Raw genomic sequence first — 115,343 nt, 5'->3', positions numbered from 1 at the left:
TCACAGGTTACTGTTTTACCACAGAGGCACAGAGGTGCACAGAGGTTCACAGAGTTCGATTTACCACAGAGGCACAGAGGTGCACAGAGACTTACTTTAAAATTAATTATCCATATGTCCTTCTTCCAAAATTCTCTGTGAATCTCTGTGCCTCTGTGGTCGACCGTTTCTCTGTGAGTCTCCGTGGTAAATCGTCGGTGCGGGCCCCGGTGCCTTCTCTGGTGACTACTCGCTATGCTGTTCTGCCATTGTTGTAATCATACTCCGTATTGTCCGTCTTTGCATGATTTTTATCGCACAGCCTTAGTTTCTGATTTCGCACTTACAGGCGATTTTTTTCAATAAAATAGCGGTTGCTATATTTGCGGTTAAAGAAAAATATATATGCATATAATTACTTTTATTAGTGGGGATGTGATTGGTAGCGTCTATCGCTATAGTTGAAGATGAGCCTGAGCTCAGGTCATTGTACTGTCTGATGTTAAAGTCCAGGGGCTATTCGGTCTCTTTTGCCGCTTCGGGCGTCGAGGAGGCTGTAAAGGCTTACGAGGCTTCGCCTGAGAAGCCGTCTCTGGTTATCATGGACGTACGTCTCGTGGATGGGACAGGTATCGATGCTGCGGAGAAAATTGCATTGGCTGATCCCGGGGCTCGCTTTCTCTTCGCTACCGCAGATGCTGACGCAATATGCAGTTTACGTGTTCAAGGCGCTTCTGGCGTGCTCCAGAAGCCCTTTTCTCTGAAGGATCTGCTGGACTCGATCAGCAGGGCGCTGTCCTCGCCCTGCCCCTCCTCCGTCTGGCAGTATCCCGAGAGCTACTGCTAATCCGGCTTCTTTCCTCAGGCGTGGAAGACTGAGGCAAGCCCGGGCACCCGGGTGATGCTGCTGTAAGTCATAGTGGCCAGCTTTCCGAGGACGTCGGACTTGTGCAGGCCACAGCAGACTTCCAGTGCGGGGTCGAATTTGGCCTTGTAGGCATTGAGTCTCTTTGTTTCGGTGCCCCAGTTTTCCACTACTCTGAGCCCGGTTTCCTTCGCCATTTTAATGAGCTCCCAGTTAAGGTATTCTACAGGGCTGCCACAGTTGCCGTTCCTGCCGTACATCCAGAAAAGCAGCCTGTCCCTGTACTGTACGTTCACCTGCATGGCCACGGGATTGTCTTCGCTGTACATCGTGTACATCTTCACGTTATCGGGGAACGTAGCAAGGATCTCTTTCAGGTATTCCGGGGACTGGTTGTGGAAAAACGTGTTACCCTCTTTTTCCAGCGTCCTCCTCATGATGGTGAAAAAGGCATCTATGTCTCCTGAAGGCCTGACCTCGACGCGCCTGTCATCCCAGTACCTGATCGTCTGCCTGCACGTCTTACTCATGTTGTTCCACAGCTCATCGACCGGCCTGCTCAGATCAATGATATATGTATACCCCAGATCGACGCTGTACCCCATGTTTCTGAACTCCCTCAGGTCTGTCAGCCCTGGGGCGAGGGATAAAAATGCGTGGTTCGGGGCTTCAGCAGAGATCGCTTCGTCTATGCCTTTCGAAATAAAGTCAAGGTACGGTTCTTTCTTATGCTGCTTCATCCTGGCGTACTCGCTGTCCGGGATGAAGCCCAGGTATGGAATGTACGCAACTGCCTGCTGTGGTGGAGAATAAGCGAGCTTTAGCCCGCTTTTCTTCCGGGTAAAGAGGGGCAGGATGCAGGAAAGGTGCTCTCCTTTGTATATTCCATAAGGTGCAAGATGGTAGCCACTGTACTTTTCGACGATCTTCAGGAATTTCCACCGGTGGAACAGCGTACTGTAAGGACTGCTTTCCACGAACTTATCCCACAGTGTCTCCTCTTCGATTATTCTTACAGGCATGGTTGATCATCCGGTGGAGTAGTAAACGAATAATATATAACAGTATAATTATTATAAATTGTATATAAATGTTGGGTACACAAGCTATAGCTTTATGCCATCACCGCTAAGTGTGTACTCCGTGCTCTTTTAGTTGAGGTGATGAGAACACCTGTGAGCCATGAACGGGGATGAGGGCAACGGCCGCCTGAATTCGCCGGCGAGCTTAACCTATGCCCTGCTGTATATCCACTTTCTTATGTTATGCCTTTATGATTGAGCTAAGCAATGGCATACGGGCGACGCCATTGTATGTCATGGTTGCCAGCTTGCCGATGCCATCAGTTTTTCTCACTATGCAGGTCATCTCCAGCGACGGGTTGAACTTGGACTTGAAATTGCACAGGCGCCTTTGTTCGGTGCCCCAGTTCTCCGCCACTTTCAGGCCGCGCCTGCTGGCATCTTTTAGCAGCTCCCAAACAAAGCACTCCCCGCTGTTGTACCTGTCGCTGGCAGAGCCGGCCATCCACATCAGGAGCCTGCCATTGTACTCGATTGTAGTGCTGATGTACAGTGGAGTGTCATCCTCGTACAGGGCGTTCATCTTCACATTCTCCGGGAAGGCTGCTATGATCTCCTTGAGGTATTCCGGGGTCTGGGCATGGAAAAAGGTAGGCCCTTCCTGGGCCAGCACCGACCTCATGACTTCGAAAAAGCGATCCACGTCGTTATATGCCTTAAACTGTAGCGATTTATCTTTGAGGTCTCTGATGTCTTTCCTGCAGTTGCTGGTCAGGCTGTTCCATAACTCTTCCTCCGTGCGTTCAAGGTTGGTGATGTATGTGTAGCCCAGGTCGACTGTATATCCCGACCACCTGAAGGGTCGCATATCCGTACATCTTGGCACTGGAAAAATGGAGGTATAGTTGGGCGACAGCCTGGATATTTCCCGGTTGATGTCGTGGACTATGTCACAGGTAAAAGATTCTTTCTTGTGCTGCTTCCAGCCATCGAATTCCCTGCTCATCACGTATCCGAGGTACGGCACGTAGAGGATGGATTGTCGTGGCGGAGATGCTACGAAGCGTAACCCTTTCTCAGCCTTGTAAAAAAGGGGGAACAAGCATGCGAGTTCCTTACCTTTGAATATTCCGTATGGCAGCAATTGGTACCGGCTGTACTTTTCCATGATCTTCAAAAATTTCCATTTATGGAAGAGTGTGCCGTAGGGACTATTGTCAACGAAACGGTCCCAGACTTCTTCATCGTTAATAATGGATGCTGGCATGCTTGATCACCTTTTTGGGAGGATGGATTAACAGAGTATCATTGTCTGGTTACTCTACAATCGATTAATTATTTACAGCATATTATATAAAAATATCTATGTAGCACACTGATGCGTAGTGCCTGCTCTGTCTTCCGGTCACAAGCATACGAATGACGATCTGGTGCACATTACCAGCGGCAAATTTTGGCGTTGAAAAATAGAGCTGCGGGGATAGTATGATATCCCCTGCGGGAAGGTGATATGATTCTTAAACGGTACCGTTCAGTACGACGAGGCTTTCACCATTCACTGTAGTAGTGACGACCAGGTCTACCTTACCGGAAAGTGCCGGGTCGGTAATTCTGATCTCTTTGCCAGCGGGAACTGCGGTGTTCTGGTCGATGACGTCCGGCGAGCTGATCACCGGGCTAACGACTTTCAGGCCCTTGATCTCCTCTGCGTCGCCAGGGCTCAGGAGCATGATCATGACCGTGGTATCGTTAGTTCTTAACGCGGAAAAGGTGGGCATTGCCTCAGCCGGGGCAGTTGCATGCTCCGCGCCTGTGTCGTAGCTGCTGGTAATGCAACCGCTCAGTAGCGCTATTAATGCGATTACAATAATACCGGGTAATAGTAAACTCTGCTTCATTTTAAACCTCCTTATGTACTGCAGGGGCTTTTATAGTATAACAATCTACTAATACAAAATACTTCTCTTGGGCTTGCAGTGAATGCCTCTGGCAGGGTCATTAGATCCCATGCTGCTTATGGCGTAAAAGAACTTTTTATAAGGAGAAATGCCCTGTGCCGGACTTGAACCAGCGACATCCAGATCTTCAGTCTGGCGCTCTCCCAACTGAGCTAACAGGGCTTGTTGGTATATAGTTTGCAGCACAAATATTTGAACTTATGCCGGTGTAATCATGGGGGTGAAGGGATTCGAACCCATGGCCGCCCGGTTATGAGCCGGGCGCTCTGACCTGGCTAAGCTACACCCCCAAATGATCTTTTGGGGTTAAGCGCCGCCAACAGGACTCGAACCTGTGACATGCTGGTTAACAGCCAGCCACTCTACCAACTGAGTTATGGCGGCAACTTGCCATCTTGCGAACCTTAAAAGTACTTTTAACCTATAAATAACTAACGGTGCACATTACCTTTTTTTACATGATTACGGTGTTTTCGCGTTATGAATCCCGGCCATAATCGGGCGTAACGGCTCTCCCGGCAGAAAAATCGGCCTCATTTCAATCCCTTCGGGCAGATCGTGACGCCGATCATACTCAGGGCTTCTTTACCTTTCCCTTTTAGCCTATGCAGGATAGATTTATTATCGTTGCAGTAATGTATCAAAATAACTTTTAAAAGGAGCGAGATACCAGTAAATGCACTTCATATCGTTTGCCGACATGTCCCCTGCTGAAATCGAAGCACTTATTGATCGGGCGGAAGACCTCAAGAGGATGCGCAGGGAGGGCGTGATCACGGATTACCTGAAGAACCGTAGCCTTGCCATGATCTTCGAGAAGTCGTCGACCCGCACCCGGGTATCCTTCGAAGTAGGCATGACTGACCTTGGCGGCCACGCGCTGTACCTCGACCCGGCGTCGATGCAGCTCGGCAGAGGCGAAACAGTCGCCGATACCGGTCGTATACTTTCGTCCTACGTCCACGGGATCATGGTAAGGGCAAACGATCACGATATGCTGATAGAACTGGCGAAAAACTCTACTGTGCCTGTTATAAACGGGCTGAGCGACCGGGAGCATCCATGTCAGGCAGTCGCCGACCTGATGACCATCCGGGAGCAAAAGGGTAAGATCAAAGGCTTGAAGTTCGTCTGGGTGGGCGATGGCAACAACGTGTGCAATTCCCTCATGCTGGCCTGTGCCATGATGGGCATGGAGATGGTCGTGGCGTGTCCTAAAGGCTATGAGCCGAATCAACAGATACTGGAGCAGGCCCGGTCCATGGGCGGCAATATTACGATTACCCGGGACCCGAAGGCAGCGTCGAAAGATGCGGACGTGCTCTACACTGACGTGTGGGTATCTATGGGTCAGGAGGCAGAAAGGGCGCAGCGGTTTGCAGACCTCCGGGACTACCAGATCAACATGGAACTGGTCGGCCTGGCTAAGAAAGACTGCCTGGTAATGCACTGCCTGCCCGCGCACCGGGGCGAGGAAATCACCGACGATGCCATTCGCAGCCCTAACTCCGTCATCTTCGAGCAGGCCCAGAACCGCCTCCACGCACAGAAAGCGCTGCTGATCAGGCTGATGGGAAAAGATGCCCGCACGCAGGCTTAACGAAGTCCCGGCCCCGCAGGGTACGAATTCGCTATGGGTGTGGACCCGGACTCGCAGCCCTGTCCGGGTTACCTTCAACTTTTTAATGCTGCTCTTAGTACGTTACAGCCCGTCTCTGAGGCTGAAGATCGTAGCGATGAAGCTGATGGGCGTGAAAACAGGGAAACAGGTCTCGATGGCGTTAAATACGACCGTCGATATCTTCTATCCTGAGCTGATCGAGATCGGAGACAACTCGATCATAGGCTACAATGCGACAATTCTGGCCCACGAGTACCTGATTGACCGGATGCGGACGGGTAAGGTCATCATCGGCCGCAATGTGCTGATCGGGGCAAACTCGACCATCCTCGCTGGAGTCACTATCGGCGATAACGCGACTGTATCCGCCGGCTCGCTGGTCAACAGCGACGTTCCTGCCGGGGCTTTTGTCGGAGGCGTGCCTGCCAGGGTCATCGAGAGGAAAAACAATGCTTAAGCTATTATGGAAGCTGATTGACCGGATTATGGGCGACCGGAGGCTGCTCGTCATCTTTCTGCTCATCAACGTAGCCGGTTCGCTATTCGGCCTGTATTATTACTGGGAACAGCTCATGCTGACGCCGTGGTACCTCTGGCTGGCCGTGCCTGACTGCCCTCTATACACATTCTTCATGATCTTCGCGCTGCTGCTCATCCTGTTGAAGAAGCCCTCCGACACCCTGAACACTATCACCGCTGTCGGGCTCTCCATGTACGGGGCATGGACTACGATCGTGCTCCTGTACTTCGGGGAGATATACTTCAACCCAGCTAATGCTCTCATGTCTGCGGGCTTATGGATCTCCCATTTCTGCATGGGGCTGGAAGGCTTTCTGCTACTGCCTTACCTGGCCAGAGTGAAGCCGATCTCATGGGCCATCACCGCAATCTGGTTCGCTGTGCTGGACTCCGTAGACTACTTCTACCACTTTGCATACAATGGCGTGGCTATGCGGACGCACCCGCTGGCACTCCTTGAGTATCTTGCGGCCAGCCACCACGCTACAGCCCTCGTGCAGAAAATCGATTCGCTGATGTATCTTACCTTCAGCCTGTCGATCATATTCTTCGTTCTAATGATCATACTGGCAGGAGCATATGCAGGCGGTAGCCAAAAAACTGTGATAAAAGAAAAGATTAGAAACTGATCGTCGCCTCAATCCATATGCTGTCATGTCACGGTGGTCAGTCTCCCGGGGGTCGGCGATCCTCACCTGTCTCTCGCCTTCGCCGTGAGCTGTAGCGCCCATGTCGCCTTGTCCACGAATACCGGGCTGTATGACTCGAACAGGTCGATCAGCCGGTCCGGATCTTCTTCCATCATTATCATTTTCCTGTTTTCCGGCCGGACAAAAAACTCCTCTGTCGAATGGTCCAGAAAAGCCATCAGGCTATCATAGTACCCGCATACGTTCAGCAGCCCGCAGGGCTTCTTGTGAATCCCGAGCTGGGCCCAGGTAGCCGCCTCAAAAAACTCTTCCATGGTCCCCAGCCCGCCCGGCAGCGCCACGAAGCCGTCCGAAAGCCCGGCCATCAGCGCTTTCCGCTCATGCATGGAGTTGACCACCCGCAGGTCTTTTAGCGTAGTGAATGCGACTTCTCTGTCAACGAGCCACTTCGGTATGACGCCGATCACCTCTCCTCCCGCTTCCACCGCAGCAGTGGCGATCTCGCCCATGAGGCCCACGTTGCCGCCGCCGTAAACCAGCCCAATGTTCCGCCGGGCCAGCGCCCTGCCCATCTCCCGGGCAGCGTCGATATACTCCTGTCTGGCGCCAGGGCTGGAGCCGCAAAAGACACAAATACGCTTCATTTTGATCAGAGTACAAGTACGGGCAGGCATAGATATAATTTGCTTTGCCCCTGGCTGAAAGTACTATCCGTCCGGCGCCGGGGCCATAGGATATGGGTGGTGTGAATAGTGCCATATCCTGAGGCCCGACAGCTTTAAATATGCAACCGTACAATATTGCACGAGTACAATATGTTATTATTACAGTATTACTCCGAACGGTGAAACTATGACTGAGCTGTCTAATGCTGAATCCGCCTTACTTGGCCTGCTTTCGGAGCAGCCCATGTATCCTTATCAAATTGAGCAGGAGGTCAAGTTCCGGGACATGCGGTCCTGGACTGAACTCTCCATGTCGTCCATCTACAAGCTGCTGACCAAGCTGGAAAAGGCAGGCATGGTCAACCGCAGGGACGAGATCGCCGAAAACCGGCTTAGGAAGCTCTACTCGATCAGCGATGCCGGCAGGGAAGCGCTGCAAGCCAAGCTCACAGCACTTCTCAGGGAGCCGGAGCACATCCGGTGGCAGGTGGACATCGCCACGTACAACTGTGATCTGCTCCCAGTGGCGACTGTGCGTGAAGCTCTGACTGAATACAGGAAAAAGCTGGAAGAAAACATCAAGTGCTACGAGGAGCTTCGTACGTTTATGCAGGGGATCGGCTGTCCGGCAAACCGGCTGAGCGTTGCCATCCGGCCTGTCTACCTCCTCAAGGGCGAAATCGAATGGGTGGATGCTTTCCTGGCCGGGCTGCCCGAGGGGGATTGAGCGGTATTGCCCGGATGTGGGCAGGGGACTTGAATACTTTCCGACCGCTCATACCATGAGCTTTTAGGCCAGAATCTCATTCAGGTGATGCTACCCTGTCAGCCCGGCGTCTGCTTAACAGGATATCTAATAAGATGTGATGGTCATGGACAGTAAAATTGTTCTCATCGGTGCCAGAGAGCACAACCTCAAAAACGTCAGCATCGAGATACCTAAGAACCAGGTCGTCGTGTTTACGGGCGTTTCGGGCTCGGGCAAGTCCTCGATCGCTTTCGACACAATCTACGCGGAGGCCCAGCGGCAGCTGCTGGAGACCTTCAGCTCTTTCTCCCGGCGGTATCTGCCGAAGATCGAGAAGCCGAAGATAGACGAAATCCGCAATATTTCACCCGTCATCAAAATCGACCAGAAGCGCATGGGCGAGAACGTCCGCTCCACAGTGGGCACGGCTACAGAAATCTCCACTTACCTCCGCCTGCTTTACTCAAGGTGTGCGGAGCCCATGGTCGGCCCCTCGTTTTACTTCTCGTTCAACAACCCCGAGGGCATGTGCCCGGAATGCAGCGGCATCGGCAACAAGATCACCGTCAACCTCGACGCTCTTCTTGATATAGACAAGTCCATCGCCGAAGGTGGCATCAGGCACCAGAACTACTATCCCGGAGGGTGGTACTGGAAGTCCCTGAAGGAAAGCGGCATGGTGGACATGGACAAGCCGCTGAAGGACTTCACGAAAGAGGAGATGAATCGCCTGCTCTATTCTGAGACCATCAAGATCAAGGCTAACGAACACTATGGCCTCAAGTATGTCACCTTCGAGGGCATCGTCACCGGCCTGAACAGGCGGCAGATAGGCAAGGACGACATCAGGGAGCGGGAAGCGAAGTACTTCAAGATCATGCCCTGCCCGGCCTGCGGCGGCACCCGCCTGAACGATCGGGCCCGTTCCGCCCGGATCAACGGCAAAAATATCACTGAGCTCTCTGCCATGGAGCTGACCGAGCTCCGCGCCTTCCTGGATACAGTCACCGGCCCGGTGGCGGACCCCATCACCAAGCCCATGAAGGTCCGGTTGCAACACCTGATCGACATCGGCGTCGGCTATCTTTCTCTCGACCGGCCGGTCTCGACCCTCTCTGGCGGGGAATCGCAGCGGGTCAAGATGGCCCGGCAGCTCACCTGCGACCTGGTCAACCTCATCTACGTGTTCGACGAGCCCAGCATCGGCCTGCACCCCCGGGACGTCGCTAACCTGGTCAAAATGCTGAGGAGGCTGCGCGAGAACGGCAACAGCCTCGTCGTGGTCGAACACGATCCAGGCGTCATCGAGCACGCCGACTACGTAATCGAGATGGGCCCGGGCGCCGGCACCCTCGGCGGCCAGGTCACCTTCACAGGCACTGTCGCCGAGCTGAAGAGCTCGAACGCGCTGACCGGCAAATATCTCAACGCCCGGGAACACGTACAGTACCGGCGGCGCAAGCCGGCAGGCTATATCGAAATCAAGAATGCCCAGCTGCATAACCTCAAAGACGTCTCCGTCAGGATCCCGACGGGAGTGCTTGTATGCGTGACAGGCGTCGCGGGCTCGGGGAAGAGCACCCTCATCAACGACATCTTCATCGCGGAGCACCCGGAGGCCGTGGTCATCGACCAGTCCCCGGTCGGCCGCAACAGCCGCTCTAACCCCGCCTCGTACACCGGCATCTTTGATGACTTAAGGGCTACGTATGCGAAGGCTACCGGAACGAGCGCCAACCTGTTCAGCTTCAACTCGGACGGCGGATGCCCCAAGTGCGGCGGCAGCGGCTTCGTCGAAGTCGAGATGCACTTCCTGGACGCGGTCCAGATGACCTGCGACGAGTGCGGCGGCAGGAGGTATAAGGCAGAGGTACTCCAGTACCAGTACAAGGGCAAGAACATAGCGGAAGCGCTGGAGATGACGGTGGATGAAGCCATCCAGTTCTTCTCGGGCGAGCGGAAGATCCTGCACAAGCTGAAAAAGCTGCAGGAAGTCGGCCTCGGCTACATCACCTTAGGGCAGCCGTTAAGTACCCTGTCCGGCGGCGAATGCCAGCGGATTAAACTCGCAAGCGAGCTCCACAAAGCGGGCAACCTCTACGTCATGGACGAGCCCACGACCGGCCTGCACATGGCCGACGTCGAGCGGCTGATGGGCATCATCAACACTTTAGTGGAGGCGGGCAACACTGTGATCGTCATCGAGCACAACCTCGACGTCATCGCAGCAGCCGACTGGGTCATCGACATGGGGCCGGAAGGCGGAAGAAAAGGTGGCGAGATCATCGCCGAAGGAACGCCGGAGGACGTGGCCAAAGTGGAGCGATCTTACACCGGACGGTATCTGCGAGAACTATTGCAGTGACCAGAGGGTCACTGCTTTTTTATTTCGCCCGGGCTTTGCGGACGTTGCTCCAGCGGGAGAACCTCATGAAAGCTCCCAGGAGCGGCCTGATGAATAGGGCCATCAGCTTCACATCGAGGCCTTCCAGCTCTTTGGCCGCCTGTTTCAGCTCGGCGGGTATGTCGATGTGCTGGGTGCACTTTTTCACGCATTTGCCGCAGCCGATGCACTGGGAGGCCAGGGCTTTCGGGCTCGTTCCATCCATGCCTCCGCCCGCGTGGTTCATGTACATGATCTTCGTCTGTAGCGGGCTGCCGAGGTACAGGTTATTGTAGCTCTCGAAGCAGCCGGGGATATTTACGCCTGCGGGGCAGGGCATGCAGTACTGGCAGCCGGTGCAGCCTACCTTCAGCTTCTTCCGGTAGGCTTCCTTCACCCGGTTCACCAGGGCTATCTCTTTCGCCGACAGCGAACGTGGTAATGCCTCGCCGGCTGCCCTGAGGTTCTCTTCGATGTGCTTCTCGTCGTTCATGCCGCTCAGGACCACGGTGACTTCCGGGTGGTCCCATACCCATCGCAGGGCCCATTCTGCGGGGGATCTCTTCACTTCGGCTTCGTCCCAGATCGCCTGGATCTCCTTCGGCGGCGCCCTCGCCAGGCTGCCTCCCCTGAGGGGTTCCATGATCACCACGCCCAGGCCTCTGGCGGCAGCGTACTCCAGCCCTGCTTTGCCGGCCTGGTTGGTCTCGTCCAGTATGTTGTACTGGATCTGGCAGAAGTCCCAGGCGTAGTCGTCAACGATCTGCTTGAAATCTGCAATTCCACTGTGGGTGGAAAAGCCTATGTGCCGGATGCGGCCGTCAGCCCTGGCCTTCCGGACGAAGTCTGCCGCTCCGAGGTCTTTCAGCCTCTTCCAGTCGGAGGCAGTAATGCTGTGGAACAGGTAATAGTCGATGTGATCGGTCTGTAGCTTCTGGAGCTGCACGTCGAGGAGCTTTTCCATGTCCTCTGTCTTTTTAACCTGGGCCGGAGGCAGCTTGGTAGCTAGCTTGACCTTCTCCCGGTAACCGTCCGCCAGCGCTTTTCCGACGAGCGCTTCGCTGCCCGGGTAGAGCAGAGCGGTATCGAGGTAGTTGACGCCCTGGTCTATGGCGGAGCGGATCTGTTTTACCGCCCTCTCCTCATCGATGCCTATGCCTTTTCTCGGCAGCCTCATACAGCCGAACCCTAAGATCGAGAGTTTATCCCCCGTGGACTTCATCGTCCTGTACTGCATCTGTTTTCCTCCGTATATCTGCTGCCGGCGAACTGACTAATCAGTCAGTAGCCGGATAAACTAATTAAGTCACTGCGATTTCGATAAGCCACTCCAGACAAGCTCGAAAGAGCCTTCTATCAGCATGTCCGTCTGGTCCTGCATCCCGTGCGTCAGGATCTTCTTGATCACTGCCCTGTTAGCGCTGAATAGCATGTCGAAGATCAGCCCCCGGTGGATGTCCCGCAGCTTACCTTCAGCTATGCCCTCTTCTATCAGCTCGGTCAGGAACGCGAACTTCTTCATCGCCTCCTCTTCCGTAATCTTCGTAATGTACGGGGAGGATAAAAACTGCTCCAGAAACAGCAATTCCTGCGGGCTCTCCAGTCCCCAGCGAATAGTGTTACCCCATATGCGGCGCAGCCTGGCCTCAAGGGTCGTTTCTTCCTCCAGGCCTCTGGCCATCGCCGCCGCAAAGCGATTCTTGGCGATGATGTACGTGCTGTTGATCAGCTCCTCCTTTGTGGGATAATACCTGAACAGCGTGCCAGTGGCGACTCCCGCTTCCTGCGAGATCAGCGCCGTCGGCGTATTGTCGAAGCCCCTTTCAGTAAAGAGCTTGAGCGCCGCATTAATGATCGCCTCTCTTTTCTCGTGTGCGCTGTCTGACATGCCAGTTCTCCCTTGGAGTGACTGGTCAGTCATTGGTTTTGGAAGCATATAAGTTTTTCCACAAGGGCTGCTGCATCGGTACTTATCTATACTACCGGGTAAATACCTGGGTTCAGATAATATGACCGACGAGAAGGTGCTGGCAGCATCCAATTTCGATCACAACCCGCCCGTGGCACACAACCAGTACGACGACTCGATAAGGCTGTTCACAGCTGCCTATGAGCCGCTGTTCGACATGGCCCACGCCAGCCTTCGCTCTATTGCGGGTGAAACTGCCGGCATATTGATCGTCGGCGCCGGCACTGGCATGGAGATCTGCACCTTCGGTCAGAAGTCCAGTGGCTGGCATTTTACTGGCGTAGATCCATCCGCTGAGATGCTGGCCATATCCGGAAAAAAGATCGCCGAAAAGGGGCTGTCAGAGCGTGTCGAGCTTGTCAATGGCTATTGCGATGATCTACCTGAAAGCTGCCTGTACGATGGGGCTACCTGCATCCTGGTTATGCACTTCCTGCCCGACGACGGTTCCAAGCTACGGCTGCTCCAGAGCATCAGCCGGCATCTGAAACGCGGCGCCCCCCTCATCTTAGTCGACGACACCGGCGAACCGAAAAGCGAGGAATTCTGGCGGACAGTCGATGCATGGAGAACTTACGTCAAGACAAAAGGCGCCGACCCGAAGCTCGTGGACGAGGGCTTCAGTGGCCAGATCCTGAAGCGCCTCCACTTCGTGCCCGAGGGCAGAATCTACGAACTGCTCGACCAGGCCGGGTTCGAGAAGCCGTCCCGGTTCTTTACAGCTTTCCTGTACTGCGGGTGGGTGGCTGTAAAAAATTGAAAGTTGGCCCTGTATAGGTCGAAAATACCGCCAAGCCCGCCAAGGGGCCAAGCAGGCTGTCTCATAATTCGTTTTCACTATACAATAAGGAACTAATTATCCTTATTAGAGAAACAGTATGATCTTATACTCTATGTTCGCCCGCCAGGACGCCTGCCACGGCAGGCGTCCGATGCGGGCGATGCGATGACGATCGCTGCGCTGTGCTCGGACACAGATTGTACAGATGATACAGATTAGACAGATGATTGTTGAATCAGACTGGTAAAGACACTCATTACCGTTTTATCTATTGTATTCATCTGTGCAATCTGTACAATCTGTTAAATCCAGTATCCACGTGGTGTGTGGTGGTGGTTGGGTGGGTGTGGTTTGTGTGGGGTGGGATTGGTGTGCTTATCCGGGGGCGGGCTTATTTACGAGTCGGTGTTAAAAATTGGGGGTTTAATAGGTTTTTGTTGATAGCCTGAGCTATCCGGTTGGCTGTTACCAGGCAACTTTTAGGTGTTTTGAGATCATGTTGTCTGGTCTCTTAGGTAGTTGTAAAATTCTTTCCAAAAATTGTTTCAGCATGTTTTTCATCTGGTTAACAGTGATCTTTGCTTTTTGATGTGTCTTTTTCATGATGCCGTGCAGGTTCAGGATTAGGTGGCTTAAACCGAATACTAAGGTGCGGTAACCGTGATTCCGACTGTTTGTTTTTATCGTGTACTCCTTAGTCTCTTTATACCCGTTCTCGATATTCCAACGGTTAGTGTACGCTTCAGCAAGAATTGTGAAACTCATCCTGGTTACCGGGAGGTTGGTAGCGAAGCCACAGTACGCTTCAATTCCAAGATCCTCGAGGTACACGTCATACGTGTACTCCAAAGACTCCCCACCACGCATCGTGTACTTCCAATGAGACACTCCGGTAAGCTCTAACAACCGGTACAGGAGGGACATGCTACCATACTGTTTCACCGGTATAATGTACTTGTAACCCTGCTTGTCCACTGTTTTCATAACACTGCTCAGGTAGAATCCTTTATCCATGAGCACTGCGAAAACACTGAGTTCCTCCGGGACCAACTTTAAAAGTCGTTCCACCACCCGGTCCAGGGGTTCATCCCTCTTTTTAGGCGTAACCCCCAAAGTGAATTTAAAGTTCTTCGCCACGATACTGATCGAGGCATACCGGAGAACACTAACCCGTTTCTTCTTCCGCCCCTCCATCTTCAAAGTACGATGCACATATTCATTATCGACTCCATAATACCGTTTATCCGTAGTATCAATAGCCAAGAGGACCGGTGAATCCACGATATCCGGACAATACTGAACCGCTCTTTTCCATAACAACTTGAAAGAATGATACAGAAGCAGGTTCACCCCGCAAGTGATCTCTTCAATACTCATCCGCCCCAAGAATACAAAGAGTTGATCGCTGCTGAAAAACAATTTTTCAGACAAATCCTCCATACTAGTCTTCTCCAACGCACACCAGATCAATAGGAGGAAATACCAACCAGCCCTACTGAACTGGAAGTATGCATTAAACACCCGAGATAAAGACTTTAAACCAACACACTTATGATTCACATCTGAGGGCGGAAGAGGCTGTCTCATACGTTATTACCACAAACCATGAGATAACCCCGCCCCCACACAAATACCTCACTTTACTCCACCCCCCAAACCACCAGCAACCCAACCACCAACACCACAAACACGGGGATACTGTAAATCTGTGTCCCAGCACAGCGCAGCGATCGTGTTGCTGTCTCACCGAACCCGGACAATCAGAGAACGCACAGCGCAGCGATCGTGTATGGAACGCCTTCGAGAACGCCTGCCATGGCAGGCGTTCAAAAGGCGTACATCCTGGCGAGATCGAAGTGTACTTTTGGGTAGCGTATTATCTTAACAGGCAACCACAATGAATTATGAGACAGCCTGCAAGCTCGCCAAGAGCTAATTTTCGATCGTAACCACGCCGATCACAAAAAATATTGCTTGGCGTGCTTGGCTCCTTGGCGTGCTTGGCGGCTTTACAATCGCAGAAACTGAGAACTGCCATTTATTCATCACTTATGCCTGATCAAGGCTCCGATCATCATCTGACTCTTTGCGATTTAAAATCGAGGCCTCCTGGGGCCGAGTACATCTCAATTTTGGCCGATGACACATTTTCATCAGGCACTTTTTATTGTCATATCTGCCCCAGTAAGCCGTTGATCTTTAGCCACAGCTATTTTACTATGGCCTCCTAACGTGATGTGATATCGAGAGCGTCGTCGACTATTTCATACTATTGAGGCATTACAGGCAGGTTATTTTAGGCACATGTTTAGGCAGGCAGAAGCTATCCTCAGCAAACTTCGGAAAGCAAGAGAAGAAATTGTTACGATCATACGCGCAGCGCCGCCGCAGAAGGCGAAATTCAAGCCCGGGGACCTGAAGTTCTTCTGGCAGTTCGTCAGGCCCGTGTGGAAGATCGGTGCCATCAGCCTCTTCCTGGTCATGCTCACCACCGGCCTCAAAGCCCTGCTGCCGCTGACGGGCAAGGTGTTCATCGACTTCGTGATCCTGAAGACCGGCTACGGGGGCATCGAAAGTGCCCTCACGTGGCTCGGGCTGGGATCTCTAATCCCTGACATCATTCAACTGTCCGGCTCGATCGAATACGTGGCAGCGGTCATGATTATCGCGGCCGTCATCTTCGGGCTGCTCAGCACTCTGGCCGTCTATCTTACAACGGTGTACCAGCAGGAGCTGACTTTTAACCTGCAGACCAGCCTCTTCGACCACGTGCTCCGGTTCCCGATGGCCTACATCAAAGACAAGCAGACAGGGTACCTCATGTCCAGGGTTTCGGATGACGTAAACCTGATGCAGTACCTGTTCTCCGATGCGGTGACGCAGATCATCTCCAGCGCCTTCTACATCCTCTTCGGCATAGCGATCCTCATGTCTCTCAACCTGCGGCTAGCAGTGGTAATAGCGGCTACCATACCGGCGTACCTCGCCATCCGGTACCTCGTCTCAGGCAGGATCAGGGCGCTCAGCTACAGGGAAAGGGAGTCCAGCGCCGAGGTGTCCCGGAACATGCAGGAGGCGATCTCGGGTGTAGAGCTGGTTAAGTCCTACGCGACCGAAAAGACTGAGGTAGGCAAGGTATCGGTTAAATTGAGGGACGTCATCCGGGCGAGGATCAGCAGGTCGGTCCTCATCTCCTTCGCCATGTCCCTGATGAGGGGCACGATGTTCGCCCTGGTGCTGATCATCATGCTGGTCGGGGCAGGCGAAATCCAGGCGGGCAGGATGACGATCGGAGACTTCGTCGCCTTCATCTCTTACCTGGTCTTCCTTTCCGGGGCGGTCAACACGCTGTTCTACACGTATATGTCCTTCCAGCCGGCCTTCGCCTCCATGGACAGACTGAAAGAGATGTTCGGCGTCATGCCGGAGTTCGAGTGGGGCAACGGCGGTGTGAAGCCCGACTCCGTCCGGGGAGACGTGCGGTTCGAGAACGTGACTTTCTCTTACGCGCCCGACCAGAAAGTGCTGAACAACATCAGCTTCGAGGTGAAGAAAGGCGAGACCGTCGCCATCGTCGGGCACAGCGGCGCCGGGAAGACGACGCTGGTGAGCCTGCTGCTGAAGCTGTACCAGCCCCAGTCCGGGGTAATCAGGTTAGACGGCCGTTCTTTAGCCGAACTGGACCATGCGTGGCTGAGGCAGCAGATCAGCATCGTGTCCCAGGACATCTTCCTGTTCAACGATACAGTGGAGAATAACATCAAGTACGGCCGCACGGATGCTTCGCACGAGGACGTAGAGCGGGTGGCAAAGAAGGCCCGCATCCACGACTTCATCATGTCCCTGCCGAAGGGCTACGATACTCTGATCGGCGAGCGTGGTACTAAGTTGTCAGTCGGCCAGCGGCAACGGATTTCTATCGCCCGGGCCTTCCTGAAGGACACACCCATTGTTATACTGGATGAGCCGACGTCGGCGATCGACCCTGAGACCGAGATGTACCTGAAGGAGTCGCTGGACGAGCTGGTCAAAGGGCGGACGACGTTCATCATCTCGCATAGGATGTCGCTGACCGAGATCGCCGACCGGGTGATCGTGATAGACGATGGTGGTGTAGTGCAGATCGGCAGCTACGAGGAGCTTGTGGCCAAAGAGGGGCTGTTCGCTACCTTGAAGGCGTCGGATGCTAAGGCACAGGGAAAGAATGTGCCTGATGTGTCGTTCTGATATCTGGAAAAACTGGGAGGATAGAGTTCCCGGGAGGTCAGGGAGGTACCGGAGGTCTGGAGGTACGAGGTTATGGAGGTAAAGGAGGTCGGGGAGGACTTTCAAGCTGGGAGGTCAGGGAGGTTTGGAGGTCTGGGAGAACGAGTTTTTATTCATAATAGAAATCTGGTTCTCCTTCGTTTTTCAGATGAAGAATGGTATGCTGATAATTGGTTATTGGCCCTGTGTGGGTCGAAAATGCCGCCAAGCTCGCCAAGGGGCCAAGCTCGCCAAGATACACATTTTTAATGGAACGCCAAGTATGTTAAAAAGGGATTGCCGTATACAGCTAATCCAGATTTTCTTGGCGTGCCTGGCCTCTTGGCGAGCTTGGCGGTTTTAAAGCGCCCTGCAGGGAAACTGTCGGATTCGAATAGTTAGATGGGGGTGTATTATAAGTTTTGAACAGCGTAAGAGCTACTTTCTCTGTTCCTGACCTTTCCGGTACTCTTTGACCTCCCTGATTTTCAGGTTTGAGGCTCGAAAAACCTTCGCCTATCGCTTGTGACCTAAAACCGATGCGAATATTTATGTAGGGAAAAGCATCAATGGGAGTACGCAACTTTTCACGCGGGGGTTGCCAAGCCAGGTCAAAGGCGTAGGACTTAGGATAGTAACGCTCGATTCGACCGTAAATTCAGATTTTTAATAACTTTAGGCTATTAATTTGGAGATATTATCAGTAATCAGTATGCGTCTGTCCTATTTACTGATTATTAGATAATGGTTGTCCAGAAACTTAAAGTTTTCTATAATATTGATATCACACCAAATTTATTATAATCCCCTATATCTTTAATATATGGGAAGCAATAGTCTAAGTTTGTATGATTCATGGTCTATATATGGGTTCAGGCAATATGCCTGAGGACATAAGTGGAAAAGTGGCAAATCTAAGAGTACAGTTCGAATCCATTGTTAGATCGATTGTAGATCAAGAGAAAGACAGATATATTTTTCGAATTCTCTCTAATTCAAGCTATCTAGAGATTATCGATAAAAACAATTTATATATCGCAGTACAACCTCACCCGGGCGCTTGTAGTGTCGAATCAATCTTGGAACCGGATAAAGTGTTGTCTGGAGATCTTGTCTCATTTAAAGCAAGATCCGAATACGGGTTTAGCGATCCTATTGTGATAACATTTCCAAAAATACTAATCGATCAAAGTGCAGAAGAACGGAAAAGCGATTTGGAATACATTGCTAATCTTTATATCAACTACGAAAAAATAAGAATGGAAAAAATTGAGAGTATGATAAAAATCAATCCGATATTTGGCCCTGCGTCATACAACCTTAATGAAAAAATGGTCTTTGTCCTAATGCCATTTAAAGATGACTTAACTAAAATATATGAATCTGTAATCAAACCTACCGTTGAGAAAAAGGGTCTTTTGTGCAGAAGAGCTGATGAATTAAAAACAAATAGTGTTATAATACAAGATATCTGGAAAGCTATTTGTGAAGCAAGAATCGTGATTGCAGATCTGACATATCTAAACGCTAATGTTTTCTATGAACTTGGAATAGCACATACTATCGGAAAAGATACAATCCTAGTTATTCAACCACAAACAATGGAGAATTTAAAATTTCCCTTCGATCTTTCACATATTCGCCGTATAGAATATGAAAATAGTATTCCAGGAGCAGGAGTATTAGAGAAAAATCTGTCCGATGTCATTGATTCTATACTTAAGCCCACGGTTACATAGTGATTATCATATATTGTGTGCTTTAACTGTAGTTATGGGGCATTACAGATTATTAACTTAATAGATCATGGGGTTAAAGGAACTCCAGCCTTTTTTGAAACTTCAAAATATTTATAAAATACATGTCATAATTATATGGTACGATCAGAAGCGGTACCCCACAGCAAGAACTTGATCATGATTTGTTTTTTTAATGACATAGTTTATAAAATGTAGTTGATAAAAGTCTATGGGAATAGGCTAAAGGATACTATTGATCTCATTCTTTACGAAAATCGGCTAATGCAACTAATATAACTAAAAAGTGTCGTCATCAAGGAATAAGATTTTAGGACTATGTACACTTTCTCCAAACCAATAATGCGGCGCGAGGCATCCCATAGCAATAAATTAAGATAATGCGATAAATTTTATAAAAACATGTCAATATTCCTGCCAATTGCTCTGGTATATAAATGATTGCTTAACACTTGTTAAGATGTGAAGAATCTGCAAAAAATTATCGGCGTATAGATAAGTCTGTGAAGTAAGTGAAGTAATTTACAAAAACTTTTTAAATTTTTAAATTATCGGCATACGTCAAAGTCATTTATTTTTTCGAGGCGAGGAATCCTTAAATACCCACACGTAGTACAGGTAGTCGCTGGAGGAATTAGCTCAATAAAACTTTGAGAAATTTTGAATGCAGCCCCCAAGGCTGTGGATATAGCGCATGAAGGCGGCATCTGTCTTAGCAAATAGATTCTGTTCTTCGTTTATTTAAGCGTGTCTACAGTGGCGGGGATACGACTACAAGGAGATGTATAAAATGGTTAACGATAGTATACCGAATCCAAATTCGCCGTCTGTCGGGACTCGCCAGATTGCTGAAGCGACAGTACAGATGAAGAACGGGGCAGAACAGCTTGGGATAGACGGATGTGTGAGTACCGATCTCCCTACAATGGCTGATAAGCTTGACTCGATCAGGGAGCAGAACCTAAATGGTGCTCTCCTATGGGTGCACAGGGGAGCAAGCGTTATCCCCTTAATACCGGGGAAAAAAATACCCTACTGTACGTGGGATTGGTCTGTATCTGAGGGATCAGGTGTTTTTTACCTCTGGGAAAAATTCCCGTATGCATTAATTGGGGTTATGACCGGCAAGTCTGGTTACATAGTATGGGACTTCGATAAAAAGCATGGAGGGCTTGAGACATACAACCTAATGTGTCAGCTATACCCAGAGTTAAAGGAATCCTATATCGAAGAGACTCGTAGCGGCGGGCTGCATGTATACTTTACTTGCGGCGATCTGACCGTCAAAAAAGGTGTTGACATCTTCATGAAGAAGCTTGCAGACGGTAAGAAAGTCCCTAAGTGGGCTGACAAGAACTGGCCGGGTGTTGACATATGTGCAAATGGAAGTATTGCGGTAGCAGCCCCTAGCGTAGATGTAAAAGGCGAATACAAGGTACTAAACAATAAGCCCATACAGCCTATCTCTCAGGGCTTGATTGACCTGCTGCGTTTGACTGGCAGAGTTATGGATGCTGAAGCCTTCGAAAAGGCTGAGGCTGACCCCGCTTACAGCAAAGTAGAGGCGCAGCCTATCCCCAACCGGTACTACAAGGAGCAGTTCGCTCCGATATGCATCAAGGGCATTGTTGATAGCCTCAAGGAGGGCAAGGCTGACAATGACAGCATGTTTGCTCTTGCTTGCTACCTGATGGGGTTGAACCTTGAAAATGAGGCTATCCTGAGCGTGTATAGTGTGTCGCCCAAGTTCGATAGGGGCCTTACTGAACACTACTTAAACTACTACCGTCGCATGGGGTACAAGTGTCAGACGTGCGTCACGATGCAGGCTAACGGGCTGTGTACTGGTGGCGCAGGCTGCAATAAGGTGAAGTCACCTGCCTGGAACTACCGTAACACATACTACGTTGAGAACTGGCCGTATGACAATGCCAAAGACGAGAAAGGCGTAGCAGATATGCTTGCTGATCTATACGGTGATGACATCCGCTATGTTAGGGGTACAGAAAAGTGGTATACCTGGAACGGTGAGAACTGGCCAGAGGACGTTGATGAGGCGCACCTGTCCAGAATGATAACCTGTATGGCGGATTTAGTCATGGATAGGCTGCTTTTTTTAAGCAGCCTTACAAAGACCATTACTGAAGGTGAGGCTAGAAAGGCCCATAAAGCGCACATAGAGAACCTATACAGGCAGTTCCACAAAATGCGTACGGTGGGCAACATCAAGAGCATGATCAAAATGGCGTCAATGACCATTGAGAGCATCATACTGGATAGTGTCGATGAACTTGACAAGGACAAGCACTTGATCAACCTACTGAATGGTGCCTTTAATCTGGATACTAGCGAGTTTATTCCTCACGGTGAGCGTACTAAGCCCTATCTTATGACCCTGAGGGCTAATGTAGCGTATAACCCGGAAGCGAAGCGGCCAAGGTTCGATAAATTCATCGACGAGATCACTTGTGGTGACAAGGATTTAGCAGATTACCTGCAAAGAAGCTTAGGATATGCCTTATCTGGGTATACCGGCGAAGAAAAATTCTTTGCGTGGTTCGGTAACGGTCGTAACGGCAAGTCTAAGCTAGCTGAGGCTATCCTCTACCTAATGGGCGATTATGCTTCATCTGCTAACGCAACGGCCTTCATCATGCCCAAGAACGGCAATATCAGAAGCTTCAGCTTTGCAAGGCTAAGGGGAAAGCGGTTTATCCGGTGCAGTGAAGTACCCGAAAACTCCGTATGGAATGACGTAAGGATAAAAGAGTTCCTTAGCGACACGATCACGGCGGAAGAAAAGTTTGGCGCGGAGTTCGACTATAAACCCCAAGGCAAGCTATTCTTCCTATGCAATCACTTGCCGGCTATGCCCAAAGATCGCTCTACGGAGACTAAATTCTTCGTAGTACCCTTCGATCTTCAACTTGAACCACATCAGGTAGACATGGGGATCGAAGAGGCGCTTAAAGCCGAAGCTGAAGGCATATTACTGTGGATGATCGAGGGCTATCAGAAATGGAAAGCAAATGACCTTCGTAGGATATCACAGGCAGTCAAAGAAGCTTCAGATCGGTACTGGCGGGATGCTGATTGGTTCGCTGCCTTCCTCTCGGATATGTGCGTGATTGATCCATCTGCCGAAGTCGATGCAGGGGAGCTTTACACTACATTCAAGAGCTGGCAAGAGCGTGTAGGCGCACCGATTCAGAGCGCAACGGCCTTCGGTAAGCGTCTTACGAGTTCGGGATTCAAGTCTAGAGAATCAAAGCGGACTGACCGGGATGGCAGGAAACGCACCGTAAATCTCCGGATAGGGCTTAAGCTTAAAATCGCTATTGCGACCTGCGAAGATTTGATCGCTGCAAGTATAGATGATGGTTGAGGCTTAACGGCCTAACCTTCATCCATTTTTTGTTTTCGTATAGTATCTACTTGGTATTACTATTGTGCCGCCAGTACCGCCAGTATACCTATTATATTTTATAAATTACTTTTATAATATTTTTATATGAATGGGTAGGTAAACCGCCGGCACCGCCGGTAATATGAGATTCTATGACTATATCATTTCAGATTTAGTAAAATAATATGTAAGTATTAACCATTATATAATTTTATATTTCATATAAAAATAATGTAGTTATCATGAATTAATTTCAAATCCATAATAAGTGCAAATTATTGATGCCTATAGGCTATTTACCACATATTATAGTAAAATATTATGTATCAGATAATCGTCGTACGTTATTCGAATATCGAGTTATTCATTTAATAATTAATTATTATAAACAATACTATATTGTAATAATTGATTGTGTTTGGAATAGTTATATTACAGAAGAATCCTAATAGAATGGGCTAGGGATTGATTTAAAAAGTGGGTACCTCTATGAGTATAATTGATGATATAAGATCTGAAGTTGATAAAATTGCCCAAGAGCGAAATATGGCCCCTGATCGTGCTTTTGGTTATTGGTTCATTGAGGGGTATCAAGACTTTAGTCCAGAACAGGCTGAAGAAATGGTCATTGATGGCCCCTGGGATCACGGAAGAGATGCCATATATTATGACGACGAAAATAACGTTTTACAAATATACCAATTTAAATATTCCGAAGATGCAACTTACGTCCAAGAAGCATTTAGGGATATTCAGAGAGGATTAAAAGCGGAAAATGAGCAAAATAATTCTATCTCAAAATGTAGTTTGGTTAAGCTGTACGTTGTTTCACTATCTACGATGGATGCTCCATTAAGGCGCATACTTGGAACTACAAGGGGAGTAGTAAGAAGGTGGCTAGACAATAATGGCTTCGGAGATGTTGATTATAAGATTGAAGTAATTGATGCAGATGAATTTAGAAGGTTATGGGATAGGATTATTGGAATTAATGCTTGGTTAAAATTTAAACAGCCACCAATTTTTGAGCATGACTCTCTATTTGGTTTATTTGATGCAAGTGGGCTAAAGGATGAAATTTATAATGAAGATTTGCTCGCATTTAACATCCGGAAATATTTAGGGCCAAAAGGAACGATTAACTCGCAAATTGAAGGTTCCCTTATCGATCAACAAAAACGTTCTATGTTTTGGAAATTAAATAATGGTATTGTTTGCTTATGTACCCATTATGGTAGACCTACACCAAGCAACCAAATTGAATTTAGAAATCTAACAATTGTTAATGGCGCCCAAACCATCACGACAATATCCCGATATTTAGAAAATAACCCCTTATCGGAACCTATTTGGGTCTTTGTTAAAGTAATAAAAGTCGCAGATTTAGATGTTACATTCGCCCGGGAACTAACACGCTCTTCTAACGCGCAAAATGCGACCAATAATAAAGATATGCGTGCGATCGAACCTGCCCATAAAATAATGAAAGAATGGTTAAAAAATGAATATAGAATATGCTATATATTTAGAAGGGGCGAAAAAGCAGATAGAGATCACGTATCGGTAACAATGAAAGATATTTGTCAGGCATATGTTGCGTTTTATTTAAATGCCCCATATGTATCATATGGTACTCCATCAAAGATATTTACCGAAAATCCGAATTACTACCCATTTATATATCCAATTGAAGAAATGAAAACCTTGCAAAAGACTGGTGATCGGGAAAGCGTCAGATTATTCCTTTTAAAAAGAATAATACCTTCATTAATGTTAAAAAAGATTCGGGAGTTCTTAAAAGAGGAAACACTAAACCAGCCAGATCAGACAAAATGGAAGTCATCTGCGTATCAGATATTATGGCTTTATAATGAGGCATTTAAACAGTTAGGTATTACGGATTATGAGGATATTTACATAAAGCTTGATGCATGTATTGATAATTCTATATTGGAGCTTTATTCTGGACTTCGAGATTATGTAGAAAATGCTGAACTTACTGTTCCTACTACATTTAAATCTCTAGAAATTTCAGAAAAACTATCCTCAAGAGGCGTATTTGTGAATACACTTTTAAGAAATGGAAAGAATAAAATTTCAAAAGTATTTACCGAATAATATTTTTTAAATATTTTTATTATAATGAAGTTATTTAGTATTATATTTTTGGTAGTGAGTTGTTTATCAGAAAAATATGCTTATGACCCTACACCATCTGGTAGCCGTTATATCTGTTTAATATTTGCCTATACGAGGATGTTATGGAAATACAATTGATGAAGAAGTATTAAGTAAGAGCTTGTAGATTTTTCATATATGCCTGGAGATTGGGATTTTTTTAAAAGCAAACTTTTTACAAGTATATCCGAAATTAATGATTCATATTATCATGTAAAAAGAGCTGAATCGGTTGACTGCTATAAAGAAAGGGTTTATTGTTATGAGCTATATCACCAATTAAGAATACAATTAGGTGACGATTATGAATATTGCTTAATGGGTGAATTAGATAAATGCTCTCATCAGTCATTTTGTAATGCGTATGGTGTTGAACCTAAGCACGGCCCTAAACCTGACTTTATAATCCATACCCCGGGCATACAAAATGAAATAAGTAATTTTGTAATAATAGAAATAAAAACAACTAATAATAGGATATCTAAAATAAAAGATGATATCATTAAGCTATTGGGATTTATAAATAATACAAGTTACCGATATGGGATCTCTCTGATATATGGAGATAATTTAGACATGGATAGTCTTAATTCCGCTATCGCAGAATTAGAAACGCATAATAACATGTCAAAGATAATGGTAATATGGCATGATAGGGAAGGATGTATTCCCAGAATCGTTTACGAGTCAAACTCTACCATATAACTTCGATTGTTTGATCGTTTTTTCGATCCCATATTTTACAGATACAGATCCGACTAAATCTTTGAACCATCTCTGAGAATCTGGGGATACATGAATTACATTAATAAGAATGTCTAAGTCTACTGGCAAATACTTGCCCTTCAGTTTTTTCTTTCGTATACCATTAGATTCCTGTGGGTAATAAGATGCTACTGCTCTTAGCTCCCTTTCATCCCTAAACTCTTTCCTTTTTATTAAAAGTTGATCAAAAGCATTAGGGGGCACTGGTATTGATTCTCTTGAATAATCCATATATGTAATAATGCCGATACGTACCTCAAATGGGCAATTTACAAAGCTATCACATAATCTTGAAAAATTAGATTCTATCGCTATACCTTGGGCATTTTCTGAATAATAGTTCCACATCGTAGGTGATTCCGAATCATTCATATGCCAACAATTAACAATAGATTCATCATTAAATCCCTTTAGGGCAAGTTTTTCACGTCTTTGTTTTAGCTTTTTATCATCAGTTGGTGCTATCATTTGTTTTAAAGCTTCTCTACTCGCTTTTGGTAACGTGCCCTCAATTTATCTGGGAAATTATCTATTGATGTAAAGTAGAGTGCCTGTTTTTCAAGTAATGAAACATACTTTGGAAAACTCATATATCTCCAAATTTTAATATTCGGGTCGTCCGGACTGTTAAAAGATGGATGTTTAAGATACACAATACCTTAATGAAAAGATTACTATATAAAATCTGGTTGAATCAAAAGAAAAATGGTTGAGATTAAAGGATAAATCGCTTATCTATACTATCACGTAGGGTTTCAGTGTCACTTGTCAGGTAGACCATGGTACTGAGAATCGACCTATGATTTAGCTGTGCAGCCACGTCATTTAGGCTTATACCAGACCGCAGCATGTTAGTGGCGCAAGCAGCCCTTAGTAAGTGTGAATAACATCGCTTTTCGATGCCTGCTCTCTTGGCTGTACTGACTACGATCTTATGCAGGCCGCTTTTCGTAAGCCTCTCAGCCCACGTATTGAGGAATAGCGCCTTTTCATCGACCTCTGGCCGAATATCAAGCCATTCTTGAATATACCTTGCGGCATCCTTCGTCAAAATGGCTTTGTGCTCACGGTAGTTTTTAACTATCTCGTCAGGGCTGTGCGCCCGAATATAGAAGAATCTCTGTTTAAGGTCAATGTCATCAACGTTCGCAGCTACGATCTCTTTCGCTCTGGCCCCTGTACAAAGCATTAAGCTGATAATGGCACGATCACGGATTGAGTTAGCCGACTGCATCAAAGCCCGACACTCTAATAATGTCAGTCCGACCTTAGTTTCCTTTACGACTTTCGGCTTCTTGATCTTTACTGGCTGGCCTATGGCTTCACTAATAAGCTCAAGGGTGTGCAGCCTTCGGACAATAGTCCTCGATTTCATTCCCTTTTCTCTCTGGTGCTCCTCGATTTCCTGCGCCTTTTCTGCATCTATCTTTGACAGGTCGTAGTATCTAAGAAGGTATGTAGCAGAGTCCATTACTGCCTTGATATTGACCTTGCTATATCTCTTCGTGTAAATCAGGTAGTTCTCAAGCCTTTCGAGCGTGGCGTATTTATCTAAGGGCTTATTGACAGCTATCTGCGCTTGTTGTATCGTTCCGAAGCTAATCCTCTTTCTTTCTGTCCTCTGCTTACTCTCTTGATTCACACGAAGGCTTTTTATAGTATTTTCAGCCATAGACTAATGCCTCTCCTGACTCGGTACATAGGACAAAAAATATTCGTACTGATCACAGGTTTGAAGCCAAATTCTGCATAACACGCGGGGGTAGCCCAGCCAGGTCAAAGGCGTAGGACTTAGGATCCTATCTCGAAGGAGTTCGTGCGTTCGAATCGCACCCCCCGCACTTGGAAAAAAAGAATGGGAGCTACGCAGCCCCTTATAACGTTTAGTCTTTCGGGGACCACTTTTTCATGAACTGGCCTTTACGGCCATTCTCGGTGGTGCGCTGCCTGATCCTCATATCGGTATGAGTCTTGGGGTTGTTTACACGTTCCTTCGCCATGCCTGTCACCTCCTTGTCTTTTGTCTATGAAATTTTAGAATAATCCAAACCCGCCCTTGCCTTTTGGCGTCTTCATCTTCGGCAACTCCATCGGCGGGAGCGAGACGTCGAAGGGGCTCGTCGATTTCTTCGCCGGCTTCTTCGGCTTCTTCTCGACCTTATTCAGGTGCTGCCCATGGGAGGCCTTGTTATGGCAACTGCCGCATAACGCCCTGCCGTTGACGATCGTGGTGCGACCGCCGTCGGCCCAGGCCTTCTTGTGGTCGTACTCGATGTCTCTGGGGTCGAGCGGCTTCTTGCACATTGCACATTTACCGCCCTGCTGATACTGCAACTGTTTCTTTTGCGAAGCAGTAAAGCTCCGCCGGGTATCCCGTTCTTTGTTGTTCTGTTTTTTCCATGCCGAAAGGATCGTCAAATCCGAACATTAATTCGCCTTCTTTAATAAATACTTGTATAATAAGCGGTTAATCTGCAAAGATATATACCTTTTGATGGTATATTATTTCGCCTAGCATAAGTGCCATAAAGGAAGTGTATATGGAAAAGCGACGGATAGTACCAGAAAATATGGCTATGTATCTGGCATCATCGGCACCACGTGCGCATGGCATGCCATGGATGTGCTGGATTGACCTGGTAGGGTTTTCAGCCCTTGTGGCATCTAAAAATTTAGCCTCAGTGCGATGACCTGGTATGTCTAACGATGTACTTTCATTGATCATCCAGCTAAACAAGAAACTCTGGTATGAAAGGGTTATCTCCGGATTGACGGGCAATGGAAGCCTCTCATATACTCTGGTAGCGCTCTACCCTTGAATAGAGACTTTTATGCAGGCCTTCAAGTGTGCGTCGCTTAAAAGCAGAATTAGGCCGGGATGCAGCCCCTTTTTAACTTTCTGGTTATCTTTATCTAATTACCTTTTTGAAAGCATATACTTATAAAGAGGCATTAACATCTCATTCCCACTCATTAAACGACCAGTAAAACCATCTTACAATTTTCATGGTGACAACTGGACTGCTGGCCAGAGTCTCCATTCCTCTCGAGCTGTACAGTCAACAATTAAAGCCTGACACCGGTGACGTCATGAGCATCCTCTTCGCTTTCAACGATACGCCTTACATGATAGCGATGGTGATCACCTGGATCGTTACGCTCCTCATGGCTGTGTACGTCTGGGTGCGTCGCACATCGCCGGGAGGCCGGTATTTTGCGCTACTGATGCTGATGATCAGCGAGTGGGCGGTGATGGCAGTCCTGGAGATGGCGGCGGTAGACCTGCCGACCAAGATTCTCTTCGGGAAACTGTCCTACATCGCGGTGGTATCCCTCGGCCTGCTCTTCTTCTCCTTTGCCATGGACTTTTGCGGGCGTAAAACCTGGATCCGGGGGAAGCAGGCGCTGGCCTTGTGGATCTTTCCTGCTGTCGTGCTGGTGCTGGCCTTCACCAACGAATGGCACGGCCTTTTATGGCCCAGTGTAACGCTCGGGCCTGTGCCGGGGGAAATGGCCATTTATAGCCATGGCCTTCTCTTTTACCTCTTTACCGCTTACGCCTATTTCTTCGCTTTTGTGGGCGTTATGGCGCTAATAGCTACTGCGATGAAATCGTCTGTCGAGCGTCGCGCGCAGATCTCGTCCGTGTTGATTGCAGCTGCACTGGTTATCGCCGGGAACCTGCTCTACATTTTCGGCGTTCGCCTGCCGGGCGGCATCGACCCGTTCCCGTTTTTGCTGGCGATCGCGTTCGTCTACGTCAGCTGGTGTATCTTTAGCAATCACCTCTTCGACATCATGACTATCGCCAGCGCACAGCTGATCGCCGATGCAGGCGATGGCATCATCGTCATCGACGGCCGGGGCATCGTAGTCGAGCTGAACGATTCTGCGGGTCGGATGATCGGTGTTGAGGGGGAGGCCGTAGGCATATCTCTGGATGACGTGCTGGTTCAGGCGCCGGGGCTGAAGAGCTGTTTACAGGATCGCCGGGAGACGCCTGTAGAGGCCCGGGCGGATAGCGGCGGCCATGTCCGGTGGCTGGACATCCGGTCATCCTGCCTGCACGACAGCCGTGGAAAGCCTTCCGGATGGCTATACGTGCTTCGGGATATCACTGATCGGAAGCGTGCTGAAGAAAAGCTGCAGACGGCGTGCGATCGGCTTATTCGCTCGAACGAGGCCCTGAAGAGAGAAATTGCAGATCGTGAGAAAGCCGAAGGCCAGGCTCTCGCGATGCTGCAGGAGAAGGAGGTGCTGCTCAAGGAAATCCATCACCGGGTGAAGAACAACCTCCAGATCATCTCCAGCCTCCTCAGCCTCCAGGCCGGGAGCATTACCGGAGAATCCCTCGATAAAAAGTTCCGCGAAAGCCAGGATCGTATCCGGACGATGGCGCTGATTCACGAGAAGCTGTACCAGTCGAAGGACCTGTCGCACATCGATTTTGAGGAGTACGTCGGCAGCCTGACCGGCTACCTGTCCCGGTCCTATGTGGCAGGCGGAAACGTCCGGATAGATCTGGACATCAGCGATATTTCGCTCGACATCGACGTTGCGATACCCTGCGGCCTGATCATCAACGAGCTCGTATCTAACTCCTTCAAGTATGCGTTCCCCGGGGGACGGCCCGGAACAATTTCCGTCCGCATGAAACGAGTCGCCGGGGAATACGAGCTGACCGTGGCTGACGATGGCAAGGGGCTGCCAGAGGGCTTCGATTTCCGCACGTCGCCCTCCCTGGGTCTACTGCTGGTCAACACCCTCGTCGGGCAGCTTGACGGGGTCATTATGCAGGTCGGGACCCGCGGAACCTGCTTTAAGATCACCTTCCCGGTCCCGGGCCCCGGAAAATGAGCGGCGGGCCGGACAGGGATCAGGAAACATGCATCTGCCCGATCAGGGTGCCTGTATGTTTCCTGCAATCCATTATGTGGTGGTCCGGCTGTCGCTGGTAAAATACGTTTGAGAGGCCGGGAGAATACTAATTAAAAAAATTTGGAAACTAGTTTTACAATCCTGCGCGCTCCAGTATTGTGTTTGCCACCTGCCCTGCGCTCTTGAACGGGAAATCTCCCGGCTTGAGGAGCTTTCCTGCTTCGCCGGCCGTCATCTTGACTCCGTCGGCCTGGCACGTCGTGTCTGCGCCGTTGGGGAAAGCGGCCAGCAGCTCCTGGGGCGTGTTGATCGGGAACTTTGCTCCGGCGAGGGCGCCGGTGATCTGCTTGTAGAACTCATTTCTCGCGGTCATGCGTCTGTAAACCTCCTTCGTTCATGTGTCGTTTTCTGGGCAGCTAGCATACCCGTATTATCTGTATGCCGGTGATAAATATATACATGAGCGTCATGAAATTGTACAAAGTACATCTTTGTGACCTTAAAAGTTATTGTGATAAAAAAATTTATCTGCCCGGCCGGGCTAGATATCCGTGATGGATAATTGTAAGCAGGCCAGCCGGGAGTTCGCCGAGATTAAAAAGCAGCTCGCGGAGGTTAAGAACGACCTCAGGAAGTATACTGAACAGACCAACCAGCAGTACTTCGAGCTACTGCTTGCCAGCTCTCGGAAGGACGTCACCCGGGCTCTGCAGGCCCACTTGCTCGAAGATATCGACGAAGGGCTGGATACAGGCATGGTGAAGCGCTGCGATATGCGGGAGACCTGCCGCAATACGTTCGGCGAAGTGCTCTCCCGGAACGCCGGGCTCATCCTGCTCGACAGGGTCGGCGAAGACCAGATCGGCGAACGCAGGGCCGAGCTGGAAAAGATCCGGGAAAAGGCGCCGTACAAGAAATGCAGCGTTTGCTTCACCGAGGTCTCGAAGCTCTTCGCGAAGGAGGTCAGCCTGATGCAGTCACTCCGGATCTATAATTCCGGAGAGGAACTGCGCACGAGTATCACGGCCCTGCCGGAAGAAGAGTTCGTCGAAAGCGTCCTGGATCCCCTTTCCAATAAGGCCCGTCTGCAGATCCTGAAAGCGCTGTACGTAGAAACGAAGACTTTCTCGGCTCTGTCGGAGCTCACCGGGCTTCGCGGGGGCAACCTGCTGTTCCACATCCAGAAGCTGCTCGATACCGGGATGATCCTTCAGAAGCACGAAGGCGGGGAATATCTCATCACTGAAAAAGGGTTTACGGTGATGAACAAAATCAATGAAGTCCACGCGGCCCTGAACTCTTAAGCCGGTGCCTTGAGATCCTTTTTTTCTTTTACTGCCGAAAAGGGTCAACAGAGTGCACTTTGTACATTTTTATAACGCTTAAGTATATAGTGGTATAGTATATATCTACTACTGGTGAACCATCTATGGTCAATTTAACAAACGAGATCAAGCAGGCGTTTGACACCGTAAAGCTGTTTCCGATCGCCACCGCCTCAAAGGCTGGAGAGCCCAACGTAACTCCTCACGGGTTCGTGATGCTGGTCGACGATCAGACTGTCTGGATCGGCGACATCTTCATGAAGACGACTCTTAAAAATGTCCAGGAAAACCCGCGGGCATCGATCTACCTGCACGGGCCCGAAACAAAGGGCTGCTATCAGCTAAAAGGGGACATCACAGTGAAATCAAGCGGTCCCGAGTTCGAGAAGCTGAACGAAATAGTCAGGTCTAAGATGCCCGGCGCGCATGCAAAGAACCTGTTGATCATGAAGATCACCGGAGTTTACCAGTGCGCCCCGGGCCCTGCTGCGGGCGACCAGATCCTCTGATTTTTATCGAGGGGATTTTCCCCTCCCCCTCTTCAGCCCCTCGCGTGCACTACCATCGTGTTCGCTATCCTGTCGAAGCCCCGCTGTTTCTCTTTGTTGAAGAAGATCAGCATGATCAGCGCGTCGATGACGATCAGGTTGTTGATGTACTTGGACAGGTTCCTGAGCAGGGCTTCCTTATATCCTGCCTTCGTGCCGTCGGTCTTGAGGACTTTCAGGCCCAGGAGGTATTTGCCGGCGGTGTAGCCATAGCGTCCTTCCAGGACGATGTAGTAGCCGAAAGCGATGATTATGACTGAGATCATGGTGACGAACATGAGCGCGAAGGCCAGGGTATATACCGGCATTGAATTGCCTGCCAGCGGGATTGCCGAATCTGTGGGCGAGTCAAGGGCTGCCATCACGAAGAACATCGGCGCCATTATGATCAGCGAGGCGACGACCATGATGATGTTGTCTATGAGGAACGCCGCCAGCCGGGGCCAGAAACCTGCTCTGCGGAGCGTGCCGGCATAGGATTTCGTCAGGCATTCGGCTGTCTCTAAGGGGGAGCCCATGTCCGCTTTCGCCGCTACGACATCGGCTGCCGTTACTCTGGCTGCGCCCCTGGACCTGGCGGCGCTCTCCGCTGCCTCATAGTAGGTCGAACGCAGTTCCTTCTCGATCTCTATCCGGTCCCTGTCATCTGCATTCGTGTTTCTCATGATCTCTTTCAGATTTTTCTCTATCTCCTGCTTTGCATCTTCGGCAAATTCCATGTTATTACCTCCCTATCCCTGGTATTTCCAGACTTTTCCCATCGCTTCGTTGTGCTTCTGCCATTCCCGCCGCATCTCGTCGAAGAATTCCCGGCCCTGGTCAGTTATCCTGTAATATTTCCGGGGGGGCATGCCGGCTTCCGTTTCCTTCCAGTAGCTGTTGATCAGCCCTTCGGTCTCCATGGTGTGGAGGATCGGGTAAGCGTTGCTCTCTTTCAGCGAGATGACTCCTTCCGTGATGCTGTTCAGCTCTCTGGTGATCTCGTAGCCGTACATGTCCCGCTTCGAGAGCAGCGAGAGCATCGCCAGCTTGGAGCTGCCTTTTCTCAATTCCTTGAGCCATTTGTCCAGATCGGTCTGCATCTGTACCACATACTATTACTTATGTATTAGTTATTACTTATGTATTAGTCTAGTATACCTATTAGTAATATGTACATAATACAATTATATATAGGTTTGCTTTTGTGGCCCAAGCATCGACAGCGACGGAAACTGGCTCGAGTTGGCAATAAAAAATCGCTTTACTTTGCTGTATGTGGTGAATTCCGGCGTTCCGGCTCACTTGAAAAAAGATAGCAAGGAGCTCTGTTGACGAGGTTATTCTTCCAGAGCCGCCTGCTAGAAACGGTTTGTGGCAATAATTTGACGCCCGCAGGGCGTCTCAGTTTACTGCTTTTAGGAACGCCTCGAAACCGACGCGCTCGATGGTTGCGCCCAGGCGCTCCGGGGCCTTGCCGTTTTCCCGGTAGAACGCGATGACCTTTCTGGCCAGTGCTACAGCCTGTTCTGCCGTCAGGCCTTCGGCGATCTCCCTGCCGGGCTTAGGCGTCCCTCCGCCCTTGCCGCCGACGACTGCGTTGAACCCTTTTTCGGTGCCGATGAACCCGAGATCCTTCATCCAGGAGTCGCTGCAGCAGTTGGGGCAGCCAGATACTCCCATCTTGAACTTGGCCGGCGCAGGCTTGCCGTAGAACTCCTCATCGAGGGCAAAGCCCAGCCCGGGGCTGTCCTGTCTGGCCTTCTTGCACGCCCTTGTGCCGGGGCACATCTGGATGCTCCTGATCGTCATGCCTATGGCCTTGGAGCGATCGTCGAACTCCGCCCAGGCGTCGTCCAGGGCTTCTTCACGTATTCCGATGATGGCAATGCGCTGGGCGCCCGTGATCTTCACGTACCTGGCGCCATATTTCTCGGCCACGTCGGCGATTTTCCTCAGCATTGCGGGCTCGACAAAGCCGCCGGGGATGTGGGGCGATATCGAAAACGTCTCCATGTCTCTCTGGATGATCGCTCCTTTTTCGGGTATGTTTGTCCTGGTCATAGTCTCCACCAAATAGTATAAATTAGAATTCTATGGCCTGGCCTATATTAACCATTTTTGGTTGGGCAGAGATCGGTTAAGCGAATAACCGACAATCTTAAGTGCTTTTCCCCAAATTACCTGTTTTGTTCAAAGCCTGAAAAACTTCTAATGTTGGGATATTGACATGGGCTGGAAAAAGCTTGTTCTGATACTACTGGTGGCCGTGGCTTTCACACTACTGGCGGCTCCAGCGTGCGCCGAAACTATCGTTTACTCCGAAGGTTTCGAAGATAGTGACGGGGGCTATCTGCACTCCGGTACCAGTGACCAGTGGCAGTGGGGGACGCCTGTAGCTCCGAACGGGCCGGGCGGTGCTCACCAGGGGTCTGGCTGCTGGGGCACCGCGATCACAACCGGCAGCGTGCCCAAAAACTCCAATTCGTACCTGACATCGCCGGCGATCTCGATACCGGCGCTTACCGCCGACGAAACTGCCCGGGTCCGGTTCTACGCCTGGATCTTCATCGACGAGATGCTGGACAGGGGCGAGTTTCAGGTCTCCGCCGACGGCACTACCTGGGTGACGAAATCTCAGTTCTTCAACAGGATGTCCGGCGAATGGACGGGCTACTATTTCGATGTATCTGAGTACTCAGGGCAGGATATATACCTGCGCTTCCGCCTGTACGCCGACAATAATGACTACTTTTTATCCACACCCTATAACATGGCTGGCTTCTATATCGACGACGTAGCTGTGGTCATATCTGAAGCACCCGCTACCAGGACGGCACTGACGCTGGAAGCGTCGGAGGACCTCAGCATATCCGCATCCTGCCCGTGGGTGGGCAGCTGGGATGGCTCCGGTTACCGGCTCGACAACGATGTCTATTCCACTGCCAGAGGCCCGGCTCAGGAGTACGTCGATTACTACCTGCTTAACGCGGCTACCGTGCCCCGGGACGGCAAGTATTCCTTCGTGTTGCAGGAAGTGAACGACGAAGCCTCCTATACTGATATGGTGAGGCTGATTACGATAGATCATCCGGCCAGCGTCAGGGTGGCTAACGATGAGGCCGGCAATATCTGGACCTACCATACTCCATCTCCGCCCCTGAGTGCAGTAGCCGATAATGGGAGCAATGTAGCAGCCATGGTCGCAACGGAGGATGATTACGCCGTCAGGCTTTACAATGGCGACTACGTTATCCTCGATTTCGGCAATGTGGACACCTCTGCTGGTGCTACCCTTGTGCTCAGGGCTCAGGGCTTCCAGCAGGACGCCGACATCGGAAGCCCTATCCCTGCCGCCCCCCGTATACTGGTGCAGACTCAGGATGCAGGGGGAAACTGGGTCACCGTCAACCACTTTTACCCGCGCATGGAATGGGCGACGAACGCGTACGATCTGGCAGGACACCTGACAAATAGTAAGCTTGTCAGGCTTTACTCCACCTCGTGTAACGAAGGTAAGTATCATCTGCTCGACTATGTCGGCCTGGATGCTTCCCCTCAGGCGCCGGTAGTCATCAACACGCTGGAGCCTCTTAGCGCTGTCCACCAGTCTGGCGGCGATCTTCTGGCGGCAGTGACAACTTCCGATAATGGCTACGCTTTCCTTGCCTCTGCAGAGTCGATGACGCTGGAGTTTGCTGTGCCGCCGGCGGCAGGAGAAGCCCGCAGCTTCGTCTTCATGTCTGAAGGCTACTATATCCCTATGGGTACTTATTTCGTCTACACTTACGATGGCGATGGCTGGGTGCAGAGAGACGCCTGGTCTGTACCCGTATCTGGCGACCAGACTCACGTATTCGACCTGAGCCTCTATCTCCCCGATCCGGACGGAGACTACAAAGTACGGATATGGCAGGACTACATGTACGATCCTGCGGCGATCGACTACGCAGGCCTGTCGCGTGGCGAAGTCCCGGGTAACATGGTGTATGCCCGTGACCTGTCCGCAGGCGGCGCCGATATCACCGGCACGCTTTCAGCTTCGGATGACGTAAGGAGGACCTGGCAGTACGAAGATGTTCGGAACCGCTGGGTCGAGATCGCCTGGGACGGCCTCGAGATCAACATGCCGCCCTCCTCCACCCCTGTCAGCGTGACTCCGGGAGGCCAGACGCCCACTATCTCGTGGACCTATACAGACACTGAAGGCGCTCCCCAGACTATGTACGAAGCGGAGGCCTGGACCGGCGCTGGCGGCACCGGGATAAACATCTGGGACCCGGCGCCTGCAACCACCTCTGCTACCTCGGTCACTTATTCCGGAAGCCCCCTGACCGACGGGCAAACTTACTATTTCAGGGTGAAGGTATTTGATGGAACTAGCTGGAGCGCCTGGGGCGAAACGAGCTGGGTAGCAGACTTGACAGTCACGCCTGCTCCGACGCCTACTCCTGTCCCGACGCCTGCTCCGACTCCTGCGGAACCGGGACAGCCGGTGTCGATCTCAAATCCCTACGGACACGAGACCGCCATCGTATATGTTAATGGTACCCGGGTGATGCAGATATACGACCCGATCAGCGGGACGATGATCTACGATGCCCTGGCAACGAAGACGCCAGAGCCTGCCGTTACTCCGTCGCCCACGGCTACTCCCGCTACTCCGACGCCGGCTCCGGCCACGGCTACCCCGGTGCCCACGCCTGCCTCCACCGAAGTGCCGTCGACAGCATCGCCTACACCAGCATCTTCCGGTGAAGGCCGGGGCCAGATGCCAGTACTGTATATGGCAGTGATCGGCTTTGCAGTACTCGTAATCGTCGCCGGGGCAGGCTACTGGCTGTTCTTCAGGCGGAGATAGAAAAGAATTCGGGGGTTAACCCCCCTTTTTATTTTATCATGCACCTGCATGTCTCCATAGTAACAGGCGCTATACATTTCCCTGAGGTACGAGATAATATCCGGCTGCGGTAGTTCACATAGTCACCGGCAGCCGTAGAGGAATACAATAAATCCGGCTTAGCGGCGCTTCTCAAACACCTGCTCGCATTTAGGGCATTTGTACTGAGCCAGCCTGACCGAGCTTCCGCTCTTGCGCTGGGCTACGTTCACATAACCTAAAAAGGCACTTTCTACATCACAATCTGGACACTTCAATTAAACACACTCTTTTACATGAACACGCTCTGACTTTATGTACCTTCGCTATGCCAGAACAAAATGATCGTCTCAATAGTCCTTCTTCGTGGTAGCGGCCGGCACAAACCCGCCCTTGTAGAATACGTTTACCCTGACCTTGCCGCCTCTCTCGAACAGGCGCATCTGCCGATCATAAGCCATGGGCGAGTGTTTGAGCCCCTGCTTCTCGAAGTGCCCCCTGATCGCCTCAAGGAACGCCAGTTCCTGTTTCAGGAAGCCGTTTTCGTACTCCCTCACTTCTCCCGCTATCTGCCGGCACTCTTCGTCCCCTATACTGGCATGGTAGCTGCCGTGCCTGTTCAGGCCGCTGATCTGCCTCCAGTCGAAGACTCCCTCGTCGTCCTCCTCCCGGTGGAGCATGTACGGGTAAATCCGGCAGATCTGCGGGCGCCGCTCGTAGATCCTGCACCGCCCCTTTTCCAGGAAGTGGCAGGTGCCGTCCCGGTTTGCCCGTATGGCATAGCCGGAAACGTAGAACTCCCCGTTCTGGTCGCAGAACTCGTAGTAAGGCGCCGGCACAAGGGCGCTCTCATCGAGGCTCCTGATAATTTCGGCATCGTCGTCGAGCAGGAAGGCATGATCATTAAAATTCCTGGTGCAGCACTTGCCGCAGAGGGTGCACTCGAAGCCTACGTCCTTGATGATCTGCAGGAACTGCTCGTCGGGGTACTCTTCGAGACCCCTGAGCTCTTCTTTTAGCTCCCGGATTTTGTCGTCGAATGAAAAAGCTGTAACCTGTGACACCTCCCGCGTCTTATCCGAACCTTGAAGTCATGTAGGTACGCTGTATGTTAAAATCATTTTGCGTACCAACAAGCTGAGAGAGTGGATGTTCGTCTCTCAACTCGTCACCGGCAGCGACCCCATCAGCGCGTAGAAGTGCTCCGGCTCGTGTGTACTGAAAAGCCTGTACCATGCGTCGAGGGTCGCCGGGGCGAACAGGTCCAGCTTTTTCAGGGTTTCGTATGCAAATTCTAGCGGGGCAACACCTGAGGCGGTGATGAGCGGGCCGTCGCATACTGCCGGCTTGTTGACATACATAGCTTCACCTGCGTAGGTAGGGCAGCACGCCTTCAGGAAGCCGAGGTCATTACTGGTATGCTTGTGCCGGTCCAGCAGCCCATTTGCGCCCAGGCCAATCGTGGCTCCGCAAATTGCTGCTACCGGTATGCTTCTCTCCAGCAGCTCCCTTACTACTGGGAATACTGGTGCATGGAACGGCTCCAGCCAGGTGTTTCCTCCGGGCAGGATGAGCAGTGCCACGTCTTCAGCGCTCAGTTCTGCCAGAGTCATATCCGGGAGAATCTTCACTCCGCCCATCGTGGTCACGGGGTTTAAAGTTAAGCTTACCGTGGCTACTTCGTACTTAAGCGTCCTGTCCTTGAAATACCGCCCGAGGCGGAGCTCTGCGATGAGCAGGGCTGGCTCCCAGTCGGCCATCGTGTCGAAAACATAGAGGTATATCTTCTTGATAGTGATCACACCTTTCTATATCAGCACCTTATGCTCCAGGTGGTATTAAGCCTGAGGTAACCTGTCCGAAAATAATCTCCCGGGTCAATATTATCCTGTGGGCATATATATCTCCGGCCCGGCTTAAAATGGAAAATTTTCCCGGCCTTACATCGGGTACACGGAGCTGGTGACGTCTTTGTCGACGATACACTCGTTCACGTTCCGGCCACAGCCAGGGCGCTGCTCGTAGATCCTGCACCGGCCCTTTTCCAGGAAGTGGCAGGTGCCGTCCCGGTTTGCCCGTATGGCATAGCCGGAGACATAGAACTCTCCGTTCTGGTCGCAAAACTCGTAGTAAGGCGCCGGCATCAAAGCGCTCTCATCGAGGCTCCTGATAATTTCGGCATCGGTGTCGAGCAGGAAGGCATGATCATTAAAATTCCTGGTGCAGCACTTGCCGCAGAGGGTGCACTCGAAGCCTGCGTCCTTGATGATCTGCAGGAACTGCTCTTCTGGATAGGCGGCGAGGGCTTCGATCTCTTCTATCAGTTTGCTCGTGGCACATAAACCCGGCGATCTCCCCGCATCAATGGAGAGCCAGTCCGGCAGGCCAGCTTCCTACGCTTGCCGAGCCGACGATTACGTTAGTCGCGGTATCGACGGCTACGACCTTCCCGGCAGGCCAGTCGCCAACAGTGGCATAGACTCTGTCACCCCGGGGGCTGATCGTAATGCCATATGGCTTGTTGTAAGTGCCGAAGCTGATTTTTGCCGTCACGTTGCCTGCTGCAGCATCGATCACCGTCAGGCTGTAATCGGCAGGAGTGACTACGTACAGGTACTTACCATCCGGAGTAGCTACGATACCGTTCGGCTCCGGTCCCACGTCGATGACTCCTGTCTGAGCGTAGCTTCTGGCGTCCAGCACTCTCACGTTGCCTTTATCTGTCATGCTTCCGTTCATGCAGGTGACGTATAGCAGGGAGCCGTCCGGGCTTACGGCGATGTCCCTGGGCATGTACCGGACATCGGAGGTATCCATTACCACGTCTCTTTCGGTGTCGATTATGTAAAGTGAATCTGACTTGCCTGAATCGACGCTCTCTACCTCGTGGCCGTAGGGGTTAAGCATCATCAGCGCCGGGATCTGGCATACGATGTAGAGCCGATCTCCGGCCGGGCTGAACGCCATTCCTCCGGGATTGACGCCGACGGTCAGCTTTTTGATCACGGTACAAGTTCCCGTGTCGATCACGGTCAGCATGCCGTCGGTCTGCCAGTCGTTCCGGTAGTGGGTGACGTATGCTTTCTTCCCGTCGGGGCTGACCTCTATCTCTCTCGGGGTCTCGCCGACGTCGATGATGGCAACCGTTGCCCTGTCAGTAGTATTGATGACTGTGACCGTGCCGCTGTTTTCGCTCGTTACATAAGCTCTCGTGCCGTCCGGGCTCAAGGCAATGTACTGCGGGTCCCACCACAGCTTCAGCGTGTCTGTCGTGTGATTTCCCGTATCGACGATGGTGACGGTATTGCCGCCACGGCTGGCCACGAAGATCTTTTTCCGGTCCGGGCTCAGGCACATGCCGACTGAATCGGCCCCTACCTGTACAGGCTGGCCGGGCGTGAGGCTGGCCTGTTCTATGCTGAACAGCATGCTGCCAGCTGCCGGGAGGACGTAGAACCGGCTGCCGTCGCTGAGGGCGTCGACGCCGTCTCTGAGGGAATACGTAGTCCAGAGCCCAATCTGCACTGGCGTTTTATCCGTCATTTCGCCTGTAGACGGGTCGATGACTGTGACGTAACTGCCGTAGTGCTCAGCGCACGCAGCGTACAGCCGGGAACCGTCCTCGCTCAGCGCCATGCCGAAGGGGATACCTCCTGTATTGATCGTCCTGATCACGGAATAATTGACAGAATCTATGATGTATATCCCGTTGATGTCCTTCTGGCTGCTCCCTGTGATCCAGCCTATGAAAAGCTGTACCAGGGTCACCGGTGACAGGCAGACGCAGGTCGAAGAGCTGAACTCGTCCCTGGCCGCATTGTTCACGCACGCAGCATATATCCTGCTCCCGTCGGGGCTGACTGTCAGGCTCATAGGAAGGCTGGCCAGCGCCACTGTTTCGGTTACACTGCAGGCCACAGTATCGATCACGAGGATGCTGCCGCCTTTGAGGTCGGCCACGTATAGCCGGGAGCCGTCGGGGCTGAGGGCCATGCCTCTGAGTGCCTTTCCATCTGTCGTAATCGTCCCGGCGATCTGCATGGTACCTGTATCTACAACGCTGACGTTGCTGCCGCATTTCACGTAGAGCCTGCTTCCGTCCGGGCTGATCACCGTCCGGTCTGCACCCTGGCCTACCTTAACATTGCTAATGACCCGTCCGGCATTGACGTCTATGGCTGAGACGGTGCCGCTTTGCGAGCCTACTACGTAGAGGATGGTGCCATCGGGGCTGACTGCCACACCTGCCGGAGACGAGATGCCCTCGATACTACCTGCCACTGTCATACTACCGGTATCGATGATCGAGATGTTCCGGCTCTGGTGGTTACACACGTACAGTTGAGGCGACGGAGGGCTCGATCCGGCACAAGCCGTGTCCGCGCAGGCTGTTAACAGGATGGTGGCGAGAACTGCACAGCCGGTCATTAATAACATCAGTCTTGCTGTGCCGGACCACGCGGGCGAAGCTCTGTCCATATTACCGTCCTCCGCTGGCTGGCCGTTCTTCGGCGGCCTTGTCGCCGGCAAACTTCAGCTGAAGTATCCATGCCCCGTAGATAGTGCCTGCCAGAGCGCAGATGGCAACTATGATCAGGATTTTTGCCGGCGCACAGTCCAGGATAGCAGAGAGGTTGGAGGTGATGATGTCCGCAGAGCGAAAGTCCGCAGATGCATAGGGCGTGTACCACAGGGTTAAAAACCGGTTGATCGTGTCTCCGGCGATCGACACAAGTCCTGCCAGTGCGCCAGTAACCGCTGCCACAGCAATCGCACCGTTTAACGTCATGGCCTGCGAGTGGCGTACTGCAATTACTGCTGCAGCAATCAGCAGGGCAAGCAAGGCCACCTGGCCGGGTAAACCATAGGTGATCATGCAGACGTTTACCGATGACGCCGTATCGCTACCGGCGTTGAACAGCGACAGGGCCATAGAGGCAAGTCCGCTTAGCATTGAGTATGCGGCCATCGCGGCGCCCGCCAGGAGCCCGGTTTTGATGGCGCTCATATATGACAGCCGGACGGTGGCACTGGCATCAGCGGCCTTCCTCATCTCAGTTTTGCGGAATACAGCCATGTACATGAGGCCTCCGACCGTAGCCATGATCAGGCCGTTGAGGAAATATTTCGTCCCGGCTTCGATGAGGATACCCTGTACATTATACTGCCTTATGATCGCCCCCGCCACGTTGCCCGCACCGCCGGCAATGCCTGTCAGCGCACCGGCAGCCAGCGCCCCTTTCAAAGCATCTGTGACTCTGATGTCCCGGACATTTATCACGTGTACGGCGAGAGCGCCAGCTACCAGAGAAATGATCAGGAAGAGCAGCACTTCCAGAAAGTTCAGGGGCATCGAATACTGGCCCCCTGTTATGGCGTGGCCGGCCAGAAACATAGCCAGAACTACTGATCCGCAGGCCAGGCCAGCGAGAGCGGGACGTACATAGCTGATCTGTGCACCCGGCGCTTTCCTTTTTCGCGCCATCCCCGACACCGCGGCGTAAGATATTCCACCGATCGCAGATATGGACAGGCAGACCAGTACGAAGATCAGGTACTGTGCGACCATAAACAGGGATATGATTAAAACATAAGCAATGGCAAAAACCGCCTCGAGAGGGCTTTTAAAGGCAGCGCCGCCGACGTAGGCTACGGCAAAGCAGAGGATGCCTGTCGTCAGGAGAAGTAACGGCACTGACCCGGCGACTGTCGACGCCTTTATTGTGTCTATTATCGATGTCGCCTCGCCAGCCGTCACCCGGGCTGCGACGGCTCCGATGAGGCCGAACGTGCCCAGCGAGCTTGCGATGAAAAAGAAAATCCACTGTATGCCCACGAAATCGTTGTCGTAGCCTCTGGGGATCTTATAGTACTCTTTCATGTCCTGATCGGCCATAAACATGGAAAAAGCAAACAGCCCTAGCATAACCAGGGCTCCCGTAAGCCCGGCAATTATGGCTTTCTTGTATAGCGTCCCCAATTCTCTACCCATCAATCAATAGCTTGCTTATTATATAAGGATTTAGCTTTAAACTTGTCTTATAAGTGGCAATATAAAAATTTTACAGGGAATTTTTCATGATTTCGTAACTCAAAAAAGGCAGAGTATAATCGGATTGCAATCATATCGCTATCTATTTACGTATGTGAATACTTATACTAAATGTATGAAAAATACTAAAAGTACCCCTACAGCCCCCTCTGGTCTTAAAACGATCAAGATTGCCGAGCACACCCACGATCAGCTCCAGATTATCAAAGTCCTGCGAAAAGAGAAGACGCTCTCCGATGCCATCGATTCGGTATGCCGGGACGTGGCCTTTGATCAGCAGCTCAGCAAAGACCTCCGGGACTTCGGCATGACACTGGAAGGCACTTCTCCTAAGTATGCCATCCACGATGCCATCGTGCTCCTGTGGGAGGACCGGGTGATCGACGACGACCTCTACGTAGAGCTCGAAAAACTGAAGTCCGTCATCGGGTGCGAGACGATGAACGACGTCTACAAGTTTCTGCTTCAGGAGTACCAGCAGAAAAAAGAATAGCCGCTACTTTTCTGGCTGCAGGCTGCGGGTGACAGTCCCGTCGCTTTTTCCAGTACGTGTTTATACCGCTGCAGACCACGGGGCAGGCCAGACCGGATTATTTTATTATCTGAACGGCGTTTCCTGCGCCATTCTGCCGCTAAAGGCTTCCTTTATCTCTACCTCTCCCTTTTTATTCGTGACCACCCGGCCCTCCGATCCGCAGAGCGGGCAGTTGACGTACGCGCTGGCTCCACCCTGGCCTGTGACTCCGTCGGTCATGTACGCAAACTCGTTGACACTGGCCTGCATGACGTCCAGGTCTCCCCTGTAAAACATCCTGACGATATATACCGAATTATGTGCCTGACTATGTTGCAGGTGTTTCTTGTTCGGGCTTTCGCTCGTGGCGCTGGCGCACTCGTGCTCTACGTAAAATACCCGGCCTCCGTTCAGCCTGAATGCTGACATCACTTACCTCCTGAGTCTGCTTATGTCATGCGGGCCGATCCCCGATACGCACAGCCATATTTACGCCATGCGATCCGGAATGCCCCATTAATCTTTTTCTTCGGTGGCGCAAATAGCCATCAGGAGGAAAAAAGCGATAATGGGCTCTCAGGGATATATTTTATACAGCCGTATCACCTGTGTCTGCCGGGAACTCGACGATAAACCTTGCTCCGCTGGCGTGTGTGCCCGGTACCCTGTCTTCTACACCAATGGTGCCTCCGTAGTTTTCCACCAGCGCACTCACAATATATAGTCCGAGGCCTCTGCCTTTCTGTTGTGAACGCCCCGTATTCACGCGGTTGAAGATTGCACACTTGCTGGTGTCGGGTATCCCGGGTCCGTTATCCTCTATGAGTATCCGATAGTACTTTTTATCGTTCCTGAGTATCGTTTCTGTGATGATGTCTATGTTCAGCGGCTTCTCCGGGCTGGAGTGCTTTATGGCGTTGCCTACCAGGTTCGAGAATACCTCCCTCAGCAGGTAGTTTGCCTTGATGGTGAGCCCTCTCGTCGAGGTGTAGTTGATGTTGATAATCCTGTCGATCGACCCGTTGTGCTCTTTCACGATATCCTCCAGTACCTCGCCTATGTCGATCGGCTGGTACTGGACTTCTCTGGCCTGAACTTTCTTGATCATCTTGATGTTGCTGATCAGCCTGGAGCTGTTGGTGAACGCCTCGAGCGGCTTTTCGATATGTTGTTTGCTCTCCGGCCCCAGCCTTCCCTCGCTCTCGAGCTTCATCATGGCGATCTCAAGGTGGCTCCTGCCGATCTGATTGATGTTGTTGATGTCGTGGCTCATGATGTCCATATATAGCTCGACCTGTCTCTTCGACTCGGCCAGCTCCCGCTCGTTATGCAGTTGTTCGGTGATGTCCTGGATGATGCCTGCATATCCAGAGATCTCTTTTCGGCCATCCAGCAGCGGGAACAGTCTCATAGAAACGTATGTTCCCTCTGTCTTGCCACTGCTGCAAAACATCATCTTCGACACGCTGTAGCTCTCGCCTTTCTTTAGCCTGCCTATGGCTGATATCATGCCCTCGTCCATCCTGCCCAGGTACTCGAAGAAGTTCAGCTTCCCGATGATGGCTGCCCTGTCCATGTTGAGGAGCCTGGTCATCGGCTCGTTTACTATCGCAAGGCGCCCGCTCACGTCGCACAGGAACATCGCGTCGGGGGAATTTTCGATGATGTCCTGAACATAAGGCCTGGCATCGCTGATCTGTCTGCTGATCGTGGTCAGGAGCCTGTCTCTGCTGTCGGACAGGTAAAACAATAGCGATATTGCCATAAACACCAGCGATACAGTGTAGATGATGTCCGTCAACACGGATATTTTATGTGAGAAGACCGTGCTGATCTGGAGCATCCACCGGATCTCGAACAGCACGTCTGCGATCATGTTGACGGCGGCAAACCCGCATATGACGCTTACCAGGTATTTCAGCTCATCCCTGATGTCCATGTTCAGGAGCTTGAAGCATAGCAGGATGATTATCAGATCGACGACCATGTAGACGAGCAGGGTGACCATGTCAAACGCTCTCGGGTCGCCCCAGTCGATGCCGGCCGCGACGAGTGTCACAGTTGTGGCAATCGCTATAATCCCTATGATATTGATGAGTAAGTTAATCGGCTTGCTCAGGTACCACTGCCGTGAGTGCCTGATCTCCAGCAGGGCATAAATCATGATGAAGTAAGCGAAAAGGTACCCGAACCCGCTGATATAATAAACGATGGGGTCGGCCTGGATCTGAAAAAATACTACCTCCCAGAGCAGCGTGGTCAACGACCAGACCACCATGGCTGCCGCGAAAAACCAGATAAATTGCCTGACGTGCTGGTCGGTCTCCCTGAAGTATATCCTCACCAGTATGAGTACTATTAAAATCGGCCACAGGACCTGTATCGTACCATAGAAAAAGTTCGAATAGAGCGCAGGTAATAGCAAAGCTATTATGTTTAGCACTATGGTTGTCCCTACTGCTGCAAGCATAAGCTTCCATGTATCAAGCTCATGCATACCTGCCTCTACTCCACCCATTGCTCATTACTTAACTTCTTGAAGATTTAAATATTTCGGCGAATATCTTATTATGGCCAAGAAAAAATTTGAAATTTTGATATGCGCCAAATTTAAAGTTTTAATAAAAATTGCGGGGCAGGGAAACCCGCCCCTGTCGACTCTGTACTTTTTTAGATCACGTTCGATACGAAGATAAAGTACAGGAGGAAGATTACTGACACAATCCACATCAGGGGGTGGACATCCTTCCACTTGCCGGACATTACCTTAATCAGGCAGTAAGATATGAAGCCGAAGCCAATACCCTTGGAGATGCTGAAGGTAAAGACCATGCCCACGATGGTGAGGAAAGCTGGCAGAGCATCCTCGATCTTGTCCCATGCGATGTCCTTGATCGACGTGATCATCAGGTAACCGACGATGATCAGGGCAGGCGCTGCGGCTGCCATCGGCACAAAGTATGCCAGGGGCACGAAGAACAGCGCTGCGAGGAACAATATTGCGACGGTGACTGCAGTCAGGCCGGTCCTGCCGCCCTGGGCGACGCCCGAGGCGCTTTCGACGTAGGTCGTGACTGAGCTGGCACCGAAGGCACCACCGATCATGGCTGCGACGGAGTCGACCAGCAGGACGTTCTTCAGGCCGGGGAGCTTGCCCTTCTTGTCCAGCATCCTGCCCTGCTCGCCTACCGCGACTACGGTGCCCATAGTGTCGAAGAAGTCGACCATCAGGAACGCGAAGATTATGGGGATGATGGCGATGGACAGTCCCTGGAATGCGATCGGGGAGAACGCTCCGAAGAACATGCCGAAAGACTCCAGGGTCGGAATGGCGAAGATCTGGCCGGTCAGCCCAGCAGGAATGTTACTCATCCCGGCGGGCAGCGCCTGGATCGTGTTCGGGACGCCCTCTATGTTGTACATGTTAAAGGCGATGCCCATGGCGTTTCCGGCTACGCAAAGGACGAGCCCGAGGATCGTGGACAGGATGATACCATAAAGAATGCTGCCCTTGACCTTGAAAGCCATCAGAGCGATAATGATGAGAAGTGTTACAAATGCCATTATGACCATCGGGTCGTAAAGACTGCCGAACGCGATCAGAGTGGCCGAGTTCCCGACCATAATCTTCGCGTCCATGAAACCGATGTACGCGATGAACAGGCCGATTGCGGCGCCGATGGCAAGCTTGAGCGACTTCGGGATGGCGTCCATGACCATCTCTCTCAGGTTCGTCAGCACGAGCAGCGTGATCAGCGCGCCTTCGATGACGATCATGAGCATGGCGGTCTGCCACGACAGGCCTAACCCGATGACTACGCCGTACGTGAGCACGGAGTTAAGCCCCATGCCCGATGCCAGCGCGAACGGGTACTTGGCGACGAAGCCCATGAGTAGCGTCGCTACGGCAGCGGCTACACAGGTGCCTACGAAGACCATCGTGAAATCCATTCCTGCGGCGGACAGTATGATGGGGTTCAGGATGATGATGTAGGCCATCGTCATGAACGTCGTCAAACCGGCCAGCAGTTCTGTCTTAATAGTTGATTTTCGTTCCGATATCTGGAAATAGTTGTCAACAATAGAAACAATAGACCCGGGTTTACCGGAGTCTTTAGGGGTTTTCTGCTGATACACCTAACCACCTCTACGACTATTGTTGATAGGGCTTCTAGATAAACATTTGCTTTTTATAATTAGATTTATCTGATTTGTATTCATATGCTTGAATAATTTTCGCCAAACGGTCTCCCCATAAGCCGGTTTACGACAGTAATGGGAACGCCCTCTGATGTCTGGCAGATCTAGCGCCAACAAGGATATGTACCATCAACTGATTTTTTACCTTGACGAGTGCCGATCACCATGGGATTTAAAAAACCGGACGAATCGCCCTACCTGATGGTGGGGATCGAGCTCATTATCGCCATAGCTGTTTCCCTGTTTTTCCTGTCCATTGCCATGAACAACTTCCAGGCGCTGCCGGCGCAGGCCGGAATGCTCATCCTGATGCTCCTATGCCTCCCTCTCTTACTCATCATCTACTGGACTGCCGGTGACGCAAAGCTAAAGCCAGTGGTGCTGGGGCTGATAGCGTTCTTCGCTCTCCAGACCGTGTCCGGGGTCTTCTGGTACGTCCTCCCGCAGGTCGAGGCGGCTTCATTTATTTACGCCATTCCGGCTGTGGTAGACGTCGCGATGCTTCTGATGCCGCTGGCGTACCTTCCTCTGTTATACGTGCTGGCCGTCGCCGTGCTCACCATCAGATACTCCCCGTCACCCATGCTTTACATTATCCTGGGATCGTCACTGGGGGCCATCGCGAGCGTATCTGCCTGCCTCGCCCTTTACATTTACAGTAATCCCGGATCGCTGTTCAGCGTGCTGATCTTCGGCTATGCTATGATCGGCGATCTCCTGGTAACGGGCATGTGTGCCCTCCTCCTCATAGCCAACTTCCGCCGTGTCGTCCGGTACCTGTACGGGATCATTCTGGTCTCGTTCTTCCTCAGCTTCGTGGGGGATATGCTTGGCGCACTCACCGGCCTGGGCATCGCCGACGTGACGAACTACTCTCAGATCACCTATTCGATCATGATGGCCTTCGTGACTCTTGCCCTGCTGCTGTACTCCATGGGCAGCGTCAACCGTGTTCTGGTAGACCGGCTGAACAGGGAGCTGTACGATACGAGGCGCCTGGTAGACGACCTGCTGCGGCACACGCCCGATGCCATGTGCGTGGCAGATGTGGATGGCAAAGTCGTCCGGGCTAACGATCAGTTTTGCCGGCTGCTGGGCACGAATCAGGACGGGATCGTGGGGTCTTTTAACATTTTCAACGACTGCGACCGGCTCGGCTCCGGCCTGTGCGGGCCGGCGAAGCAGCTAAAGGGGGGCGTCTCTACGACGGTCCACCGGGCGAGCGCAGGCCTCGAAGGCCGGCTTTTCCGGGTGAAGATGTTTCCCACCTACTCCGCGACTGGCCAGGTCTCCAGCTACATGCTGACCTTCGAGGACGTCACTGAACTTGAACAGGCGGTTGATGATCTGAGGCGGGCGCACGATGAACTGGAAATGAGGGTGGTGCAGCGTACGGCCGAACTGGCAGAGACTAACAACGCGCTGTCCGGGGAGATCGAAGAACGGAAGCTGGCGGAGGAAATGCTCCGCACCTCTCTGGCCGAAAAGGATGTCCTGCTGAAAGAGGTCCACCACCGGGTAAAGAATAACCTCCAGATCGTGACCAGCCTGCTCAACCTGCAGGTCTCGGACCTCAAAGACCCGCACGACGTCAGCATCTTCCGGGAGAGCCAGAACCGGATCAGGTCCATAGCACTGGTACACGAATCCATCTACCAGTCCGACGACCTCTCCCGTGTCGATTTCGGCAGGTATGCCGAGTCGCTGACCTGGCAGCTGTACCAGACTTTTCATGGCCAGCTTAACCAGCAGGTCCGGCTCACCGTCGACGCCCCCGGAGTCAGGCTCGACGTCAACAAGGCCATCCCCTGCGGTCTGATCATCAACGAGCTGCTGACCGGGCTTTTCAGCCGACACGCAGCCTCCGGGCAGGCTGGAGAAATATGCCTGACAGTCCGTGAGTCGGGGCAGGGAAAACTGGCTCTGACTATAAGAGACGAGCAAAATGTCGGCACTGTGACCGGGAATCCCGGGAGCATCACCGCCGACATCGTCGAGGTACTGGTAGAGCAGCTGGAAGGGACCCTCTCAGTCGATCAGGCTGACGGTATAACTTATACTATAGTATTCGACATCTGAGCCGTAGCTTTAATCCTGCGCCTGGGGCAGCGTGATGACGACCCTGGCGCCTCTGCCGGGGTTCCCGGGCACCCTGTCCTCGATCCAGACTCTGCCGCCGTAGCGGCTGACGATCTTCTTCACAATATAGAGGCCTATGCCAGTCTGGCCGTCTTCTCGCCGGAAGACGCCCGACTTCAGCTCGTCGGGTATGCCCGGGCCGTTGTCCGACACTTCGATCTTGCAGGTGCCCATCCGGTCTTTTGTGCCCTTGATGTCGACGTCCACTGATTTGCCCGTCGAGTGCCTGGCGCTGTTGACGATGATGTTGCGCATAGCATAGTGGAACAGCGGGTCGACTTTGACGTCCTGCGGCAGCGCTTTTATGGTGACGGTCAGCTTGCGGCCGTATGGCTTCGCCAGGATTGTCGAATCCTCTATGGCCCGCTTCACCGATTCTTCCACCGGGATCGATCTGACCAGGGCGCCGTTGGCATCGCTGATCGTCCTGACCGTGTTAAGCGCCTCATCGCTGCCGTGGATTGCCCAGAGCACGTCCTCCGGAAGCTTTTCTCCGGCGCCCTGCTCCTGCCACGCCTGAATGATCCTGTTGTAGGCAGCAATCTCGTGGGCGAGCAGCTCCACGAAGAGCCGGGCCTGATCCGCCTGGGATGTCAGGTTTTCCTCCGACACCCGGACGTTGAGCGCGATAGCTATGTGGTTGCAGATCGTCTGCAGCGTATCCAGCTCCGAAGGGGTGAGCGCCCTTCCATGCAGGACTGTCAGCACACCTACCAGCCCGTCGTGATCGATCATCGGTGTGGCTACCACGAACTCGGCACCGATGCGCTCGATGGCATCCTTCACTGTCGTCATCAGCCCGTACTGCTCTATGGTGGTGACCATCTGCTCCCGGTGATATGCACATCGCCCGGCCATCGAGGGGGCATCCGGCGCTATCGGTCCGATGCTGATCATAGACTTCAGCTTCTCAGTCCAGCCTTTGCTGGCCAGCAGCTCGATCTCCTGGCCCCGGGCGACGTACCCTGCCAGGCCTGTGTAGCCGTAGGTCTCCTTGACGATCCACAGCACTTTCTCCAGCAGATCTTTAGGTGACTTCGTCTGGGTGGTGAGGCGGGAAATGTCATACAGCGTCCGCATCAGCGTCACATTTCGGAGCACGATAATCTCGCTCACCCGCTCTCCTCCCGGGCCCGTCATACGCTGGCACTCAACGGAGAAGAAGCGGCGCCTGCCCAGCCTGTCCCGGTCTTCCAGCACTTCACCATGCCTGCACACGTCGACCAGGCCAGAGAAAAGCTGGTTGAACATCATACCTACAGGCGAAGCACGGTGCGAAAAAAGCTCTATGAACGAGGGGCTCGCCCACACGATCATGCCATCCCTATCCACTACACACGTGCTGTTGTCAACGCTGGAGTCCATATACTAAGCAGTGATCACTATACCAATATTAATCTTTCACCGGGAGCTTGGCTTCGCTGCGCCATGACTACAATCGAGCGCAGAACCAGTCGTACAGGCAAGCGACTAATGGATAATATTGTGTCCTTGCTGGGTTAATATAATTAAATAATCGGACATATTTTCGTAATCTTTAAGCCTTGCCAGGGCTTATTGTACAATCGCAGTAATGCAAGTGACTCTTAGAATGAACACAGAAAATGTGGACGCCCGGACTGGAAAGTACCGTAGTTCAGCTATGAAGTTTCTTCCTTTGATCGTGCTCGCGATGATCTGGCTCTGGATACTCGTATTCGTCCTGATCGTGGGCTTGAATACATCGACTTTCCACTCCCTGTTCGGGTGGACGGCGATGTTCCCCGGGATATAACTTTTTCTTTTCTTCACCTTTACTGCATCAGGCTACTGGCATAATACATTCTCAGTAAAAATGGGAGGAGCGGGAGACGCTGAGGTGGACGACTCGCTGAGTTGCAGCTCTGCGACTGATGCACGTCTCCCGGTATGGATAGGCGGTTTGTTCCGTGCCGATTGCTTATCATGACCTGTCTGTAAGCGTTTTTGATGCCGCATCCCGCCGGATCGCCGTGTTTGCCCGAGGGGATGTGGCATCAGCGCTGGTTTGGTGTCGATAATGTTCGTGATACACCGAACATTCTATTATATGCGAACAATAGGTATATGTACCTTGCGGTTTAATCATTCTGCGGGGAGCGAACAGTTTGAAAAATGGGAACGTACAGGATCAGGTACCGATAGAACTTTTTGCCACCGACAGCGGTATTCGGGCTATCGACAGCCCTGTTCTCGTGAAAATTCTGGCCATGCTGAAAGAGCGGGAAATGCCGTTTGACGAGATCGTGGCAAATTCAGGCAAGGCTAAATCTACCATCTCCGTTCATCTCAACCGCATGATCGAGGCCGGAGTGATCGGCTCCCGGCTCGATCCGGATGACCGGCGAAAGAAGATCTTCTTCATCAATTCCAGCTACCTTGGAGGCCTCCAGAAAGAGGCAGGCATCGACGATGACATCAGGGACTACTTCACGAGGGCGAAAGGCGGATTGCCCGATATGTTCGCCTTCTACCGGCTCATGTTCAGAGCTATCCGGGTCGAACTATACCGGCAGGGCGTCAACATCGAGCCTATCCTGACCGATGCAGGGTACAAGATTGGACAGGCCCTCTACGAATCCGTCAGGAGCGACGATCTGGGAGAGATGCTCGGCAACATCGCCAGGTTCTGGTCAGATCACCAGCTCGGCCGGATGGTTGTGGCGTCGATGGACCCTCTGACAATCTACGTGTACGACTGTTTCGAGTGCGCCGACCTGCCCCAGCTCGGCCGCCCTGCGTGCGCTTTCGACATCGGCATTCTCAAGGCCATCTTCATCGCCCGCTTCGGTAAAGACCCAGGCATAAAAGAGATCGGGTGCTATGCGATGGGTGATGGCCGGTGCACCTTCGTGATCGGCGGACAGTAGGCCATTTCTTTTTTATGTCCTGGCGGCGCCCGACGTATCCGCGGACAATGCCTTTCGTGATATCGGACTACAGGAGTCCCATGAAAGCACGACATCTGCTGACTGCCTGCATTGCATTGATCACCGTCAGCGTCTTCGTTGTGCCCGGCACAGTTTACGCCGGAATCGACAGAGGCCTGGCTACAGAGCTATCCACCATCCTGCTACTGGCCGGGATCTTCTCCGCCATACTTACGGTAGAGCAGGATGCTAAGGAAGGGCGTGAGATCGATGATGAGGAGCGGCGATAGCCTCCCTATTCTTTTTTAAACCCCTGAAGCAGTCGATCCCTGATCGATAAAAAGAGTTATGCAATGTCTCTCGAGGTATCGATATACACCCGGTCCATGATCTTGAACCTGATATACTCGACGACGGGGGGCATGCCACGAATCTTCGGGATGGAGAGCTTGTTGCTGATCTTGTCACCCTTGAGGTCGGAGTCGATTGTGAATATGGTGTCACAGTACGTCTGTAACAGGTTCTCTATGCGCTCCGGGTGGACGCCTTTGATGATGAGTAGTATACAGGTGCTATCTCTGTCCACTACCATATCGTAGACTTTGTCAAGCAGCCTCTTCAGGATCGTCAGATCTATGCCCATATCAACCAGGAAGCTGAAGTTGTCGAAGATGATGGTGAAGGGCTCGGCGCAGCTAGTGTATATCTCGTCCAGCCTGGCATCGATGAACTCGATGACCCTGCGGTCGGCTTCCGCAATGTCCTGGGAAGAGACGTAGATATTGTCGTAGTACTCGCCGTGGACGTTGATGAACTCCAGGTTGTCCGGGGCAAAGTTAAGCTCCGCCATGTGCCGGAGGATGTGCGCCGGGTCGCGTCCCGTGGTGAAGTAAAACGTCTTTCTCGGGGTGGTGAACTCGTAGAGGAAAATCTCGGGCTGAGCTTTCGGATCAGCCCCGAAATAGACCAGAGAGCCTTTCGGTATGCCTCCTTTGAGCGTCCGGTCCAGGATGTTCATGCCGGTAGGCAGCCTGTTCGTGACTACTGCTTCCGGATTTTCCTGGGTAACCCCTGCTGTCTCCGCCTGTTCTTCGGTCATTTTGCGAAAGGTTTTCTGTCGCTATGCTATTTTTACTTTTTCGTTGGCTCCTTCCTTTCGTTCCCTTCATATGAATACTGTGAAGATCACGTAGGCGACGACCAGCATGATCAGCGAGTACTTGAGCCCTGACATCCACTTGCCTTCGCCCATCTGCCCTGCCAGCAGCCCTGCGAACAGGCCCTGGATTAGCGCAGCGTGGAAGAACAGCCTCACGTAGTCGTCGGGGTTGAACGCCTTGATGAAGGTCGCCTGAGATGCAGTCGCCCTTGCTGCCGAGCTGGTTGCCGCAGCCGTAGCACTGCCTGCTGCAGATGCCATCACCGGGATGAAGCTCGAGGTCAGCGTGTAGACGCAGTACAGGAACACGAGGAACGAGATGAAGATGATCACCACGTAGATGAGCATGCCGTCAAATCTTTCCTTCCGCATCAGCTCGTTAGCCCTGGCGTCGTTAGCGGCGATGTTCAGGACGTCCTTAATATCTCCGGAAGATTCGCTGGCTTTGGTGATCAGGGTGATCACCCTCGTGGACGACGATGTCCGCAGCGAGTTGGCGAACCTCTTGAGTGCGGTGCTCACGTCGGTGCCCCACTGCAGATCCTTGTGGATCTTCTGGACCTCCTTGCTCAGCGTGCCGAAGTTCGAGTTGGCGATCAGGTTGATCGACTGGGTGAGCGTCATGCCCGTCTCGTTGGTCGACGCCAGCTTCTTGAGGAAGTCGGGCATCTCAGAGGCGATCTTGCGCTCTCTCATGTTCTTCGACTCGTGGAAGAGGGCCAGCGGGGTCAGCGAGATGATCAGGAAATACACGATCAGGTCATCGAAGTAGCCGATGATCGGCCCGTAGATGATCAACGGGTCGGTAGTCCATTCAGCCTTGCCCATCGCCAGGTCCTTCTGGAAAGTGGCGACGTCCGCGAACGCCTGAGTCATGTTGCCGAACGTGAGCCCTATCAGCAGCAGCACGAAGATGATCGCTACGGGCACGCTGATGGCGAGAGCGTTGATCGGGTCTTTCTTGACCCATTCCAGAGGGTTCCTGGTGAACTGCTTGAACTTCAGGTTCTCTCTGGCCTTCTGCAGCTCGGCCGTCCTCTTTTTCTCGGTGTTTGCGTCAGCGGCGTTCTCCGGCAGCATGTCATACTGGCTGATCACCTGCACTTCGAACGGCCTGGGGGTTTCGTCGTCCTGCGGGGTCATCATGCTGATCATGACGATGAAGATCACCGAGCCCAGGGGCAGCACTGCGTAGATGATGATGTAGAGGATCATCGGGCTGCCGCCGTTCATGATGGTCATGACCGAGGACATGATGATGATGAAAAGCGGGCCTGCGACGAAACAGGTGACGTACGACTCTGCTATAAGGCCAAGGATTTCCAGGAACGACTTCTGGTCGAGGGCGATTCTCATCCTGTACTGCTCGACCTTGTTGTTCAGGTACGTCGTGACGTCGCCGCCGCTGTCGATTACCGAGAGGAGGTTGGACAGCAGGTCCTGGAGCAGGTCCGACGGCGTCTGGTTCGCGCAGTTGATCAGCGCGGCCCTCAGGTCGTTGCCGAAGTAGTCCATGTCACGGATGACGAAGCCTATCTCTCGGGAGACTTCCCCGTATGTAGTTTCAGCCTCGTAGAGCGAGCGCAGGATCGTGATGATGTCGGCGCCGCCCTTGGACATGGCGTACATGAACGTGACCGCAGACGGAAGGCCCTTGTTGATCCTGGACTTCCGGTCGCTGGCGTTGAACGACGGTATGAGCATGAAGGTGGAGAACGTTATAATACCGCCCAGCGCTCCCGCCAGTATCGTCGTTACCAGCAGTACGATAATGCCGGCGAACGGGAATATCCAGGACATGCTCTGGGGCATGTGCAGGTTGGTCGCGCCGACCGCGTCGATGATGACTCCCCGCAACAGGAAGCCTATGATGAGGCCGAGCATTGCGCCGACGATCGCGGCGATGACCGAGGATAGGTACGCGACAGAAACGTACACTTCGTACGACTGGGCCATGTGGGCCTGGCGTAGCTGCTTCTGTAGCTGGTAGTAGCGATCCTTCCGTTTTTTGACTTCGGGGCCAAAGATGACGTGTGCAATCTGGCTAAACTCGTCCATGTAATCAGTCCCTGATCTGCAGCTTCTCCAGGACTCTCTCCGGCTTGACAGCGTACGCCTGAATAATCGCCGCCACCTGGTGGAAGTCCCGGATGTTCTTCTTTACCATGTACTCGAGCACCCGCTGCCTGCGGTACAGCTCGATTTGCAGCTCCTTCTTGCTCCACGCCCTGCGCTGGGAAATCTCGGCAAGCACCTGAGACTCTCCCACGTGGTCGAACCGGTCAGTGGCCGAGTTCCAGACGAAGACGTCGTTCGTCCTGATGTTCCTCGTGTTCGGATCGATGTCCTGGATCTCCACGAGCTTCATGTTCCGGCGGACACGCTTGTTCTTGAGGTACGTCTGCGACTGGATGCTGATGATGTCCAGCGCTGTGATCATCGTCCTCGGCACGCTGATCGGCGGGTTTTCCAGACGGTGGATGGCCGACTCGACCGAATCTGCGTGCATCGTCGAGAACGTAGTGTGGCCAGTCGACATGGCCTGGAACAGAGTCAGGGCTTCCTTGCCTCTGACTTCGCCTACCAGCAGGTATTCCGGCCTCTGACGCAGCGCCGCTTTCAGCAGGGCGAACATCTCGATAGATCCCTTGCCGTCGGCCGTGAACGAGTCCCTGGTCAGGCCGGGAATCCAGTTCTGGTGCGGCAGCTTCAGCTCTCTGGTATCTTCCAGCGAGACGACCTTCGCCTTGGGCGGAATGAAAAGCGCCACGGCGTTCAGCGACGACGTCTTACCCGAAGCCGTGCCACCAGAGAAGATCAGGCTCTTGTTATTCTCGATGCAGAGCCAGAGGTATGCCATCGTCTCGGAAGAGAAGGTGTTCCAGGCGATGAGGTCCACCGGCGTGATGGGGATTTCCTTGAACTTACGGATGGTGAACGTGCTGCCCCTCGTGGTGATCTCCTTGCCCAGCGTCATCTGGATACGGGAGCCGTCGGGCATGGTTGCGTCGACCATGGGCTCGGCGATCGAGATATGCTTGCCGCATCTCTGGGCCAGCCTGATGACGAAGGAGTCGAGCTGTCTCTCGTTGAAGGTGATGTTCGTCATGATGTTCTCGTAGTTCTTGTGGTACAGGAACACCGGCGCATCAAAACCGTTGCACGAGATATCCTCGATGAAGTTGTCGTTCATGAGGGGCTCGATCTTGCCGACCTGGAGGTAGTCCCGGACAATGTAATAGATGAGCTTGTGGTAGGACTTGGTTTCTATCTTGCCGATGTAGTCCACGATGACTTCCGTCGTCTTGCGGACCAGCATCTCTCTTCTGTCGGACTTAGGATCAATGTTCTCTATGAGGAGGACGTCCTGCAGCCGCTGGTAAATGTCTTCGAGCAGCTCTTTCTCGAAGACCGTCAGCGTGGGCTCGCAGACGTAATACAGGTATGTGTTGGCCTTTTCATTGTAGAGGATGACGACGAATGTGTATGGCTCGATAACCCAGTAGCGCTCGATCTCCTCGTAGTCGGCGAGGCCGGTGAAAACCGCCATCGGCCCATGCTTCTCCGGGTCGTAGGGCTCGAACTCGATCTTTTTCTTGATTCTTTTGTCTGTCTTACCCTTCTTGACGCTGGCTTCTCCCCGCGCCTGCTCCTGGATGTCGGCACCCTTGGACCTGGAAATCAGCGTATTAAATTCGTCTATGATGTCTTCTTCGCTCTTGTTGTGCCTGATCGAGTCGATTTCCGCCGAGCTGATCAGGCGTTCTTCCTGCTTAGCCTGAGATTCAGGCATCCGCCTTGCTGGCGGCTCCGGCACGTACATCGTCGGGGCTGCCGGCGCCGGCTCGGGCGCAGGTATGGCAGATTCCTGCGTGGCGGTGTAAGTCTTGCTTAAAATTCTTCTCAGTTCCTCAGGCTCTTCTTCAACAGGTGCCTGAGGTTCAGCGATGACTTCGTCCGGCAGGTTAACCGGCTGCTCTTCTGCGGGGTAAGCAGGCTCGATTGTATCTACCGCAGTCACTGCAGAAGCGATCTGCTCTTCTGTACTGACAGGCACCTTCTCTGCTGCCTGTCCGGCCTGTTTCTTCTTAAGTAAACCGTAAAACGTTTTTTTGTCATCGTCGTGGGTATCGAAGTTAATACCTGGGTTACCGGTTCCTGTCACTCTACCCTCTCCGTAAAGGCTTTACTGCGCGCCGAACTCCGGCTAGTATTACGTAACCTCTGCACCGCCCCCACCAGCTTGTGAGCCAGTACCCCCGAACTGACTCACCGGTTATCGTAATAGTTATCGTAATATAACTTACTGCGTCTGGGGGTATATAAACTTAGTGTCAAAAAGAAATTTTTTTGGATGCATTAACAGAAGCAGGCAAAGATTATTCATCAACTGATAAAAATCTAATTACTTTTTTGAAACAAAGAAAAACATTTTTACCGGTTGAGCAAGGGGACCACTCCACCAGAATGGCCCCCCGCCCTCCCCCAAAACTATCCTACGATCTTCCAGTGCCCGCCGATGTTCACGACGTTCAGCTTACCGTTAAGCTCGAACACCGACAGCGGGGCAGGCTGGTACTGAACACTCGTCCACCTGGCGGCCACTACTTCCCTGCCGCCGATCTGCTGTTCCTCTCCTGTCCTGGTTGTCAGTACGTACTGTACCTTGGTAGCGCTTTCCGCGTTCCCGTACATCGCTCCGGTACCCTGGAGGAACTCCTTGTATGCGGAGCCGCTGAGCGGCTTGAACTTGCTGTCGGTGCCGTCGTAGGTTACGACGTAGCTCGAAGCGGTGGCGTTGTCACCCTGTTCCAGGCTGTCGAAAAACGCCTGGATGACTCTCTCAGGGGTGCTGTCTCTGTCGTTGGGGCCGTACGCGCTAATCAGATTGTACTCGTACACGGCATCCGGCATCTGGACTACGTACAGGACTGGAACTGGCATAGAGGGGTGCATATAATAATATACGCTCATGTTGATCAGCCCGTCCCCGTAGCCGATCATCCGCCCGGCGCCGTATACTGAGCAGTTATCGAACATGCCGGCGCTGGTATTGACTGTAGCGGTGCCGATCAGGGCGTAGGTCGCATCCAGGGAATTCCAGGCTTTGTCAGCCGTGGTCATGTTGAACGGCGGGTAACCACCGGTAATGATGAGGGTGGAGCTGTTAATAGCTGTGATGAGGACGTTGGTGGCGGCAGTCCTGTCCTTGTTGACCCAGACATTCGTCCTGACCGAGTTGTTGCCGTAGATTTCCTGGGTAGTGATCCTGTCTCCGTCCTTCTCGTTCCTGGCGGTGATTATTACGAGATCCCGGTGAGACACCGTGCCGCTTTCGTTCGCCGTGACGTCGTATCTGGCCATGCTGAATTTGGCCGGATCGAAAATGTCTTTACCATACAGCGTTGTCGTGTCATCTCTGTCGCCTGTGCATCCCGAGGATGCAACGGCCACTGCAACGATCGCTGTCAACAACACAAGATATATTACTGGTTTGCCTTTCCTCTCCATCCGCTTCACTCCTCCTCGCTTTCTGCCAGTAATCTGGCAACGGCATACGCCGGGAACACCCGGGACAAACGCTCGTCGGCCACGACTGAAAACGTCATGCCCATCTCGATGAGCGCATCTTTAACTATAAATGATCCAAGGCCGCAGATCGCCGCCTTCCTGATGTCATGCTGCTCCGAGACCGCGGTGACGGCAGCTTTGATCTCATCGATCTGGCGCCTGCGGGCCTGCTCTGCGATCTCTCTGACGTCGTCCATGCCTATCTCTTCCAGGTCACCGCAGACCACCCGGGCGATCCGCCGGGCGGCGCCCTCTACGTCCTTCGGTCCGCCATCGGGGGTATCGCAAGCGTAGTCCTCAGGGGATATCCGCCCGAGAAGCAGGTATACGTCTCCTGTAATGGCAAAAAGCTCCGACGCAGTCCTCACGGGCTTGCCTCTGACGATCACCGTGTGCAACAGGGCCGCGAGGTTCGTCCTGAGCGTGCCCGCGTAGATGAGCTCATTGTTTCCGAGGCGGCCGAAATCGGTCAGCATGGCTGCAGGCTCGCCTTCACGGACCGGGATGATGTCCGTGGTCGTGCTGCCGGTATCTATGAAAACAACGCTGCCATGGACCTTCCCCACGTACCTGGCCGAAGCCGACCAGTTAGCGGCAGAGAACAGGGTATGGTTCTCGGTGGTCTCATAAAACCGCCCGTCGTAGCCGTAGAACCGGGCGTCGGGGAAGACCTCTTTGACCACGGCCGAGATGTGGGCGATTCCGTCCCTCTTAGACGGATAGCAGTCTGCCAGCTCTCCGGTAATCGTAATGCCCACGGGGCCGCAGTCTTTCCCGGCATTGCGCCTGATCTGCTCCAGTGTGCCCTTCAGGTCCGCCCCTTTCCACAGCGGCAGATAGATGGTCTCAACGTATTTCCCGTCGGCAGACGCCGCCTTAGTATTTGCCCCGCCGATATCTATGCCCAGCGCTATAAAAATTCCTCCAGGTCTCTCTTGGTGAACGAATAAGTGCCTTTCCTGTGGATCTCCGGCGGCATCGCGCCAAAGTGGCCCATCAACATCAGATCGGCAACGTTGGCGTCGATCACATTCACGACACCGACGATAGTGGTAGTCGGCCTGGGATTGATGTCCACAATCCAGGGGTGCTTTCCGAAAACGACGTCCACGCCAAACAGCCCTCTGCAGCCTGCCATGTGGCCTGCCGTGACCGCCGCTCTGAAGATCTCCGCCGTTGCGGGGTGCGAGATGTTGACGTCATTGCCGTCGTAGTCGATGCCGTCATTGATATTTATATGCTGCCTGTTCAGGGTCAGCGGCAATATCCATCCCTTGCCGGCTGCCAGGGAAACGCTCAGGTGCTCGCCCTCCACGAACTCGGTCGAGATGTAGCCTTCTTTCTCTACCGGCCGGTCGGAGATGAAGATGCCCTCGGAGCCACAGCCTGTCCTGGGCTTGACCACACACTTCACCGGCTCATCCTCTCTCACGATGCGGGGGGCGTACAGGCCATTGTGCAAAAGAAGCTCGGTGGCTTCCTTTTTATCCGCGCACAGACGAGTTGCCGCAGGGCTGCTGCCCAGGTTAATGCAGTATTCCTCCAGCACTTCAGTATAGTCTGCCAGCACCTCGTCCGGCGCTATGACCAGCCCCGCGTCGCAGGCATCCGCCGTCCGCCTGAAATCCGCGTCAAAATCCGAAGGCACGGACACCGTACACCCGGCCGCCTCAAACGCCGCCTTCAGCGTCTTCAGCATTGCAGCCCCTTCTCTCCTCAGAGATGCATCCATGCCCGTGCACACCGAATATTCAGCCAGCATGACCTTCATAATAACACGGAGAGATGAGGGATGGACAGGTATAATAGCATTTCGGGTTAAGGCCAGTTTCATACTTTGCCTGCCAGTAACTATTATATCTCACCCGGACGAACTTAGGTCTGATGACGTACCGCATTTTGATCACCAACGACGACGGCGTGGCCTCGCCGGGGCTGATGGCAGTGTACGAGGCTGTGCGGTCTCTTGGCGAAGCTGTCATTGTGGCTCCGGCTTCCCAGCAGAGCGCTGTCGGGCGGTCGATGACGCTTTTTGAGCCGCTGCGGATAGAAAAGATGAACCTGCAGGGCACAATGGCTTATGCGGTCAACGGGACGCCGACGGACTCGGTGATCATGGGCATGTACGTGGTGATGGCGGACAGGAAGCCTGATCTGGTGATCTCCGGCATCAACATCGGGGAGAACCTGAGCGCGGAGGCAGTGACCACTTCGGGCACCATCGGCGCCGCGATGGAGGCGGCCAACCAGGGCGTGCCGGCGATTGCGGTGTCGATGCACGTCCTCGAGGAGGCGGATAAATTTGCGACAGCGGCGATGGCCCAGGATTATGCAGTGGCGCAGAGACTTATTGGAAAGCTGGCGAGGCAGGTGCTGGAGAATGGCCTGCCGGAAGGAGTCGATCTGCTCAACGTGAACATCCCTGCAGGCGCTACGCCTGAAACGCCCGTTGTCGTGACCCGGCTCGCCCGGCGGATGTACGACACCATCGTCCACCACCGGATGGACCCGAGAGGCAGGTCCTACTACTGGGTCGACGGCACCATCGTAGCCGATGCGCCCGAGGGCACTGACTTACACACAGTTCACCAGCGCAGGCAGGTCTCGATAACCCCTCTGCGCCTGGATATGACAGCTTGCGAGCAGACGGTCGAGATCGAGCGAATTATCCGGGATAACTGGTAGCTGTAAGCTTTATCGTGGAAAAAATTCCAACCTTGAAACCATGGATGAGCAAGTACTGTGCGATCAGGCGATTAAGGACTCAGCAGTCTTAGACCGGCTCTTGAACGATCTGCTGCCCGAAAACAAGGATAAGGATAAGCGTTTCAAGAGTTTTAATGCTCTGATGCTCGTCAGCGAGAGCCGCCCGGAGCTACTATACGAGCGGTGGGATTTTCTGGCCGGACTGCTGCGGAGCGGCAACACGAACTCTAAGTACAATTCCCTCTTCCTCCTGGCCAACCTGGCGGCCGTCGACGAGCGAGGCATCTTCGAAAGCATTTTCGACGACTACTTCGGCCTGCTGGCCGACGAGAAGACCAGTATTGCAGCCCACATCGCCGGCAGCGCGGGCAAGATCGCCCGGGCAAAGCCGGTGTTGCAGTCGAGGATCACCGGGAAGCTGTTAGATCTGGGCGGCGAAGAGTTCGACCACAAGCGCCAGGCCCTGATCGCCGGCTACGCTATCGAGTCCCTGGCCGAATACTTCGAGGCGTCGCAGGACAAGGCCCTGATTATCGAGTTCGCCAGAAGCTGGCTGCAGTGCGAGAGCCCGAAGACTCGGAAGATAGCTAAAAAGTTCCTGGAAGCCCATGGCAGCTAAGCCGGGCGTCAGCGCGCTTCGCTTTTTACCCTTTTGATCGACTTCCGGGCGGCGAGGTACAGGCCTATGAGCAGAATCGCCACCAGTACTGCCACAGCCACGATGATGAAGGAGATATTCTGGCCGAAGTCCAGCGACAGGGATAAGATGGCTATCACTGCGAGCACGCCGATGACGAAAAACAGCAGCGTATCGGCGATGAGCACGATGAACTCCTGCGATCTGATGCCACTGAAGAGTTGCTCGAACCGGAAGCCGGGAGTCAGATTTTCCTTTTCGACCATAGACAGAGATAAAACTGGCAAATTTATAGCTGTTATCCGCGCATAACCCGTAGCGATTATCTTCGAGCTACGACGGAGCAGCTACACTACGCATGAACTATGCTTCAAAACCCCATCTTTCCGGGGTTCATAATATTAAGAGGGTCGACAGCCTTCTTGATGGCGCGCATGATCTCGTGGCCTCTGCCGTATATCCTCGGCATGTAGTCTCCCCTGATGACGCCGATGCCGTGTTCCCCGGACAGCGTGCCGCCGGCTTCGAGGACTGCGTCGTATATCTCGTCCTTAACGGCGTGGACTTTCTTCCATTCGCCCTCGTCCAGCAGGTCGATCGCGATCCCTGTGTGGAGGTCGCCGTCGCCTATGTGTCCGAAGACGACCAGGTCGAGGCCGTGCCTTTCGCTGATCTGCCGGATCTTCCGCAGCATCCGGGGGACGTCTTTGATCGGCATGCCTATATCCTCTGCCTCGTATATCGCCACTTTTCCCGGGCTCAGACGGCTGATGATCACGCTGACCAGCCGCCTCGTAGTCCAGATCCGCTCGACTTCAGCGCTGTCTCTGGCAATCGTCGTGGCGCCGCCGCACCTGCGGCAGATCCCGGAGATGAGGGCGGCTTCCCTCGACGTACTTTCCCGGTAGCCGTCGACCTCGAAGATGAGCATCGCCTCGCCTTCGGGGACTTCCATCTCTGGCTGGTACTTCCTGATCGCGCGGAGAGCGCTGGCATCCATTATCTCCATGGCTGCCGGCGTCACGCCTGCCTTCAGTACTTCGACCGCCGCCGTTCCCGCATCCTCCAGCCGGGCGAAAGCTGCGGTGATGACTGACTTAGTCTCGGGCAGCGCACATATGCGGAGCCTGGCTTTGGTGATGATCCCCAGCGTCCCTTCGCTGCCGACGTACAGCCTTGTGAGATCGTACCCGGCCGAAGTCTTGGGCGCCTTGCAGCCGGTGTGGATGATCTCCCCGTCCGGGAGCACTACTTCTAAGTCCAGCACGTAGTCTTTGACAGTGCCATACTTGACCGAGTGCATCCCGCTCCCGCCGTTTCCTATCAGACCCCCGAGGCTGCACATCTCGCTGCTGCCCGGGTCGGGCGGAAAAAAGAAGCCGTGCTTCGCCAGCTCTCTATTGAGGTGGCCGTGGATGATCCCGGGCTCGATCAGGACTTGCATGTTCTCCAGGTCGATATCCAGGATGCGGTTCATTCCGGTCATGTCCAGCACGATGCCACCCTGGACCGGCACCGCTCCACCCGTGAGCCCGCTCGCCGAGCCCCGGGGCACGATAGGTATCCGGTGCGCGGCGGCAAGCTTTACCACTGCCGATACTTCCTCTGCCGTTTTAGGCCTCACCACGTAGTCCGCCTTACCTCTGACGTACGACGAGTCGAATGAATAGCAATAGAGTTCTGCCTCGTCAGAAGAAGCCCTGTCCGTGCCGACGATGTTCTGGAGTTCGGTAAGCATGTGGCTGCACCCTGATTGCTTATACTATAAAAATAGTAATCTAAATATATAAATGTTTATTTACCCGGTGATGGCCGGGAACGTGCCCGGCGCTTAACGCCTCGGTTTTTAATCGCAAAGGTGCAAGGTCGCAAAGGCGCAAAGATAATACTAATTTTTTGCGTCGCATGAAAACATTTCAATGTTCAGACTTGAGCGTACTGCTGCTCATTGATCGGACTCCTATGAAAAACTTGTTGTTTCGGCGAGGGTTGAAATGCCGCCAAGCTCGCCAAGGGGCCAAGCACGCCAAGGACTTTTTCGATCGGAATTGTGTCGATCATAAAAAATATTGCCTGGCGTTCTATGAAAAATTAGCACTTGGCGAGCTTGGCTCCTTGGCGGGCTTGGCGGTATTTTCGACTCACACAGGGCCAACTTTCGATTTTTCATAGCCTCTACCTGAAAATCCCCATTTATCATCCAGCGAGTGCTTGGCGGTATTTTCGACTCACACAGGGCCAACTTTCGATTTTTTATCTCTTATACCTGATCGAGATTCCTTTCATCATCCAACTCTTTAAATATTCGCGATTTAAGTACGAGGCGGCTTGTCGCCGGGCATTTGTCGTCTCGACTATTTCATCGCATCCTTAAACTCTTTATAAATCTCAGCAATCGTATGATGCCACTCGAACGAGTTGAGCATCCGTTGATAAGCTCTCTGTCTGGCGTACTCATCCTCTTCGAAGGCGATGCCGTCGTAATTGACTCTGGACAGGTACAGTCCCCCGGGGGCGGCGGGCGGTATGCCTTCCCGGTACTCCGGGTCGAACATCTTCTCTATCCAGCCGTCGGGCCGCTTGTTTTCGCCTACGAGGCGCAGCGCTGTCACGATCTTACGCACCATGTTCCACAGGAATGAGTCGGCCTCGATGTCGATGATGTAAAAGTCGCCCCGCTTTGCGATGTCGAGCCTGGTGACTGTCCTGACCGGGTACTTGCCGGCCTCTACGCTGGAGAAGTTGGTGAAGTCGTGGGTGCCCAAAAACCGGGACGAGCACTCCTTCAGGCGGCGCTCGATCACGTCTGGTGCATATAATATATATCTGTATTCCCGGCTTGTGGCGTGCCGCCGGGGGTCGAAGTCGTCGGGTACTTCTGCCCTGGCGTAAGCCCAGAGATCTTTGGGCAGCTTCGAATTGATAATTCGGGGGGCGGTCAGCTTTGGGTCCGCCTGCTCGAAGGCGACTACCTGCCCGAGGGCGTGAACGCCCGCGTCTGTCCGGCCTGCCATGGCGATCTTAGTCCCGAGTTTAATTGCTCCCGCTTCTTCCAGGGCTTTTCTCAGCTCACTCTCCACCGTGGGCAGGCCTGGCTGGGCCTGGGAGCCGTAAAAATTGGTCCCGACGTAGGCGATCTTCAGCGCAGTCTTCACTGCTTTTCCCTCTGCTGCTGTTGCTGCTCTGGCTTCCGCACGCTTAGCAGGTATAATGCGGCGACCAGCACTACGACTAGCACGGCAGTGATCGCCATCTCTTCCACCGGGATGTGCTCGACTCCGAAGACCAGCACCCGCCGGATCATGGCGGTCAGGCCGGCAGCGATGATCAGGCGTATGTCCAGCCTGTGGCTGCGGATGAAGACTACGACCGTCTGGATCAGCTCTACGAGGATGAGGATGACCAGCAGGTCGTTGAGCGACATGTATATAGTGTCGATTGTCATGTGGCCGCTCACGAGGCCCGAAAGGTCCCGGGCCACGATAAAGAAGGACGCTATCGCCATAATGATGAGGAAGAGGGCGACCAGGAGGTAAATGGCTGACTCCACCTTATCGATCGCTTCCGCGATGATGCTGCTGAAATTCCTGCTGCCATCAGTCATGTTTTTCACCGCCTTTCGTTTTTCGGGTATCTGCCCTGCCGATCATAAAGATTCCCAGGAGCAGCACAAACAGCAGTATGGCTGTCATTGCCGTATCCTCCCAGGGCTTGGGGGTGGCGCCGAAGACCAGCACTCGCCTGATCACTGCTGTCAGGCCTACTGCGAGGACCAGTCTCGTATCGATCGCGTGGGTCTTAATATACACGTTAAGCGTCTGGATCAGGCCTGTGATGACGAAGACTACCATCAGGTTTTCCAGGGCTTTGTCCACGAGGAGGATGCTGGCAGGCTCTCTGACGAAGTTCATCATGTCCTGGGCCACGATGTAGAATGCCATAAATGCCATAAGGATCAGGAAGACCGCTACCAGCAGGTATATGGCGGACTGGACTACGTCCAGGGTTTTTCCTATCGTGTTGCTGTATTTGCTTTCCGGGCTTTTAACGGTACTATCGGCAGCCATTGCAAATCAGGTTATATTGTCTGCAATAATATAAAGGTTGGGCTGCTATCGGTTATCCTGAGCCTTTTCAGGCAAAAAAGAATTGTGCGCAGGGGATGCCTGCGCGATGGTAGAGAATTTTACTCGGGCTTGAGCATGAGCTGGGTCTTGGAGAGGACCTTGCCGTCTGCTGCGTGGGGCGTCCTGAGGATGGCGTCGGTAGCCTTCTCGAGCTCCCTTGCCTCGTCGGACAGCTTGGCTGCCTCTCTGAGCAGCTCGTGAGCGCTGGCGACGGTGGGGATGTACTGCTCCATTTCCTTCTGCATGAAGCAGCCCTGGAGGTCGATGTCTGCGACTTTCTCGGCGGCGACGAACGCTGCCATGGCCTTGGCCTTGGCGTACGGGTTCTTGTAGCCGGCGGCTGCGACAGCCTTGTCAGCGGAGATGACGATCTGGGGCAGAGCGGGGGTCTGGCCTGCGGCAAAGCCCTCGATGACTGCGTCGAGCTCCTTCTGGATGAGCCTGACGACGCCGGTGTTGGCGAGCACCTTGAGGACGTCTGCGTTGAACAGGACCATTTCAGTGGGGTCCAGGAACTGCCTGCGGGCGCCGATCATGGGGTCGCACTTCACGACGAAGTAGCCGAAGCCCTTTGCCTTGAGGTCGTCCTTGATCTTGAGCACGGGGGAGTCCGAGATCACTATGGTCGGGATACCGGCTTCCTTCAGCATCTCCCTGGCCTTGGTCGGGCCCGGAACGGTTGCGTTGGGGCTGATGACGATGCAGAACTGGGGCTTGAAGTCGATGATCTTCTTCATTTCCTCTGCTTCTGCCTCGCCCATCTTGGCGCCGGCGCCTACTGTCCTGACGTAGATGTCACGGTCTGCGCGCTCATCAAGCACCAGGTCGATGAACCTGGAAGTACCAATGTTACCTAACTTAACAATGCCTACTCTTACGGTCATAATAATCTTGTAAAAGATTGATGAAAAGTCGATATATAACTTTCTACTTGGAGGGGCGACGATTGTGTCGTAATCGCTATCTTTAGCAGCCAGTGTTCTTGCCCTGTCATGAAACCCGGCTTAAAAGCGCAACATTAATATACTAACACTTAACGATAGCCGGGTCTTTTATCGGCCTGCCCAAAATCGCCCCATATTATTCAGCAGGCGCCCTGTATGAAGCCGTTAGGCTTGAAAAATCTTATATAGCCATTGGTGGTATTATGAGAGTAAGGAGGTTTACAACTATGGCTGAAGCATATTTAATACCGGAAGAAAACCGGCTGATAGTATTTATAGGCTACATATTAACCTGGCTGGGTGGTGTCATCATTCTCCTGATGGGAAAGGATGACAGGGCAATGAAGTTCCACGCTTTCCAGGCGATCATACTCGGTATCATCGTCGTGGTGACCGCATGGTTCTGCGTCGGGTTCCTGGTATGGCTGTACATGATCTACGGCGGCTTCCTCGTCTACTCTGGCAAGGAGTTCCGGGCACCGATCATTGCAGACTTCATCGACAGCAGCCTGATGAAGTAAGTTCATCACCTTTTTCTTTCTTTTTCTCTCCCGCCGGCAACACGTTTTTATCATCCTTCACCTATATAGGCTTGAATTCTTATGCAGTGCAGCAGAGTGCTTGGCATCGAGGGCACCGCCTGGAGCCTCTCGGCGGCTATCGTAGGCTGGGATAAGGTGTATGCGGAGGCATCCCACCCGTACGTGCCGGAAACCGGGGGCATCCACCCTATGGCAGCCGCCCAGCATCACGCGAGCCACGTCAGCCAGATCGTCCGGCAGGTGCTGGACTCCGGCTACGACTTCGACGGCGTCGCATTCTCCCGGGGCCCCGGGCTGGGCCCGTGCCTGAGGACCGTGGCCACCGCTGCCAGGGCGCTGGCTCTGGCATACGACGTACCCCTCATGGGGGTCAACCATTGTGTGGCCCACATCGAGGTCGGCAGGTGGCAGACAGGCTGCCACGACCCGGTCGTGCTGTACGTCAGCGGCGCCAACTCTCAGGTGATCGCTTTCCGCCGGGGACGGTACAGGGTATTCGGGGAAACGCTGGACATAGGCATAGGCAACGCGCTGGACAAGTTCGGGCGCCACCTCGGCCTCCAGCATCCGGGAGGGCCGAAAATCGAGGCACTGGCCAGAGAAGGCAAAAACTACATACATCTGCCTTACGTCGTCAAGGGAATGGACCTCTCCTACTCGGGCATGATGTCTGCGGCCAAGGAAGCAGCGGCAAAGTACCTGAAGGAGGACGTATGTTTTTCCCTGCAGGAGAACGCGTTCGCCATGCTCGTGGAAGTGACCGAGAGGGCGCTGGCCCACACGGGCAAGAACGAAGTCCTGATCGGCGGGGGCGTGGGCGCAAACATGCGACTGCAGTCGATGCTGGATACCATGTGCAGGGACCGGGGGGCTAAGTTCTACGCGCCGCCCCGGAAATTCTTCGGGGACAACGGCTCTATGATCGCTTATACGGGCCTCCTGCAGCTGAAGTATGATCAGACTATACCAGTCGAGGACTCGGCCGTCAACCCGATCTATCGCACGGACGAGGTGGAGATCCCATGGCTGTAATCAGAAGGCAGGGCGCAGAAGCGGTCGTAGAGCTGCTGCCCGACAGGGTCATCAAGACCCGGGTGCCGAAATCCTACCGGATCCGGGAGCTGGACGAGCGCCTGCGCCGGGAGCGTACCCGGGCTGAGGCTAAGATCATCAGCGAGGCCCGGAGGCTGGGCATACCGACCCCTGTCGTGTATGACGTCGGCCAGTTTTCTCTGGAGATGGAACTGATACAGGGCAGGCCGCTGAAAGACGTGCTCTCGCCCGAATTGTCCCGGAAGGCCGGAGTTCTCGTGGGAAAGCTGCATCAGGGCGGCCTCATCCACGGCGACCTGACCACCTCCAACATGATCGTCACCGACAGCACGATCTACGTGATCGACTTTGGCCTCTCCTACTGGGACGGTACGCTGGAAGCCCGGGGCGTAGATGTGCATGTCTACTACCAGACCCTGGTCAGCTCCCACGAGAACCACGAAGAGCTGATGGAGGCGTTTGCCGAAGGCTACCGGTCCTCTTTCCCGGGGGCGAACGAGGTGCTCCGGCGGGTCAGGGAGATCGAGTACCGGGGCCGGTACAAGACCGAAACACCCTGAACGTGCGGATGTCCCTTTTTTGGCAACACTGTCAGGCACAAGCTATAATTCTGGCACGCGCTAACTCTTGATCATGCTGCTGGAACTGATCGGGCTGCTTGTCGGCATAGGGTTGCTGGTCAAAGGGGCTGACTGGCTGGTCGAGTCCGCCCGGGATCTGGCCTTCGCAGCAGGAATCCCCGCCTCAGTCATAGGCCTGACTCTGGTGGCCATGGGGACCTCAGTGCCGGAGTTCGTGGTCGGCATAGACTCTGCTTTATCAGGCGTCGGGCAGATCGCGGTCGGAAATGTGATCGGTGCGAACATCTCTAACCTGTGCCTGATCATCGGAGTTGCAGCTATAGTCAACAGGATCCACGTCTCGAGATCCATAGCCCGGGTCGACATGCCCTTTGCTTTTGGGGTTACTCTGCTATTCCTGCTACTCTCTCTGGACGGCACGATAGGGCTGATCGACGGCGTCATCTTCATCGGGGCAGGCATACTGTATATATACAACATTTACCGCCGGGCGGGCGGAGAGCGAAAAGTCCTGGTCGCCGACACTGATACGGTAAAAAACCTGGTCCTGCTGGCCATCGGAATCGCCTGCGTGATCCTCGGCGGGAAGGTGACCGTAGACAGCGCCGTATCGCTGGCTAACGCTTTTCAGGTTAGCCCCTTTCTGATCGCGGTGACGATCATCGCGATAGGTACGTCTATGCCGGAAATGGTCACCGCCCTCGTAGCTTCCAGGAAGGATGAGGGCGACCTTGTCATGGGGAACTGCATCGGCAGCGTCATCGTGAACACCCTGTTTATCCTCGGAGCAGCCGCCATTGTCTCGCCCCTGCCTATAGCGGGGGTGATCGACATCCTGATACTGCTCGGGATTATCGTGCTATTGCTGCCCATCCTTGTGACCCGGTCGCAGATCGGCCACCGCGAAGGTATCCTACTGGTCGTACTGTATGTTATCTTCGTCGGGTACAAGGTGATTGCCGGCGCTGTATAGGCCCGCCGGCAATCGAAAAAAGAATGTTCTGCCTATGCTTTTCTGTATGCTGCAGCAACCGCTGCCAGCCCGATTAAGGCGGCCATAATCTCGAAGCCGGGCGTCGGGGTGGGGGTCGGTGCCGTCGTGGGAGTGGCCTCCGGGGTAGCGGTAACCGCCGGTGTGACCGTAACGTTCGCGACCGGGGTTACGGTTACCTGTGCAGTGGCATTAGGAGTGGCCGTCACTGTCGGGGTCACGGTGGGCGTCGGGGTCGGTGTGACTACTGTCATCTGGAGGGGGTAATAGGTGCCGTTCTTCGCTCTGGCAAAGACTTCGACGGTGGCGTTGGTACCCTCCATCGGGGCGGATATCGTGGTCTTGAACTGGCTGTTAGCGTCAGTCTCGCCGTATAGCGGGTCTAAGGTGCCCGCGGTCGTGTGGGTGGTGATGAACCAGCCTGCGCCCACCTTGTTCATCCAGTGGTCGTACACCGTAAAGGTGATGGTCGACTTCCCGGTCTCGAGAGGTATGACTTTCTGGCTGACGTCTATGTCCACAAAGTATGGCTCCGGTACTATGACCACGTTGGCTGTATAGGTAACTTTCTCCGACACATTCACCGAGTTGGACAGGCCGGAAGCATAGTTCGGGCTCCAGGCGAAGACTGCCAGGTTGCCCTCAGGCACGTTGACGAACTGGTAGTACCCGTTGGCATCCACTGGCATGGTGAAGTTGCCGATCTGCTCGGATGTGTTCGACGCGTTCACGAGCATGACCTGGGCGTCGGTGATCGGAGCGCCTGTCGCAGAGGAAACTCTGCCCGATATGCTGGCGTTGACTGCCGGTGTCTGGGCGACTGATACTGCTGTGGCAGTAATAATCAGCAGGACCAGTGTAGTTATCAGTATGATTGCGAACGGTTTCATATGGATCAAAAATATCTAGCGTGCCGTTATCTATTAAATCTTTTTTAAGCTACGGTCTGATTCGTATTTACCTGCCATGATTCGACCAAGTGGTCCAGCTCTTCCTGTGTTAATCGCCTGTAGCTTCCTCTGTGCAGGCACTTCAGAGCCCCCGCTGCACTGGCATATCTTAGCCTGTCCTGCAGCTTCAGTCCCTGGAGGCCTGCGTGAATGAAGCCTGCGGCAAAGGCCGCACCAGCGCCTGTGCAATCGACTGGATCGACCTTGTATGCGGACAATATCCCCGTATCTGTCGTACAATAGGCGCAGCCCTGCTCTCCTGCTGTTACGATCGCTGTACCTGCTCCTGCGGCATGCAGGATGGCGGCCGCTTCCGCAGGGTCCTTCGCAAGGGTCCTGACATTGGCTATGCTCGCTATGGCGACGTCGAACCATCCCAGAAAGCTGAGGTTATCCGCCCTTGCGTTCAGCACCGAAGGCACCTTCACAGCTCGCGCCTTTTCCCCGAGCCGGGCGGAGTTTTCACCGTAGCATCCGCAGGCGTAAAGGCTGCGGGACCGGGATACCAGATCCACTGGTACGGGGATCTCGTTCAGGGGCGTGTCTTCGTGGAAGGTGATCGAGGTCCGGTCCCCCCTGCGGTCGACTGTGACGGCCGAAACGCTCGTCTTTCCCCTGGTGTCCGCATACAGATCGATGCCAGCTTCCGCTATTCTCTGGCGGAGGTAGTCGCCCATCGGGTCTTTTCCCACGGGCCCCCCTGCCAGAGCTACTTTCCATCCCAGACCGGCCAGTGTCAGGGCCACCAGCGTAGCGTCGCCGCCAGGGTAAATCTCATAATCAGTAGCACTATCCTGAATGCCCGGGGCCAGCCCTGCTACCCGGCCGGATATATCTAGCGATATAGCGCCATAGCACAGGGCATCGTATTTTACGCACATTGTCTGTAATATTACTCGTGGCAAATAATAAAGTGACCTCTGGTGTGATGCGAAAAGTTGATATCTGACCGGCACTTTTAGCCTACCTACGCTGTCCGGCATATCCGCCTGACAGCCATATATTTAGACAGGGGACAGAACGGATGGACCGGAACAGGAAGAACGTTATATTTCTGCTCGTGGCAGCGGCGCTCCTCATAGACATGATGATGTATACGCTGGTCATCCCTATATTGCCTGCATACGCTACAACTTTAGGCGCCGACGAGATGATGATCGGCGTGATCTTCGGGGCTTTCTCTATCGCGCTGCTGTTGTTCAGCATACCGTTCGGGGCACTGTCCGATCGCGTGGGACGGAGGCCGCTGCTGGTCGCAGGCATGTTTCTGCTGGCCCTGACCAACCTTGTCTTCGTGATCTCCGATAACCTGTACCTCCTCATCGTGGCCAGGGTCATCCAGGGCATATCAGGGGCGGCGACCTGGTCGGCCGGCCTTGCCCTGATAGCGGACACTTTCGACGCATCCGAGCGGGGGTCGAAGCTGGGAATGGCTATGGCAATCATGTCCGCCGGTACGCTGTCAGGCCCCGTAGTGGGCGGAATAGTCTACGACCTGCTGGGCTACAGGATGACTTTCGTCCTGCCCTCGGTGCTGACGATCCTTCTGGGCTGCATGTTCTATTTGATCCACGTCCCGCCAAAATCGCAGGGCGAAAAGGGCAGCTACGCGAAGCTGCTGAAAAAAGCCCCCGTGGTATTTGCCGTCTGCTCGATCGCCACTATCGTAGGAGCTCTGACATTCGGCCTCCTGGAGCCCTTTATGCCGCTGTACCTGTTCGAGAAGTTTTCAGCTACGCCTACCCTCATCGGGCTGGCTTTCGGAGCGATGTCCCTGCTAAACATGGTGGCCGCTCCGGTGGTGGGAAACCTGTACGACCGCTTCGGGGGAAGAGGCCTGCTGGCATCCGGCCTGGTACTCTCGGGGCTGATCATAGCTCTCACGATGCTCATGCCTTCCATGGAGCTCACCATTCTGGCCTTCGCCATAGTGGGCGTTACCATGAGCATGGCACTGACGCCTATGCTGCCGCTGTTGACCGATCTTTTCGGAGGGCCGGAGGGCAGTTCCCAGGGCTTCCTCTACGGGATTTATAACACCCTCTTCTCGATCGGGCTGACTATCGGGCCGTTCCTTGGAGGGGCACTGGTAGTGAAGTTCTCTCTGCCTATAACCATCTTTGGGCAGGCCGTCTTGCTGGCGCTGACCGGAATACTCGTATTCCTGATCATCGGGGATCGGAAAGCCAGAGCGCCGAAGGCGCCGCAGTAAGACTGGTTTTTACTCCGGCAGATCAGCGATCTGCAGGCCGCCGAAGATCAGCGACGTGCCAATGATCAGCGGCTTGCTGGTCGTATGCAACGCACTGTAGACTTTTCCGGGAAGCGGGGGGACATAAAGGAACTCGGAGTGGTCGACAACAAGGATGAGATTGTTGAAAAAATCGAAGCCGGCGATCGCTTCCCTGTACTCCGGCATCGAGGAGACCCGATTAGACATTTTTGCCGTGGTATACATGCTCGCCACCTGCGCAGGAGTCAGAGTCCTGACGCGGACGTTATCTCCGTGGAAACACTCTTCTAGTTCCCTTTTTATCGTCTTGTTTTCCGTGATGATCACCAGCGACAGTTCCAGGCCTTTCCCGGCGATCCTTCTCAGGCTATCGAGGTACTGCTCCGGCGCCATGCACAGGACGCTCTTTTTAGCGGTATCCAGCATATCCTCCAGCTTGGCTTCGATGCTCGGTGCTCCGTAGATCGACCACAATGTCTCTTGAGGCGCCTCTGCCACGAACTCACTCTCGAGGGCTTCGAGCTGCACGATCGCATCCTCGGAATGGAGAGTTTTCATACATTCGTCAGCAGTTGTGAAACACTTAACTACTATCTCGCAAGATATCTATAGCTTACAGGCTTACTATCCGTTGTTAACCGCTTAACAACTGCATGCGGGGTGGAATACTTGCTGTCGAAAAGTGCTACGTTGCCCGAAGGCATCGCTGAATGCGTCGCCGAACTACAAAACGGTCCCATACACTACTATCGAGCTGGTGAGACTGGCCGGCCTATCGTTCTGCTCCACGGCGGCGGCACTGACACGGCCTGGCTTTCCTGGAAGAAGGCCATTCCGGCACTGGCCCCGGACTACAGGGTTTACGCCCCTGACTGGCCGGGCCACGGGGGAAGCAAGCAGTACCGCGGCAAGGCTACCCAGGAAATGCTCGAAGGCTGCCTGCTACAGCTGCTGGATGCATGGGGCCTGCAAAAGGCGACGCTGGTCGGCCTTTCTATGGGGGCGAGCGTAGCGGCCGGTTTTACCATCGGGCACCCGGAGCGGGTGGCCAGGCTGGTGCTCACGGACAGCGGGGGGCTGACAGAGCGGGTACAATGGCATCTCCTCAGCTATCTCCTGCTGAAAACGCCCCTGTTTCCCCAGCTTACTTCCATGCTGATGCTCAACCGCCCCTCCATTCGCTACAGCCTGGAAAAGCAGTTCTTCAAGAGCCGGGTTCCGGACCTCGACGAGATCGTGGGGGAGGTATACCAGGAGCTCAAAGCTAAAAAATCGATTTACAGCGACTGGCAGCTCGATGAAATCGGCCCCAGGCGGCTCAAGACCTTCCACCTGCCGGAACTCGGCCGGATTCGCTGTCCGACGCTGGTCGTCAACGGTTCTCTGGACCATCTTGTTCCCGTCGAAGCGGCAAAGCTGGCCGCTGAAAAGATCCCGAAGGCAAAGTTCGAGGTAATCGCCGGGTGCGGCCACTGGCCTAACCGGGAGAAGCCCGACGAGTTCAACCGGATCCTGCAGGCCTTTCTGAAAGAGACAGATGCTGATCTGCCTCCCGCGTAATCGCGGGTGCCTGCCAGCCTGACGAGCGCATGGGTATAAAAATTCTGTGCTGCAATGGTATCCACTGCTACCAGAGATGTATATCGATCGTAATCTTTTTATACTACGTGTTCAGGTCTCCCCAGAAGCCTTTTATAGCACCGTCTCGGAATGAATCGTTTGCAGACATGATCTGGCGTAAGCGGGCCGCATCGGCCTCGTATGCTGACCATGCCGTCGAGGAATTATCCGGGGAATGTCCGGAGGGGCTACACATGGAACCAATCATCAAGACGGTAAACCTGACGAAATCGTACGGCAAGAGCCGCGGGATCGAAGATGTCAACCTCAGCGTGAACCGGGGCGATATCTTCGGCTTCCTCGGTCCCAACGGGGCTGGCAAGTCGACGACGATCCGCACGCTGCTGGACTTCATCCGGCCCACGAGCGGCAGCGCCAGCATCTTCGGCCTGGACTGCCAGAAGGACAGTGTACAGATCAAGAAGCGGATCGGCTATATCCCCGGTGATTTCGGACTGTATGGTAACATGTCCGGGTGGAAGTTCCTCGAGTACTTCGGCAAGGTCCGCGGCGGATACGACGCAGAAGATGCCAGAGCTTATGCGGCCCGGCTGGACATCAGGCTCGACCGGAAGATGAAGGAGTACTCCAGAGGCATGCGCCAGAAAGTCGCCATCATCCAGGCGTTCATGAATAATCCTGATCTGATCATCATGGACGAGCCGACCAACGGCCTGGACCCTCTCGTGCAGCAGACGTTCATGGACATGATCCGCGAGAAGGCAGCCGAAGGCACGACTATCTTCATGTCCTCCCACGTGCTCTCCGACGTGGAGAAGGTCTGCAACAGGGTTGCCATCATCAAGGGCGGCAGGATCGCCACCGAGGAGAAAGTCGAAGACCTGAGGAAGAAGGCGGGCAACGTCGTCCGGGTGAAGTTCGCGGAAGAGGTCGATCCCGCAGCTTTCGCGATGCCGGGGGTCAGCCCTGTGCGGCAGAATGGTTATCTAAAGATGACCGTCACTGACAACATGGAAAGCGTGCTCGGAGAGATCTCCCGGCACAAGGTGGCGGACATCAGCATCCACCAGATGACGCTGGAAGAGATATTCATGCATTACTATGAGGGAGGTAAGTAAGATGACGCTCGAAGTGTTCAGACAGGCGATCAAGGACAAGTACAAGGGGGCAATAGTTGCCTCAGCGCTCCTTTTCCTCTTCGTCTTCTGGATGGCATCTTTCTACCCGGCGCTGAAAGACTCGATGGCGATGTACGATCAGCTACTGGAGAACCCGACCTTCAAGGCCATGCTCGGCAGTGAGATCGTAAGCATGGGGACGTTCTCCGGGTTTATGGCTGTAGAGTTGTTCAGCTACATCGGCCTGGTCGTCGGAGCTTACGCAGCGTTCCTTGCCGCTTCTTTCCTCGCAGGGGAGATCGAGCAAAAGTCCAGCGAGCTGATGCTGTCGCTGCCGGTCAGCAGAGAAAACATCGTGCTGTCCCGGTTCGCGGTAATTGTGCCAGTATCTATCCTCGTCTCCGCGGCCATGCTGCTGGCCGTCTATACAGGCGCGGTCTTCATCGGGGAGCCGGTGGATCTCGTGTGGTTCGCCTACGCCATGCTGTTCACAGGCGTATTCATGCTGGCGGTGGGCGCAGGCGCGTTGCTCCTGTCAGCCTTGATGAGCGACGGTAAAAAGGCGGCGTTCTCGGCGATCGGCGTCCTGCTGGTCATGTTCCTCGTGGAGAATGTCGGCTCCATGATTACCAGCATCGACTGGGCGAGAAAGCTGTCCCTGTACCACTACGCTAAAGTTACCAACATCGTGATCAACCACGACGTGAACTGGGGCAACCTGGGCATCCTGCTGGCCGCCGCGGTAGTATTCCTCGCACTGGCCGTCATCGCCTTCAAGCGCAGGGATATCAACGTCACTTAATGGCCTGCATTGCAGGCCCTTGATATTTTCATGCAAATGAAAATTACTTTCACAATGCTACCATGCAAAAACCATATAGTTTAAGAACTGATATTCTCACTTCCAGGTGAGAGGACAGTATGGCCGCAAGCGTGATTTCCAGTGTCGCCCGGTGGAAGGAATTCCTGACCCGGTATTACAAGAATCAGATTCAGCAGCTGGCTGTGTCTGACGTCAAGAACAAAGCGCTCGCCATCGAGTTTCCGAACATCACCAAATTCGACGTCAGGCTTGCCGAGGAGCTGCTGAACAACCCGGACCTGGTGCTCTCTCACGCAGAAGACGCGCTGACGCTGGTGGACCTGCCTGTCAAGACGCAGGTATCTGCCAAGATCCGGGTCATCAAAGTCCCGAGAAAGACGCAGGTCCGTGAACTGCGGAGCAGCGACGTCAACAAGCTCGTCTCGCTGGAGGGCACGGTGAGGAAGATCACCGACGTCCGCCCCCGGATTCTCGAGGCTGCCTTCGAGTGCGCCAGGTGTAAGAACATCATCTACATACCCCAGGAGGGGTCAGGCAAGTTCATCGAGCCTTCCTACTGCCAGTGCAACGAGGAGAAGAAAGGCATTTTCAGGCTGATGTACAAGGAGTCACGGTTCGAGGACTACCAGCGGATCAAGATCCAGGAGTCGCCTGAGAACCTCAAGGGCGGCGAGCAGCCTCAGACGCTGGACATCAACGTGAGCGACGACCTGGCAGGCATCGTGACTCCCGGCGAGTTCATCACCGTCACGGGCATCCTGCGCTCGGCGCAGCGTGTCAACAAGGATGGCAAGACGGCTTATTTCGACATTTACCTGGACGGCGTCGCTGTCGAGCTGGAGGAGCAGGAGTTCGACGAGGTGGAGATCAGCCTCGAGGACGAGGAAGAGATCCTGCGCATGTCGAGGGATCCGGAGATTTACCAGAAGGTGATTGGCTCCATCGCTCCGTCCATCTACGGCTACGACGAGGTCAAAGAGGCTGTCGCCCATCAGCTCTTCTCCGGGGTAGTCAAGGAGCTACCTGACGGCAGCCGCATCAGGGGCGACATTCACGTGCTGCTGGTCGGCGACCCCGGTATCGCCAAATCACAGATCCTGCGGTACGTGGTCAAGCTGGCCCCGAGAGGCGTCTACGCGTCGGGCAAGAGCGCGTCATCCGCCGGTCTTACTGCAGCGGCAGTAAAGGACGAGTTCGACGGCCAGTGGACGCTGGAGGCCGGTGCGCTGGTGCTGGCAGACAAGGGTATCGCAGCCATCGACGAAATGGACAAGATGAAAAATGAGGACCGATCGTCGCTGCATGAGGGCATGGAACAGCAGAGCTATCATCCTTTGACAGAAATTCTGCTGGCTGATGGGAGAAAAATTAGAATAGGAGACTTGTTCGATCAGACCTATGCAAAGGCTGACGAGATCATTGAAGGCATCGACTGCGAAATAGTGCCGTGCGAAGGTGTTTCTGTCCTAAGCACTGACATGAATCATATTACGGAGCAGCGTGTTGATCGTGTTAGCAGGCATAAAGCCCCAGATCATTTCATAAAAATCCGGTATTCAAATGACCGAGAGATAATTGTTACACCAGAACACCCTGTCTTTATTGTTAAAGACGGAATATCCTGTATCCCTGCTTCTGCTGTAACTATTGGTGATCCAGTACCGGCTCCGGTTGAAGAGCAAACAGGCTCGAAAATATGCTCATTGTATGTGACTGCTGTGGAAGTCATACCCAATGAGGGCCAGTACCGGACAGATTATGTATATGATGTCACCGTCGAGCCTTACCATTGCTTCGTCTCGCAAGGTGTTATCCTGCATAACAGCATCAGTATAGCCAAGGCGGGCATTCTGGCGACTCTAAAATGCCGTTGCGCCATCCTGGGTGCCGCAAATCCTAAGCTGGGCCGTTTCGACCCCTACGAGAGCATTCCTGACCAGATCAACATGCCCCCGTCGCTGATGAGCCGTTTCGACCTGATCTTCATTTTACAGGACAAGCCCGAGGAAAAGAGGGATACGAACATCGCCGGGCACATCCTGAAGTCTCACTTTGCGGGCGAACTGCACGAGCACAGGAAGAACAATCCGGCCAGCCATGTTACTGATGACATGGTCAGGACCGCCATGTCGACTATCAAGCCTCAGATCGACCCAAAGCTGTTCAGGAAATACGTCGCATATGCCAAGCGCAAGGTCTTCCCTATCATGACCGAAGACGCAAAGGCGCAGATCATCAACTTCTACCTCGGCCTGCGTAAGCAGGGCGAAGGTGACAACGCTCCCATCCCGGTCACAGCCCGTCAGCTCGAAGGCCTGGTAAGGCTTGCGGAGGCGAGCGCCCGCATGCGCCTCAGCGACAAGGTGACGGCCGACGACGTGGCCCGCACTATCCGCATCACTATGACCAGCCTGAAGCAGGTGGGCATGGATACTGAGACCGGCAGGCTGGACATCGACGTGCTGCAGGTGGGCGTCGCCAAGTCCCAGCGGGACCGGATCAAGAACCTGAAGCACCTCATCGAAGACCTGTCCAGGGAGTACGAGGGATCGGTGCCAGTTGACGTGCTCATTGACCGGGCGGTCGAAAGTGGCATGCCAAAAGATAAAGTAGAAAAAGAGCTTAAAAAATTGAGGGAGATCGGGGAAATTTTCGAGCCGAAGTCAGGCCATCTCAGCCTGTCGTAAGAGGAGGATAATGAGTATGGACTACGATTCACTTCTGAACCGGGGCAAAGCAGAACTGCCGAAGAGCGTCAAAAGCAAAGCCCGCTTTGAGGTGCCTGCCGCCCGGGTACGCCTCGAAGGCAAGAAGACCGTCATCGAGAACTTCGGCGACATATGCGACCGTCTTAATCGGGACCCTGATACTGTGGCGAAGTACCTGCTGCGGGAAATCGGCACGGCCGGCACCCGCACGGATGGCAGGATCACACTTACAGGCGTCTTTTCTTCGGAGCAGATCGACGCCGCTGTGCACCAGTTCGTAGACGCTTACGTTATGTGCAATGTGTGTCACCTCCCCGATACCCGGATGGTCAAGGAGAAACGTACCACTACTCTCGTATGCGAGGCTTGTGGTGCGAGATACCCTGTAAAAACGATCAGATAGGTGTGGTTTGACTGTGTACCTGAAAGTCTACCGGATAGACAACGAAGTGATGGTGGCCGTCTGCGACGAGAAATACCTTGGAAAGGAGTTCTCTGACGGGGATGCCCAGCTAATAGTGGCAGAAAAGTTTTACGGGCGGGAGCCTGCCTGCTGTGAGGAAGTAGTCGACGCCCTGAAGGAAGCCACGATAGCGAACCTGGTCGGAGAAGAGAGCGTGGCCTGTGCCGTCAGCGCCGGCATCATCGATTCAAATTGCGTGATGTACATAGCCGACATTCCACACGCCCAGCTGGTATGCATGCCCTAAAACTGGTATATACATAAATTTAAATATATAATAATACAATATACAGTAATAGTTGGGCAAGATACTGTAGCTGTACATGTGATTGCCTAATAATACTAAAACATATATATAATATGAAAGTAATTATATATCAGTAAGTACACATTCAGAAAACGGTTGGCCCGGCATATGGTTGTCATATGATGCTGGCAATCGAAAAACACAGGCGGTGCTTCGGAAAATGGAGATAGACAGACTGAACAAACGTATATTGCAGTTGCTTCAGCGTGACGGCAGGATCACGTACAAAGACATTACCAAAGAAATGGACCGGGCAGAGTCGACTGTACGTGAGCGCATCAGCTTCATGGAAGAGCAGGGGATCATCGAAGGGTATACTGCGATCATCAACAAACCTCGTGTAGGTCTCAATTGCAGCGCTATCGTCTATGCCCGAGTGCAGCCGACGCAGTTCGACGAGATCGCCAACAAGCTGAAACTGGTTAACGGCGTCCTCCAGATTTACCACACCAGCGGCGAAAAGAACCTGTCATTCTTCATCACAGCCACCGATTACGATGAGCTGAATAAAATTATCAAGAATAAGATCACACCGCTGGGCATCAACGACATGGATATATCGATCATCATGAAGGCCATCAGGGAGATCGCCGAGGTCAACATCCTGAGCGTCGATGAGAAAGAGGCCATCGTGCAGGCCCGTAACAAGAGAGAGATGATGCCCGCCCCGGCCCAGCTTAAATCCAGCGGGATGAGAGTCGGCGAGGCGCTGGGCGTTATGTATGGGCATTATAAATAAGCCATAATTTACTATTTTTAGTATTTTTAGTAATTTTCTTATTTATTTCTAACAGTACACTATCAACAAGAGCCTATGCTGGGCTGGGCGTTCTTTGGTTGCTCGTGTGCGATGAGACAGCAAGACGAACGCTGCGCTGTGCAAAACCTCACAGATTTCACAGATTGAAACTGATTCCACAGATTTCTATGGATAGCACAGATTACGATTGATTCCACAGATAACTAAAAATATTCTGATCGATTGTCTTATGATTGCCATCGGTGATCGATTATTATTATTAGAGTATTCCATCTGTGCTATCGTGTAGTAATCTGTGGATCCAGCAGAGAAATCTGTGGAATCAGTCAGAATCTGTGGCATCTGTGAGGTTTAGCACAGCGCAGCGTTCGAATTGCTATCTCGGGAGAGCCTGTACATTCAGGTGAGGTACATCGCAGCGTCCGTGTACGCTCATAATCTCATGAGCAATGTCTCAGAAACGTCCAAAAAGTTTCCGGAATTACTCTAAAAGTGCTAATAACTACTACCTGTTTATTCTCTGTCATAGGTCGATGATCATCCCATCATAGCCCAGTGGATAAGTCCTGGCTGCCTCCTCGTGGGGCGGGAACAGGTGGGCAATATGGGTTAACAGGGTCGTTTTTGCCCGTGTTTCCATGGCCAGGTTCATCGCATCGGCAGCGTTCATATGCTTATCGATGTTGATGTGCGGCGGGACGATGGCGTCGGCGATCAGCAGGTCGGGGTCCATCATTATGGCCATGCTTTCGGATGGTATCTGTCTGTTGGTATCGCCTGTATATACGAGGGTTTTTCCGTTATGCCTGATGCGCATTCCTGTCGCCATCCGGATAGGGGGATGTGTAACCTCGAACAGTGTGAACTCCAGTTCGCCGATCATAAACGGCCTGTAAAGCTCGCAATCGTGGCGATCGAAGGACATAAAATGGAACTCTCCGAGGACGTAGTCGAGCACCTGTTTCTCTCCATACACTGGCATGTTGCTCTTCACTCTCCAGAAGTCTCCGAAGCCGCCGGTGTGGTCCCGGTGCTGGTGGGACCAGACGACAGCGTCGATGCGCTCGATGTCATTATCCAGCAACTGCGACCGGAGGTCCGGGCCAGTTTCGATCATGACGTTCAGCTTGCCGTCGGTGACAAGTATCCCTGGCCTGTACCGCCTGCTTTTGCCGCCTTTTTTCGCATCCAGGCATGCCGGGCACTTACAGCCAATCTTGGGGGTGCCTACTGCGTCGCCAGTGCCCAGGAGAGTGATACGCATGGACTACCAGTTGGCTGTGAAATAAAATAAAGTTTCTTGCGAGCCGGAAAAGTGATGCGCCGAAAATAAGGCTTCGGGGAACTTGCCCAAAAAGTTCCCCGTCAGTCATACTCTTTCATTAACTGCTCTGGCCGTCGTTCAATCTCAGGTTGATCCGTTCCTCGAACTGCCTGACTGCCCGGACCATGTCTTCCTGGGTGAGTGTGGTCCTGTCTTCGGTGAGCGCGTTGAGCACTGCTTCTCTGACAACGAGGCGCAGATCTGAGCCGGAGTAGTTCTCCGTCATGGCGGCAAGCTCTTCCGTGTTGAACTTGCCATCGATGGGCTCCAGCACCATCTTGAAGATCTGTTCCCTCATCTCCACGTCGGGCAGCGGGAACATGACGATCTCGTCGAACCTTCTCCACGCGGCGCTGTCCAGTAATTTCGGATGGTTGGTGGCACCGATCAGGAGCACGCCGTCGTTGACCAGGCTGATGTCGTCAATGCACTTCAGCAGGGTGTTTACCGCTCTCTTGAGGGCTGCATGCTCGTCGGACGTCCTGGTCTTGGCGACGAAGTCGAACTCGTCGATGAAGAGGATACAGGGGCTCATCTTCTTGGCGAGCTCGAACACCTTATCGATGTTCTTGGACGTTTCGCCGAGGTACTGCGAGGTGATCATGGAAAGTTTTACCTCGAGGAAAGGCAGGCCCAGTCTCGCGGACATGGCCCTCGCCGTTGACGTCTTGCCGGTTCCCGGGGGCCCTACGAACAGCAGCTTGCCAATCTCTCTTAAACCGATCTTCCGCAGGTAGTCGCGGTACTGGATGGCCTTCACGATTTTCTCTACTTCAGCCTCCTGCTCGGGGGTAAGCACGATGTCGTCAATCTTTTGGTTGACGTCCTCCGGGGCGAATACGTGGACAAGCTTCAGCATGTCGACGCCTTCTTCCCCTCCTTCGGTGGCCACGTTCTTGCTCAGCGCCTCGACCCAGGCCCTGTCGGATTCCTTCGGGGGATTCCTGGACTTGACCTCCTTATAGTCGACGTGGAAGGTGCCGTAGTTCTGGTAATAGTAAGCCAGGACAGGGTTATTGTTAATCCGGTCTTTCACGTCTTTCTTCGCAAACCACTTGGTGCCGAGGTCCAGCACCGTGAGTGTGAAAATCGAGCCGAACTCGTCGAAGTTGACGAAGGGCAGCGAAGACATGATTTCATGGGCGTCGTCGAAGTTCAGGATCGCCTTGATGTCCGAATCGACAACCTTGATCGGCCGGGGCACATTATTGTTCTTGGCGTCCCAGTAGTGCTTGCGAATACGGGGCGGCAGATCGTCCTCTGTCAGCGCACCCGAGTTATTGTATATCTCGGCGGTGAGCAGCAGCTCGAGGACATCCAGCACCGATTTTTCGTTAATATTTGCCATCGTTATTACTCCAGTCCTGCGTTGTAAACTTTAATTAAGGTGAACTTAATACATACATGTTTCGATGCTTAAATATTTTACAGTTAGCGCGGAAGGATTCTCGCAAGCCCGGAAGGCCTGCGAGCCATTCGGAAACTTTAAAGCAGCCCCATGATTCCTACGATCATCTGAGTCATGATGTCGCCGTACGCCAGCGCTACAACGACTCCTAAGGTGATCGGTATGAGCAGCGGTATCTTGGGCGTAACCCAGAGCGTATCCTCTATCTTGCCCTCTTTTCTCCACTTCTTCAGCTGGCCGTAGAGCTCGTCGTCCAGCTCAGGGTACCTGAACATGGACATGTGCCTGACGACTTTGCCATCTTCCTCTTCGTAGTTATGCATCAGCCTGACGTGCTTATCCTTCAGGTCCTTCAGGCTCATCTTGTACCCGAAGAACGCTGTAATAAAGTTAGATTTCAGTTCCCTGAAAGGCAACTTGTACGCGTTGTAGAGGAAGATCGACAGGGGCAGGACGATGTTCAGGATGAGGGCGTTACCAAAGACTGCAAGTGTAAAGATGGGCGTGACCGGATCTTTGACCAGCGGCAGCGAAACGCCCAGGATGTCCATGACCGGGTAGTACGGGAACAGCACCGACATAGCCAGCAGTGCATTGGCATCGGCTCCTCCGAAGGCACCTTTCAGTACGTTGTTGAACAGGTAGTAGATGAAGTTCACCAGCAGGTAGATTAAACAGAAGCTCAGGGCGAAGAAGAACAGCACGTTGTACCGCACTTCGTACGAGGATGTAAAGATCTCCGTCAGTAGCAGGATAACCCCGGCAGCGGTCATTACTTCCCAGAGTATGGGCGGCGCCCGCCTGGACTTCCAGTCTGTGATACAGGAGTATCCCATTATTGCCAGACACATCACAATACGTAGCCAGTTGATTGCATCCGGCTGGACAGTTAACATACGCTATTAGAATTAGCAATATGATATAAATGCTTTATTAGACAAAATAGTAAGTAAGGGTGGTCCCCTTACTCTTTATAGTTAAGCGTGTACTCTGAGATCCTGAAAGCCCCGATGGCCGGCGCCAGGTCTGGCCTTTCGCTCGAGATGACCGTGACCTTCTGCTCCAGCTCGTCGCAGAGCATCTGCTGGATTCTCTCCCTGAGGCCAGGGATACATGCCATGCCGCCGGTTAAGATAATCGGCTCTGTCAGGACCCTCTTGTAGGTCTGGTAGTGGTCCTGGGCCAGCTGCGGGAAGAAGTTCTCCATAATGGCCTCGATTACGTTGTTGACGTATTCTTCCACGGGCTTCATGATGCTCTTCTCGATCTTGAAGCCGTACTGGCCTCTGTCGTGGATGTGGACGGAGTCGTAGACAGGCTTGTAGTCGATGAAGTTGGCGAACTCTTCCTTGTATTTGCGGGCGGTATTGAGGTCGATGTTGACGATGCCCTGAGTCTCGTTCTGCACGCCCAGGCGAATCTTCCTGTCGACCAGGTTGCCGCTGATGGTGCCGAGCGTGACTGTGTGGACCGGCTCGCCGTTCCTGAACGCGCTGATCTCCAGGGTAGTGGAGCCCATGTTGACGCTCATGAAAGTCTTCTTGATGGCTTCCAGGCCCTCGAAGGCGGGGATTGCGCCGCAGAAGGCTTCGGACCACGCCTGTCTGCCGGTCCTGCCGATGGACATTCCAGAGATGATCTCTTTCAGGTTCTTGCGGCCCCTTTCGTTCTCGACTGCGGGGTGTGCGAGTGTTACATAGCTGTTCTCAGGGATGTTGTACCGGTACACGAGGTACTCGATGAACTGGGCGGCGAGCTTGACGCTGTCGTCGTCCTGGGGCAGCCCTGCCCTGAACATGAAGTAGACTGAATCGGCGTACTCTTCGGCAGCCTCGTCTCCGAATTTGGTGGCGAGCTTGCCGGTGAATAAGTCCCGATAGCGGGCGACGCAGGTGAGCGTGCGGACGATATCGAGGCTGCCCTCGTAGTTGGGCATGACCAGCACAGTGCGGGTCGAGCCTATCTTCAGGCCTATGGGCACTGCCTCATTGGATCTCTTCTTGACATATCCAGTATCGACAAAACCGGCGCCGGCTAATTCCATGCCTCCGCTGCCGTCTGTGAACATTTTGCTATCGTGAGCATTCATTTCATCCATTTATATCCACCCTTTAATCTTCCCCGTCCAGCCTCCATACGACTACGGACGACTCTCTGTCATCGGACGAGGAATCGTGTGACTTATAGTAGTACAATCCCTTGATTTTCTCGATGTCATCGTTGATGACGAGCTCTTTGGTGATCATGGTGAGCGTGTTCGGGGGAATCTCCAGATCGTTGCTCATCTGGATAAAGGAGACTCCGTCCGGGTGCTCCCGAATATACTTGATGACAAGTTCCTTATCCTTTATGCTTGCGGAAGGCGGCTGGTCTCTGCCTATGGGCATGGACCTGGGTAAGCGTATCCGCCCGTCAGGCTCAGACGTGATCGGAGCCCTGGGTTCGTATGCGGGCGCTCTGGCTTCCCTGTCTTCGTATGCAGGAGCTCTCGGAGCTGGCTCATCATCATATGCAGCCGGCGGTATTACAGACGGGCCTCTGTTGGCGTACGAGGACGGTATCCTCTCTACGGCCGGCCTGTCCTGCTTTTTGTAGATCTCGCGGGCGCTGACCATGCTCGGAACTTCCTCTTCTTCACCGCGATACTCCGGAAGGCGGGGCTGCTCTGCCCTTGCGTTGAAAGCCTTCTCCTGGCTCTTCTTGCTGTCCAGTTTTGCTCTGGACGCTTCCCGGGCCTGTGCCATCCTGGCCTGCTCGGCTTTGCGAGCCTCGGCCCTCTGGGCCCTGTTAGCCTTCTTCGTCTGACTGGAGGCCTTGTAGTTGTTGAGCGATTTGCCCAGCGCGCCCTGGATCGGGGCGATGATGCCGCCGAATATTCCCAGGATCCACTGGCGTTTGGTGAACAGCAGGGCCAGTATTGCCACTACTACGAGGATGAGAATAACTACGGCTGCTGCAACTGGCACCCATGCGGGAACGACAGACTTGGTCATGCCCACAAAGACGTCCTGCGTGGGCGTATTCTCAACTATGTTGACAGGTGTTTCCCAGTCATCGTAGCCCGGTGCAGTAATCTTGATCTTGTGACTCCCGGGTTCTATGTAAGCAGTATATGGTAATGTGACTGGCTTGCCCTCAGAGTCTGTGATCAACTTGTCATCTACATACAGCTTGATTCCGGTGATCTCCGGGTTAATCGTGTTTATCTTTACCCAGCCCTGGGTTGAGTATGGTATGGTGAAGTTGACGACCGGGTTCCGGGCTCTATGGTCTGCGCTCGGGTCCTGGGTGACGAAATTGGGGTTATATAGCGTGATCTTTTTGCTATCACCGTATACCTGGCCGTTCTTGTCCGTATACATAGTGGTGATATTGAATCCCTTGGAGCCGTATACGATGCCATTGTCCGGCGCATCTGCGGTAACCTGGACTCCGTAGAACTGGTAGAAGCCGTTCTGGTCAGTCCTGGCTTCTCCTACCTTCAGATAGCCGCTCATGCCATCGTCCGTGGACTGGTAAAGCGTTACTACCTGGTCAGGTATGGGCTTGCCGTCTTTATAGGTGACGTAGCCGCTCAAGATATTCAGCTGTTCCTGAGTCGGCATCTCTGGCGGCTGGGGGTTCTGCGCTGCTGCAGACATTGGTATTAATACAGTAGTCGAAAGACTGTCGAGATAATTAGTGGCACCAATCACGTCAACATCCAGAATCTTGCTGGACTGGAAGATCATGCCGTTTTCCATGTACTGGCCCCACACCTTGTAGTGGCCGACCGGTAGGCGCATGAGGAACGTGCCTCTGTTTTTAGAGTTGTCCGTGAAGGTGTAGAATTTCTGATCGCCGGAAGATGCGTAGACAACACCATTACCTAAAGGCCTCTGGCTGGATCCGTCCTGCTGCATAACACCCCAGATAAATCCGTATTCAGGGGGAGGATACTTTTCCAGAGTCGTATCTCTGATATCGAACTTGACGATGCCAGTATCGGTCGGGTACCACAGTGTGTTTACCACGCTTGTCTCGTAAGTGGTCCCGCTGTCCTTGAATTCTACCTTTACCTTACAGCCCGGGCTGTTAGCCACCACGTTACTGAAGCCGAAGGCTCCGCTTTCATCTGAAACGGTCCTGCCGATCTCCTGATAAATGCCATCGTACAGGATTACAGTCGCACCCTGTACAGGCTTTCCGTGTCTGTCCACAACCTGTCCCAGCGCAGTGAACGGCAGGCTTGCCGCATATACGTTAGGGGCAGCGATGAGTTGTAAAACGAAGAAACTGATTAATAAGAGGGCAAGTACCTTTTTCATCCTTCGACCTTCCGACCTTCTGAATTAAGCTTTTACATCTACAAATATTTTATCGTATAACCGGTTATATCCACGGTGTTTTCGATACGAGGCATTATTACGGCTTTTTTAGCCTGGAAATGCCCTGTAGAGCGACGAGCATTTGCATGTTTTTCAGCATGTTATTTATAGCTTTACTCGCTCGAACAGCCGGGCATCCTTGCGCCAGGGACGTTTAAACGCCGTTTGCAGGCGCTTTTATGCCTCCTTTTCCTATCCGCACGTATGTAGCCGGTAGCTTATCGAATAGCTACTATTAGCAGCGAGTATATAAATGCTATCCTATTATCCGTCAACCATCCCCCAGCACAATATATATTATGTATAAAGGATCTCAGCCCGCAGTACCTGTTTTCATCTTTCGAAAGTGTGGTGGCATACGCCACTTTCTAATGTCATCCCGATGACAAAGCCTAATATATTTTGCAGCATATAAAGTTTCAAGAGCGGGAGATCTTACCATGCTGAAAGAAGCTATCCTGTGGGAACAGGCGGGGGATAACAAGCTGAGGTGCAACGTATGCTCATACCGGTGCCTGATCCCGCCTGGCCGGTCCGGCAACTGCCGGACCCGCAAGAACATAGACGGCAAGATCTTCAGCCTGATTTACGGCACTGTCACCTCGGTGGCCAGTGACCCCATCGAAAAGAAGCCTCTTTATCACTTTTACCCAGGCAGCTACTCCTACTCCATGGGGTCTGTCGGCTGCAGCTTTCATTGCGAGCACTGCCAGAACTGGACCATCTCCCAGGCCGACATAGAGCGCGTATACACGAGCGACATCTCACCGGAGCAGGCCATCGAGAACGCGGCCAGAGATCGGTGTAAGACCATCTCCTGGACTTATAACGAGCCCTCCATCTGGGTGGAATTCACTCGTGACTGCGCTGAGATCGCCCACAGCCGGGACATCAAAACCGTCTACGTAACTAACGGCTACGCTACTGAGGAGCACATGGACGTCATGAAAGGCCTGCTCGACGCCTACCGGGTTGACATCAAAGCCTTTACCGAGGACTTCTACCGGAAAACCTGCAAGGCCAGGCTGGCCCCGGTACTTGAGTCCTCAGTCATAGCCAGAGAAGCAGGCATGCATGTCGAAGTCGTCACACTCCTCATCCCCGGCCTGAACGACAGCCCCGAAGAGGTCAGGAGCCTCTCGAAATGGGTCAACGATAAGCTCGGGCCGGATACGCCCGTTCATTTCACCCGCTTCCACCCCATGTACCACATGGACGACGTCAGGCCGACACCGCTGCAAACACTGGAGCAGGCCCACGACATCGCAAAAGCCGAAGGCCTCAAGTATGTCTACCTCGGCAACACTCCGGGGCATAAGTACGAAAGCACCTGGTGCCCCGCCTGCGGCGAACTTTTGATCGAGCGCTATGGGTTCCACATCATACGGTACTCCATACCAGCGGATAAAAAGTGCCCGGCCTGCGGGGAAAAGATTCCTATCGTCGGTGAGTACGGGCGCTAACACAACTGCGATTATTCACTACGGAGGCTTACAGAGAAACGGTTTACCACGGAGGCACAGAGGCTCACAGAGTTACACAGAGATTTACTCAATATTGGTCATCGGTATATCCTTATATCAAAAATCTCTGTGCGTCTCTGTGTTTCTCTGTGCCTCTGTGGTTACTAGCTCTCTGTGGTGAATAATCGTGTTTGTGTTCGGTGTTCGCTGCGGTTAATCAGTACTTTCCAGCAATGAACTCTTCCGCGAACGCCGGTATCTGTTCGAGCCAGTAGTCGACTGCATACTCTATTTTCTTCTCATCCGCCTGGCCGTGGATGGTCACAGCCTTGATCTGGGGCTCGTTCAGCGGGGCGCCGATTTTGCTGACGAGGTAGACGTAGGCGTCTTCTGCCCCGAGCTTGACTATGTCTTCCGCTGCCTTGATCGCTATCATATTGTAGATCTTTCCGACGTGGTTGACGGGGTTCTTGCCGGCATGGGCTTCGAGGGTCATGGGCCGGCCGGGGGTGATCAGGCCGTTTGCGCGGTTGCCCCTGCCTGTTTCGCCGTCGTCGCCCATTTCGGCGGAGGTGCCGGTGACGGTGAGGTAGATGTTGTCTCCGTGGTCGGCGGCGTTGACTGCGACGGCAGAGTCGATCCACCGGGCGGAGATGTGTGCGATAGCCCTGGCGGCGATGCTGGCCTTGATGTCTTCGTAGGCATCCATACTTCCGGCGTACCTGGATACGATGGCGTCTGCTATAGTGAATTGTGCCCGTTCGCCTTTGCGGATGCCCATGACTTTCACGTCGTCCCCGGAGCCCCGGGTTTCTCTTGCTATCCGCTCTATCTCAAAGACGTCCTGCTCCAGGTGGCTCAGCGGCGCAAACCCTACGCCCATGGACGTGTCGTTAGCTCCCGCCTTCTTTACCAGGCTCCTCAGCTCGGTCGACCCGCTGCCCAGCCGGGGCTCTATGGTAAAGTATCCCTCGATGTGCCTGATGGTATCTTCAAGGTACTCTGCGGTTGCTCTGGTAGCGATATCGTATACAGGTATCCTCGCTCCTTCAAACTCGTCCGTAGCCCTTCCTCCGAGGACGATACTCAGCGGGCGGATGATCTCCCCTCCCCCGAGCACCGGCTTCGACCTGCCGCCGATCAGCAGCACCTTGTCCACATTATGGTGCAGGATCGTGCCGAAGTGATCTAGGTAATACTTCGACAGGGCTCTGGATATGGCGTCCGAGATGCCGTCGCAGATCGTATCCGGGTGGCCGAGCCCCTTACGCTCGACGATCTCAAAGGGCTCTTTACTATACGGTGCGGGAGCGTGCCTGATGATCATGAACAATGCCTCAATTATTATTTGACTAATGTATATAAAATAGGTTCTGGTGAACTGTCGATCGGGCCGAAAAGAGTTGTTTATTCTTTCGCTACCGGCACCAGCAGCTTCACTGCCCCGAACGGATCGCCTTCCGGCACGTTCGACTCCATCCACTGGGTCAGAGTCTGCTTCTTTAGTTTCGCCTTCTGCTGGATCTGCTTCTTGATCGATTCCACGTCGCCGTGGGTGAGCCCGAAGTAGTCGCAGAACGCCGGGGTGGTGGTGATCTTGAAGGAACGGCCTTCTTTGGTCTTCTCTATCAGGCCCCTGTCCAGCAGCACGGCTACATGGTCGTAGACGGACTGGCCTCTGATGTTGACGAGCTCGTTCTGGAAAATGGGCTGGTAATAAGCTATGATAGATAATGTCCGCAGCACGCCGGGGCTGAGCTCTTTGGGGGAGACGCTCATGACTTTGCTCGAGTATTCCGGCTTGAGCTGCATGACGTACTTGCCGTCGAGGCGGATGATCTCCAGCGGGGAGCCTCTGGACCTATATTCGTCGATCAGCTGGTCCATGATCTGCGCCACGTAAGCGCTCGAGCGGTTGATCAGCGCCTTTAGCTGGGCGTCTGTAATAGGGCCGCCTGCGGCGAACAGGGCGGCTTCCAGCAGGTTTTTCTCATCTACCAAGCTTCTCCCCTCTCCTGATGAATATCTCTTCGAACAGCACTTCCTGGGTGAGCGTAACGTACTTTCTGGTGGCCAGGAACAATAGTGGCAGGTACACGTTGATGATGCCGTGCGGGGTCTGCTCTTTAATTAATTCGCTGAGGGTGACGAATTCCCTGTAATTAAATTCGGCGTCGAGCACCTTGATCATGTCCATGATGCTCTTCTCGATGTCCTCCTCGTGGGCGATGCCCAGCACTTCCTCCAGCGTCTTCCGCTGGGGCTTTTCCACCCTGCGGGCCTGCCGGGCCATGTTGATGTCCTTAGTTGCCGCAGCCCTCTTTAATTCCTCGATCAGTTCCTGCAGGGTGACAGGCCTTGCAGCCACGTGCCTCAGCCTGGGCTCCAGCACCGGGAACTCCTCCGGGTCGATGTCGAAGCCCGGGTCTTCCTCGATGTACTCGTCCTCCGGTGGCGGAGCGTTCACCAGTACGTCAGACTTCATCCGCAGCAAGATCGATGCGTATAGCAGCGTCCTCGCCGAGACTCGCAGGTCGATCCGCTCACGCTCCTCGATCTTGCGGAGGAATTTGTCGGTGATGTCTATGATGTCGATGTTCCAGGGGTCGATTTCGTTGTTGCGGGCCATCTCCAGCAGGATTTCGACGGACTCTTCCTGCCTGGGCTGCTGTTGCGCTTCCCCCGGTGACGCCTCCGGAGGCGCTTCAATTGCCATAGAGTCTCACACCCGTGATGCTGGAAATGTTATTCTCCTGCATGGCAATGCCAATAGTCCTGTTCGCCGATTCGATCATGGGCTTTCGCAGCGATACCACTATGAACTGGGCATTGCTCGACAGCGACTTGATCATCCTGGCGACCCGTTCCGCATTAGCGCCGTCGAGGAACATGTCGACCTCGTCGAAGGCATAGAACGGTGCCGGGCGGTGCCTCTGGATGGAGAAGATGAAGGCTAATGCAGTGAGACTCTTCTCGCCTCCGGACATGGCTTCCATGCGCTGCAGCGCTTTGCCGTGGGGCTGCGCGTGGATGGTGAGGCCTCCGGCGAACGGGTCTTCGGGGTTCTCCAGGACTAGCTCTCCCACGCCGTCCGACAGCTCGTGGAAAATGTTTCTGAAGTTGTCGGCGATGGCAGTGAAGGTGGTCATGAAGGCTTCTTTCTTCATGGTCTTGTAGTGCTCGATCTTGTCCAGGATGTCCTGGCGCTCCCTGGTGAGGATATCCCGCTTCTCCGTAGTCTCTTTGAGGCGGGCTTCCACCGAGTCATACTCCGTAATTGCCAGCATGTTGACGGGCTCGAGCTCCTGCATCTTGCGCTCCAGCAGGCTGATGTTCGCCCTTACTTTGTCGATGGGCGGCACGTCTTCCGAAGGCACGACGCCCCGCTCCTGTACCGTCGCTTCCATCCGCCGGATCTTCTCAATATTCTCGTCCCGGGCGATCTCCAGCGTGTTCAGCAGGCCAGTGACTCTCTCCAGCGAGCGTCTTGCGTCGTACAGGTCGTGGTCAGCTCTGGTCAGGGCTTCCGACATTTCGTCCCGCTGCTTCTTGAGGCCGACCAGCTCCGCCTCGATCTCTTTCTCCCGCTTTCCCAGCTCGGCCATCCTCTGCTGGTGGACGACTATCTGGGCCTCGTTCTCCGTCACCTTCTGCCGCAAGGCGACTATGTTGGCGTCGATGTCCTGCAGGCGCTTGCGGTTCTCCTCAATCCGGGCGGTGACGAAGCCCTGTTCCATTTTAGTGGAGGCTATGCCGCTCTCTATGTCTCTGATTCGGTCTTCGAGGCGGCGCATTTCCTCTTCGATGCGGGTGGCCTCTTCGGTCAGCTTCGGGATCTCCGAGCCTTTCAGCTCGTCCTCCAGCTTAGCAGTCTCTGATGATAATGATATGATGTCAGCATCTGCCTTAGCGATCGCATCCTCGATCTGGATCATGTCGTCCCGCAGCATGCGGCGCTCGTCCCTGAGCGAGGCGATAGCAGCCTCCTTCTCCCTGATGGTGATCTCCAGCCTGCCGGCGCGGGCGGCGATCTCGTCCCTGCGGGACGAAAGCTTCTGGATCTGCGATTCCAGCTCAGAGCGGTCCTTCTTTAAGGAGTAGATATGGCCGTCGACCGACTCCACTTTAGAGATGGCCATGTCCCTCTCCGACTCGGCGACCGTGATCTGCTCCGCCAGAGTCCTGATCCGCTCCTCTTCCGAAGCCTTGAACTTGAGCTTCGACTTCTGCCGGAAACCGCCGGTCATAGCGCCGCTCTTCTCCACAAGATCCCCGTCCAGCGTGACCATCCTGACGCTGCCGATCATGCGGCGGGCGGTCTCTAGGCTGTCCACCACGAGGGTGTCCCCGAACACATACCAGAAGGCCGCGTCGTACTTCGGGTTGTAGTCGACCAGGTTGATCGCGTAGTCGATGACGCCGGGCTGGTTCTTGAAATCCCGCATGGGCGGGCGCTGGCGCATCTTGTTCAGCGGCAAAAACGTGGCAGTGCCCTTTCGCCTGTCTTTCAGGTAGTAGATGCACCGGGATGCGTCCTCGTCGTTGTCGACCACGATGTTCTGCAGCCTGTTGCCCGCGGCCACTTCCAGCGCAGTAGAGTAGCTGTCGTCCACTTTACCCAGCTCGGCGATAGTGCCGTAGATGCCCGGCAGCTCCCTGGTGTTGCGGGCCTGCAAAATGGTCTCGACGGCCTGGCTGTAGTCCGACTCTTCGTATGCCTTGATCCGGCCTTCCGCCCTGGCGTACTCTTCCTGTAATTTACGGAGCTTCGACTCGATCGCCAGCTGATCCTGTTTCGCCCGGGCCCTGGCGCTCTCCATGTCCGCGATGTCGGAGACCAGAGCCTGGGACCGCCGCTGGAGTTCTTTTATGTCCCGCTCGATGTTGCCGCCTTCCACCCGGAGGCTCTCGATCTCGCTCCGGCCAGAGGTAATGGCCGCTTCAGCGTCCATCTCCTCGTCCTGCTTGCGCCTGGCTGCATCCAGAATACGGTCTTTCTCCCTGATCTTTTCGTTGCGCTGATTCCTGGAAGCTTCGAGGGCGTTCTTCATCTCTGACAGCCTGCTTCTCACGCCCTCGAACCTGGAGTCGATGACCATGATTTTGCCGTGGACTTCTTCGAGAGCCGCTTTCTGGTGCTTGAGCTCGCCGACGAGGCTGGCCTTACGTTGCTCTTCTTCGGCCACCCTGGCGCCGAGAGCTTCGATCTGGGTATTCGAAGCCTCTATCTCCAGGAACAGTTTCTGCTTTTCCTTCTCCCGGTTGACCGTCTCCGATTTAGAGAACTCGATGATGTTGGTGCACGCTTTGATGCCTGCCCGGTCCTCTTCGATCTCTCTCCTGATCTTGATCTGCTCGCCCTCGCCCTTACTGGTAATGACCTCGCTCAGGGCCCTGATCTCTGCCTTGAGTTTGTCGACTGCGATCACCTTTGCCTCAACTTCGGCGATGATGGCTTCACGCTTCGCGGTCTTGTCTCTCAGGTCTTCCAGCAGCGAGTCCAGCGACTTCCGGGCCTCTTTCAGCTCCGATAAGAGCAGGTAGCCCTCGTTCTTGATCTTCTCGTCCCTGTACGACTGGTAAAGCAGCGCCTGATCCCTCTCCCTCTTTAACTGGGAAAGCCTGGCCTCGACCTCTGCGATGATGATATTAACCCGCTCGATCCGCTCCCTGACCACTTCCAGCTCTGAGAGCGCTTTGTCTGTCTTGTCGTCGAACTCCGCGGTGCCGGCGATCTCGTCGATGATCTTCCGCCGCTCGGTGTCGCTCATGCTGATGATTCTGGTAACGTCGCCCTGGAGGACTACGTTGTAACCGTCCTGGGAAATTCTGGCCTTCGCCAGCTGCTCGTGGATCTCGTTGAGCGAGCTGGGCTTATCGTTGAAATAGTAATAGCTATAGTAGCCGCTGTCGCTGGACTTGATTCTCCTCGTGACGGTGATCTCGTCCAGGTCGATCGGCAACTCCCTGTCAACGTTATCGAAGCGGATCGTGACCTCTGCAGTGCCCGGGCTCTTACCGTCCACACTGTAAATCAGATCAGTGAGCTTCTCAGCCCTCATGGTGCGGGAGTTCGAGAGGCCGAGGCAAAAGAGAATGCTGTCTATGATGTTGCTCTTGCCCGAGCCGTTGGGGCCCGAGATGGTGGTGAAGTCATCGTAGAAAGGCACTTTGACCTTTCTGGCAAATGACTTAAAGTTAGACAGCTCGATCTCCTTGATGTGCATGAAAATCACGTCGACGGGACGCTCAGGTATTTCTAGAGACCTTGAAGAAGCTCAGCGCGTCTCCGGGAGTGCCCTTGTTCTCCTTTTCGATCTCCTTCATAAGGCTTGCCGGGTCTGTTTTCGCTGCCACATACTTGTCGTACAGTTCCAGGCCATGCGGGTTCTTCTGCCCGTCCAGCACCAGATCCGGGTCCGACAGCTCTATCACGCCGTCGTCTTCCGAGGTCTTCTCCATCAGCTCTGATAGAAGCGCCTCAACGTTGCACATTTTCTTCAGGGTTTCAGAGAGCGCCAGCTGGGTCTCCATCAACTCTGACTCCAGGCGTGTCACTCTCGCCTCCAGTGCCTTAACGTCATTGGGGTCTTCCGACTCCATCTTTAAAATGCGCTCCCTCAGCGAGCGGATCTCCTCATCCTTATCCTTCAGGCGCCGCTCGAGCCGCGCCAGCACAATATCCTTTATATCCCCTTCCATTAGTGACAGAATTAGTTAGGAGAACATAAATATTTAGTGGTTGCTAACGCAACGGTTGTGGGTACAAACATAAGACAGGCTACCGAGGCATGCCTAAAAAACGATGAAATAAGAAAAATATAATTCATCCTGCAAAGCTCTTCGTCCACTCCGGCGGTTCCGGTGCCTTGCCCTCCGCCAGCATGGCCTGCCACGCCTCATCTGTCAGACGATCGCTCATCGGGTGCTTGAACTCATAATAGCTGAACGATGCACCAGTCACCAGCGTCAGCTTACCCTCGATCGGCACGATGACCAGTAGCTCGTATGGCTTGCCCACCCCTTCTTCGAGCACCATGCCCGTGTTCGGGTCGGTGTGGACGTCTGCCACGACGGCCATCTTCTTGTCCGCCTCGCTCTCGATCGCTTCAGAGGTTTCGGCCGAGAAGGTGGCGATGCTTTCGAGGGTGCCGCCGATGTTCTTGATGAGCCAGTACTCGTCCTCGGACAGGGTAGTCCCCGTTAGCTCTTTTTCCGATATCTCTTTGAGGGAGACGAGGAGGTTGTGCAGGTTCTCCAGCTTCTGCGAGAACTCGTCTACAAGTAATCCTCTCGACGTCAGCCCGTCGATCGTCATCTTCGTCAGCGACGCCAGTCGGCCGTACAGCTCTGGGTTCGGCTCTACGTAGCCTTTCGCTTCTTCCCGCTCGATCGGCATGGAGGTCAGGACTGCGTAGCTCTGCTTGGCATACAGAATCGTGTCGTGCCGCAGCTCGGTCCAGCTGCCCAGCGCTGTATTAAGGTCTTTGTCCACCCAGGCCTGATTGGTCATGAACGACGGGTGGCCTTCGCCCTTCTCGTTCAGCAGGGCCAGCAGGCAGTACAGCCAGCACCAGTAGAGATTCTGAGTCCAGTCCTCCGCGCCGAGGGCGGCAAACTCTGCTTTCAGCGCCTCGAACTGTTCCTTATAATTCAGATACTCTGTCTGCCCGTAGACCTTGTCCAGGATCTCGTAAGCCCTCTCTGAGCCCAGCACTCCCATGACGTCGAGGCCCATGGGGAAGGTTCTCGGATTGCCCTGTGTGCCCACTTTGTCGTAGACCAGGCCCTGGAAGATGTACGAGTCCGGGATGAACCTCTGGCCCATCAGCCGGAAGCCTTTCAGCACCTTCTTGTTCTCCGAGTCCACGATCAGGCCCGAGATGATCTTCGGCGCCTTCAGGGCTGCGGCCTTTTCAATGAAGGCCTGCACCTTCCCGTCGTCCTTGAGGTCGGCCAGCGAGACCTGGCTGCCGAAGACTTCGCGGATCAGCGGCATGTAGTCGTAGATGGACAGGTCGTCCGTCTCCCCCACGAAGAACACGGTCGGGTCGTAGACCGACTTCCACAGATCCAGCGCTCTGTCTTTCAGCGCCAGCGAGATCATGATCGCCTGCCTGGTGCTGTCCAGGTCCGGCTCTGCGCCCGGCTGCCTGTACAGGCTGAACGACATGCGGCCATACCACATCATGGCCTTGAAGTACTTTTTCAGGGTGTCGTTCCGGGTATAGTGGCCCCGGGGCACATACTGGCTGTAGTCCTCCTTCATGCCGAAAATGGGCGAGTCGGCGAAGCCCTCGTGGGCTTCGATAAGCTTTAATTCTGCTTCTGCGAGGCTTCTGGCTTCAGCCGGAACGCTGTCCCAGGAGTCCGCTAGCAGATTTTGGGCCACGGCGAAGAAGGCAACATTCTTCACGGACAGGTCCTTGAGCTCGGGGATGCCCGCATTCAGCTGGGCCAGGGATTCCCGGAGAAGCAACTGCGTCATCTCCGTCGCCGCCGGGCTGAACTTGTCCACTTCGAGTATGCGCAGGGTGTAGTCGAAGAGAATATGGTAGGTGTGCAGCACTGAGTCAGAGGTGACGATTACGGGAGTGCCGGAGTCTTTACAGTGCTTGTAGATCTCGTACACCTGGTCGTAGCGGGATGGCCGGGCGATGAACAGGTTCCGTGTCAGCAGGTCTTTTCCAGCGCTGTCGAGGCTTACTTTATCTGCGCCAGCTACTGCCGCAAGGTCGGATACGGTGTAAGCCGGGAGAGATGGCGTGACGCCGACCGGCACCGGGGCGAACTCCGCGAACTTCGTCGCCACGTTGCCTGTTATGGTGTACGTCGGGCTGGTGCCGGGCAGCGTGCCCGGAGTCCTTGTGTCTGCGCTGATGCAGCCCAGCACGCCCGAGCCCAGGAAGAGCGCCGATGCTGCGCCGGCCGCTTTTAGAAATTTTCGCCTGTTCATCCTGCCGTCAGTCATATCGATCAATTATTATTCGGCGCAGGCGATGATATAGGTTACTTAAGCTACGGCTGAGCTTGTAGCTATTGTTGCTTCGCTGCCCTTGATCTTGCCGGCCAGCTGCCTGCCCAGCTCGGCCACTCGCTTTATCTCGTCGTCCCCCGGCGGGCCGTGAATGTCGACAGCCCCCATGATCTCCATCTTTGTGGGGTGAAGCATCTCCTGCGCCTGTCTCAGCGCCCCGCCTCCCCAGCCGTAAGAGCCCAGGAAGGCCGCATATTTTGCGGGCGGCTTGAGGACGTTAACCAGGCTGGTGGCATAGGTGGCCAGCGGGTGCATGCCTCCGATCAGCGTCGGCGAGCCGAGCACGATCGCCCTCGAGTCGACGAGTTCTCTGGCTATGTCCCCGACATCCGCTATGGCCAGGTTGAATATCCGGACTTCGATGCCTTCCGAGGACAGCGTTTCCTCCATCGCCTTCACCATCTTTTCGGTCGCTCCCCACATGCTGGCGTAGACGATCAGGGCTTTCTGCCTGGTTTCTCCTGCCGTCCACCTGCGATACTCCTCCAGTATACGCTGCGGGTTCCGGTAGATCGGCCCGTGGCTGGGGGCGATGATGGAGATGTCCATACCTTTGATCTTTTCCATGGCCTTTGCTCCCATGCGCCGGAAGGGCATCATGATCTCCCCGAAATATCGCTGCGCCAGCGGCATCAGATCCTGAACCTCGTCGTCGTAGAGTCCGACCGACGTGTGGGCGCCGAAGAAGTCGCAGGGGAATAAGATACGGTCCTCGCTCAGGTAGGTGAACATCGTCTCCGGCCAGTGCAGCCACGGGGCCTCGATGAAGCGCAAAGTCTTACCTCCCAGCTCGAGGCTGTCGCCGTCTCCCACGATCTTCATCCTCTCCTCCGGTACCTTGAAGTAGGTGGCAGCCATCTCCGCCCCCTTCTTAGACGTTACCAGCACCGCCTGTTTGCTGGCGTCGAGGATGACGGGTATGGCGCTGGCGTGATCGGGCTCGGCGTGGTTCATGATCAGGTAGTCGATCTTCGACACGTCGCCGACGCAGTTGATCTTGTCGCACAACTCAGAGTGAAAGCCGGGATTCACAGTGTCAATGAGGGCGGTCGAGTTCTTGCCCACCACAAGGTAAGCGTTATACGTCGTCCCCTGCGGCAGCGGTATGAGCGCATCAAACATCCTGCGGTTCCAGTCCCTGGACCCCACCCAGTAGACGTCCTTCTCAATCATGGCAACGTAGTATGGCTTCATCAAAGATCCTCTATAGCAAGATTGTATTGACACATTTATATAATTAGTCTGGAAGTATCCCGAAACGCTTGCCTTATTTATGTCTGAAGAGCAAGATGAAAACCTCTGGAGGTCGGGGAGTTCCCGGGAGGCGGGGGAGGATTTTCAAACTGGGAGGTTGGAGAGGGTTGCGAGGTCTGAGAGGAGGTCCGGGAGTGTGGAAAGGTTTGGGAGGATTTTTTAAGTAAATTCTCTCTGACCTCCGGGTACCTCACATAACCTCCTCTCTGAACTCAATGACCTCCATGACCTCCCAGCTTGAACGTATCCTCTCCAAACTCCGTGAACCTCTCCGACCTCCCCTCCGACCTCTCAACACCTCCCGGACCCAGATTTTTCATGGGACGCCAGGCAATAATTTTAATGATCGGCGTGGTTCCGATCGAAAACGTCTCTAGCGTGCCTGGCCTCTTGCCGTTCCATTAAAATTAGCTCTTGGCGTTCCATGAAAATAGCTCTTGGCGAGCTTGGCTCCTTGGCGCTCTTGGCGGTATTTTTGACTCACACAGGGCCAACTATTAATTTTTCATAGCCTCTACCTGAATACCACATTTTTCATAAGGCGAGTGCTTGGCTCCTTGGCGTGCCTGGCGGTATTTTCGACCTATACAGGGCCAACTTTCAATTATGCCTGATCAAGGTTCCGATCATCACCCGACTCTTTGCGAACTAATAACAAGGCGGCATGGCGCCGGCCATTATTGATGAGCATATCCAAAGGTTTTTAACTAGTTTTACTTACTTACACTCTAATGCGCACGATAGACTGGGATCAGAAGAAAAACTGCGTAACCATCATTGATCAGACGCTGCTGCCCGAAAAGCTGGCGCTGCTCGAAATCCGGGACTTGCAGAGCCTGATCGAGGCTATCATTACCCTGCGGGTTCGTGGAGCCCCCGCGCTCGGCGCTGCCGGCGGCTATGGTGTGGCTCTGATCGCCCGCAACATCAAGGCTAAGGACGTGCCGGGCTTCGTGAAGCAGCTCCGGGCTGAGGCGCTCAAGCTCAAAAATGCCCGGCCTACGGCGGTCAACCTCTCCTGGGGTGTGGAGCGCGTCCTCGACAGGGCTCTCGACGCAGACAACGTGCAGGACATTCGCAATATTGCCCTCGAAGAGGCGAAGATGCTGGCGGAGGACGACGTGCAGCGATGCCGGGAGATCGGCATGCACGGGGCGGAGCTTCTGAAAGACGGAGACACGGTGCTGACGCACTGCAACGCCGGCCGCCTGGCCTGCGTGGACTGGGGCACAGCCCTGGGCGTCATTCGCTCTGCGGTGGAAGCCGGTAAAAATATAAAGGTCATATCGTGCGAGACCCGGCCGCTCAACCAGGGCAGCAGGCTCACGGCCTGGGAGCTGGCCGAAGATAAGATCCCGGTGACGCTGATTGCCGACGATATGGCCGGCTACGTGATGCGGAAAAAACTGGTGGACGCCGTCATCGTGGGGGCTGACCGCATCGTCGAGGACGCGGTCTTCAACAAGATCGGCACTTACACTCACTCGGTGCTGGCGAAAGCTCACGGCATCCCCTTCTATGTGGCAGCCCCTCTCTCTACCTTCGACTTCAGGCGAAAGGAGGCCGACGTGGTGATCGAAGAGCGTGACCCGGATGAGCTGCGAAAGTGCGGCAGCCGGATGCTGGCTCCTGCCGGAGTGCCGGTGCTCAACCCGGCGTTCGACGCCACTCCGATGGAGAACGTGACCGCGCTGATCACTGAGGAAGGCGTGTTCAGGCCGCCTTTCGACTTCAAGGCTATAGAAAAGTTGAAGATGTGAATGACATCTTCAGGACTCTAGAAAAGTTGAAGATGTTAATGACGTATAGAACTGGGGAGCAAAATGGGCTATCGCTATAACACACCGGAGATGAAAAGGGCCGTAGAGGCCGTCATCGACATCATCGAGAAAGAAGTGGAGCTGAAAGAGTACTACCTTTCCGGCCTGCAGCACGTGTACAGGGTGGACGGCCAGTACCTGCTGATCCTGCGGTACAGTAAAAACAAGGAAGGCCACTTCTACTTCTCCATCCCGCCCGAGTTCCTCAACAATCTCAGCATCAAGCACCTCGTCCTCATCTGCGAAGATGCTGAACATGTGATTGTGTTGCCCTCTTCCCAGCTCAACGATCTTCTGGAAGACGTAGAGCCCGGCGCCAAAGGCTGGACGCTGGATGTCTATGACAAAGAAGGCTGGGAGATGAAGATTGCTAAGACGGAGAAAGTCCTCTACATCGACAACTATGTCAACGACTACGACCTCATCTTCTCCCGCAGCACAGCGCTGCTGGGCAAGTCTGCCCTTCTGCTCATCTGCAAGGACAAGCCGGGCGTCCTCCGGGACGTTGCCGGCATGATCGCCAAGCACGGCGGCAACATCACTTATACTCAACAGTTCATCATCACCAAAGGCCAGAACGAGGGGAAGTCCTCCCTCTACATCGAAGTCGAGAACGTCAAGGACATCGATGACCTGGTAGTCGCCCTGGAGAAGATGGGCGTGGTCGAAGGTGTCTCCCTCCACCCGCCCATGGAGCGCATTTTCGGCTCCCGTGTCATCATCATAGGCGGCGGTGCCCAGGTGGCACAGGTCGCCGTGGGCGCCATCAGCGAAGCAGACCGGCATAACCTCAGGGGCGAGCGTATCAGTGTCGACACTATTCCGCTGGTGGGCGAAGATAACCTGGCCGATGCAGTCGAGGCTGTCCAGAGACTGCACAGGGCCCAGATCCTCGTTTTAGCCGGCTCCATCATGGGCGGCCGGATCTCCGAGGAAGTCCAGAAGCTGCATGACGAGGGCATGCCGATCATCTCCCTCAACATGGCGGGCAGCGTGCCGGACGTCGCCGATCTGGTGGTCACCGACCCCATTCAAGCAGGCACCTTCGCCGTCATGCATGTGGCGAAGACGGCCGTGTTCGATATCGACCGCGTCAGGGGCAAAAAGTTCTAAAAATCTTATATGGAGCGGCAGAAGCTGACCGGTTCCCGGAGGTAGCTTGCATCCATATCGTCTCCGGGCCTCAATTCAAGGAGGCTGATGCCGGCAATATTCAGTTCTTTTTTCAAGCCCGTTAAAGCTGCCATGAGTTCCGGCATATCTATTCCATTATCGCACGGGCACTGGACCCATGGATACTTTTCAGGGTACAGGACGTCGAGGTCGATATGTACGTACACATTGCTGTAGCCCTTCTCACGTACCATCCGGGCTATTTTCCTGGCATCGGCTATGATGTCGTCCACAGTGACGCAGTCGATGTTCTTTTCCTCGATGAACTTCTGCTCCGGCGGGTCCAGCTCTCTGATCCCCGCCATGATCACCTGCTCCGGCGTCAGGAGCGAAAAACAGTTTTTCACCAGAGCCTCATCTCCGTCGCCCAGCAGGCATCTCAGCGGCATGCCGTGGAAATTGTGTGAGACGGAAGTTGCAGGGGAGTTCAGATCGCCGTGAGCGTCGAACCATACCACCGCCAGATCGCCGCCGTACAGCTTGTTCAAATAAGAGACGGGCGCCAGCTCGGTGCCGCAGTCCCCTCCTATCAGAAATACCTTATCCGGAGTTTCCTGGCGTAGTATCTCACATGCGCCTTCGAGATGGCTGAGGATATGCCCGTATCCGTTGATCCCCTTCTCCTGTCGGCCCTCGTCCGGGCCGACCGGCACTTCCCGGTAGCAGGAGCCGTTCAGCAGATTATCCTTGATGTACTTCGCACCGTAGTAGGTGGCTTTACTGTTCCCCGAGCCCTGCCACTGGGGGAAAACCAGGGTTAGAGTTCCAGATGCCATCAGGCTCAGCCGTCGTACTTCTTGATGATGTCCTTCAGCGTATCCATCACAAAGCCCAGCTTCTCTCTTCCGACGCCCAGCGTGCTGAGCTTGAAGTTCTTCGTCAGCCCTGGCTTGATTCCGTGGATGCTCTTCTCCTTCAGTTCCCTGTACAGGAAGTATCTGTCTGTTTTCTGGGAGATGTCGTAGAAGACGGTGCCCTCGAAGAACATCAGGTCGTGGTTGTGGGGCTTATCGCCGAGCTGCTTCATGCCTATAGATTCCATCTGCTCCGAGAACCACCGGGCATTGCTGACCTCTTTTTCCCAGCTCTCCGGCTTCGTCCGCTCTACCACTGCGGGGAACGAGGCGATCATGGTCATGATCGTGGCGCCTCTTGCCGTGCAGCCCAGGAACTCGATCTCCTTGTTTTTGTGGGTCGGGGACTTCTGCAGCACTTTGGCCGCATACTGCTCGTTTACGCCGAGGACTCCCACGGGACCGGAGGCTGCCATGGACTTGTGGCCGCTGCCCGCGACGAAATCCGCTCCGAGATCCTTGCCTTTAAACGGCATCCTGCCGATGGCGTAGGCGCCGTTGATAATAATGGGTACCCCGAAGTCGTGCGCCAAATTCGTGATGGCTTTAGCGTCTGCCAGGTTACCGTAGCTCCCGTCGGGGTAGGTCAGCAGGGCGAGAGCCGGAGGTTTGCCGGACTGCTGCTTCACTTCTTCGATGGCTGCAGCATAAGCTTCCGGTGTGATCTTATAGTCCGGGGCCGGGGTCTTCGGCACCAGCTTGACGTTGAGGCGGGCCCGCTGGGCCGCCACGATCGAGGAGTAGTGGGCGTTGCCGTCCATGACGATCCAGTCTCCGGGGCTGGTCATCGCATGCATGATGGCAAACTTGCTCTCCCTCGCGCCGTTGGTCACCCTGGCGTGATCCATGCCGATGAACGACGGCAGGGATTTGTGAACGAAATCAAAGATAGGCGGCGTTTTGATCTGGTCGAGCATGCCGCCGCAGTAGTCGCAGACGGAGTACCCGTCGCCCCACTCGAGCAGCGCCTCGCGTGCCTCCGGGGTCAGCAAGCCTCCGGTCTGCAGGGGATCGAGGTTGACTGTCCGGGGGGTATCTCTCTTGATAAAGCCGAACTTCTGGAGGGAAAGATCCTGTGACATTGCAGTCGTTGTTTCAATGTGCTGATATTTAAGTTTGTCTGGCTAAAAAAGGTGTGCAGGAGTAGTCTCTCGCCGCAGGCTGCCGATAATACGGGGCAGGTTAATCAGTTCGGAGTGACAAGCAACACTCGGTGATAACGGTGGAGAAAAAGAAGGAGATGACGGTACGCGAAGCCGGCCACAAGGGCGGCGAGAAGACGGCGAAGACTCACGGTCACGAGTTCTACGAGGAGATCGGCCATAAGGGCGGCGAAGCCGGCGGCCATAAGGGCGGGCAGCGAGTCAAAGAGCTCATCGAGAAGGGTAAGGAGTCGGAGGAAAAATAAGCCGGAGTATCATCCGTTTTATTTATTCGCAGGCTGAAGCTGTACAGGACCGCCCGACATTAGATTACTCATTTTCTGATAAGCCCCACTACTGGTGTTATTACTATAATAAATATCCTGTACAGGAAACCCTTCATTATTCATAATTAGGTAAAAATAACCAAAACTATTTATCGCCAGGTCAATAGAAATTTGCTCGTTATTCGGGGATTCTATGGGCGTCAGCGAGGACATTCCAGGGAGCGGCAGGCGGACCAGCGCTGTTTCAGATGTTGATCACCTGCTATCTGTTTTAACATCAGCTCCTGATGCTCAGACGCGTAAAGATGCCGCATGGATGCTGGGCGAAATCGGCGATCCCCGTACTGTGGACACTTTGATAGCCGCCCTGGACGATGGCAGCATCGCCGTGCGCAGAGAAGCTTCCATGGCGCTCGGGAAAATCGGCAAGCCCGCGATCGATGCGCTGATAGCCACTCTCAAGGACCGGCAGGGGTACCGACAGCGGAACGCTGCTGAGTCCCTTGGCTGGATCAGCGATTCCCGGGCAGTTCAGGCCCTGATCGACGTGCTCACCGGCGAGGAGTGGTACGTCCGGCGGGAAGCGGCCTGCGCCCTGGGAAGAATCCAGGATGCCGCAGCTATAGAGCCGGTTAAGAGGGCTGTGAGCGACCCCGATCCGAGGGTGCGCAGAGAAGCAATCTGGGCACTGGGAAAAATCGGCGGCGACGGATGCAGGGATATACTGGCAGCGGCTACGGCCGATCTGGATGAAAGCGTTCGCCAGACTGCAGCGAGGGCACTGAAAAAATTTGCAGGGACACAGCCGGCCCCTGTTAGTATTTCCATACCTGTTGCAAAACCTGCGGCACGGCAGGAAATCCCGGCTGCAGAGGTTCAACAGTGGATAAAGCAGCTTGGGGGCGGCGATGTTTCTGCCCGTGTAAACGCAGCGGCTAAGCTGGGCAAGATTGGCGATTTACAGGCAGTAGGGCCTCTCGTCGCGCTCACGGGCGATCTGGATGAGCGGATAAGGCAGGCCAGTGTCAGCGCCCTGGGAAGGATTCGCGATATGCGGGCGACTCCGGCGGTCATCAGGATGCTAAAAGACGAGTCCGCTCAAGTCCGGTGCCGGGCTGCCGCCGCCCTCGGGGAAATCGGCGACGTCCGGGCGGTGGAGCCGCTGATCCAGGCTCTCGGAGACCCGGGAAGCGAAGTGAGAGCACACGCGGCCGCCTCTCTAGGCATGCTGGGGGATCAGCGGGCTGTTGAGGTGCTGAGAGCCGGGCTGCGGGACAGTAGCCAGCGTGTGCGCGAGGAAGCGTCATGGGCTATAGAATTCCTGATCACCGGTAAAAGTTCCCGGCCCTCAGTCGATAGTGGCCGAAAAGCGGGCTGAGAACAGGCGAGGATTCAGTTTTGGCCGGAATTAATGGCGATGTATTGCTCCTTACTGGCGACGGGGCAGAGGTAGCGGCAATCGGAGAAGCTTTAGCCCTGGCCGGGCTTGATTACCGGCATGCCGTCGACGTTGCCTCTGCATGCTTTCTGGCTGCAGACACGGCTTTTGATGCAGTACTGCTGGGCAGTGACCAATCTGTCTCTGCTGCGATAGCCTTTTTGAAGAACTCTGGCACCCAGGTGCCTGTCATTGTTATGTCCGGCACAGAAAGGTGCGATATGCCCGTCGAAGCCATCAAGTATGTGCTCTCCGGGGCACTGGTCCAGGTAGCCGGACTTCAGTGCCCGGGAAGCGGGGCGATCGCCGCCATACTGGAGACGATCTCCCGGAACCGCACCCGCAACCTCGGCGCCCGGCTGCAGGACGAAGTGAACAAGCTATCCTACATTGCCGATACATTCCCCGAGTGCCTGCTGATGATTGACCGGGCCGGGACGATCGTATACGCTAACAGGGCTTGCTATGAGACCTACGAGTACTCGAATGGGGCCCTCAAAAGCTGTAACATTTCCGGGCTGCTGGCCGGCGAGGCCGATTTCACGAAGCTTAAGGAACTGCTACGCGTAACTCGATCCGGCGGGTCGAACACAGAGCTCGCTACCATAAGCAGGCGTGGGCAGAAACGTCTCTCGCTGGCAGTTATCACGCCGCGGAGCGACGATGCCGGAGCCATTTTCGCCTACGTTATCCTCCTGCAGGATATCACCGACAGCCGGTACGCAGAAACTCGGATGGAACGCCTGATCTCTGCGCTTACCAGCCCGGAGGCAGGCCTTTCCTCGCTCGATTTCAGAGACCTGATCACAGATCCGGAAATACAGGTGATGCAGGACACGCTGGCCGCTGCAATGGGTGTATCTGCAGTAATCGTGACCCCGGGCGGGACGCCGCTGAACCAGCGCAGCAACGTAACGTCACTCTGCTCAAGCCTCGCCCGCCCGGGCACCGTGTCAGCACAGATATGCGGCAAGTGCATCACGGACCTGGCCGGGCGGGCAGATGCCGGACAGCAGGCCCGCTGTACCTGTCCCTGCACCGGCATGACCGAAGTAGCCATACCTCTGGTAGTAAACGGCAAACCGGCTGCCTTCTGGATCGTCGGCCAGGTGAGCCTCGGAGAGCCTGCCCGGGAAAAGCTTCAGGATCTTCTGACAGACCAGGGTATTTCTCCGGCCGACGTCAGGAACCTGATTGCAGGGGTGCACCGGATGACGGAGCACCAGCTTAACCAGATTGTGGCAACCTTCAGCATGGTGGCCGATAAAGTGACCCGGCTGGCGATTCAGAACTTCCGGCAGGGGAAATACATCAACGAGCGCAACACCACGCTGGAAGAGTTGCAGCGGAGCGAGCGCAGGCTGCAGGAAATGAGCTATCGCGATGGGCTGACGGGCTTGCACAACAGGGCGTATTTCGAGCAGGAACTGGGGCGCCTCGAAAGCGCTTCGAGCGCGTTTCCGGTCAGCATCGTAGCGGCGGACGTCGATGGGCTCAAGCTGATCAACGACACTCTGGGCCACACTGCAGGGGATCAGCACCTTAAGGTGGCGGGCAACATGATCTCCGCCGTTTTCTCCGCATCCGGAGATGTCTGCCGGACCGGCGGCGACGAGTTCTGCATTTTACTCCCCGGCTGCGGCGAAGCCGCCGCGGGGAAGATGCTGGAGCTGCTGCGGGAAGAAATCCGGCGCTACAACGAACGGCAACCCGGCCCTCCCCTCAGTATCTCTACTGGCATAGCGGCCATCAATCCGGGCGAGAGCCTCTACGACGCCTATAAGCGGGCAGACCGGCTGATGTACGAGCACAAGCTGAAGCGGGACGACTACGCCCGGTCCAAATCCATCGATATGATCCTCCTGTCCCTTTCTGAGCGAGACTATATGGACCACGGCCATACCCGGGTGCTGACGGTGATAGTGGATGCCATGGCCTCGGAGCTGGGGCTCGGCGAGGATGCCCGGGCTAACCTGAAGCTGCTGGCCCGGCTGCACGACCTGGGCAAGATCGGCGTGCCTGACGAGATCGTGATGAAGCCGGCGAAGCTGGACGAGCATGAGTGGGTGCTCATGAGGTCGCACGTGGAGATCGGGGCCAACATCGCCAGCAGGTCCCTCCACATGAATCATATCGCACCTCTGATTCGACACCACCACGAGCGCTATGACGGGACGGGCTACCCCTCGGGCCTTTCAGGCAGCCAGATACCACTGGAATGCCGGATCATGGCCATCGCCGATTCTTACGATGCCATGATCGCCGACCGGCCTTACCGGAAAGGCCTCAGCCACGAATGCGCGCTGGAAGAGATCCTCCGCAATGCGGGCACTCAGTTTGATCCTGAGATAGTCAAAGTCTTCGCCGGGATTGTCAGGTCGGGCCGGCTGTAACCGGCTCGCAGCAGATTCCTTACGGTAATTACCAATAGGCAACAAAAGCTATTTATCGCCAGATTTTAGACTGCTACAGGTGAATTAAGGGTTTTCACCATGGAGGGTAACTCAGAAGTTTCGGGCATCGGAGGAGCCGGCACTTTTTCTCGCCTGATCGACGCGCTGGCCGACTCCGACGTCCTGGTACGTCGCGAGGCAATGCGGTCTCTGATCCTGCTGGGACCGAAGGCGACGGAGCCCGCTATTGAAGCGCTGCAGCACCAGCATTACGGTACCCGGTGCAGCGCTGCCGAAGCGCTGGGAATCATCGGCGACCTTCGGGCTGTAGTGCCCCTTATGGGCAGCCTTCGGGATGCCGACGCAAGAGTCCGCCGGGAATCCGCCAGGGCGCTGGGCAGAATCGGCGATCTTCGGGCCACTCTGGCTTTGAAAGCCGCTCTGGCCGACGCTGACGGCACCGTGTGTGAGGCGGCTTCGCAAGCCTTGCAGCGGCTTAAACAATCGACACTGCAGGCAGAAGCTCCTGCGCCAGAGCTCTCGAAAGCGCCTGCCAGTACGGTGGATGTCGCTTCCGTGCCGTCCTTCAACGAGCTGGCCGCCATGGTGCTCGGCCAGGATGCCTATGCCCGTAGAGATGCAGCGCTGGCGCTTGGCAGGTCCACTGACAGCAGAGCTATCGACATTCTCACCAGGGTTCTCGGTACCGACCCGGAGCAGACAGTCAGGGCAGCGGCAGCCGAGGCGCTGGGTATCGCCGGCGATACGAGGGCTACCGAGCACCTCATCAAGGCGCTCCGTAGCGAGTCGTGGATGGTCAGAAAAAGCGCAGCCGAGGCGCTGGGCAAGCTGCGGGACCGCAGAGCCGTAGATGTGCTCATCAGCGCGATGAGCAACTCCAGCACGCTCGTCCGGGAAGACGCGGTGCTGGCGCTTGGCGAGATCGGCGATATCAAGGCAATCGATGCGCTTTCCATAGCGCTAAAGGACGAAGACCCGGACGTCCGGAAGAACGCAAAAATCGCTTTACAGCACATGACTGAGCACCTGATTCCCCAGCTGAAGAGCAAGGACCCCGGCATGCGGGAGATCGCCGCCGAACTGCTGGGTAAAATCCAGGATCGCCGGGCCGTGCCCGCACTCATCGAAGCACTGCAGGACGATGAGCCGGTAGTCCGGGAAAACGCCGCGGAGTCCCTGGGGCGCATCGGGGATACACAGGCCGTTGAGCCTCTCATCCGCATGCTCGACGATAGCCGGGGTTACGTCCGCAAAGACGCCGCCCGGGCGCTGGGCATGCTCAAAGATGCCAGGGCAGTTGAGCCTCTAATCAGAGCGTTACAGGACTCCAACTGGTTCGTCCGCAAAGACACCGCCTGGGCTTTAGGGGAGATAGGCAGCGACCTCGCCGTCAAGCCCCTCATGGCCATGCTCCGCGACGAAGACCCCGGCGTCAGAGAAACTGCCATCAAAGCCCTCCAGAAGTACAAGAACGTCAACCTGAGCTTTATCAAGCTGAAGAAGCGTGGGGCTTAAAGATCTGTTTATAATGTATCAGCCATGTGGCTAATCTCTTAATAAAAAATTTGGGCAGCCCATCAGGGCCGCATCTATATTATGCTTATTCCTTCGGCTGCTCTGCGGGGGCAGCGGTCTCCGGGGCCGGAGCGGGTGCCGGGGTCGGTTCCGGTGCCGGGGCGGCCTTGGCTGCGGCTACGGCGGGCCTGTAGACGAGCTCGGACTTGCCGATCTCCACCCTGCGGAGCGGGTAGATGTTCTTGGTGTTCTTGTAGATCTCGGAGGCGACCTTGCCGGTGACGACCTCGTTGATGAATTCCGTGAAGCCGAGCTCTGCGCCGCGCTTGTTGACCACGTTGATCATGATCTGGCGGATGCTCTCGATCTGGCTGGTGCGGGCCCTCTTGACCGTTAAGACGATGGGCTTGACCCTGACCTTAAAGCCGTCCTTGGTGGTGACGACGACGTTGGCGTCAATCTTAGAGGTCCTCCTCTTCACGAGGGAGCGCATGTAGTCCCTGGTCAACTCGTGGCCGAGGAACGAAGTGTAAGCGCTGTTGCCGCCGATCTCCTCGATCCTGAAAATCATCTTGATGTTCTGCTTGGTCCAGTCGCCGGTAACGTCGCCGAGGGTGGATTCCATGACCCTGCCAATCATTTTGCCGGGATCATCGGCTAAAGTTTCTCCGATGTTGGCCCTGTTGAACTCTGCGGGTGCGATGACCTGGTACCAGTTCTTTGCACGGAAGGCGTCAACCTTCTTGCCTGCTTTTCTCGCCATAATTATCTCCTCTTGTAGTGTTAAGGGTGGCTGTTTTTAGTTAAAGCCACAACCGCATTGCGACCCCTTGTAGGAAGGAGCCGTAGCTGTGCCTGTAAGGCACCGTCCGTACGGTACAGACGTTTCACACTAATCAAAAACAACGTTCTGATTGGCGCGCTGGAATAATAGATATCTGAAGGTGTATATATCTGTATCCCATCCGAGGGCTATAAAATGGGCCCACAGGGCGTACTGTCTACTGCCTCCGGGGCAGCGCTACTTCTTCGAGCTATCTGACGCTCTTATATCCCCGAAAAAGTTCATCATCGAATATTTAACTTTCTCAGGCTTCACGTCGATGAACTCTTTGCGCTCGTAGTCAGGGAACTGCATGTGGATGGAATACTTCTTTAGCTTGACTACCGAGGCGTGGGTGAACCGTGCGTCTGCCAGCACTCGGACACCGTAGTCGGCTGGCGATCTCACCACCCTGCCGCAGGCCTGTCTGATGCGCCTGACTGTGGGGTACAGGACGCCGTAGTCCCAGCCTTTGCCGGGGCCGAACTTTTCGTCGTACGCCCGCTGGATGGCCTTCGTGCGGTCGTTCAGGCTCGGGAACCCGATGCCTACTATTACTACGGTGCGGCACCGGTCGAACTTGTAGTCTACTCCTTCAGTCAGGGTGCCCCAGAGATAGGTGATCAGGACCGCCTTTTTGCCGTCCTCTCCGTGCTTGAAGAATTCCAGCTTGGTATCCTGGGCGGAGATGCCCGCCTCATCGATGAAGACCGGCACGTCGAGGTTCAGCATGCCTGCATATTTCCGGGCTTCTCCGCTGCTGGGGAAGAAGATGAGGACGTTGCCCTCCGACTTGTCCACTACATCTTTCAGCAGCCCGACGAGGGCATTCACTGTCTCCGGCGCGTCCCTGTTCTTCGCGAACTGGGGGGCGATGTCCACGGCCAGCGTCCGCCTTCGCTCCTCTGGATAGGTAGTGCCGAAGGTGATCTCCTCAGTCGGCCGGTCGATGCCCAGCGTGGCCTTGACCATCTCGAACGGCTTCAGGGTGGCTGACATTAGGACTGCCCCGAATGCGCCGCCGAGCAGCGGTCTGGTGACGTCCGTGGGGATGCAGCAGAACAGTTCCAGGCGCCCGTAGACGTCGCCTTCCCTGGATCGTCGCACGTTGAGCACGGGATAGTAGTCTGTCTGGTCAGCCCGGTCGATATATGTCAGCATGAAGGCAGATGTGGCCAGCAGTGACGACGTCTTTCGGACCTCCGACCGGCCTTCCTTAAAATCTTTCTTGTACCGGTCGTCGAGGTCCAGCCCTCTGTCGATGGCCTCTTCCAGCAGCTTACGGTAGTCGATGCCTCTGACCTTCAGCTCCTGCAGGAGCTTCTGCCTGATCACGTCATCTCCGCCTTGCGGATCCCTGATCGTGATATCGGTCCATGCATGGCCCAGGCGCTCGGCTTCCCCGAAGCCGAACCTGGACTCATAAGTGCTGCGGACGGTCTTTTTCAATAAAAAGAGGAAGTACTCTATGTCGTCTTTTTGGGGACTTTTGATGGCGGCAGCCTCCCCGATCGCCTTATCTATCGTATACTCCGAGAGCGTGACCGACGAGTGCGACCGGGCCTGCTGCTCCAGGTTGTGGGCTTCGTCGAAGATCAGGATGGCAGTCTCAAGATCGCAGCCTGCCCAGCCGAGAAACCGGCCTGCAATGCCCGGATCTAACAGGTGATGGTAGTTGCAGATGATCAGTTCCGCATCTTTCATGCATCGCTTGAGCATCTCGTATCCGCACTGGCCGTCCTTGAGGGAGGCAGCCGCGATCTCTTCCGGTGTCCTGACGCCCGCGAACAGCCACTCCCGGAACGCCTCATTTTCTTTTAGCAGGACTTCCCTGAGGTAGCTGCAGGACCGTTTCTTCAGGCCTGCCAGCTTTTCCTCTCCCGAGCGTATTTCGTTGAGCAGCGCCTGACGGACATCAGCGTAGCTCTTGTCTGTCCTGACCTTCGCCGTTGCTTCATTCTCCCTCCGGCGCAGGTCTGCAAGGTCCCTTTCCAGCTCAAGCAGCTCATAGGTGTTCTCCCGCAGCACCGAGCATTCTTCGTAGTCTTTCTCCAGCGGGCACATGTGGGCTTTGCCTTTTACAACGACTGCTTTGATGTTCGAGACGGCCTTGATCTCCCGGGCCTCTTCTATGAACTGCTCCATCTGCTGGTGGACGTTGGTGGCAATCACAACTTTCTTGCCCAGCTTTCTGCCAATGGCCAGCGCCGGAGCCAGGGCTGATAGTGTCTTGCCTGTTCCGCAGGCGCCCTCAAAGAGTACGAGCTTGCGGGCCAGGAGAGCGTTATATATCCGGTCCATTGCCTCCCTCTGGTTCGGGTAAAAGGCCGGCTTGGGGAAGAACTGCTGGTACTCGGCTGCCATGGCTGGTAAACCTGATACTGTTTCTATGATGCATCACCTATTTAACCGTGTGACTGGCGTAGTGAAAGTATTACTTATTCTCAGATATCTGCTCAAATAGCCCAAAAGCTATATTATTGTTCGTAGTAAACAGAACAATCATGCCTAAATGGGTTTGTACCGTATGTGGGACTGAGCACCAGGTGCTCTGTACGCCTGGCAAGTGTCACGCTTATCACAACCACGGCTCCTGCTGCCCTCCAAAGTGTAAGGGCTGCGGGGCTCCGAGAGAAAAGATGGTCATGGGCGGGCTGCCTCCCGGAAAGCTGCCGGAGCGTCCTGAGTTAGCCGTGCCAGTGAAGCCACAGGGGCCCCCGGCTTAACAGCCGGCGAAACTCTCGACGGCATGCCCGGCCTTCATATTTTTCTCATTTCTCATCCGTGATCTGAGGGTTCGTCCGGCCTACGAAACGGTAAACTTATTGGCGTAGCAGGTGAATCTTAGCTTATGAAA

Annotated in this window: 99 protein-coding genes and 4 tRNA genes (1 of these 103 running past the window's edge); 46 read left to right on the top strand and 57 right to left on the bottom strand. The window is 54.1% G+C overall.

Features of this window, described 5'->3' with window-relative positions:
* Positions 1-418 precede the first annotated feature (418 nt).
* Entirely contained in the window at positions 419-826 is a 408-nt protein-coding gene (locus RCI_RS04900) for a response regulator (protein WP_012035291.1), read from the top strand.
* Positions 827-840: 14 nt separating this feature from the next.
* On the opposite strand, the gene RCI_RS04895 is transcribed toward RCI_RS04900, so the two are convergent.
* The 6 genes from RCI_RS04895 to RCI_RS04870 all read right to left on the bottom strand — a co-directional run bounded on the left by RCI_RS04895 (position 841) and on the right by RCI_RS04870 (position 4,208).
* Positions 841-1,866 (bottom strand): GNAT family N-acetyltransferase, encoded by a 1,026-nt coding sequence (locus tag RCI_RS04895; RefSeq protein WP_012035290.1) that lies wholly within the window; start codon positions 1,864-1,866, stop codon positions 841-843.
* Between the two features lie 241 nt (positions 1,867-2,107).
* Complete coding sequence (locus tag RCI_RS04890) at positions 2,108-3,133, bottom strand: GNAT family N-acetyltransferase (protein WP_012035289.1); 1,026 nt, start codon at positions 3,131-3,133, stop codon at positions 2,108-2,110.
* Positions 3,134-3,383: 250 nt separating this feature from the next.
* The gene (locus tag RCI_RS04885; protein ID WP_012035288.1) at positions 3,384-3,764 is read right to left on the bottom strand and encodes a hypothetical protein; all 381 of its coding nucleotides are present in this window, start codon (positions 3,762-3,764) and stop codon (positions 3,384-3,386) included.
* 149 nt (positions 3,765-3,913) lie between these two features.
* A tRNA-Phe gene (locus RCI_RS04880) sits at positions 3,914-3,986 on the bottom strand.
* A gap of 53 nt (positions 3,987-4,039) precedes the next feature.
* Positions 4,040-4,114: transfer RNA gene (locus RCI_RS04875), tRNA-Ile, on the bottom strand.
* 21 nt (positions 4,115-4,135) lie between these two features.
* Positions 4,136-4,208 (bottom strand) — tRNA-Asn (locus tag RCI_RS04870).
* 292 nt (positions 4,209-4,500) lie between these two features.
* On the opposite strand from RCI_RS04870, the gene argF reads away from it, so the two are divergent.
* The 3 genes from argF to RCI_RS04855 are packed head-to-tail and all read left to right on the top strand — an operon-like array spanning position 4,501 to position 6,593.
* On the top strand, positions 4,501-5,424 hold the full coding sequence (gene argF / locus RCI_RS04865; RefSeq protein WP_012035287.1) for an ornithine carbamoyltransferase: 924 nt from the start codon (positions 4,501-4,503) through the stop codon (positions 5,422-5,424).
* Entirely contained in the window at positions 5,405-5,902 is a 498-nt protein-coding gene (locus tag RCI_RS04860; RefSeq protein WP_012035286.1) for an acyltransferase, read from the top strand. The genes argF and RCI_RS04860 overlap by 20 nt, the downstream gene beginning before the upstream one ends.
* Positions 5,895-6,593 carry a DUF1405 domain-containing protein gene (locus RCI_RS04855; RefSeq protein WP_148266531.1) on the top strand — a complete coding sequence of 233 codons (699 nt, stop codon included), beginning with the start codon at positions 5,895-5,897 and terminating at the stop codon, positions 6,591-6,593. The genes RCI_RS04860 and RCI_RS04855 overlap by 8 nt, the downstream gene beginning before the upstream one ends.
* A gap of 62 nt (positions 6,594-6,655) precedes the next feature.
* On the opposite strand, the gene RCI_RS04850 is transcribed toward RCI_RS04855, so the two are convergent.
* Complete coding sequence (locus RCI_RS04850) at positions 6,656-7,258, bottom strand: LOG family protein (protein ID WP_012035284.1); 603 nt, start codon at positions 7,256-7,258, stop codon at positions 6,656-6,658.
* Between the two features lie 208 nt (positions 7,259-7,466).
* Here RCI_RS04850 and RCI_RS04845 point away from each other — a divergent pair, with 208 nt between their 5' ends.
* Both RCI_RS04845 and RCI_RS04840 read left to right on the top strand, forming a co-directional pair.
* Complete coding sequence (locus RCI_RS04845) at positions 7,467-8,006, top strand: PadR family transcriptional regulator (protein ID WP_012035283.1); 540 nt, start codon at positions 7,467-7,469, stop codon at positions 8,004-8,006.
* A 139-nt stretch (positions 8,007-8,145) separates the two neighbouring features.
* Positions 8,146-10,392 carry an ATP-binding cassette domain-containing protein gene (locus tag RCI_RS04840; protein ID WP_012035282.1) on the top strand — a complete coding sequence of 749 codons (2,247 nt, stop codon included), beginning with the start codon at positions 8,146-8,148 and terminating at the stop codon, positions 10,390-10,392.
* 19 nt (positions 10,393-10,411) lie between these two features.
* Here RCI_RS04840 and RCI_RS04835 read toward each other — a convergent pair whose 3' ends face one another.
* Both RCI_RS04835 and RCI_RS04830 read right to left on the bottom strand, forming a co-directional pair.
* The gene (locus tag RCI_RS04835) at positions 10,412-11,647 is read right to left on the bottom strand and encodes an aldo/keto reductase (RefSeq protein ID WP_012035281.1); all 1,236 of its coding nucleotides are present in this window, start codon (positions 11,645-11,647) and stop codon (positions 10,412-10,414) included.
* A gap of 69 nt (positions 11,648-11,716) precedes the next feature.
* Entirely contained in the window at positions 11,717-12,298 is a 582-nt protein-coding gene (locus RCI_RS04830; RefSeq protein WP_012035280.1) for a TetR/AcrR family transcriptional regulator, read from the bottom strand.
* A 121-nt stretch (positions 12,299-12,419) separates the two neighbouring features.
* Here RCI_RS04830 and RCI_RS04825 point away from each other — a divergent pair, with 121 nt between their 5' ends.
* Positions 12,420-13,139, top strand: a complete 720-nt coding sequence (locus RCI_RS04825) for a class I SAM-dependent methyltransferase (RefSeq protein ID WP_012035279.1) — start codon at positions 12,420-12,422, stop codon at positions 13,137-13,139.
* Positions 13,140-13,625: 486 nt separating this feature from the next.
* On the opposite strand, the gene RCI_RS04820 is transcribed toward RCI_RS04825, so the two are convergent.
* Positions 13,626-14,600, bottom strand: coding sequence for a transposase (locus RCI_RS04820; protein ID WP_048198606.1), 975 nt, complete (start codon positions 14,598-14,600; stop codon positions 13,626-13,628).
* An 864-nt stretch (positions 14,601-15,464) separates the two neighbouring features.
* On the opposite strand from RCI_RS04820, the gene RCI_RS04815 reads away from it, so the two are divergent.
* The 5 genes from RCI_RS04815 (at position 15,465) to RCI_RS16620 (ending at position 25,451) form a co-directional block, all read left to right on the top strand.
* Entirely contained in the window at positions 15,465-17,387 is a 1,923-nt protein-coding gene (locus tag RCI_RS04815; protein ID WP_012035278.1) for an ABC transporter ATP-binding protein, read from the top strand.
* A gap of 899 nt (positions 17,388-18,286) precedes the next feature.
* Complete coding sequence (locus tag RCI_RS15695) at positions 18,287-19,144, top strand: hypothetical protein (protein WP_052309908.1); 858 nt, start codon at positions 18,287-18,289, stop codon at positions 19,142-19,144.
* Positions 19,145-19,952: 808 nt separating this feature from the next.
* Positions 19,953-22,547: a phage/plasmid primase, P4 family gene (locus tag RCI_RS04800; RefSeq protein WP_048198067.1), complete on the top strand. Its 2,595-nt coding sequence runs from the start codon at positions 19,953-19,955 to the stop codon at positions 22,545-22,547.
* Between the two features lie 510 nt (positions 22,548-23,057).
* Positions 23,058-24,686, top strand: coding sequence for an AIPR family protein (locus tag RCI_RS04795; RefSeq protein ID WP_048198065.1), 1,629 nt, complete (start codon positions 23,058-23,060; stop codon positions 24,684-24,686).
* Between the two features lie 198 nt (positions 24,687-24,884).
* Entirely contained in the window at positions 24,885-25,451 is a 567-nt protein-coding gene (locus RCI_RS16620; RefSeq protein ID WP_148266530.1) for a hypothetical protein, read from the top strand.
* On the opposite strand, the gene RCI_RS16615 is transcribed toward RCI_RS16620, so the two are convergent.
* The gene (locus tag RCI_RS16615; RefSeq protein ID WP_012035273.1) at positions 25,434-25,979 is read right to left on the bottom strand and encodes a DUF2971 domain-containing protein; all 546 of its coding nucleotides are present in this window, start codon (positions 25,977-25,979) and stop codon (positions 25,434-25,436) included. The two genes, RCI_RS16620 and RCI_RS16615, sit on opposite strands and share 18 nt — an antisense overlap.
* 247 nt (positions 25,980-26,226) lie before the next feature.
* Positions 26,227-27,183: a tyrosine-type recombinase/integrase gene (locus RCI_RS04790; protein WP_048198063.1), complete on the bottom strand. Its 957-nt coding sequence runs from the start codon at positions 27,181-27,183 to the stop codon at positions 26,227-26,229.
* A gap of 84 nt (positions 27,184-27,267) precedes the next feature.
* On the opposite strand from RCI_RS04790, the gene RCI_RS04785 reads away from it, so the two are divergent.
* Positions 27,268-27,352 (top strand) — tRNA-Leu (locus RCI_RS04785).
* 193 nt (positions 27,353-27,545) lie between these two features.
* Here the strand turns inward: RCI_RS04785 and RCI_RS04780 are convergent.
* Complete coding sequence (locus RCI_RS04780; protein WP_012035271.1) at positions 27,546-27,929, bottom strand: HNH endonuclease; 384 nt, start codon at positions 27,927-27,929, stop codon at positions 27,546-27,548.
* 588 nt (positions 27,930-28,517) lie between these two features.
* Here RCI_RS04780 and RCI_RS15690 point away from each other — a divergent pair.
* On the top strand, positions 28,518-30,368 hold the full coding sequence (locus RCI_RS15690) for a sensor histidine kinase (RefSeq protein WP_012035269.1): 1,851 nt from the start codon (positions 28,518-28,520) through the stop codon (positions 30,366-30,368).
* A gap of 154 nt (positions 30,369-30,522) precedes the next feature.
* On the opposite strand, the gene RCI_RS04770 is transcribed toward RCI_RS15690, so the two are convergent.
* On the bottom strand, positions 30,523-30,762 hold the full coding sequence (locus RCI_RS04770; RefSeq protein WP_012035268.1) for an MTH865 family protein: 240 nt from the start codon (positions 30,760-30,762) through the stop codon (positions 30,523-30,525).
* 181 nt (positions 30,763-30,943) lie between these two features.
* Here RCI_RS04770 and RCI_RS04765 point away from each other — a divergent pair, with 181 nt between their 5' ends.
* Together RCI_RS04765 and RCI_RS04760 are read left to right on the top strand one after the other, a co-directional pair.
* On the top strand, positions 30,944-31,693 hold the full coding sequence (locus tag RCI_RS04765) for a winged helix-turn-helix domain-containing protein (protein WP_048198061.1): 750 nt from the start codon (positions 30,944-30,946) through the stop codon (positions 31,691-31,693).
* Positions 31,694-31,818: 125 nt separating this feature from the next.
* Positions 31,819-32,223, top strand: coding sequence for a pyridoxamine 5'-phosphate oxidase family protein (locus RCI_RS04760; protein ID WP_012035266.1), 405 nt, complete (start codon positions 31,819-31,821; stop codon positions 32,221-32,223).
* Positions 32,224-32,255: 32 nt separating this feature from the next.
* Here the strand turns inward: RCI_RS04760 and RCI_RS04755 are convergent, their stop codons facing one another.
* The 3 genes from RCI_RS04755 to RCI_RS04745 all read right to left on the bottom strand — a co-directional run bounded on the left by RCI_RS04755 (position 32,256) and on the right by RCI_RS04745 (position 34,305).
* Complete coding sequence (locus RCI_RS04755) at positions 32,256-32,981, bottom strand: RDD family protein (protein WP_048198059.1); 726 nt, start codon at positions 32,979-32,981, stop codon at positions 32,256-32,258.
* A gap of 12 nt (positions 32,982-32,993) precedes the next feature.
* Complete coding sequence (locus tag RCI_RS04750; RefSeq protein WP_012035264.1) at positions 32,994-33,344, bottom strand: PadR family transcriptional regulator; 351 nt, start codon at positions 33,342-33,344, stop codon at positions 32,994-32,996.
* Between the two features lie 301 nt (positions 33,345-33,645).
* Positions 33,646-34,305 carry an NAD(P)/FAD-dependent oxidoreductase gene (locus tag RCI_RS04745; protein WP_048198057.1) on the bottom strand — a complete coding sequence of 220 codons (660 nt, stop codon included), beginning with the start codon at positions 34,303-34,305 and terminating at the stop codon, positions 33,646-33,648.
* A 166-nt stretch (positions 34,306-34,471) separates the two neighbouring features.
* Between RCI_RS04745 and RCI_RS04740 the strand changes: the two genes are divergently transcribed.
* A complete protein-coding gene (locus RCI_RS04740) occupies positions 34,472-37,102 on the top strand; it encodes a fibronectin type III domain-containing protein (RefSeq protein WP_012035262.1) in 2,631 nt (876 codons plus the stop codon).
* A 368-nt stretch (positions 37,103-37,470) separates the two neighbouring features.
* On the opposite strand, the gene RCI_RS04735 is transcribed toward RCI_RS04740, so the two are convergent.
* The 3 genes from RCI_RS04735 to RCI_RS04725 all read right to left on the bottom strand — a co-directional run bounded on the left by RCI_RS04735 (position 37,471) and on the right by RCI_RS04725 (position 39,315).
* Positions 37,471-38,184 carry a YkgJ family cysteine cluster protein gene (locus RCI_RS04735; protein WP_012035261.1) on the bottom strand — a complete coding sequence of 238 codons (714 nt, stop codon included), beginning with the start codon at positions 38,182-38,184 and terminating at the stop codon, positions 37,471-37,473.
* Positions 38,185-38,280: 96 nt separating this feature from the next.
* Entirely contained in the window at positions 38,281-38,922 is a 642-nt protein-coding gene (locus RCI_RS04730) for a type 1 glutamine amidotransferase family protein (RefSeq protein ID WP_012035260.1), read from the bottom strand.
* A 138-nt stretch (positions 38,923-39,060) separates the two neighbouring features.
* Positions 39,061-39,315 carry a YkgJ family cysteine cluster protein gene (locus tag RCI_RS04725; RefSeq protein ID WP_231844976.1) on the bottom strand — a complete coding sequence of 85 codons (255 nt, stop codon included), beginning with the start codon at positions 39,313-39,315 and terminating at the stop codon, positions 39,061-39,063.
* A gap of 6 nt (positions 39,316-39,321) precedes the next feature.
* Between RCI_RS04725 and RCI_RS17310 the strand changes: the two genes are divergently transcribed.
* Positions 39,322-39,462, top strand: coding sequence for a hypothetical protein (locus RCI_RS17310; protein ID WP_158308871.1), 141 nt, complete (start codon positions 39,322-39,324; stop codon positions 39,460-39,462).
* 19 nt (positions 39,463-39,481) lie between these two features.
* On the opposite strand, the gene RCI_RS04720 is transcribed toward RCI_RS17310, so the two are convergent.
* Together RCI_RS04720 and RCI_RS04715 are read right to left on the bottom strand one after the other, a co-directional pair.
* Positions 39,482-41,599, bottom strand: a complete 2,118-nt coding sequence (locus RCI_RS04720) for a YncE family protein (protein ID WP_012035258.1) — start codon at positions 41,597-41,599, stop codon at positions 39,482-39,484.
* 1 nt (position 41,600) lies between these two features.
* The gene (locus RCI_RS04715; RefSeq protein ID WP_148266528.1) at positions 41,601-43,112 is read right to left on the bottom strand and encodes a hypothetical protein; all 1,512 of its coding nucleotides are present in this window, start codon (positions 43,110-43,112) and stop codon (positions 41,601-41,603) included.
* A gap of 175 nt (positions 43,113-43,287) precedes the next feature.
* Between RCI_RS04715 and RCI_RS04710 the strand changes: the two genes are divergently transcribed.
* A complete protein-coding gene (locus RCI_RS04710) occupies positions 43,288-43,665 on the top strand; it encodes a hypothetical protein (protein ID WP_048198051.1) in 378 nt (125 codons plus the stop codon).
* Between the two features lie 105 nt (positions 43,666-43,770).
* On the opposite strand, the gene RCI_RS04705 is transcribed toward RCI_RS04710, so the two are convergent.
* The 3 genes from RCI_RS04705 to RCI_RS04695 form a co-directional block, all read right to left on the bottom strand.
* The gene (locus tag RCI_RS04705; RefSeq protein WP_048198049.1) at positions 43,771-44,115 is read right to left on the bottom strand and encodes a hypothetical protein; all 345 of its coding nucleotides are present in this window, start codon (positions 44,113-44,115) and stop codon (positions 43,771-43,773) included.
* Between the two features lie 160 nt (positions 44,116-44,275).
* Positions 44,276-46,204, bottom strand: a complete 1,929-nt coding sequence (locus RCI_RS15685; protein WP_012035254.1) for an ATP-binding protein — start codon at positions 46,202-46,204, stop codon at positions 44,276-44,278.
* Between the two features lie 152 nt (positions 46,205-46,356).
* Entirely contained in the window at positions 46,357-47,823 is a 1,467-nt protein-coding gene (locus RCI_RS04695) for an NCS2 family permease (protein WP_012035253.1), read from the bottom strand.
* Between the two features lie 228 nt (positions 47,824-48,051).
* Between RCI_RS04695 and RCI_RS15680 the strand changes: the two genes are divergently transcribed.
* Positions 48,052-49,965: a histidine kinase dimerization/phosphoacceptor domain -containing protein gene (locus RCI_RS15680; RefSeq protein ID WP_148266527.1), complete on the top strand. Its 1,914-nt coding sequence runs from the start codon at positions 48,052-48,054 to the stop codon at positions 49,963-49,965.
* A gap of 9 nt (positions 49,966-49,974) precedes the next feature.
* Here the strand turns inward: RCI_RS15680 and RCI_RS04685 are convergent, their stop codons facing one another.
* Positions 49,975-51,390 carry an ATP-binding protein gene (locus RCI_RS04685; protein ID WP_012035251.1) on the bottom strand — a complete coding sequence of 472 codons (1,416 nt, stop codon included), beginning with the start codon at positions 51,388-51,390 and terminating at the stop codon, positions 49,975-49,977.
* A 226-nt stretch (positions 51,391-51,616) separates the two neighbouring features.
* Here RCI_RS04685 and RCI_RS04680 point away from each other — a divergent pair, with 226 nt between their 5' ends.
* The 3 genes from RCI_RS04680 to RCI_RS04670 all read left to right on the top strand — a co-directional run bounded on the left by RCI_RS04680 (position 51,617) and on the right by RCI_RS04670 (position 53,203).
* Positions 51,617-51,799 (top strand): hypothetical protein, encoded by a 183-nt coding sequence (locus tag RCI_RS04680; RefSeq protein WP_148266526.1) that lies wholly within the window; start codon positions 51,617-51,619, stop codon positions 51,797-51,799.
* 352 nt (positions 51,800-52,151) lie between these two features.
* Positions 52,152-52,913, top strand: a complete 762-nt coding sequence (locus RCI_RS04675; RefSeq protein ID WP_012035249.1) for a V4R domain-containing protein — start codon at positions 52,152-52,154, stop codon at positions 52,911-52,913.
* Between the two features lie 80 nt (positions 52,914-52,993).
* A complete protein-coding gene (locus tag RCI_RS04670; protein WP_158308870.1) occupies positions 52,994-53,203 on the top strand; it encodes a hypothetical protein in 210 nt (69 codons plus the stop codon).
* A 56-nt stretch (positions 53,204-53,259) separates the two neighbouring features.
* Here RCI_RS04670 and RCI_RS04665 read toward each other — a convergent pair whose 3' ends face one another.
* The 6 genes from RCI_RS04665 to RCI_RS04640 all read right to left on the bottom strand — a co-directional run bounded on the left by RCI_RS04665 (position 53,260) and on the right by RCI_RS04640 (position 61,414).
* Complete coding sequence (locus RCI_RS04665) at positions 53,260-54,012, bottom strand: RAD55 family ATPase (protein ID WP_012035247.1); 753 nt, start codon at positions 54,010-54,012, stop codon at positions 53,260-53,262.
* Between the two features lie 66 nt (positions 54,013-54,078).
* Positions 54,079-56,130, bottom strand: coding sequence for a type II secretion system F family protein (locus RCI_RS04660; protein WP_012035246.1), 2,052 nt, complete (start codon positions 56,128-56,130; stop codon positions 54,079-54,081).
* 4 nt (positions 56,131-56,134) lie between these two features.
* On the bottom strand, positions 56,135-58,237 hold the full coding sequence (locus RCI_RS04655) for a type II/IV secretion system ATPase subunit (protein ID WP_012035245.1): 2,103 nt from the start codon (positions 58,235-58,237) through the stop codon (positions 56,135-56,137).
* Positions 58,238-58,563: 326 nt separating this feature from the next.
* Positions 58,564-59,592, bottom strand: coding sequence for a hypothetical protein (locus tag RCI_RS04650; protein ID WP_012035244.1), 1,029 nt, complete (start codon positions 59,590-59,592; stop codon positions 58,564-58,566).
* Complete coding sequence (locus tag RCI_RS04645) at positions 59,589-60,539, bottom strand: hydantoinase/oxoprolinase family protein (protein ID WP_231844975.1); 951 nt, start codon at positions 60,537-60,539, stop codon at positions 59,589-59,591. The genes RCI_RS04650 and RCI_RS04645 overlap by 4 nt, the downstream gene beginning before the upstream one ends.
* A 14-nt stretch (positions 60,540-60,553) precedes the next feature.
* Complete coding sequence (locus tag RCI_RS04640) at positions 60,554-61,414, bottom strand: ATP-grasp domain-containing protein (protein WP_012035242.1); 861 nt, start codon at positions 61,412-61,414, stop codon at positions 60,554-60,556.
* 113 nt (positions 61,415-61,527) lie between these two features.
* On the opposite strand from RCI_RS04640, the gene surE reads away from it, so the two are divergent.
* Positions 61,528-62,328, top strand: a complete 801-nt coding sequence (gene surE, locus RCI_RS04635) for a 5'/3'-nucleotidase SurE (protein WP_012035241.1) — start codon at positions 61,528-61,530, stop codon at positions 62,326-62,328.
* A gap of 40 nt (positions 62,329-62,368) precedes the next feature.
* Entirely contained in the window at positions 62,369-62,968 is a 600-nt protein-coding gene (locus RCI_RS04630; RefSeq protein ID WP_012035240.1) for a hypothetical protein, read from the top strand.
* An 8-nt stretch (positions 62,969-62,976) separates the two neighbouring features.
* Here RCI_RS04630 and RCI_RS04625 read toward each other — a convergent pair whose 3' ends face one another.
* The 6 genes from RCI_RS04625 to RCI_RS04600 all read right to left on the bottom strand — a co-directional run bounded on the left by RCI_RS04625 (position 62,977) and on the right by RCI_RS04600 (position 67,997).
* Positions 62,977-63,252, bottom strand: a complete 276-nt coding sequence (locus RCI_RS04625) for a hypothetical protein (RefSeq protein ID WP_048198041.1) — start codon at positions 63,250-63,252, stop codon at positions 62,977-62,979.
* Positions 63,253-63,356: 104 nt separating this feature from the next.
* Complete coding sequence (locus tag RCI_RS04620) at positions 63,357-64,724, bottom strand: FAD-binding oxidoreductase (RefSeq protein ID WP_012035238.1); 1,368 nt, start codon at positions 64,722-64,724, stop codon at positions 63,357-63,359.
* Positions 64,725-65,340: 616 nt separating this feature from the next.
* Entirely contained in the window at positions 65,341-66,141 is an 801-nt protein-coding gene (truA, locus tag RCI_RS04615; protein WP_012035236.1) for a tRNA pseudouridine(38-40) synthase TruA, read from the bottom strand.
* Entirely contained in the window at positions 66,138-66,590 is a 453-nt protein-coding gene (locus RCI_RS04610; protein WP_048198039.1) for a phosphate-starvation-inducible PsiE family protein, read from the bottom strand. The genes truA and RCI_RS04610 overlap by 4 nt, the downstream gene beginning before the upstream one ends.
* Positions 66,583-67,053, bottom strand: coding sequence for a phosphate-starvation-inducible PsiE family protein (locus tag RCI_RS04605; protein WP_012035234.1), 471 nt, complete (start codon positions 67,051-67,053; stop codon positions 66,583-66,585). Before RCI_RS04605 ends, RCI_RS04610 begins: the two co-directional genes overlap by 8 nt.
* A 119-nt stretch (positions 67,054-67,172) precedes the next feature.
* The gene (locus RCI_RS04600) at positions 67,173-67,997 is read right to left on the bottom strand and encodes a F420-dependent methylenetetrahydromethanopterin dehydrogenase (RefSeq protein ID WP_012035233.1); all 825 of its coding nucleotides are present in this window, start codon (positions 67,995-67,997) and stop codon (positions 67,173-67,175) included.
* A 287-nt stretch (positions 67,998-68,284) separates the two neighbouring features.
* On the opposite strand from RCI_RS04600, the gene RCI_RS04595 reads away from it, so the two are divergent.
* From RCI_RS04595 to RCI_RS04580, 4 genes are all read left to right on the top strand, one after another.
* Positions 68,285-68,578, top strand: a complete 294-nt coding sequence (locus RCI_RS04595) for a hypothetical protein (RefSeq protein WP_048198037.1) — start codon at positions 68,285-68,287, stop codon at positions 68,576-68,578.
* An 81-nt stretch (positions 68,579-68,659) separates the two neighbouring features.
* Positions 68,660-69,631: a bifunctional N(6)-L-threonylcarbamoyladenine synthase/serine/threonine protein kinase gene (locus tag RCI_RS04590; RefSeq protein ID WP_012035231.1), complete on the top strand. Its 972-nt coding sequence runs from the start codon at positions 68,660-68,662 to the stop codon at positions 69,629-69,631.
* Positions 69,622-70,212, top strand: a complete 591-nt coding sequence (locus RCI_RS04585) for a Kae1-associated kinase Bud32 (protein ID WP_012035230.1) — start codon at positions 69,622-69,624, stop codon at positions 70,210-70,212. The genes RCI_RS04590 and RCI_RS04585 overlap by 10 nt, the downstream gene beginning before the upstream one ends.
* Before the next feature lie 73 nt (positions 70,213-70,285).
* Entirely contained in the window at positions 70,286-71,206 is a 921-nt protein-coding gene (locus RCI_RS04580) for a calcium/sodium antiporter (protein ID WP_148266524.1), read from the top strand.
* Between the two features lie 32 nt (positions 71,207-71,238).
* Here the strand turns inward: RCI_RS04580 and RCI_RS04575 are convergent, their stop codons facing one another.
* Positions 71,239-72,114 carry a carboxypeptidase-like regulatory domain-containing protein gene (locus RCI_RS04575; protein WP_048198034.1) on the bottom strand — a complete coding sequence of 292 codons (876 nt, stop codon included), beginning with the start codon at positions 72,112-72,114 and terminating at the stop codon, positions 71,239-71,241.
* Positions 72,115-72,158: 44 nt separating this feature from the next.
* A complete protein-coding gene (locus RCI_RS04570; protein ID WP_048198031.1) occupies positions 72,159-73,055 on the bottom strand; it encodes a carbohydrate kinase family protein in 897 nt (298 codons plus the stop codon).
* A gap of 143 nt (positions 73,056-73,198) precedes the next feature.
* On the opposite strand from RCI_RS04570, the gene RCI_RS04565 reads away from it, so the two are divergent.
* Entirely contained in the window at positions 73,199-74,386 is a 1,188-nt protein-coding gene (locus tag RCI_RS04565; RefSeq protein WP_012035226.1) for an MFS transporter, read from the top strand.
* A gap of 9 nt (positions 74,387-74,395) precedes the next feature.
* Here RCI_RS04565 and RCI_RS04560 read toward each other — a convergent pair whose 3' ends face one another.
* Entirely contained in the window at positions 74,396-74,965 is a 570-nt protein-coding gene (locus RCI_RS04560) for a TrmB family transcriptional regulator sugar-binding domain-containing protein (protein WP_012035225.1), read from the bottom strand.
* Positions 74,966-75,076: 111 nt separating this feature from the next.
* On the opposite strand from RCI_RS04560, the gene RCI_RS04555 reads away from it, so the two are divergent.
* The 7 genes from RCI_RS04555 (at position 75,077) to RCI_RS04525 (ending at position 82,146) form a co-directional block, all read left to right on the top strand.
* Positions 75,077-75,967, top strand: a complete 891-nt coding sequence (locus RCI_RS04555) for an alpha/beta fold hydrolase (protein ID WP_197535235.1) — start codon at positions 75,077-75,079, stop codon at positions 75,965-75,967.
* A gap of 254 nt (positions 75,968-76,221) precedes the next feature.
* Positions 76,222-77,106 carry an ABC transporter ATP-binding protein gene (locus tag RCI_RS04550; RefSeq protein ID WP_048198029.1) on the top strand — a complete coding sequence of 295 codons (885 nt, stop codon included), beginning with the start codon at positions 76,222-76,224 and terminating at the stop codon, positions 77,104-77,106.
* A 1-nt stretch (position 77,107) separates the two neighbouring features.
* Positions 77,108-77,908 carry an ABC transporter permease subunit gene (locus tag RCI_RS04545; RefSeq protein ID WP_012035222.1) on the top strand — a complete coding sequence of 267 codons (801 nt, stop codon included), beginning with the start codon at positions 77,108-77,110 and terminating at the stop codon, positions 77,906-77,908.
* Positions 77,909-78,027: 119 nt separating this feature from the next.
* Positions 78,028-80,616, top strand: a complete 2,589-nt coding sequence (locus RCI_RS04540) for an ATPase AAA (RefSeq protein WP_012035221.1) — start codon at positions 78,028-78,030, stop codon at positions 80,614-80,616.
* A 16-nt stretch (positions 80,617-80,632) separates the two neighbouring features.
* Complete coding sequence (locus tag RCI_RS04535; protein ID WP_012035220.1) at positions 80,633-81,040, top strand: translation initiation factor IF-2 subunit beta; 408 nt, start codon at positions 80,633-80,635, stop codon at positions 81,038-81,040.
* 13 nt (positions 81,041-81,053) lie between these two features.
* Positions 81,054-81,347, top strand: a complete 294-nt coding sequence (locus RCI_RS04530; RefSeq protein ID WP_012035219.1) for a DUF424 domain-containing protein — start codon at positions 81,054-81,056, stop codon at positions 81,345-81,347.
* Positions 81,348-81,567: 220 nt separating this feature from the next.
* Complete coding sequence (locus RCI_RS04525; protein ID WP_012035218.1) at positions 81,568-82,146, top strand: Lrp/AsnC family transcriptional regulator; 579 nt, start codon at positions 81,568-81,570, stop codon at positions 82,144-82,146.
* Between the two features lie 544 nt (positions 82,147-82,690).
* Here the strand turns inward: RCI_RS04525 and RCI_RS04520 are convergent.
* The 5 genes from RCI_RS04520 to RCI_RS04500 form a co-directional block, all read right to left on the bottom strand.
* A complete protein-coding gene (locus tag RCI_RS04520) occupies positions 82,691-83,431 on the bottom strand; it encodes an MBL fold metallo-hydrolase (RefSeq protein ID WP_012035217.1) in 741 nt (246 codons plus the stop codon).
* Positions 83,432-83,549: 118 nt separating this feature from the next.
* A complete protein-coding gene (locus RCI_RS04515; protein WP_012035216.1) occupies positions 83,550-84,839 on the bottom strand; it encodes an ATP-binding protein in 1,290 nt (429 codons plus the stop codon).
* Between the two features lie 137 nt (positions 84,840-84,976).
* The gene (locus RCI_RS04510; protein ID WP_012035215.1) at positions 84,977-85,795 is read right to left on the bottom strand and encodes an A24 family peptidase C-terminal domain-containing protein; all 819 of its coding nucleotides are present in this window, start codon (positions 85,793-85,795) and stop codon (positions 84,977-84,979) included.
* A gap of 68 nt (positions 85,796-85,863) precedes the next feature.
* Entirely contained in the window at positions 85,864-86,997 is a 1,134-nt protein-coding gene (locus RCI_RS04505; protein ID WP_231844942.1) for a cell division protein FtsA, read from the bottom strand.
* Between the two features lie 13 nt (positions 86,998-87,010).
* Positions 87,011-89,206, bottom strand: a complete 2,196-nt coding sequence (locus RCI_RS04500) for a carboxypeptidase regulatory-like domain-containing protein (RefSeq protein WP_012035213.1) — start codon at positions 89,204-89,206, stop codon at positions 87,011-87,013.
* A 500-nt stretch (positions 89,207-89,706) separates the two neighbouring features.
* Between RCI_RS04500 and amrS the strand changes: the two genes are divergently transcribed.
* Entirely contained in the window at positions 89,707-90,729 is a 1,023-nt protein-coding gene (gene amrS / locus RCI_RS04495) for an AmmeMemoRadiSam system radical SAM enzyme (RefSeq protein WP_012035212.1), read from the top strand.
* 217 nt (positions 90,730-90,946) lie between these two features.
* Here the strand turns inward: amrS and RCI_RS04490 are convergent, their stop codons facing one another.
* The 7 genes from RCI_RS04490 to RCI_RS04460 all read right to left on the bottom strand — a co-directional run bounded on the left by RCI_RS04490 (position 90,947) and on the right by RCI_RS04460 (position 100,960).
* Positions 90,947-92,056: a methionine adenosyltransferase gene (locus RCI_RS04490; RefSeq protein ID WP_048198026.1), complete on the bottom strand. Its 1,110-nt coding sequence runs from the start codon at positions 92,054-92,056 to the stop codon at positions 90,947-90,949.
* Between the two features lie 80 nt (positions 92,057-92,136).
* The gene (scpB, locus tag RCI_RS04485) at positions 92,137-92,730 is read right to left on the bottom strand and encodes an SMC-Scp complex subunit ScpB (RefSeq protein WP_012035210.1); all 594 of its coding nucleotides are present in this window, start codon (positions 92,728-92,730) and stop codon (positions 92,137-92,139) included.
* Positions 92,720-93,445, bottom strand: coding sequence for a segregation and condensation protein A (locus RCI_RS04480; RefSeq protein ID WP_012035209.1), 726 nt, complete (start codon positions 93,443-93,445; stop codon positions 92,720-92,722). Before RCI_RS04480 ends, scpB begins: the two co-directional genes overlap by 11 nt.
* On the bottom strand, positions 93,435-96,956 hold the full coding sequence (gene smc, locus RCI_RS04475) for a chromosome segregation protein SMC (protein ID WP_012035208.1): 3,522 nt from the start codon (positions 96,954-96,956) through the stop codon (positions 93,435-93,437). The genes RCI_RS04480 and smc overlap by 11 nt, the downstream gene beginning before the upstream one ends.
* Positions 96,957-96,978: 22 nt before the next feature.
* Complete coding sequence (locus tag RCI_RS04470; RefSeq protein WP_012035207.1) at positions 96,979-97,431, bottom strand: hypothetical protein; 453 nt, start codon at positions 97,429-97,431, stop codon at positions 96,979-96,981.
* A gap of 124 nt (positions 97,432-97,555) precedes the next feature.
* Positions 97,556-99,700: a DUF3160 domain-containing protein gene (locus tag RCI_RS04465; RefSeq protein ID WP_231844941.1), complete on the bottom strand. Its 2,145-nt coding sequence runs from the start codon at positions 99,698-99,700 to the stop codon at positions 97,556-97,558.
* 42 nt (positions 99,701-99,742) lie between these two features.
* Positions 99,743-100,960: an FprA family A-type flavoprotein gene (locus RCI_RS04460; RefSeq protein ID WP_012035205.1), complete on the bottom strand. Its 1,218-nt coding sequence runs from the start codon at positions 100,958-100,960 to the stop codon at positions 99,743-99,745.
* Between the two features lie 791 nt (positions 100,961-101,751).
* Here RCI_RS04460 and RCI_RS04455 point away from each other — a divergent pair.
* The gene (locus RCI_RS04455; protein ID WP_012035204.1) at positions 101,752-102,780 is read left to right on the top strand and encodes an S-methyl-5-thioribose-1-phosphate isomerase; all 1,029 of its coding nucleotides are present in this window, start codon (positions 101,752-101,754) and stop codon (positions 102,778-102,780) included.
* Between the two features lie 63 nt (positions 102,781-102,843).
* On the top strand, positions 102,844-103,953 hold the full coding sequence (locus RCI_RS04450) for a DUF5612 domain-containing protein (protein ID WP_012035203.1): 1,110 nt from the start codon (positions 102,844-102,846) through the stop codon (positions 103,951-103,953).
* A 5-nt stretch (positions 103,954-103,958) separates the two neighbouring features.
* On the opposite strand, the gene RCI_RS04445 is transcribed toward RCI_RS04450, so the two are convergent.
* Positions 103,959-104,789, bottom strand: coding sequence for an arginase family protein (locus RCI_RS04445; protein ID WP_012035202.1), 831 nt, complete (start codon positions 104,787-104,789; stop codon positions 103,959-103,961).
* Positions 104,790-104,794: 5 nt separating this feature from the next.
* Positions 104,795-105,949, bottom strand: coding sequence for an O-phospho-L-seryl-tRNA:Cys-tRNA synthase (gene pscS, locus RCI_RS04440; RefSeq protein ID WP_012035201.1), 1,155 nt, complete (start codon positions 105,947-105,949; stop codon positions 104,795-104,797).
* Between the two features lie 158 nt (positions 105,950-106,107).
* Between pscS and RCI_RS04435 the strand changes: the two genes are divergently transcribed.
* The 4 genes from RCI_RS04435 (at position 106,108) to RCI_RS04420 (ending at position 111,663) form a co-directional block, all read left to right on the top strand.
* Entirely contained in the window at positions 106,108-106,275 is a 168-nt protein-coding gene (locus RCI_RS04435; RefSeq protein ID WP_048198989.1) for a KGG domain-containing protein, read from the top strand.
* Positions 106,276-106,489: 214 nt separating this feature from the next.
* A complete protein-coding gene (locus tag RCI_RS04430; protein WP_012035200.1) occupies positions 106,490-107,674 on the top strand; it encodes a HEAT repeat domain-containing protein in 1,185 nt (394 codons plus the stop codon).
* 20 nt (positions 107,675-107,694) lie between these two features.
* Positions 107,695-110,127: an HD domain-containing phosphohydrolase gene (locus tag RCI_RS15675; RefSeq protein ID WP_012035199.1), complete on the top strand. Its 2,433-nt coding sequence runs from the start codon at positions 107,695-107,697 to the stop codon at positions 110,125-110,127.
* A gap of 99 nt (positions 110,128-110,226) precedes the next feature.
* Complete coding sequence (locus tag RCI_RS04420; RefSeq protein ID WP_012035198.1) at positions 110,227-111,663, top strand: HEAT repeat domain-containing protein; 1,437 nt, start codon at positions 110,227-110,229, stop codon at positions 111,661-111,663.
* An 85-nt stretch (positions 111,664-111,748) separates the two neighbouring features.
* Here RCI_RS04420 and RCI_RS04415 read toward each other — a convergent pair whose 3' ends face one another.
* Both RCI_RS04415 and RCI_RS04410 read right to left on the bottom strand, forming a co-directional pair.
* Positions 111,749-112,426 (bottom strand): 30S ribosomal protein S3ae, encoded by a 678-nt coding sequence (locus RCI_RS04415; protein WP_012035197.1) that lies wholly within the window; start codon positions 112,424-112,426, stop codon positions 111,749-111,751.
* Between the two features lie 258 nt (positions 112,427-112,684).
* Positions 112,685-114,850, bottom strand: coding sequence for an ATP-dependent DNA helicase (locus RCI_RS04410; protein ID WP_012035196.1), 2,166 nt, complete (start codon positions 114,848-114,850; stop codon positions 112,685-112,687).
* 140 nt (positions 114,851-114,990) lie between these two features.
* Here RCI_RS04410 and RCI_RS16605 point away from each other — a divergent pair, with 140 nt between their 5' ends.
* Together RCI_RS16605 and RCI_RS04405 are read left to right on the top strand one after the other, a co-directional pair.
* Positions 114,991-115,212 carry a hypothetical protein gene (locus RCI_RS16605; RefSeq protein ID WP_148266523.1) on the top strand — a complete coding sequence of 74 codons (222 nt, stop codon included), beginning with the start codon at positions 114,991-114,993 and terminating at the stop codon, positions 115,210-115,212.
* Between the two features lie 125 nt (positions 115,213-115,337).
* A protein-coding gene (locus RCI_RS04405) for a metallophosphoesterase (RefSeq protein WP_012035194.1) crosses the window boundary here: on the top strand, positions 115,338-115,343 show its beginning. The gene runs 519 nt beyond the window's last position; 6 of the gene's 525 nt are visible here — the first part of the coding sequence; the start codon lies at positions 115,338-115,340; the stop codon falls past the right edge of the window.

This window comes from Methanocella arvoryzae MRE50 (assembly GCF_000063445.1).
Classification (GTDB): domain Archaea; phylum Halobacteriota; class Methanocellia; order Methanocellales; family Methanocellaceae; genus Methanocella_A; species Methanocella_A arvoryzae.
Note: the sequence above shows the minus strand (reverse complement) of the source record. Positions and strands in the feature narration are given on the sequence as shown.

Bases quoted from the DNA above. Each gene is read 5' to 3' on its own strand.
- RCI_RS15690 (WP_012035269.1), top strand. From the start codon at position 28,518: ATGGTGACAACTGGACTGCTGGCCAGAGTCTCCATTCCTCTCGAGCTG.
- RCI_RS04705 (WP_048198049.1), bottom strand. From the start codon at position 44,115: ATGTCAGCATTCAGGCTGAACGGAGGCCGGGTATTTTACGTAGAGCAC.
- RCI_RS04885 (WP_012035288.1), bottom strand. From the start codon at position 3,764: ATGAAGCAGAGTTTACTATTACCCGGTATTATTGTAATCGCATTAATA.
- RCI_RS04830 (WP_012035280.1), bottom strand. From the start codon at position 12,298: ATGTCAGACAGCGCACACGAGAAAAGAGAGGCGATCATTAATGCGGCG.
- RCI_RS04840 (WP_012035282.1), top strand. From the start codon at position 8,146: ATGGTCATGGACAGTAAAATTGTTCTCATCGGTGCCAGAGAGCACAAC.
- RCI_RS04580 (WP_148266524.1), top strand. From the start codon at position 70,286: ATGCTGCTGGAACTGATCGGGCTGCTTGTCGGCATAGGGTTGCTGGTC.
- RCI_RS04620 (WP_012035238.1), bottom strand. From the start codon at position 64,724: ATGCTTACCGAACTCCAGAACATCGTCGGCACGGACAGGGCTTCTTCT.
- amrS (WP_012035212.1), top strand. From the start codon at position 89,707: ATGCTGAAAGAAGCTATCCTGTGGGAACAGGCGGGGGATAACAAGCTG.
- RCI_RS15695 (WP_052309908.1), top strand. From the start codon at position 18,287: ATGCCTGAGGACATAAGTGGAAAAGTGGCAAATCTAAGAGTACAGTTC.
- RCI_RS04630 (WP_012035240.1), top strand. From the start codon at position 62,369: ATGGATGAGCAAGTACTGTGCGATCAGGCGATTAAGGACTCAGCAGTC.
- RCI_RS04750 (WP_012035264.1), bottom strand. From the start codon at position 33,344: ATGCAGACCGATCTGGACAAATGGCTCAAGGAATTGAGAAAAGGCAGC.
- RCI_RS04720 (WP_012035258.1), bottom strand. From the start codon at position 41,599: ATGGACAGAGCTTCGCCCGCGTGGTCCGGCACAGCAAGACTGATGTTA.
- RCI_RS04760 (WP_012035266.1), top strand. From the start codon at position 31,819: ATGGTCAATTTAACAAACGAGATCAAGCAGGCGTTTGACACCGTAAAG.
- RCI_RS04610 (WP_048198039.1), bottom strand. From the start codon at position 66,590: ATGACTGATGGCAGCAGGAATTTCAGCAGCATCATCGCGGAAGCGATC.
- RCI_RS04860 (WP_012035286.1), top strand. From the start codon at position 5,405: ATGCCCGCACGCAGGCTTAACGAAGTCCCGGCCCCGCAGGGTACGAAT.
- RCI_RS04420 (WP_012035198.1), top strand. From the start codon at position 110,227: ATGGAGGGTAACTCAGAAGTTTCGGGCATCGGAGGAGCCGGCACTTTT.
- argF (WP_012035287.1), top strand. From the start codon at position 4,501: ATGCACTTCATATCGTTTGCCGACATGTCCCCTGCTGAAATCGAAGCA.
- RCI_RS04415 (WP_012035197.1), bottom strand. From the start codon at position 112,426: ATGGCGAGAAAAGCAGGCAAGAAGGTTGACGCCTTCCGTGCAAAGAAC.
- RCI_RS04845 (WP_012035283.1), top strand. From the start codon at position 7,467: ATGACTGAGCTGTCTAATGCTGAATCCGCCTTACTTGGCCTGCTTTCG.
- RCI_RS04445 (WP_012035202.1), bottom strand. From the start codon at position 104,789: ATGGCATCTGGAACTCTAACCCTGGTTTTCCCCCAGTGGCAGGGCTCG.
- RCI_RS04855 (WP_148266531.1), top strand. From the start codon at position 5,895: ATGCTTAAGCTATTATGGAAGCTGATTGACCGGATTATGGGCGACCGG.
- RCI_RS04595 (WP_048198037.1), top strand. From the start codon at position 68,285: ATGGCTGAAGCATATTTAATACCGGAAGAAAACCGGCTGATAGTATTT.
- RCI_RS04570 (WP_048198031.1), bottom strand. From the start codon at position 73,055: ATGTGCGTAAAATACGATGCCCTGTGCTATGGCGCTATATCGCTAGAT.
- RCI_RS04795 (WP_048198065.1), top strand. From the start codon at position 23,058: ATGAGTATAATTGATGATATAAGATCTGAAGTTGATAAAATTGCCCAA.
- RCI_RS04540 (WP_012035221.1), top strand. From the start codon at position 78,028: ATGGCCGCAAGCGTGATTTCCAGTGTCGCCCGGTGGAAGGAATTCCTG.
- RCI_RS17310 (WP_158308871.1), top strand. From the start codon at position 39,322: ATGATCATTAAAATTCCTGGTGCAGCACTTGCCGCAGAGGGTGCACTC.
- RCI_RS04575 (WP_048198034.1), bottom strand. From the start codon at position 72,114: ATGAAACCGTTCGCAATCATACTGATAACTACACTGGTCCTGCTGATT.
- RCI_RS04640 (WP_012035242.1), bottom strand. From the start codon at position 61,414: ATGAAGGTCATGCTGGCTGAATATTCGGTGTGCACGGGCATGGATGCA.
- RCI_RS04470 (WP_012035207.1), bottom strand. From the start codon at position 97,431: ATGGAAGGGGATATAAAGGATATTGTGCTGGCGCGGCTCGAGCGGCGC.
- RCI_RS04600 (WP_012035233.1), bottom strand. From the start codon at position 67,997: ATGACCGTAAGAGTAGGCATTGTTAAGTTAGGTAACATTGGTACTTCC.
- RCI_RS04835 (WP_012035281.1), bottom strand. From the start codon at position 11,647: ATGCAGTACAGGACGATGAAGTCCACGGGGGATAAACTCTCGATCTTA.
- RCI_RS04450 (WP_012035203.1), top strand. From the start codon at position 102,844: ATGGGCTATCGCTATAACACACCGGAGATGAAAAGGGCCGTAGAGGCC.
- RCI_RS04820 (WP_048198606.1), bottom strand. From the start codon at position 14,600: ATGGAGGATTTGTCTGAAAAATTGTTTTTCAGCAGCGATCAACTCTTT.
- RCI_RS04745 (WP_048198057.1), bottom strand. From the start codon at position 34,305: ATGACCAGGACAAACATACCCGAAAAAGGAGCGATCATCCAGAGAGAC.
- surE (WP_012035241.1), top strand. From the start codon at position 61,528: ATGACGTACCGCATTTTGATCACCAACGACGACGGCGTGGCCTCGCCG.
- RCI_RS04625 (WP_048198041.1), bottom strand. From the start codon at position 63,252: ATGGTCGAAAAGGAAAATCTGACTCCCGGCTTCCGGTTCGAGCAACTC.
- RCI_RS04545 (WP_012035222.1), top strand. From the start codon at position 77,108: ATGACGCTCGAAGTGTTCAGACAGGCGATCAAGGACAAGTACAAGGGG.
- RCI_RS04455 (WP_012035204.1), top strand. From the start codon at position 101,752: ATGCGCACGATAGACTGGGATCAGAAGAAAAACTGCGTAACCATCATT.
- RCI_RS04850 (WP_012035284.1), bottom strand. From the start codon at position 7,258: ATGAAGCGTATTTGTGTCTTTTGCGGCTCCAGCCCTGGCGCCAGACAG.
- RCI_RS04590 (WP_012035231.1), top strand. From the start codon at position 68,660: ATGCAGTGCAGCAGAGTGCTTGGCATCGAGGGCACCGCCTGGAGCCTC.
- RCI_RS04520 (WP_012035217.1), bottom strand. From the start codon at position 83,431: ATGCGTATCACTCTCCTGGGCACTGGCGACGCAGTAGGCACCCCCAAG.
- smc (WP_012035208.1), bottom strand. From the start codon at position 96,956: ATGCACATCAAGGAGATCGAGCTGTCTAACTTTAAGTCATTTGCCAGA.
- RCI_RS04465 (WP_231844941.1), bottom strand. From the start codon at position 99,700: ATGACTGACGGCAGGATGAACAGGCGAAAATTTCTAAAAGCGGCCGGC.
- RCI_RS04460 (WP_012035205.1), bottom strand. From the start codon at position 100,960: ATGAAGCCATACTACGTTGCCATGATTGAGAAGGACGTCTACTGGGTG.
- RCI_RS04740 (WP_012035262.1), top strand. From the start codon at position 34,472: ATGGGCTGGAAAAAGCTTGTTCTGATACTACTGGTGGCCGTGGCTTTC.
- RCI_RS04685 (WP_012035251.1), bottom strand. From the start codon at position 51,390: ATGGACTCCAGCGTTGACAACAGCACGTGTGTAGTGGATAGGGATGGC.
- RCI_RS04525 (WP_012035218.1), top strand. From the start codon at position 81,568: ATGGAGATAGACAGACTGAACAAACGTATATTGCAGTTGCTTCAGCGT.
- RCI_RS15680 (WP_148266527.1), top strand. From the start codon at position 48,052: ATGGGATTTAAAAAACCGGACGAATCGCCCTACCTGATGGTGGGGATC.
- RCI_RS04790 (WP_048198063.1), bottom strand. From the start codon at position 27,183: ATGGCTGAAAATACTATAAAAAGCCTTCGTGTGAATCAAGAGAGTAAG.
- RCI_RS04670 (WP_158308870.1), top strand. From the start codon at position 52,994: ATGAAAGCACGACATCTGCTGACTGCCTGCATTGCATTGATCACCGTC.
- RCI_RS04410 (WP_012035196.1), bottom strand. From the start codon at position 114,850: ATGGCAGCCGAGTACCAGCAGTTCTTCCCCAAGCCGGCCTTTTACCCG.
- RCI_RS04665 (WP_012035247.1), bottom strand. From the start codon at position 54,012: ATGACCGAAGAACAGGCGGAGACAGCAGGGGTTACCCAGGAAAATCCG.
- RCI_RS16615 (WP_012035273.1), bottom strand. From the start codon at position 25,979: ATGATAGCACCAACTGATGATAAAAAGCTAAAACAAAGACGTGAAAAA.
- RCI_RS04490 (WP_048198026.1), bottom strand. From the start codon at position 92,056: ATGATCATCAGGCACGCTCCCGCACCGTATAGTAAAGAGCCCTTTGAG.
- RCI_RS04435 (WP_048198989.1), top strand. From the start codon at position 106,108: ATGACGGTACGCGAAGCCGGCCACAAGGGCGGCGAGAAGACGGCGAAG.
- RCI_RS04500 (WP_012035213.1), bottom strand. From the start codon at position 89,206: ATGAAAAAGGTACTTGCCCTCTTATTAATCAGTTTCTTCGTTTTACAA.
- RCI_RS16605 (WP_148266523.1), top strand. From the start codon at position 114,991: ATGCCTAAATGGGTTTGTACCGTATGTGGGACTGAGCACCAGGTGCTC.
- RCI_RS04605 (WP_012035234.1), bottom strand. From the start codon at position 67,053: ATGGCTGCCGATAGTACCGTTAAAAGCCCGGAAAGCAAATACAGCAAC.
- RCI_RS04680 (WP_148266526.1), top strand. From the start codon at position 51,617: ATGAACACAGAAAATGTGGACGCCCGGACTGGAAAGTACCGTAGTTCA.
- RCI_RS04535 (WP_012035220.1), top strand. From the start codon at position 80,633: ATGGACTACGATTCACTTCTGAACCGGGGCAAAGCAGAACTGCCGAAG.
- RCI_RS04825 (WP_012035279.1), top strand. From the start codon at position 12,420: ATGACCGACGAGAAGGTGCTGGCAGCATCCAATTTCGATCACAACCCG.
- RCI_RS04660 (WP_012035246.1), bottom strand. From the start codon at position 56,130: ATGGACGAGTTTAGCCAGATTGCACACGTCATCTTTGGCCCCGAAGTC.
- RCI_RS16620 (WP_148266530.1), top strand. From the start codon at position 24,885: ATGCCTGGAGATTGGGATTTTTTTAAAAGCAAACTTTTTACAAGTATA.
- RCI_RS04550 (WP_048198029.1), top strand. From the start codon at position 76,222: ATGGAACCAATCATCAAGACGGTAAACCTGACGAAATCGTACGGCAAG.
- RCI_RS04895 (WP_012035290.1), bottom strand. From the start codon at position 1,866: ATGCCTGTAAGAATAATCGAAGAGGAGACACTGTGGGATAAGTTCGTG.
- RCI_RS04815 (WP_012035278.1), top strand. From the start codon at position 15,465: ATGTTTAGGCAGGCAGAAGCTATCCTCAGCAAACTTCGGAAAGCAAGA.
- RCI_RS04585 (WP_012035230.1), top strand. From the start codon at position 69,622: ATGGCTGTAATCAGAAGGCAGGGCGCAGAAGCGGTCGTAGAGCTGCTG.
- RCI_RS04770 (WP_012035268.1), bottom strand. From the start codon at position 30,762: ATGACCGCGAGAAATGAGTTCTACAAGCAGATCACCGGCGCCCTCGCC.
- RCI_RS04430 (WP_012035200.1), top strand. From the start codon at position 106,490: ATGGGCGTCAGCGAGGACATTCCAGGGAGCGGCAGGCGGACCAGCGCT.
- RCI_RS04890 (WP_012035289.1), bottom strand. From the start codon at position 3,133: ATGCCAGCATCCATTATTAACGATGAAGAAGTCTGGGACCGTTTCGTT.
- RCI_RS04505 (WP_231844942.1), bottom strand. From the start codon at position 86,997: ATGGATGAAATGAATGCTCACGATAGCAAAATGTTCACAGACGGCAGC.
- RCI_RS04480 (WP_012035209.1), bottom strand. From the start codon at position 93,445: ATGGCAATTGAAGCGCCTCCGGAGGCGTCACCGGGGGAAGCGCAACAG.
- RCI_RS04565 (WP_012035226.1), top strand. From the start codon at position 73,199: ATGGACCGGAACAGGAAGAACGTTATATTTCTGCTCGTGGCAGCGGCG.
- RCI_RS04715 (WP_148266528.1), bottom strand. From the start codon at position 43,112: ATGGGTAGAGAATTGGGGACGCTATACAAGAAAGCCATAATTGCCGGG.
- pscS (WP_012035201.1), bottom strand. From the start codon at position 105,949: ATGTCACAGGATCTTTCCCTCCAGAAGTTCGGCTTTATCAAGAGAGAT.
- RCI_RS04800 (WP_048198067.1), top strand. From the start codon at position 19,953: ATGGTTAACGATAGTATACCGAATCCAAATTCGCCGTCTGTCGGGACT.
- RCI_RS15685 (WP_012035254.1), bottom strand. From the start codon at position 46,204: ATGGGTGGAGTAGAGGCAGGTATGCATGAGCTTGATACATGGAAGCTT.
- RCI_RS04510 (WP_012035215.1), bottom strand. From the start codon at position 85,795: ATGTTAACTGTCCAGCCGGATGCAATCAACTGGCTACGTATTGTGATG.
- RCI_RS04515 (WP_012035216.1), bottom strand. From the start codon at position 84,839: ATGGCAAATATTAACGAAAAATCGGTGCTGGATGTCCTCGAGCTGCTG.
- RCI_RS04755 (WP_048198059.1), bottom strand. From the start codon at position 32,981: ATGGAATTTGCCGAAGATGCAAAGCAGGAGATAGAGAAAAATCTGAAA.
- RCI_RS04560 (WP_012035225.1), bottom strand. From the start codon at position 74,965: ATGAAAACTCTCCATTCCGAGGATGCGATCGTGCAGCTCGAAGCCCTC.
- RCI_RS04710 (WP_048198051.1), top strand. From the start codon at position 43,288: ATGAAAAATACTAAAAGTACCCCTACAGCCCCCTCTGGTCTTAAAACG.
- RCI_RS04765 (WP_048198061.1), top strand. From the start codon at position 30,944: ATGGATAATTGTAAGCAGGCCAGCCGGGAGTTCGCCGAGATTAAAAAG.